This window comes from Anaerococcus faecalis, assembly GCF_013371425.1.
In the GTDB taxonomy this organism is placed as follows: domain Bacteria; phylum Bacillota; class Clostridia; order Tissierellales; family Peptoniphilaceae; genus Anaerococcus; species Anaerococcus porci.
On record NZ_JABVBA010000006.1, the window covers coordinates 1 to 113477 of the forward strand.

Below are 113477 nucleotides of genomic sequence, written 5' to 3' on the forward strand. Positions count from 1 at the left end.
CTTTTGCTTTTTCCTTAGAGTTTGAATTTCCTCTTTTATATAAATGAAGAGGAAGTCCTGCCAAGGTTTCAGCAAGAACTCTCACGCATGAATAAACTGCTGTCATTTGCATGGCAGTAAATTCGTTGACATTCCTTCCTGCTGGTGTTCTCCCAAATAAAAAAGACGATGAAGATATCCTCTCCCCGTCTTTAGGTTTGTCTCTCGATTTGAATATTAAATTTAAAATATTTATATTACCACCTCCTTCATATGACTTTATTTAAAATTTTATACCATCTTTCTCCAATAAAGTTTGAGTGACAAACTCACTAATATTAGAAAAATTCCAGTTATTACAAGTGTATAAAAAACAACCATATTAAAATAACTAGCTAAAATAGAAACTACAAAAATTCCAAGTGCTATTTTCCATATTAAATTAGAACCTGATTTTAGTTTTATAAAATTTTTCCTTTCATCATGTTCATCAATGTACAATTCTCTTAATAATTTATCGTCCTTTAAAGCTTTCCTAATTCTAAACACCCAGAAAACACAAATTATTTCTATTCCTAATGTTAATCCATCAATAAATCCTAATGCTGAATCATTGAGCCTAGCCTGATCCTTTAATAAAAAATTACCTATTCCCCAAAATATCAGTGCAAAACTTATATAAGATTTATATAATCTTTCCCTTTTTTTCAATACTTCATGATAATTTTCTAAATTCATTATTCATCCTCCTCTAGTTCAAATACATCTTCTATCTTTAGGTTAAAATATTTAGCTATCTTATAAGCTAATGGCAAAGACGCTATGTATTTTTCAGTTTCTATAGATGTAATAGTTTGCCTTGTAACTCCAACAATATCAGCAAGTTCAGCTTGGGATAATTTCTTTTCTTTTCTTAATTCAGGAATCCTTGTCTTCAATTAACCACCTTCTTTATATAATACATAATTTACTTTCCACTATAAGTATAGTTTGCTTTGCATTTATTATCAAGTTAGCTTTGCATAAATAACGTAAATTTAAAAAACAATCAATCCCCTATCATCATAAACAGATTCACTTGTATCATTGCCACATCTTATCGCCCTATCAAGGGCCATGATGGTTGCAATTACACCATCTATCTTTTCTGTAGACTTTTCCTTATCTGCTTTTATGTTTCCTGCCGGGTCTGTTCGAATAAATATATTATCCATCATCCACCTTAAAACAGGATGACCTCCATGAGCGATTTTTCTTTCAAGGGTTAGTTTCATGAGTTCTTTTGTAGGAGGAGACATATCTTTAAAACCTTGTCCAAATGGAACTACAGTAAATCCCATACCTTCTAAGTTTTGAACCATCTGGACTGCTCCCCATCTATCAAAGGCAATTTCTCGGATGTTATATATCTCACCTAAGTATTCGATAAATTTTTCTATAAAGCCATAGTGGACTACATTACCTTCAGTGGTTTGAAGATAGCCTTGTTTTTGCCATAAGTCATAATTGACATGATCCCTTTTTACTCTTAAGTCTAGATTATCTTCTGGCAACCAAAAGTAGGGTAGGATTTGAAATTTATCATCTTCATCAAGTGGAGGAAAGACTAAGACAAAAGCTGTTATATCTGTTGTAGAAGAAAGGTCAAGACCACCATAGCAAACTCTTCCTTTTAATTCTTCTTCATTTACTTTGAAGTTGCAAGCATCCCACTTGTCCATAGGCATCCACCTAATTGCTTGCTTTACCCATTGGTTTAGTCTTAATTGTCTAAAGGAATTTTCCTCTGCAGGATTTTGTTTTGCAGAGTTGAAGGCTTGTCTTACCTTTTCTATTGGAACTGTAATTCCTAAAGATGGATTCGCCTTATACCATACTTTTTCATCTGTCCAATCATCTTCCCTATCTGCTCCGTAAATTACAGGGTAAAAAGTTGAATCAGTTTTTCTTCCTTCAAGGATATCTACTGCCTTTTGATGTGTTTCATAGCAGATTGATTTTGTATCTGTACCTGCTGTTGTTATTAAGAAGTATAAAGGCTGAGTCCTTGCATCTCCTGAACCCTTGGTCATTACATCAAATAGCTTTCTATTAGGCTGGGTGTGAAGTTCATCAAAGACTACACCATGAATATTAAATCCGTGTTTAGAATAAGCCTCTGCAGATAAAACTTGATAGAAAGAATTAGTAGGCTTATATATCATTCTCTTTTGAGATGCTAGAATCTTTACTCTTTTAGAAAGGGCAGGAGACATTCTAACCATATCTGCTGCTACATCAAAGACAATAGTTGCTTGCTGTCTATCTGCTGCACATCCATAGACTTCTGCTCTTTCTTCTCCATCTCCACAGGTTAGAAGTAAGGCTACTGCTGCTGCAAGTTCACTATTATGTGTTGGTAAAAAAGAACGCCCCACCAAATACTGGTGTGACGGACTATCTACTTGAATGCACTGCATCCCTTTATTTTTTACTTTTTCTATGCTTTCTATATATCTGTAATGACTTCTAGTTCTTGGATTTCTTTTTACAGCATTTTTTTGTTTTCTTTTAAGGCTTGCTATTCTCAAATCATCAAATGCAGTAAATTTTACATAATATAATGTTTCTCCTGTCTTTCTTCTACCGCATTCATCGCTAGGTTTATCCATATCATTTCTTATAGTTGATGGAGCTTTAGTAATTGCATTTTTTATTCCTAACGACCATAAAAGTTCACTAACACTTTCAGAGAGTGCTTTTTCAGTAGAAGTATAGATAGCTTGTCCTTTTATAGTGGATATAGAGCCATCTGAATCCATAAGACCCTGCAATAGTTCCAGTCTTTGTTCCACGGATGCCCTCAAATATATCATTGGTATAACTTTATCATGAAAAGATTTAAGTAGGATTTTTCTTAATTCAGGAATCCTTACTACTTTAGAATCTCCATTGTTTTGCCACCTATTTCCTATTTTATGATTTGGCCAGACTTTGTTTAAAACTTCTACCACATCACAAGTTTGAATAGTTAGTTCTGGTTTTACTGCATTTCCATTTCCTAACCAATATCCCATTAGGTAAGGATCTATTTCTAAATCTGTATATTCTGTTTTTATTTTTTCAGCTACTTTTATTCTAAATCTAAGACAAGATTCATTTTCTCTAGGCATATTAAATAATTCTTCTGTTGTAATGGTAACATCTTTTCTCTTTCCTCTTGTGATTTGCCCTACCCATTCATGTCTTGCACCAGCTATAATTTCTTCGCCATCTTTAAATTTAATTTTATACGCCTGTTCTTTATAATCTACTTTACTTTTTGCTACAACATTACATTGATTGCCTTTTTCATCAAATATTACATCACCTACTCTTATTTTCCCCATAGTGGTAAAACCATTTGGTGTAGGAATTAAAGTATTTAGGTCTAGCTGTTTTCCTTGTTTTTTAGGTATTTCAATATATGCCGTGTTAAATTGCCTGTACCCTGTTTCTTTGACAATTCCAAATAAATCTCTTATAATTTCTTCTTGCCAGTCAATCAATTTAAAAGGCTTACCTGCCCATCTGCCCTTTGTGTGTTTTAGACATTCGATAAAAGTAACTGCATAGTCAGCCTTGTTTTTATCATAGTGTGACGAATCAAGCATGAACTTTGTAGGCTTATAATTTTTTAATTTTTTCATTGAACCTCCTTCCTGTAAAAATGGGCATAGCCTGTTTTTGACAAATCATAGATTTGAAACAAACAGGCATCTGACCTACCTACGACTAACTAAAGTTCGTCGGGTTAGGTCATAAAAAAAAGACCCTCCAGGTCTACTACGACAAATAGGGCCTTAGCTCCTTGTCAATTTTGTTAAAATAAGTCGTCTATTTTATTATACTCTGCTTTCAATTTTACTAACTCTTGCCATATACATTGCGCTCTAAAATTATTCCTTGTTTCTCTAAGTTTTTCCTCTAAATCATTTATTTCCTGTTTTCTTCTCTTAAGTACTTCCACTCCATTGCCTTCTTTTGCGTCCTTATAGTCTCTTTCAAATGTAGTCATTTTATTTTCTCGCTTTCTTTATTTCTTTGTAAGCTTTCTTAAGTTCTCTATCTAGTGTTTCTGATTCTGCAAAAAGTTTGAATTCTTCTTCTGTTAAGTTTCCTTTTTATTCTTCCCAAAGTTCTTCATGAACTTGGTCTGCACATTTCTTTGCTGTTCCTGCTATGTCTAAAAGGTTAACGGCTGCTCCAATCTTACCTTCTTTTGATTTTTTTATTGAGTTTTCAACGTATCTTTTGCAAGCTTTAACTTCTGTTTCTAATCTTTCTAAAAGGTCTTTTTTCATGGTTTTACTCTCCTTTGCTTTTGTTATATACATATTCCCGTATAAGAGAGTTTTAGTCAAGTCTTTTATGCCTATAAATCGGCTATTTTTCAATCTTTTTTTAAAGATTATCTATAAAATCGTCAAACCATTTTGCTCCAATCTCAAGCCTTATCATTGGAAGTCTACCAAGCTTATTATATTTTAAACTTACTATCCTTAAGTCTTCTGGTAGGTTAGTTTCGTAAAGTGCATTGATTGTTTTTCCCATTGTGATGTAAATTGTGTCATCTTCAATGTAATCCTTTAGATAATCTTTGAAAGCTAGGTCTCCATTTTCTCCTTCAAAAAGTCCAAGCATTGTAATTGCTGAAGAGTCGATTAACTCCTTTACATCATCTTTTGTTTTCATGTATCTGTATGTCATCTTTTTCTCCTTATTTAAGAAAGGGCCAAGAATTCATCGTAGGTTATTAAGCCGTCATCGTAATCTTGGTAAAATTGGTTGTCTTTATACTTTTCTCTTTCCACTTCTTTTCTCTTTTTATACATTTCCATGTATTCGTTCCAGCCTATTTTGCCTTCATCATAAAGTTTTCTTTCAGGCTCTTCTTTGTATAGTTTTTCTCTCTTTTCTTCTAATCTCTTTGTCGCTTCTAAAAATGTTTGTCTTTTTAATTCTTGGTTTGTCATTTTTACTTTCTCCTCTCTTTTTCTTATACACATATTCCCGTATAAGAGAGGGTTAGTCAAGTTATTAACGCATGAATATCCGCTATTTTTCAATGTTTTTTAGAGATTACTTTCACTCTGTCTACTTTAAAGATTACATTTAAACTTGAACCATTATCCCATTCGACTATAATTGAACCAATATCATCAACGCCTATAACAGTACCTAAAGTTCCTCTTGGAGGAGCTTGTTCATCTTCCATTTGGATTAGTTTTACTCTTGTGCCTACTGGATATATTTCTCTTAAAGTTTTAATCATTTCCCTTGAAATCATCTCATCACCTCACATACATACATTGCTCAGAAGTATTTATATATCAAGTCTTATTGGCTATATTTACCAATCTTTTAAAAATATATATTGCACAGGGTAGGGCAATTCCATTTCCCCACATCTTGTATTCTGCAGAATCAGTATGAGGCTTTTTAAGCCATTTTATTATTTGCTTATCTGTTTTCTTCTTTTTTAGTCCTTTTATTTCAGCATCTTTGTCAAAAACTTGTCTCCAAAATTTCAGGTCATCTTCAGTTGGATTTTCTATTCCTAAGCCTTCACACCAATAATCAGGAAAACCTTGTAATCTCCCACATTCTTTTGGCGTAAGTCTTCTTACAAGTTTTTGATTAACAAGTGGAGGTTCTTTATAGTCCGTTGCTACTAGGGGAGATGAGATGTTTTTATCAGATTTTGTAAAGTGAGAGTTTTTACTCATTGAGTAGACATCCTCTACTACAGCTAGTCCACCTTGATTCCTTGTTGGAGTATTCCCACTGGTATCTATAGTTCTTGAAACATCACATTTATAGATATTATGTCTTTCGCTTTTAGTATTTTCTGAAGTCTGACGAATATCATACACTACGAAAGGTTGATTGTTTCCACCTTGACCAAGATTTGATGCAAGGGTTGGGCTTTCATCAAGTGGACCTTTGTATCTTGCATCTTGTCCATGATTTTCGTAAACAAGTGGAGGATTTCCAGCCTTTGCTCTTAGAGTTCCAGATTCTTCTAAGTAATAGTCCATCCTCTCTCCGCCCTGGTCATTTAAGCAGATTGTTTTTCTAGTGCATCCTTCAGTGGTTTTGGGATTTCTTTTCCTTTCCTCTTTGCTCTTTGTAAAATCCCTTGGCAGGCTTTTGGAGTCAAATAATATTTCTCTGGCACTTCTTCCTCCAAAATCTGCGACAAGAAAGATTCTTCTACGTCTTTGGGGTACTCCAAAGTATTTAGCATCAAGGACTCTCCAAGCAAGGGAAAATTCATCTCCCATGATTTCTCCAGCATATTTCCACTTGTTAGGTTTAGGTATTGATATTCTGGGATTTTTAATTCTTGTAATTTCTTCAAGGACGCATCTGAAATCTTCTCCCTTATTAGAGGAAAAGGCTCCTGGTACATTCTCCCAAAGGATGTATCTTGGGTATTTACCACCTGTTTTACACCTCATTTCTTTTATAACTCGTATTGCCTCATAGAATAGATTTGATTTAAAGCCTCTAAGGCCTTGTCTTTTACCTGCAATAGATAAATCTTGGCAAGGGCTACCAAAGGAGATGATATCTACTGGTGGTATTTCTCTTCCAGCGACATCTTTTATATCACCAAAATGTTTAACATAAGGTATGTTCTTCTGTGTAACTCTTATAGGGAAGGGCTCGACTTCAGATGCCCATATTGGTTTAATTCCAACCTTAATAGCAGCAAGTGGAAAACCTCCGCTTCCATCAAATAGAGAACCGAGTGTAAGATTAGGATTCATCTTTAACTAACTCTGAATACTTATATTCCTTACCATCTCTTAGAAGCCTTATTTCTTCATCGCTGCCAACTAAATTCAAATATCTTTTAACAGCTACATCAACAAATTTAGGCTCTATTTCTATACCGTAACAAGTTCTATTAAGTTGTTCACAAGCAATAAGTGTTGATGCACTTCCAAGAAATCCATCAAGGACTAATCCGTTAGTTTGAGTAGATTGTTTTATTAAATATGCAATAAGTGGGACTGGCTTTGATGATGGATGACCACAGCCTTCTTTTTCTGAATCTTTAATGCTGTCAAATTCAAAAACTGCTGTCTGCTTTTGATCTCCATACCAGTTGTGCTTCCCATCTTTTCTCCAACCAAATATGATAGGCTCCATATTAAATTTCCAATCTGTCCTCATAAAAGGTGCTCTTGGTTTCTTCCAAATAAGACCTGCACCAACTTTAAATCCTGCATCTTCAAAGGCATCATAGAAAACTCTTGCCTTCATCGTTGCATAGAATTCATAGATTGATGCATCTATAGCCATTGCATCTTTGAAGTTAGTGAATACTTTCATTAAGAATTCATAGGCCTCTTTATCATTTAAGTTGTCGTTTTTAATTGTCCCTGACTTGTTTTTCAACTCAACAAAATATGGTGCATCTGTACACACTAGATTGACCTTAGTATCTCCAAGTAACTTTTCAAAAGTATCCCATAAAGTAGAATCTCCACAGATAACTTTATGTCTTCCTAGTGTCCAGATATCTCCCATTTTAGAAAAAGTAGGTTTTTCTAATTCTCCCTCAACATCGAAATCATCATCTTCAGTCTCATTTCCTAAATCAAAAAGCTGACCTAGTTCTTCTTCTGAAAAACCTGTCAGCTCTACATTAAATCCATATTCTTCTAAGGATTCTATTTCTATTTTTAATAATTCTTCATCCCATCCAGCATCAAGACTTAGTTTATTATCGGCAAGTACATATGCTTTTCTTTGTGCATCTGTAAGATGATTTTCTAATATGCAAGGTACTTTTTTAAGTCCTAGTTTCTTAGCTGCAAGAAGTCTGCAATGACCTGCTGTGATTACATTGTCATCTGAAATTAGGATCGGGTTTAAAAATCCAAATTCTTTTATTGATGCAGCAACTTTATTTATCTGTTCATCAGTATGCGTTCTTGCATTATTGACATAAGGAATAAGGTCATCGACATTTTTTAATTCATATTGTAAAAGTCCTTCTTTCATTCAAGCATCACTCCTTTCATCACCTTATCTAATCGATTTATAATACCTGCTATAACAGGTCTACTACAATCATTTATCTCTGCTAATTTAGTTTTAGAATATCCACAGTGTTTATTTAAAATATATATAGTCATCCAATCAGCAGTGTTAATTCTGTATCGACCACAACGCCTTTGTAATTTACCACTTTTAAGGCCAGAGTTTAATTATTTTCTAAGGTTGTAGTCCACTCTAGATTATCTAGACTATTATTTAATTTATTCCCGTCTATATGGTTTACAGATTTTAACGGATTAGTTCCAATCCATGCATTTAGCATCATTCTATGGGCTTTCAAATGCTTTTTAATACCCTTTTCTCGGATTCTATAAGTTACATATCCATCTCTATCAATACTTCCTTTAAGTTTTCTAATTCTATAATTTTCATAGTTATTTCCTGATTTCGTTTTCTGCCTATGACAGACAGAATAAAAATTACCGAATTCATCGCAAATATAACAGATATTTTCTTTGCAAAATCTATAGTTATATATTCCTATAGAATTCAATTCTGAATCTATCCATTTAATCATCTCTTTAGAATGAGAAAAACCTACTATAGTTTTTGACATTAAATTAGACCCCACTTTGCAAATTCTTCAAAACCACCGATAGAATTAATATATTCTCTAGCTATCTCAACTATATCTGAATAAGGTCTGCCATCTACAGTTTCATCACCAATTGCACAGGAGAACTCTATCTCTCTATTTTCCTTTTGTGCTTTTAAGTGGGCATAAATATTAACAGATACATCTGTTTTGGATAGGTCTTTTCCATGAAGACCTCCTCCAGTTACAGCCCTGCCCATATCTGAGCCTAGCTTTCTATTGGTTGCTCCTGTGTCCACATCAGGACCTCCTGTCCAATAACCTAAAGGATTAATTATTGCCTTTGGATAGATTGCTTTAAGAATTTCATTATCTATATTGGATTGGCAGATGATAAGTTTTTCTCCATCAAGAATATACTTGCCATCATAAGGATAAGAACCATATATTTCTCTAGCGATGGCACTGAGTTTCTTTTCTTCTTCTGATGTAGGCACTCCTTTAAAGATTCCATTATCTCCACACCTAATTTTCCCTTCTTGATTATTAGATAGGTGGATGTCTTGATTTACAATTCTAATATTTGAATCTACATTTCCAGCTATTCTCTTAATAGCGTCTTCAATTTCTTCTTTATTTAACTTACAATCCGTTTCTATAATTACATGGCAATCTCCGTGGCCTAGTAAAACTTCAACTGCAATTGCATTATACTTATAAAAGTGGACACATTTAAAAAATAGATATACTATTAACTTAGACACCACAAGGAGGTATTTTTATGTCCACAAGAAATCACTATGACGAGGATTTTAAACGAACCCTCGTGGAACTTTACCACAACGGTAAAACACAAGCTTCACTTATCAAAGAATATGGTGTATCACAATCAGCACTCACAAAATGGATTAAACAATATTCAACCGTCGAAACAGAAAGCGGAGAAGTTCTTACAGCCAAACAAGTCAAAGAACTTCAAAAGCGTATGGCTCAACTTGAGGAGGAAAATCAAATATTAAAAAAAGCGATTGCCATATTCACTCCACACTCAAACAACGATTAGATGCTGTTTACAAGTTGCAACACCAATACACTATTAAAACTCTTTGTCGAGTTCTAAATGTTAATCGTAGCACTTATTACAAGCATTTTTATTCGAAACCTGCTCCTCGCACCTGTGAAAATCAAGTCATTCGTAAGCACATATTACAAATTTATTCTGACTATGATAATTCTCTAGGTGCTTACAAAATTCGTCGTGTTTTAGAACGTGATTATGGAATTAACATCAGCCTCGGTAGAGTGTATCGATTGATGAATACAATGAATCTTCCAAAGCGGTCCACAGAGAAACCCAAATGGAAGCATTCTCATAAGGAAAACGGTAACTGCTTCAATCATCTGAATCAACAGTTCAATCCTTCTTCTCCAAACTCTGTTTGGGCAAGTGATTTTACTTATATCAAAGTAAATGGCTCTTTCCATTACCTTTGTGTTGTGATGGATTTATTTTCAAGGAAAATCATCGGCTGGAGTATCTCTAATCGCCACAATGTAGATTTAACTATGAAAGCTTTTAAAAAGGCTTATTTTGATAGAGGTGAACCTGAATATGTGCTCTTTCATTCAGATCGTGGTTCTGAATACACTGCCTATACTTTTAGACAAGCATTAGAAAAGCGTAATGTTGTTCAGTCCTTCTCCCAAAAAGGCTACCCATATGACAATGCATGCTGCGAAAGCTTCTTTCGCCATATGAAACGAGAATGTATTAACCGTAAATCTTTCCGCAATCAGAATGAATTACGTCTATGCTGCTTTGAATACATCAATCGCTACAACTCGAAACGTCCTCACTCTTCACTGGGAGATTACACTCCTGATGAAATAGAACAGTTTTACATGGAAAGACAGGAATAATTCTGTCTTTTCATAAAAATATATTTAAAAAGTGTGTCCATTTACTTGACTATGTTGCAAATTTTAGGATTCTCTTTATTTTTATATGCCAAATCTACTATTGCTCCAGCAATGCAATCCGACATTTTATCAACGTGTGATGGGTTTACTTTTTCAAACATTCATATCTCCTTATCTTCTACTACGAAGTAATTTTTCCATCATATCCTCTCCATAGTCCTCATAGATCTCAGTGCAATTTTCTTTCACTATGTCATATATCTCATACCATAATAGGTTTGCTGTCTTCTGAAATTGACTAGACATCTGTACAAATGGAGATGCAATAACTCCACCTGTTGTTGGATGTTTTCCTAATAGCCCAAATTGACTTATTGCTTCTTCACATTGAATAAAACGAGCAAAAGCTTGTGAATATGATTCCAGTAATCTTGGATTTATTAAGTTTTCACAGTTTCTCTGTTTTAACCAACTCCAAGTCTCTTTGTAAATATCATCTGCTCCTAGTGGGATTCCATTTTTTTGTTTTGCTGATAAATAATCACTAGGTGCTGGCATATCTACTCCATCAAGGACTGCTCCTTCTGGAAGATCAACTGCATCAAGTTCATGTGGACTAAATTCTGGAATATTATTTAGCATGACTTCTACTTCTTTTCCCTTTTGTATTTTTTCAATGGCAGGCTGTGGTTTTCCACCTGCTTTTACTCTTCGTCCACCCCTATATGTTCCATCTTTTGCGATAGTATTACCTCCTAAAAAATTTATATTTTTACTTTAATGTGTGCTATTGACTTCTATCTTTTCTATGCTATAATTTAACTAACAGAACCTCTCCACGCTTAATGTAGATTTTCTACATGCGGACCACGGAGAGGGCTTTTTTGTATTAAGGAGTAATTTTATGGAATTAAAGCCGGCTTTGAATTATGATGACCAAATTACAAAACTAAAAAATGAGCATAACCTTTCAATATATGACGATGCGTTTGCAAAAGAAGTTTTGAAAAAAGTAAATTATTACAGACTTTCAGGTTATGGTATTGGTTTTAAAAAATTCAATAATATAGAACATTACAAGGATGATATAACTATTGAACATCTTTTTAATCTTTATTGCTTTGATAGTCAATTTAAAAATAACCTTATGAGAACTATTGAGCAAATTGAAATAGAACTTAGAACTCAAATTGCTTACCACTTGTCTATTAAGTATGGTTCTGATGTCCTTATGCACGAAGATAATTTTATTTATAAAACGAATAAAAAAGGTCAAACCATATATTCCATCATCAATGAAAACCTAAATAAAGAAATTAACAGGCAAAGAAATAAACCTTTTGTTAAACACCATTTAAGAAAATATGATGGAAAATTCCCAATATGGGTATCTGTTGAACTGATGTCTTTTGGAAATTTATCTTCTTTATTCAGTATTCTTAAAGATGAAGATCAAAAAGAAATTTCTAATTATTACAACACAGATCCTAAATATTTGAAAAATTGGATTTTATGTCTTGTTGAAGTTAGAAATATTTGTGCCCATTACACTCGACTTTATAATATGCCTTTAAAGGAAAATCCGCGTCTTTATTCTGAGAATGAGCAATATAAAGGCAAACAAAATAAAATATTTCCTATTCTTTTAATCATAAAAAGAATTCTAAATTCAAATGACCAATGGAAGTCTCTTTTAAAAGACTTAAAAAATACTTTCAATAAATACCAAGGTTACTTTAACTTTAGTTTTATGGGTTTTCCTAATAATTGGGAAGATGCTCTTTAATACCCCCTTTGAACCCGTCTTTTTGTGCGTGAGAGGGCGGCACCGTTGGTACACCACTTCGCCGTGGAGAAGTTGACTCCCCCTCCCCTCGAAGAATTACCTACCAAACCTATCTCCCATCTCTGCATGAATTTTTGAGTGACAAGATTTACAAACACTCATAAGATTTTCTTCATCATTTGTTCCCCCAAGAGATAAAGGTTTAATATGATGCACGTGTTCTGCTTTTGTTATTCTATTTTCTTCAAGGCATTTCTCACAAAGTGGATGCTCACTAATATATCTTTTACGAATTATTTGCCACGCTTTACCATAACGCTTATGAGTCTTGGGATCCCTTTTATATTTTTCATAATTTCTGTTGTATTCTTTTTCATGCTCTTTACAGAATCGTCCATCTACTAGTTTGGGACAACCTGGATGTGAACATGGTTTCTTAGGTTTTCTTGGCATTTAATCACTCCAATAAAATAGCCCTGAAGATAAATTCTCCAAGGCTCATTTTTATTATTCTTTTGCTATTATAACTATACTACAACTACTTACTCTCATTCTATCAACTTTACTCTCCACTTGACTTTTTCCTTAGAAAAAATTATAATTTAGTTAGAAAGTATGAAATTCTAACTAAGGAGGTTTGTTATGTTAGTTGAACTAAAAGCTAAATCACAAGTCACTATCCCAAAAGACATCGTAAATTCTATGAAATTAAATCAAGGTGACCAATTTGAAGTAACTGAAGACAATGGAAAAATTGTACTTGTTCCAGTTGCAATCTATCCGGAACATGTCATTAAAAATTTAAAAGCTGAAGTTAAGGAAATCAAAGAATCTATTAAAAAAGGTGATCAACCTGTCTTTGATTCTATTGATTCTCTCTTTGAAGAATTAGATAAGTAATGTCCTATAAAATTACTTATTCGAAAGCCTTTAAAAAACATTACAAGAAACTATCTGATACTGAAAAGAAACAAACGAAAAAGAAACTTAACTTTTTCGTAGAAAATCCTACTCATCCATCTTTAAGAACTAAGAAAATACAAGGTACAGATGGAATATGGGAGTCTTCTATCAATATGGATATTCGCATTATTTGGCTCTATGAAAATAATGAGCTGATATTCCTTTTAGACATTGGACACCATGATATCCTAGACAAATTTTAATAATCGTACTATAATTAATTTACGAATTGAAAACGAAAGTTTTGCGGGTGATGCATTTATGCGTCACCCGATTTTTTTATACTTCTATATTTTTTAAAGCCTTACTATGAAGTCTAAAGATATGTTGGATTGAGTAATTCATCTCCACTGCTATCTTTTCCCAAGATTCAAAACAAAGATATCTTTTTTCTAATACTACTTGAAGTTCTTTGTCTTCAATCTTTTTTATTGTTCTTACAATTTCTTTCTTTAAATCCACTAGTCTATCTATATCCCTATTAATCTCTTCTTGAAGATCTATAATCTTAACAATAGTATCTTCAAGCCTTGATGTGCCTCTGTTGGGATTCTTTGGCATATCTGATAAGGTTGATGTAGCTTTTGTAGCTAATGCATTTAAGTTTTCTACCTGTTCTAATTTTGAGTTTATCCTCTTATCTAAATAAAAGGCTTGCTTTAAATATTCTTTTGCATTCATTTCTTACCTCCTGTAATTTTTGAGGTAAGTTATCTATATAACTTCTACTCTTGTATTTATCTTAGCAAATTTAGATAGTGACATTCTATGACATTAACTCTCCAGATTTGCTTTTACTGCATCAATAAGTGCAGCTTGTGTTTTATTCTTATTTTCTAATGCTTTCATCACATCTTCGTCTATTGTATCTTTTGCTAATATATGATGAATCACAACTGTTTCTTTCTGACCCTGCCTATAAAGTCTGGCATTTGTCTGTTCATATAGTTCCAGTGACCAAGTAAGAGAAAACCAAATCAGTGTCGAACCTCCGGCTTGAAGATTAAGACCATGACCAGCAGATGCTGGATGGATAATGGCTACTGGGATATTACCTTGATTCCATTCTTTAAAGTCCTTACTTGTTTTAAGTTCTCTCACATCAAACTTATCTTTTATTCTTTTCAAATCTGACTTGTACCAATAGGCTATTAAAACAGGTTTTCCATTTGCTCCTTCAATTAAATCCTCTAGGGCATCCAGTTTTCTATCATGGATATGAATCATATTTTTATCTTCATCATAAACAGAACCCGATGCCATTTGAAGTAGCTTGTTAGAAAGGGCTGCAGCATTTACTGCATCGATGTCCTTATCCTTAATACTCACAACTAAGTCTTTTTTTAGAGTTTCATAAATATCTCTTTCTTGACTTGATAGATTTACAAATACCTCATTATTTATTTTCTCTGGCATTTTTAGGTAATCTTCAGCTTTCATAGAAACTGTTATATCTGATATCTTTTCATAGATTGCATCTTCAGCAAAAGGCAGTGGTTTGTAAGAATAAATGATTGGTCCATTTCTCTTATCTGGTTTGAAGTAGATTTCTCTGTATTGCCCAATGAATCTTCCAAGTCTTTCTCCCATATCAAGTAGTCTAAACTCAGCCCATAAATCCATCAGTCCGTTAGATGATGGCGTTCCAGTAAGTCCAACTATTCTTTTTACCTTTGGTCTTACTTTCATCAATGCTTTAAACCTCTTTGACCTATGAGATTTAAAGGATGATAATTCATCAATTACAATCATGTCGTAGTCAAATGGAAAACCACTTTTATTAATTAACCAATCTACATTTTCTCTATTAATTAAATAAATATCTGATTTTTCATTTAGTGCTTTGAGTCTTTCTTTTTCACTTCCAAATACCACTGAATATTTAAGAATATCTAAATGGCTCCATTTTTCTATTTCATCCTTCCAAGTATCTCTAGCGACTCTTAGTGGGGCTATGATCAAGACTTTAGAGATTTCAAAAGAATCAAAAAGTAAGTCTTTTATAGCTGATAAGCTTATAATTGTCTTGCCGAGACCCATGGATAAAAAAATAGCTGATATTGGGTTTTGTATTATAAAATCAGTAGCATATTTTTGATATTCATGTGCTTTAAATTCCATCAAATACGCTACTTTCCCAAAATCGTTTTAATTTTTGATGTAATTTTATATGAACTGAATTTGAAGGTAAGACCATTAAATTGTATTTAGCATTATTTCTTTTATTCCCATCTACATGATGAACAACTTCTCCTTCTTTTAAAGGCTGACCTAATATTTCTTCAGCTATTATTCTATGCTCGTGTATTCCATGTAGTTTTTTATAAGATTTTCCTTTTCCTGTTCCTAATCTACTCTTTCTTAATTTTTCTCTTACATCTTTTGTCATTCTAGTAGGATTAAGTTTTTTGTTTATTTCACTCAAATTTTTGCTTATATTAGTGTAATCTTTTAGTAATTTGTATCCTTCTGGATTTTTAGTTTTATTACTGAAATCTGCCAGACATTCACGAGAACAAAAATTATGTCTTGTTATACGACATTTTTCTTTTGTTATTTCTTTTCCACACCAATCACACTTTAAACTAACTAGCATTATAACCTCCAATCCTCTTTATTATTTCATCAATATTTTCTTTTGAATCAAGAACATAAACCTTAAAACCTAAATTTTTAAATTGCCTAATTCTTTTTTTCTGGATTGGTCTTGATTCTCCTCCAGGTCTTTTTGTTTCAACAAATCCAATCTTTCCTTTAGGGAGAAGTATTATTCTATCTGGTATTCCCGTCATTGAAGGAGATGTAAATTTAAGACATAGTCCACTATTCTCTTTTACTCTTTTTACAAGGGCAGATTCAATCTCTTTCTCTCGCAATTTTCATACTCCTTCCATGCTTTTTCAAAAGCCATCATACAATCATAACAAGCACCATGGCTTTCTAAATAATTTTTAATCAGTCTTTTCCAGCCCTTAAATTTCCCTGTTTTATTTTTAGGAAAGTCCCTATCTTCATTAATGTCTCTTGCTAAATCTCCTCTTGGAGACTTTTCATTTAAATGATTTTTCATCATGTAATTATAGAAATTCATAAATCCTCCATTTTCTAAAGTGTTGTATAGTGTAGCTTTATATAAACCTTTTACACGAGAGAATAAAAATAATATATAAAAGAAAGTAGGCTATAACTATTCACACCATACAAAACGCTTATATTAAGCCATTTCAGTGTTGAGTTAAGTGTAAATAGTCATGTCTTTTTGTAGTTTAGTGTATGCATTTTTCATTAATTAAGAAAAACTTTTTTCTATACAATTATCTTTATTTAGCCTATAAATGGTACACTAAAATACATTTATAAAAAGTCGTCTTCCGACTCCATTAAATCATTGATGGTTATACCGCTCCATTCAATTCCCCTATTTGTCCTTTTCTTTTCATAACCTTCTGCTATAAGGGCTCGTGAAAAATCTCTATTATTTCTAATATATTCTCCATTTGAACCAGCCCACTCACGATAAACTTGATATAATCTTGCACTCATTTCTTTATAATTTGTTCCTTTTATGCATTTATCTGAAATGAAATGGTTTATCCAGTCATTCTCTTCTTTATATGAGCTTTTAGCATCATCTACAACATTACACTTTGGATATTTAAACCCTGCATCTATATACTCTTTTGCCCCTTCAATCATCCACTGTAGAATTGCTCCTCCTGCTTTTTCTAAAAGCTTATCTATATAATCTGTCTTAGGATTTTTGATGGCTACAGAAAATGGAGCAACCACAATTCTTCTCCAGGTTCCTCGATCATTAGAGCCTACCTTTGGTAGATGGTTTGTATAGAGAATAGTAGAATGCGTTGGTGTAAATGAGAATGGCGCATAGTATTTTCTTTCTGCTGAAATATCATCAACACTTGCTATCTGTTTTAACATTGAACTTGACAGTCTTTGACCTTCTTCTGTTTCAGAAGCTAAAATAAATCTCTTACCACATAACTCAGCAAGATCAACCTTCACATTCTTTGCTCTTGTTGTTAAAGACTCAGCTGGGATTTTACCTGCATAGTCTCCAAGAACATGAGCCTCTGAATTAAAGACAGTAGACTTCCCATTTCCTCCGTCTCCATAAGCTATAAGGAGTGCTTCTTCATAAACATGACCTATTAATGTCGACCCCGCATGGAACTTTAAGAAATTAATAAACTCATCATCTCCACCAGTTACATCCATTAAAGTAGCTATCCACATATCCATATTATCCTTGCTTGGAGATATTGCAGTAATCTTCGTGCAATAGTAAGATGGGTCATGCACTTTTATTTCACTTGTTTTTAAATCAATAACTCCAACAGGTGTATTTAAAATAAAAGCATCTGCATCAAGTTTTTCATTTTTAACTTCTAACAAAGACTTAGCTAGTTTTAATATTCCAGATACTTTTCCATGATCGTTCATTTTTTTAGCAAAATTGAGATATGCTTTTGCACTATTTACTTTTAACTTTGCTTGTGCTTTTTCTTCCTTATTTCCCATCATTTCAGCATCAGCTAATTCTTGATAGCCCTCTTTAAATTCAATGCTTGCATTTTCTAAAACTTTTTTAGCAGTCTCCATGTAAAGACTCATTACTTTTAGTTCAGAATCTTCCCATTTCTTGCCCGTCCAATAAAGCCAGCCTTGAGATATAGTGTAGATAGCTTTATCTTTGTTATGCTTAGTAAAGATTTCAGCCATTGCTATATCTGTAAGTTTCTCTGGCTTATATTCCTCATATCTTTCATTGTATTCTTCAGGTGGAACATAATCTTCACTTGCAGCTACCTTTTTGTAGAACTTACAAGCTGACCTCCAGATTTGTTCTAGCTCCTCATCTGGAAGTGGCGGTGAGCAAAGGCTGGCTTTTTTATCAAAAAGTTTTCTTGCCTCATCTGTATTTCCATATCGAATTAAAACTCGTCCTGCAAAATGGTTCATAGTTGAATTTCTAGAGCCTTGCTGAATCAAGTCTTGAGAATTGTCAAAGTCCTCAAAGTTATCTTTTAAAATATCAGTTACATATTTTCTCCCCTTAACTATTTCAACATCAGGATTCTTAACTCCAAAGAAAAATCTCGCTCCATCTAAGGCATTGCCATCAAAGAAAGTATAAGTTTCTGACAATCTTTCTTTTATCCCTACATATTCGACTAAATTTGTGATCTTCGGGATTGGAAAATATATGTGCATTCTTGGTCTTGCGGGCTTCCCATGTTTTTCTTTATTGTGATTTCTACTGTAAACTAAGGCAAATTTCACTCCATCAAAAATCCTTTTTAGGTCATTAGCTGAGATCCATTCATCTGAATTTTCTGTATGGTCATTGTCTATATCCATGGGAACACATTCTGACTCTATAAAATTATCGTTGGATCGATAGGAATTTTTATACTTAGCCATTACATGGTCAAATCTTGAAGCTTTCTCAAAAGATCTAACATCTACTGCATTAACCTCATTTGGATAAACACAGTTTGACTCCACTCCTATTAAGTTCGAGGTATATATTTTCAATTAGGCTACCTCCTTTATATAACGAATCTTCATTTTTCTCTTCTCAGCAATCTTTATTTCTTCAGCCATTCCAGCGCTTATATGGTCACCAAAGACCCAGACTTCTTTACATTTTCCAAGAAGTACATAATTAAAATGCATGGCAAGCCTTCTCTCACTCTCATCACTCATAAATTGAGGAAAAAGTAGGTGTGGTGCTATAGGTATGTTTCCTTTATTTAAAGCGTATCGAGAGTACTTCTGTGCCTTGATGATATTATTTTCTACATCTCCAGAAAATGGACTGCAGATATATACCAAGGGATAGTACCTCTTCTCTGCATTTTTAATTGCTTGATAAGGAGTGGGGTCCTTGCACCCACTCCTGTTATATAATTCTTTATTCATTAGGCTGCCTCCTTAATTTCAATTAAAGGAACATAGCCTTCGGATTTTAAAAGATTGTAAATAAACAGTCTGCCTTTTTGTGTCCAGTAAGTGTGAATTTTTGTACCAACCTCTCCATTTCCTTTATTGAATGGATAAGTTTTTGTACAAGTATATCCTTCTTCAGCATAATCTTGATATAAAAGCCAGATCTTGCCTTGCTTAAACTGAACCCCCAACTCATGAAGTTTCTTATTCATTTTTCTGGCAGACCAACCATAGTCTTTGGCAATTACTGTTATTGCTACAGCCTCTTTACAGGATAAGACAATATCGTAATAGGACGCCTTTGGTTTCATCTCTAAATTCTGCTGCTTTAGGATTAGCTTTTCTTGTCTTTCTCTTTTTAATTCTTCAAGTACTAAGATGAATAAATCTGGGTTGTCTAAAAGTTCATCTGTAGCATACATCCCATATCTTCTAATACTTGGTAAAACTTCGCTTGTAACCCATCTTTTAAATTTTTTCGCTTGAGGTAATTTGCTAGATAGAATTAGGCTATATAGACCAGATTCATTTATAACAGCTGTCTTAGTTTGACCTTTAGGCACATTCCCATTTTGGGAATCTGCTAAGTCTAACATTATAAATTGTTTATCCTCTGTCTCAACATGATTTATAACTGCCTTACTTGAGTTAATATAACCGAGATTTTCAGCTATGTCTTTACCTACAAACCATGGTTCTCCATTAATTACCATTGTTCTTATATCTTTAAATTCGCTATTTCTAAAAATTTCTATGTTCATAAAGACCTCCTTAGTCTTTCTTATAAAATTCACTTTCAAATCCATCTGCATCGAGAATTAGTCCAGGTGCCCAGCTAGGAACTACGGACATGATTTTATTTATTTCTTCAATGCTAGATGAATCACTTTCTATTACAACTTCGTCATGGATATGCATGACAATATTAAATCCATTTTTCTCAAGCCTCATCATAGCCTCAGCTAAAATATCTCTGGCTATTGCTTGAACTATGTTTTCTACAAATTTACCGCCGTAAGATTCTATCTTGTCCCATTTATTTCCTACTACTATTCCTTCATAGACAATTGATTCTCCACCAAATCGATTAATCCCAATTTTTGCCTTTGGATAAGCAAGTCTTCTCTTTGAAGGAAGTTGTATAAAAAGAATGCCTTTCTCATAGCTAATAACTAGGCTCTTATATTCTTCTTTACTTCTAGTTTTTACAACTCTTTTTACGACTGCATCTATGTCCCACCAAAGACTTACTATATTTGGATTAGCCTCTCGCCAGGAATCGACTATTGATTGAAGTTCATCTTCAGATAAACCCATTTCAATACCACCCATTGCTTTAAGAGCACCTAAGGCCCCTTGATAACCACAAGCTAAAGTCGCTATCTTTCCTTTTTGTCTAAGATGACCATTTACTCCATGCTTTTCAACTGGCACTCCAAACATCCTCGATGCTGTTCTGCAATAGATATCTTCTCCATTTTCAAAGGCATCTAGAACCCATTGTTCTCCTGCAAGCCATGCAAGGACACGAGCCTCTATTGCTGAAAAGTCTGAAATAATAAATCTGGTGCCTTCTTTTGGTATAAAGGCTGTTCTTATTAATTGGGATAAAATATCAGAGGGTGATTCATATAAAATTTCCATAGTTTCGTAATCTCTATTTTTTACAAGACTCCTAGCAAGGTCTAAGTCTTTGAGATTATTTCTTCTTAAATTTTGAACTTGAATAAGCCTTCCTGAATATCTTCCAGTTCTATTTGCTCCATAAAATTGGATCAGACCTCTTGCTCGATTGTCTTTTCCTTTTACATTTTTCATAGCATCATATTTTCTAACTGAAGACTTAGATAATTCTTGTCTAAGTTCCAAGACTTCTTTAATATCGCCTTCAGCATTTATAAGAGCAGACTCTACATCTTTTTTAGCTAAGGAATCTATCTCTAAGCCTTTCTTATTAAGCCATTCTTTTAACTGCATGGGAGAATTTGGATTTTCAAGACCAGTTAGTTCTATGGCTCTGTCCATATTTTCTTCTCGTAATATTTCATCAAATTTAATAGCTGAATCAACTAAAACTTCATCAATTAAAATCCCTCTGTCATTGATGTTTTGATCTATCCAGTAGTTTTCCCATTCTAATTGAGGTAATGGAAAGGCTGATAATTTTTTCTTTATAGCCATTTCTGTTTCAACATCTCGCTTGTTATATTCCTTAAAGGTAGACCACTTATCTAAATCATGATGTGGTAGATTCCTTGTCCTCATTCCATTGGTCTTAGTTGGTTTGCAAGGAATGGAAAAATATCTAATAAGGGATTTTCCTTCTACCATTTTTTGTTTATCTAATTTCAAAACCTCTCCCACTTTTTCTAATGACAAAGGGAGACCAAGATAGGCTGACCAAATCATAGTGCAGTACCAACCTTTAGGCTCTAAACGCTCTCCAAGATATCTAGACAAGCACACCCTTTCAAAGTTGGCATTAAAGGCCCACTTTTCTATACTTTCATCATCAAGTGCTGATAATATTTCTCCAGGAATCATCTCCCCACTTGCCAAATCTATGACCTTAACTTCTTCATCATCAATAGAGTAGGCAAAGAGGAGGATTTCAAAATCCTCACTCTCGACATATTTGTATACACCACTTTTGCCTAAATCAACTGAAGAATAGGTTTCAAGATCAATTGATATTTTCTTCATTTATATTTAATTTCGTCCAATGATTGGATGCATTTATCAACAGTTCTTTGCGTTTCATCCAATTGTTTCTCTATATCTCTATAAATTTCCCTAATCCTCTTTTGTGTTTCATTAATTTGAGCCTGAACATAGCCTAACTTATACCAGTAGTAGGACCATAATCCCATCAAAATAGCTAAAATTATTTCTTTCATATAAAATCCTCCTATGCTAAGAAATCTTCGTCATCATCATCCATTGCATCGAAGTCATCTGCTGCATTAGACCTGTTTCCTAGAGGTTGACCATCTCTTAGCTTTTGAATATTTCCTAGCCCAACCGCTACGCCCTTATTGCCATTTACATTGTAGGCATAGAAGTTAAGAGATACTCTTGCATAAACTCCTGAGTAGACTTCACTTCTATCAAGAATAGGTTCTACGTTTCTATCTACAATTTGAGGTGCTGTCATAGAGTTGGCATTTAAGAAGTATGCATCTGCATAAGTCTCATCATCTTTTTCTGTATCACCATCTCTTAATGGAAGTTTGATAGCTTTCTTATTTGGTTTCTTTCCATTAAATTTAGAAAGTCCTTCTTCAATTGCAGCCTCTACTGCTTTTTCAATTTTCTCGATGGTCTTTTGGTCGCTCTTTGGGATAATAACAGATACTGAGTATCTTTCTTTACCACCATTGATTGACTTTGGCTCCCAAACATTCGCATAGCTTAATCTAACTTCACCTGTAATTACTTTTGTTTTATTGATATTTGACATATTATTTACCTCCAAATTCTTCTTTAACATTGTCAATTTTTACTTCTTCTCTCTTGTCTCTAATGCTTACTAAAGTTAACTTCCCTTTTGGTTTTTCTAATAATTCTGTAATATTTTCATCAAAGACTTTCTTACCTAGTAGCTTAGTCATTGCTGTAATGCCAAGTAACTTTTCTTCAAAGGGATTGAATCCAAGTTCTTTTACTTTCTTAACTACTTCATCTTCATCTCGGTATTTTCTATTAGATCTGCCCTCAACCAGTTTTAGATCCTTCCATCTATGGCCCCTCATTGCTTTTTCTAAAGCATAGGTCTTGATATCTTTGACCCATTGTTCCAGTTCGTCTAATCTTGGTAGAATCTCTTCAATTTCATCATCAGATAATTCTGGTGGTATGGTAAATTCTTCTTGTGCTAGTTTTAGGTTCTCTTCTGCTCTTTTCCTACATTTGCTCTTTGCTTTGCAGAAAATGCACCATTCTCCACAAGAGAATTCTCCCTCGCCTTTATATGCTTTCTCAGCAATCTCTCGTACGGTTTCTCCCCACTTATAAAGTTCTATCTTTTTAATTTCATAAGTTGATATATTGCATCTTCTTGGTTGATAGATATGAAGAACTACTTTCTCGATATCATAAATTCCATCGAAGAGATTCAGAGCACCAAGTCCATATAGCATTAGCTGAGTGTTTTCTTTTGCATCTACAAAAATATATCCGGTCTTTAAATCTACTATGTGGAGGTCATTATCACCTACAACTACACAGTCAGCAGTTCCAAATGACTCTTTAACATAGCCTGATAGGTCAAGTCTTTCTTCCACAAAGACGGCTGGGTTTTCGTACCTAATTATTACTTCAGTTACATATGAGGCATATCCCTCAGTTAACTCATTCATTTCTTCATCATAAAAGTCCAAATCATCAGTAGGATCTTTGATATCTAAGCCTAATAACTTCTTTAGTTTATATTCTGCTAAGACATGAGCTGAGGTACCTTCAAGTGCATACGGACTAACCTCATCTTCACATTGTTGAGAAAGCCTAACGCTTGGTGGACAATGAATCCATCTATTAGAAGATGATGCTGATAGTATTGCGTGGTCGCCCATTAGAGTTCCTCTACGTCTGCTACCAAGTCTTTATACTTACTTGGATCAATCTCAGATAACTTTTTAGCTCCATACTTTTCTAGGAGTTCTCTTATCTTAGCTGTATGACCTAATCTTGATTTATTAGCTAGTATCTTTCTAACATCTTCAATCTCATAAATCTTTTCGTTCTGATTTACTTTTTCTTCCTTTTTAGGAACTTCTTCATCACTTTCCATTGATGCAAGGAGTACACCTATACTAGATACAAGATTCTCTGCATCTTCTTTGATTTCCATTAGTAGCTTTATTCTTGACATCTTTTTTATCCTCCATTTCTTTTAATAACTGTCTTGCTAATTTCCTCGCTACAATTGATATGGCATATAAGCTTGTCGCCATTTCTTCTTTCTTTTCCATGAAGATTTCCTCCTTCCTTAGGTGATAGAGGAGAGAACTAAATATAAGATTTAGTTCTTAATCCCTTCACTAGCCCTAAGACAAAATCGACTATCTTGTTAGGTTATTTTTTAGAATTTCTTTATTTTTTTTAATACTCGTATTAATTTTCCACACAGAAACCCCTAAAATTTCAGCTAATTGCCTTTGAGTTAAATCTGTGTGAAAAACTAATTTCATAAGTTTTCTATCAAAATCTGGAAGTTTTTCAATTTCCTCTGCCAATGCTTCCAACATCAGATGTTTAACAGCCATATTTTCAATTTCCGATTCATAAAAATGATTAATATTTTTTCTTTTATCTTCCTTTTTCATTTTTTCTACTTCATGTAGAGGAATAATACTCACTCCATCTTCAGCCATTTCCTTAAACATTCTTTGGCGTCTTTTCTGATATTTACGTTCTTCTCGAATTGCCTCTAAATAAGCTTCTTTACTAACTTCTTCTTTGTATACATAATAAGTTCCATCTTTTCTTCTGACTTTTATTAAGTCTTTTACATCCAAACCAAAATCTTCTGCTGCCTCTTTTGTCATAAGTGTTTCTAACCATCGTTTTTCCATTAAAAAAACCTCTCTTTGCCATCTCGTTTGAGATGCAAAAGAGGCGTTCAATTTGCTAGTCTTAGTTTTGTCCACGACAAATAACGGTAGCTGCATTGAAAGAGAAACTAATCTTTATCACTAGTTTCTATTCTTTTTGCATCTCCGTATTCGTGGCCACTCATACTTTTGAGATTTAATATTTTCGTACCTTGCTGGTACACTTATATTTTTACACACTTCGGGCTTTGATAAATATATGTAAAATTACTCATCACTTTAAAAAAAATAAATTGAAAAAATAAGAAAATTATGTGCTATAATATATTTAATGAGTGATTATTTCTAAATAATCAATTATTAAGGAGGAGTTAAAGATGACCGAGGATTTATCTAGAGAATTTTTGACATATTTTACATTTGAAAATGACAAATGTATCTGCGAAATTGAAAAAGTAGCTGATAATAAAACAAATCGTCTTGTCGAAAACTTAGTTGTAAAAAAAGTAAAAGAAAAAGATATTCCTGTGGCTTACTTTTATGGGGAAGGCTTAAAACTTTCTGATATAAAAGATAAATCTAAGAATAATATTCTTGGTGAATTTTTAGGCATAAAAAAAGACGATTTATACACTTATAAATCGTTCTTTGAAAAATATGGATTTTTATTTACGCTAGATGACGATGATTTTTATAGCATAGATATCGATAAGGTTAACGACTTGAAAAATAATTTACTAGCCTTTGTTTTCCTTATGAATAATCAATTTGATAATTATCTGTTTTATAAAGTGAATAGTGTTCAGGAATTGCTTGATGCTACCTTATATCTAATCTTTAAAGATGAGTCCGAATTTATAATAGGTGACAAAGAAGTATTTACTATTAAAAAAAGCAAAGTTAAAACAGTGATAGATGGCGCCAATTCACATAATGAAAGTTCACATAATATAAAACAAAAAATAGTAAATGGACAAAAGATAGAGTATTTTGAGATTAAAGATTTATTGTCTAAAAACGGAATCAACGAAATAGATGTCGAAACATATAATGATATAAAACTAGGAAATTTCCCACAATGGTTTAAAAATTTATGTAGAGTCTATAAAAATAAAAGACAATTATTAGATGATCCAAAGTATAATATTGTGGTTGATTTTTTATTTCATTTTTCAACAGAATATCTCACATTTTCTCAAAGTGATATATCATTAGAGGGGACATTTGAAGATAACTTATATGAAGACATCACAAAGGATAGAAAACTGTTAAAAGCCTTAATGGAAGTATCTAAAATTCTTTTAGAAGATGAATTTGAAACAAATCTTTCCAGCGTAACACCGAAATTTAACATCAATGACATGAAACCCGATTGGAAATTGCCATCTTTGTATACTGCTCTTTATTTTTCTTTATTTTATATGAATAGTAAAGAAAATGAATTGAGAAAATGTAAAAATGACAACTGTAAAGAGTTTTTCCAAGTTTCCAGAACGAACTCCAGAAAGATATATTGTTCTCTTGTGTGTTGTAATGCAGTTGCACAGAGAAATTATCAGAAAAAACAACTTCAAAAAAAGAAGTAAGTTTATGCCGCTGCATTTACTTACTTCTTCTTATTTTCATCAATACTATTTTTAATCGCATTTGATAATTTAAAAATCTCTTTTCCACTAGGTCGAATGCTATTTTTTATTAACCACTTTATATCTATTAATATTCCTTGAACTCTTTGATATTTTTCTTTTCCGTCTTTCCAGTCAGAAACAGCCTCTCCTATCGAATAATAATTTTCAACTTTTTCCTCAAAGTTATATACATCCTCACAAGAATCATACGGCATTAAAAAAGCGTTATATACTTCCATACCGGCTTTTCTCTCTTCTTCAAATTTCTCATCAAAACTTACATACTCTCCATATGAGATTTGCTTATTAATAGAACTGGAATTTGGTAGGTCGGACGGGAATCTTGTTACACCATACTTGTAATATTTAGCATCCAAGATAAATACATCCCCAGATTCCTTCATAATGGTGTCCGGCTCCAGAGCTGCATTTTCATTATTTTTCCCAATTTTTAGGAGCCACTTTGTCCTTGGAAAATAATAATTTTTTTCTACATTTCCAAACGTAGCTTGAATCAACCTTTCCCAAATGTATTCGAAATTATTTGTTCCAAAGTAAAATTGCTCGGGATCATCTATTGTGTTTTCAAAATTTAATATATCCAACATTGCTTGGAACAGTCTTTTATCTTTGTCAACATTGGTTCTTAATATTTTGTCACTAAGATATCTATTATACACCTGTGTGTTTTCAACAGGCTTAGGCTTTTTAGGTGATTGAAGTTTATATATCCAGCCTAATCTTATATAACTCTTATATACACAAAATTTATTTATTTCTGTTATCAAATCTTTGTCTGTTTCATTGTGCTGTTTCACTCTGTATTGTGGATACACTATTCCGTTTTCCGTCGGAATGGCATTCTTTGTTTCTAAAAGAACTGTTCTAGGCCAGTGAATTTGACCTGAAGTACCTCTTGTAAATTGTTCTTCTGTTATCTGATAGTAACCATTGTTCAAATACTCCATGATTACAGTCATATATGCTTGAACAGGAAATCTTACTGTTTTTAATACTTGCTCCGGTGCTATCTGAGAAATTCTAGAACGTTCATCATTATATTCTTGTAATACAGAAACTAGTTCTAAAATTTCATCTCTTACGACATCTTCATTATCTGATATTTTATAGCCTATCGGAAAATGAATAGATAAATTATGCTCACCATCAATATTTTCTGATTTAATTCCAACAAAAGTATCTCCTTCTCTGTTCGTTGCATTCCTACAATACTTAGTCAAAGGAATATCCGGATTAACATCTTGAAATCCACTCATAAAACTATTCTTCCGATTTTTCTTCAGAATCCGAATCAGTCAAATTTATCTGATTAATATTAACTTTGTTTCTCAGTTGTTCCTTAACTTCTGAAGTAAAAATATTAAACCTCTCAAACCCACTAAAATCTGCAAAATCATCTATTACTTTTTCAAGACTTCTGTAACTAGGTTCAAACAACTTATTTCTTGCAAACTTAAAAGCATCATCCCATAAATATTTGATAACTTTTTCAGCAAATTTTGATTCATCTTTTGATTCCAAAATGTCTCTGGTAATAAAATATGCACCTAATCTTTTATCTTCAGATGACATTGTTGATGCGTTATTTGCAAGAATAAAGTCGTTGATTGTGTTATTGAAAATCTCCCACGTTACACCTGTATCTAAAATTTCAACTTTTGCATGCTCCGCTTTTGAAACATCGTTCTTTATTAATCTCATAACCCATCTTCTTTGAAAAGCAGTGTCAAGAGTAAATACATTCTGGTCAGCTGTATTCATAGTTGCCAATATTGATAGATTTGAAGGGATCGATACAGTATGTTCCGGGTCTCCATATACAATTTCAGCTACATTATGGTTTTTTATGGAATAAGAACTTTCCCCGGATTTATTTCTATCCAATAGTTGAAATACATCTCCAAATATCGCGGGAGCATTACCTCTATTGATTTCTTCTATAATTAGATAGAACATATCGCTAGGGTTCTTGTATGATTTTTCTACGATCCTTGTGAACGGACCAGGGGTGAATTCATAAGTTATTGTCTTGTCTTCCTTAATCGTAGGTAAAATTTGTCCAATAAAATCTGTATTCATGTAGTCAGGATGAAAAACTATTCTCTCTATCTTAGATTCATCGTTACAATATTCTTGTTCTATTGTATAACTTTTTCCAGAACCCGGAACTCCATATAATAGGATGTTTTCCCCACCTGAAAGCCTTTCTGTTTTTTCTAAGATTGTACCATTTTGGCATTTATTACCTATTAGAAATTCTCTTAAATCAGTAAAATCTGTCGTAGACAATTTCAAAAAAGTTTCAACTCTTTTTTGGTAAGTGACGAATCTATCCTTAAGTTCAGGATTGACTGACACAGCACCACTATTATATTCCAAATAAGGATTCATCTTTTCATTTAGAGCAGACTTTAAGACTCTCAAGGGCCCCTTAGATTCACTATCTCCATTGATGTCTATTTTTTCATTGCCGTCCAATAATTTATTATAAATACTATTTTGATTAAAAATTATACTTTTACCATTATCATTCAGCTTGTATATAGAACCTTCTGTAAAAACTTGTAAGGCAATTAGTAATGTGGTTTCATAATTTTGTTCGAAAGTCGCTGAATAACCTAACCAGTCAATTAACACTTTAATAAATTCATCAAAGTTATTAGAAATAACACTATGTATTAAATCTAAATTTGAAGAAAAATAAATTTCTTTCGGGTATCTATTTAATCCTGTTCTCTCAGCGCTGGATGGTTTTGCTTTATCAACAAAACTAAATTTGCCGAGTCTCCAAATAAGCTCAAAAGCAACAATTAGAGATTCCATTTGGGAAGTATAAAGTTTATTTGAATTTATTAAGTATTCAAACTTGTCATCTATAATTTTAAAATCACTAACATTTTCATAAATAAAATTAATAAGATTACTTTTTAGCTGAGCTGGGATTACTATTGACTTGTTTTGCTGTTCTGAATATTTCAACATGTCTGGTCTGTCATTGGATTCCCACAGCAAAATTAACAAAGCAATTGTAGATTTAACTTCTGGTAGTGAAGATTTTATACCTAATTTAAGATCTAAAGATTCATAAATTTCTAGGTTGTCTGGTCTAATCATTTTTCCTCTCCTCAATATCTTTAATTATAACTCTCGCAATATTTCGTGCTAAAAGTGGTGGAACAGCGTTTCCTACTTGTCTCATTTGAGACGACTTAGTACCAATAAATATAAATGTATCTGGAAACGATTGAATTCTTGCAGCTTCACGTACCGTTATTGATCTGTTTAAATAAGGATGTGTAAACTGACCCGAAGAAGGCGTATCAAATCTAGTAGTAATAGTAACTGATGGTTCATCTATCTTCATTCTAGACCAGGTTCCACTATATATGGATTTTGTTAGGTGCTCAGCTGGAAGAGAATCCTTGCCACCATTTGGCGGTATCATAGAAAGTCTTTCCAATACTAATTTTGAATGTTTAGTCGCTTTATGATTATATAAAATCTTGCTATCTTTCCTAAGTCTTTTTTGGTATCTAGTTTGAGGAGGTATTTCATACTCCATTTTTTCTTCTCCCTCTCCAGAATTCAAAAAATTCAAGTCACTAATTGCATCCCAAATACTTACTTTTTCTCTTGAACCTGTCGGTAACTTTGGAGGAATTCCTTTATATTTACCTAAAATTATTGCTCTTCGCCTATTTTGCGGAACTCCAAAATCATAAGCATTCAAAACACCATATTCAAGGAAATACCCTATTTTTGAAAATAACTCATTTATCTCTTCTATAAAAAGACCATTTTCAGACGTCAATATATTAGGCACATTTTCCATTACAAAGTATTTTGGTTTAACAATTGAAACTACTTTTACAAAATATTGAAATAAATAATTTCTCTCATCATTTATCGTTTTTCTTTTTCCTTTTTGTGAAAATCCCTGACATGGAGGACCCCCAATTATTACATCAACAACATTTTTGTAAGGAATAAAATTTTGATAGATATCAAGTTTAGTAATATCCCCTATTATCATTTTTGTTGAAGGATGATTTTTAATGTATGACTCTGCAATCGACTTATCTATTTCATTTGCCAATACTATTTCAAATCCTGCATCCATAAATCCTAAAGATAGACCCCCCGCACCAGCAAATAAATCTATAACTTTTGGAATCATGCTTGTTTATCCTCATTAATTCTAGATTTTGCAATTTTAAAATAACATTCATCTATCTCGATTCCAATAAAATTCCTATCTAACTTTTTTGCAGCAACTCCAGTAGTTCCACTTCCCATGAAGGGATCTAGAATAGTTTCACCAGGATTAGATAAAAGATCAATAAAATGACTCATTAAAATTTCAGGTTTTTGAGTCGGATGTTTGCCATATCTACGTTCTCCATTAGATGTTACAGACGTTTCAATAAAATCATGATACATAGCACCATCATTATTGAAAGTTCCTGTCCTTTTTTTATATACAAAATATAACCAAGCCTCAGTAGAATTAACAAACTGTATGTTCATGTTTCTAGGCATTGGGTTTGTCTTATGCCATATTCCCGTTGTCTTATAATAAAATCCATGCGTTTCAGCAATTTTTATAAGCGTTTCTACTTTCAATATTGACATGAAAATAATCATTGAACCACCTGTTTTAATGACATTAGAAGATTTATCGAAAAATCTATTCATAGATTCTTCCCATTCTTTAAAATCCATATCATCCCAACCAGCGTCTCCAAAGAAATTTTTTCTCATTTTACCTAAATTTGTATCTCTATTTTTCATAAAGTTTCCAAGATTATACGGCGGATCAGTCAATATTAAATCAATACTGCCATTTTCTAATCGACTCATAACCTCAATACAGTCATCATTATATATGTTAATACTTATCATTCTTTCTTACCTCAACATCAGATTTCATTCCGAGCTTTTCCCGCTTTTTACCCACTCGTCTAATTCTGTCTTTTTAAATTTCCATAACCTACCAACCTTATGAACAGGCATTGTAGATTTTCTTTTTATCCAACTTCTTAGTGTAACTGGTTTAATATCCAGAAATTCAGCAGCCTCTTTTAAACCTATATATCTTTCTTCTTTAAATTCATTCATAAGCTACTCCTAATTATTTATTGGCACATTTTTATATATTATACCTCATTTCACCATTTTTTTCAATATAAAATGATATTAATTTATATTTATTAATATTTATTGTCATCTATTAGAGAAACTTTTTTACACACACCTAACAAACACCCTCTTTTTGTCTTAGGGCTAGTAGGAGGGATTAACATGATAGAGAAACTAAGACAAGAGGGATACAGCTATAAGGAAATAGCTGACACACTTAAAATATCTATAAATACGGTTAAAAGTTACTGCAGACGTAATGGACTTACAGGGGTTGGTGTAAAGAAGAAACATATCTGTTTAAACTGCGGATGTGAGATTGATGAAAGGAAAAAGTTCTGCTCATCAAAGTGTAGACAAGATTGGTGGAACAATAACTTAGACAAGGTAAATCGTAAGGCATATTACTCTTTTACTTGCTCTTACTGCCATAAACCTTTTAATGCTTATGGAAATAAAAATAGGAAGTACTGCTCTCATGAGTGCTACATCAAGGATAGGTTTGGCCATGAATAATGAGTTTAAGTTTTATATTTCCTACCTCATCTTCAAAAAATTAAGGGATGAAAATGTCATCACTCAAAGAGAATTTAAGGATCTGACTCAAAAACTTTCTAAGAAATATAATGCGGATATTCTTAGCTTTATGCTTGATATCGCTTGACTTTGAGGCTCTATATATTGATATATAGTACTGATAAGGAGGAAGTTTGATGAAAAGGATACAAAAGATTGAAGCGAAACTTCCCACTCTTAAAAAACGAAAAAGAGTGGCGGCTTATGCAAGAGTTTCTGTAGCGAAAGGAAGAACCTTAAATTCTCTATCACAGCAGGTAAGCTATTACAACGAACTTATAACGGCCAACAAGGATTGGGAATTTGCAGGTGTCTATTCGGATTTAGGAACAAGCGGAGCAACTGCAAATAGAGAGCAATTTCAAGAGATGTTAAAGGCCTGTGAAGATGGAAAAATTGACCTTATCCTTACAAAATCCATATCTAGGTTTGCAAGAAATACTGTAGATCTTCTTGAGATAGTAAGGCACTTAAAGTTAATAGGAGTTGAGGTGCATTTCGAGAAAGAAAATATAAAGACCTTCTCGGGTGACGGAGAGCTTATGCTTTCCATTCTTGCATCCTTTGCACAGGAAGAGGCAAGATCCATCTCCAACAATGTTAAATGGGGAATCAGAAAAAACTTTGAAAAAGGTAAGGGTAACTCCTTTGTACTCTATGGCTACAGATGGGATGGAGAGAAGTTTAATTTGGTAGAAGAAGAGGCTGAGGTTATAAGATACTGCTTTCAAAACTTCTTGGACGGTAAATCAGCTGAAACGACTGCTAGAGAATTACAAGAAAAGAATATAAAAGGTCTTACGGGAAATCCCTTCAGTCCCTCAAGCATAAGAGCAATCTTAAGACAGGAAAAGTACACAGGCAACTCCAAACTGCAAAAGACTTATACCGACTTTATAACTAAAAGAGAAATTAAAAATCAAGGTGAACTGCCTATGTACTGGACGGAAAACACGCATCCTAAAATAATAGAGCTTGATGTTTTTAATAAGGTACAAGAAGAAATGGCAAGAAGAAGAGAACTTGGAGCACTCGCCAATAGAGCAATTAATACAACTTGTCTTACAAGTAAAATCCACTGTTCTTGTGGTAGGAACTACCAAAGAAATCAGAGAAATCAAGCCGGAAGAAAGTATGCCGTTTGGATGTGTGCCGGGCAAAAAGAAGCAAGAAGAAATGGCTGCATCAATCCTTCAATCCCGGAGTACATTTTAAAAAATAAATGTGCGGAGGTTCTCGGCATTCATGAATTTGATGAAGAGGTATTTACAGAAAGAATTTCCGATATCAATGTATTAAAACCGGGACTTTTGGAATTTATCTTTAAAGACGGTCACAAAGAAAAAGTGGAGTGGAAATCCACTGCCAAAAAAGATAGGTGGACAGATGAAGTAAGACTTAACTATTCAAAGAAAAGGTCAGATCCTAATCTAAATCGAAAGATAAGCCGTTATAACGAATTTACAAGTTTTGTAAAATGCGAGAAATGTGGCAAAAGCTACAGAAGACAAAAGCTGTACCATGTAAATGGAGACATAGTCATCTGCTACTACTGCTCGAGCAAGAAAAGCATCTGTGAAAACTCTCCTGTAAATTTGAGTGTTTTAGAAGAACTTACAGCTAAGGAACTTGGACTTAAAGCCTTTGATAAAGACATAATGATAGAGAAATTAAGTCATATAAGTATCAATGATTATACTTTGACTTTTCACTACAAAGACGGCAAAAAGGCGACTTATAAATATGAAAATCCAATAAGTCCAAAGCCTAAACACTCGGAAGAAACAAAAAAGAAAATGAGCAAAATTCAAAAAGAACTATGGAGGCAAAGACATGAAAAAGAAAGTAACTCAGATACCGGCAACTAAGACAAAATATTCATCCAAATCGACTGTTCAGGTTACTAAAAGAAGAGTTGCGGGATATGCCAGAGTATCTACCGATTCAGATGAGCAATTTACTTCCTACGAGGCACAGGTGGATTACTACACCAACTATATTAAGCAAAGAGCCGACTGGGAGTTTGTAAGTATCTATACAGATGAAGGAATCTCAGGAACAAATACGAAATATAGGGAAGGCTTTAACCATATGGTTGAAGATGCACTGAATAAAAAAATAGACCTCATCATCACCAAGTCGGTGTCAAGATTTGCAAGAAACACGGTGGATAGTTTAACAACCGTAAGAAATTTAAAAGACGCAGGTGTTGAGGTCTATTTTGAGAAAGAAAACATCTGGACTTTCGATTCCAAAGGGGAATTATTAATTACTATTATGTCCTCACTCGCACAGGAAGAGTCAAGATCTATTTCAGAAAATGTAACCTGGGGACAGAGGAAGAGATTTGCTGACGGCAAAGTTACCGTTCCATTTGCCAACTTCCTAGGCTACGATAAAGGACCGGACGGAAACTTGGTAGTCAATAAAGAAGAGGCAAAATTGGTAAAGAGGATATACCATCTTTTCATAGAAGGTTACAGCCCTTACAGGATAGCAAAGATATTAACCGAAGAAGGCATTCCTACCATTCAAGGGAAGAAAAAGTGGAGCACGAGTAGTATTAGGTCGATACTCACAAATGAAAAATATAAAGGTGATGCCCTTCTTCAAAAGTCTTTCACAGTAAATTTTCTGACCAAAGAGAAAAAAATAAATGAAGGGGAGATACCTCAATACTATGTAGAAAAGAACCATGAGGCAATTATAAAGCCTAAAATTTGGGATTTTGTACAGGATATGCTTGAAAACAGACCTAAGTACAATCACCATATCTTTTCTTCCAAAATTCTATGTGGCTCTTGTGGTACATACTATGGACCAAAGACCTGGCATTCTAATACTAAATATAGACGCACCATCTGGAGATGCAACAAGAAATATACGAAAAAAGAAGAACCTTGTAAAACTCCTCATCTATATGAAGAAAATATTAAAAAAGCTTTTATAGACTCTGTAAATGAGCTAATAGCAAATAAAGAGCATATTTTAGAAGATTTAAAAATGGTAGAAGATATTTTTGATACCTCCCAACTTCAAGTTTCTCTTGAGTTATCCATCGATAAAATGAATGCCTGTAAAGCAAAGATTGAGAAACTAATAGAAGACAATTCCAAGACCAGTCAAGACCAAATAGAATATGCTAAAAAATATGAAAAGTTGGTAAATGCTTTTAATGATGAAAAAGAAAACTACGAAAGATTGGCAAAAGAAATTAGTGAAAAAGAATCAAGAAAACTGAAATACGACTTCTTCATAGAAAAGCTGAATCTCTTAGAACCTCTTGAAGAATTTGACCCCTTGCTTTGGAACTTGATGCTTGAAAAAATGGTGGTGCATGAAGATGGAAGTTTTGAATTTAAATATGCAAATGGAATATAACACTTAGAGCCTTGTTGGAATCGTCAATCCAGCAAGGCTCTTTCATTTAATCAATATGCACACCCTTATTATTTATCCGTTAAAAGGTTTAGGAATTTTTATATCAAGGTGGTGTGCAAAAAACTGAATTCAGAAAAAATGGCAATAAAAAAAGACCCGATTTTCAGGTCAAATGATTGAGCTACTTAACAGAAAGGCTTGAAACAGCCGTATTTTCAACTGTTAAAATGTATCCTATCGTTGGACTACATTTCTAGTTTCTTACTGTCTTTGATACAATTAAACTTTTCCTTTTAACTCTGAAACTATGGCTCTGTACTCTGAAACTTTTTATATTGGGGCATAGAAAAAACACCTACTAAATACAAGTAAGTGCCTACCTATGATTATTGATATTTATTATTTAGATACTGTTCATTTGCCTTTAGCAACTTCTTATAGTAATTATCATAAGACTTGCTAAATTTTCTAATAAGTGGAATTGCTATTTCATAATATTGATTTTCCTTCATAAAGTTTTTAAGCTTTTCCTGGATCTGTTTCATCAAGCTATTTTGATACTCTTCACTAATTTTATAGCTTTCATACGAAGAAATTGCATCTTCATTATCTTTCATCCACTTTTCTGGATTATTGACAGCATCGAGTTTAGCTTGATTTATATCCTTTAAGGTTTCCATATCAAAGTGTGAGCTAAGCTTCTCAATATATTTTTTCTCTTCTTCACTTAATTCAAACGAAGGGAGCCTATCAAGATAATCTATATATTTGTAAAAAGAATTCTTACCATCATTTTCTAATGGCTCATTCAAAAATGGTTGATAAGCAGCAAATAACATTTGTCCAAAATACCCTGGAAAAGCAATTTCTAGTTTTTCATAGATAGTTTCTTCCGCCTCAAGTAATGAAATTTTATCATTAATAAGTTGATTACTTTCACCTTTAACAACCATTTCTAGTATTGCTTTTCTTTTCTCATCAACCTCCAATTGATGCTCCTTTTTTCTTAAAACAGAAGACAGTGTATCCCCACCTGATGATATACACTGATTAATCTCTGAAATGCTCATTCCCAACTTTCTAAATATAGATACCTTTTTCAAAATTTCTAAATCCTTGGTACTATAGTCTCTATAACCATTCTCAGATTTCTGAGGATGGATAAGTCCTTTATCCTCGTAATATTCTATTGCCTTCCTAGTTAGACCCGTTTCTTTTTGAATTTCACTTCTTAGCATGGTTATCTACCTCCTTTGATTAAAGGATAACACGGTCCCCAACGGACAGGTCAAGCCCTATATATTATATAAATTTCCCACTAGCCTATAAAGCAAAACAGACACCTCACCAATTTTAGTGAAGTGCCTTTCTTCTTTTTTATCTATTTAATTCTACCTGGCTGCCATCAAGAAAAATAAATTCAATTCTTCCATCATGATACACTGTAAGGAAATCTACCATGCTAAGCCATACATTTTTATCAAACTCTGTCATAAGTTCTTGCTTTTCAAGTTCATGTATAAAGTCCTCTACCTCATCACGCTTGGATTGTTTTTCTATGATGGTCTGCTTGATTTCATCCAGCCTAGTCTTTGTAGTATTAAATCTATTTACTAGGCTTGTGTATCTTACTTCATACTCATCTTGATTTTGAACTTTTCTAGCATTCTCGTTTATACAGTCATTTACCTGTTCAGCTACAATGTTAAGTTTTTCTTCAAGCTCTATCTTTTCTTTCTCAAGCACTGAAGTATCAAAGATTATCTTTGCCATTTCTTTATGGTTGCTGATAATTTCCTTCTTGTTCTTGACCAGCTTATTAACTGCCTGTAAAAATAAGTTTTTGATTTCTTCTTCAGTTAAATGTGGAGTGCTACATTTCTCTTCAAACTTATGATTACACTGCCAAATCTTCTGACGATATTTGCTGGTTGAATGCCATGTTTTTGACCCGTACCAAGACCCACAATCTCCACATTTAATCTTACTTGAGTATATGCTAACGCTTGAAATTCGGTTCTTTCCAGCTTTTCTTTGCTCTAGTAACCTTTGTACTCTATCAAATGTACTTGGTGGAATAATTGCCTCATGATTTCCAGTTACATAGTATTGAGGAATCTCCCCTTCATTCTTTTTCTTTTCCTTAGTTAGAAAGTCCACTGTGAATGACTTTTGAAGTAGCGCATCCCCTTTGTATTTCTCATTTCTTAAAATCGCATTAACTGTTCCTGCTGACCATTTCTTTTTTCCACCGGGTGTTAATATTCCTTCTTCCGTCAGTTCTTTAGCAATTCCAAATGGTGAATATCCTTGAAGGAAAAGTCTATAAATCTTTTTTACAACTTTTGCTTGCTCAGGATTAACAACTAAGTTGCCATCTTCTCCCCTGTCATAACCTAGAAATCTTTCAAAAGGTACGGTTACCTTACCATCAGCAAATCTCTTTCTTTGGCCCCATGTGCAGTTTTCTGAAATGGATCTTGATTCTTCTTGAGCAAGGCTGGACATGATTGTAATAAGCAGTTCTCCCTTGCTATCAAAAGTCCAGATGTTTTCTTTTTCAAAGAATACTTCTGTGCCATGTTCCTTTAGCTTTCTGATGGTAGATAAGCTATCGACCGTATTCCTTGCAAAACGGCTGACTGACTTAGTAACAATAAGGTCTATCTTTCCATCAAGGGCATCTTTTACCATTCGTTTAAAACCATCACGCTTTTTGGTGTTGGTAGCTGATATTCCTTCGTCTGTATAAACTTGTACGAACTCCCAATCCTCTCTACTTTTGATATAGTTTGTATAGTAGTCAACCTGTGCCTCATAGGAAGTTTGCTGTTCTTCGCTATCAGTTGATACTCTGGCATATCCTGCAACTCTTCTTTTTTTCACTTCATTAATTGGAGTCAGATTAAATTTACTAATGGTTGCAGGTATTGTTGTTACTTTCTTATTGACCATTTTTTCTCACTCCTTATCTTCTTCATTCTCTCGCTTGCTTCTTTTCTGTGTTCCTCATTTTTCCAGTATTCATGCATTTGAAGAATCTGCTTTTCGTGTCTTTCCTTAGTCCAAGGAGTACCACGTTTTTTCTCAAGATATTCTTTTGTTTCCTCGTGGCTATCTTTGAACTTAAACCTTACTTTATTATCAGCAATGTAGATCCTTTGGATTTTTTCATCCATTACCTTCTCATCAAACTCATCAAGTTCTAACACCTCACATAATAGCTTTTTAAGCGTTCCTTCTTGAATTGAGTTATGTGGGCATTCACTTCTTTTTGTTCTGCATGAAAGGTATGTTATTTTCTCCCCTGTCTTTAGTGTTGTTTTCAGAGCATTAAATGAATTACCACATCTATCACATTCAATTAGTCCTGTGAAAGGTGTAGCTGGATTTTTTCTATGATAATTATGTTTATTTTTTCTTTGCTCCGATATTTTTGCTCTAACCTCTTCAGTAAAATATTTCTTCCTATCTATCTTTCTATATGGTTTTTCAACTATTCTTCCATTTGTAAGGTAGAATATAAATTTTTCTTTTCCTATTACATCAACGTGGTCTATCTCTTTAGTAAAAAGCTTGGAATCATACTCTTCAATTTCTAAAACTTCACAGATAATTTCTTTTATTAGCCTATCGTTTATATCTCCGGTATGACATGGATTACCGTGTCCTGCTTTTCTCGTGGCACAAACCCAATACTTGTTTTTCCCATTTACTAAATTTCTAACACTACTTTGAAAATTCTTACCACAATGTGGGCATCGTATCTTTCCGGTCATTTCAGTTGTAGGTATGGCAGGGTTACCAATTGCCCCAGCAAGTCTCCTTCTTTCCATTTCAATCTGCACTTTGTCATAGGTTTCTTTTGGAATAATTGCCTCATGTGTATTTTCTACATAATATTGAGGTAGTTCACCCCTATTGAGCTTTCGCTTTTTAGTAATTGGATCAACTACATATTCTTTTTGGAATAGCAGGTTTCCTGTGTAAGTGATATTTCTTAGAATTACTTTTATGTTAGAATCTACCCACCTATAGCCTCGCCTAGTTGTTATCCCTTCTTTAGCAAACATCTTCTCAATCTGCATTCTTGATTTTCCAGAAAGATATTCTGAATATATTCTTCTTACAATCTCAGCCTCTTCTTCTACAATTACGAGTTTATCGCCTTCCCAAACATATCCGAATACATTAAATCTTCCGTTTGGTATGCCTTGTTTAAATCTTTTTACTGTCCCCCATTTCACGTTTTCTGAAATGGATCTTGATTCTTCCTGTGCAAATGAAGCTAGGATGGAAAGCATAAGCTCACCATCACCACTTAATGAATTTATGTTTTCATTTTCAAATCTAACTTCAATTCCCTTTGATTTAAGGTGTCTTACTACTTCCAAAAGGTCAACTGTATTTCTAGCAAAACGCTTGATGGATTTTGTAAGGATAATGTCGATATTTCCCTTTTCACACTCTTCCATCATTTCCATAAAGCCTGGTCTTTTAGCTGTACTTGTTCCTGATATACCATAATCAGAATAAACGCCTTTAAATTCCCATTCAGGATTATTTTGAATAAGTTTGCTGTAATAACTTATCTGTGCAGATAAGGAATGCTTAAGTCTATCAGTTTCCATAGATACTCTGGCATAGGCAGCAACCTTTTTTCTTGTTTCGATGAGTGGCTTTTTCACATCGATTTTTTGTACTTTTTTCATTGGTCTACCTCCTTTGTCAGTGTATATATATCACTCTAAACGCTTAATTTATCAAGTCATTTAGTGAGAAAAGCTCCCCTATAAATGGATGATATTTTTCCAGTAAGATACAATTCATTTCTTCGAATTCTTCCTTATTTATAATGTGATTTTTGAGCATTTTTACAGCAATGGAGACAGATAATTGATACATCATTTCAGCGTGTTCCTCTTTATTCATCACCATCACCGCCTCTAAACCTATCCTCTATATAGCAGGTATGACAGCAGTATTTTCTGTTTTCATGAGGATAGGCTTTAAATGGTTTATGGCAATTAAGACAGGTATGTTCTTCAAGTTTTGTCTTATCTAGCTTTATCCTATTTTTATTCCACCATTTTCTTTTACAACTTTCACTGCAGAAGATCTTTTTCTTGGTATGCTCTTTTTGAATGATTTCATTTCCACACTCTTTGCAATAACACTTCTTAGGAGTAAAAAATCCGGCTAAGTTGTTATTTCTACAGAACGATTTAATGGTATTTACACTTATTCCAAGTTCATTTGAGATTTTCTTATATCCTAGGCCTTCTTCTCTAAGTTCTTTTATCTTTTCTTTTTCTTCTAAATTCATAAAGGCTACCTCCTATTAGGTAGCCTTGGGAAAGGTCAAAATCTGACGCTTCTATTAATCTTTTTTATAAAATTCACATTCATAACCATCTGCACGAAGAAGCAACCCCTTAGCCCAAGGTGGTGTTCTTCCCATTTGCTCACATACCATAGAAAGACTCATTCTTTTATCAGCCTCTATTATTATTTCATCATGGATATGTGCTACTATCTGGCAGTTTCTTAATGTCTTCATAGCAAAGAGCAAAATATCTCTTGCAGTTCCCTGAATAATATTTTCTACAAACTTAGGACCATAACTTTCTAGTCTTTCCCACTTTTTTGCATTCCCGACTCCTTCATAAGTAACTGACTCACCACCGAATCTATTCTCACCAATTCTAGGTTTTACATAGGCAAGTTTTCTTCCTGAAGGAAGTTCAATAAAAAGGAATCCACTTTTCCATGAAAACTTTATGCCATGAGTTTCCGTTTCTATTCTTTGCTTAATACAGATTTTGACTGCTCTATCCACATCCCACCAAAGACTTGTAATCATAGGATTTGAATTTCTCCATGCATCTACAAGTGGCTGTAGTTCTTCTTCAACAAGTCCCATTTCAAGTGCTCCCATAGCTTTTAAGGCGCCCACCGAACCACCATAGCCAAGTGCAAGTTCTGCGATTTTACCTTTTTGTCTAAGGTGGCTATTTATACCATGCTTTTCAACAGGGACTCCAAACATCTGACTAGCAGATGAACAGTAGATATCTTTACCTTCTTCAAAGACCTTCATTCTCCATTTTTCTCCTGCAAGCCATGCAAGGACTCTCGCTTCAATGGCTGAAAAGTCAGCTACTATGAATTTGTTATTGTTCTGAGGTACGAAGGCAGTTCTAATCAGTTGAGATAAGGTATCTGGGATATCTTCATATAAAATTTCAAGAGCATCTACATTTTCTTCTCTTACAAGTGCTCTAGCATCAGCTAAATCTGGCAGATGGTTTTGTGGTAGGTTTTGTAACTGAACAAGCCTTCCTGCAAATCTTCCAGTTCTATTTGCACCATAATAACGAAACATTCCTCTTTCCCTATTGTCTGTGCAGGCAGCATTTTTCATGGCTGTATACTTCTTAACAGAAGACTTTGATAACTGCTGTCTTAAAGTAAGAACCTCAGCAAGTTCTTTTGATGCAGTCTTTATTTCTTTTGCTACTTCCTTTTTGCCTAGAGACTCCATTTCAAGTCCATGCTCCGATAACCAGTTTCTCATCTGAAGAACTGAGTTAGGATTTTCAAGTCCAGTAATTTCTGTTAGCTTTTGCATAAGACTAGCCTTTACACCAGTATCTAATTTGATTGCCGAATCAACAAGAACAGGATCAATAGCGATTCCTCTATCGTTGATTTCTTGGTCTAAATAAAACTCATCCCATATATCTCCTGACACAGGAAATCTCGATAATTTCTCTTGAATTCCCATCTCAACTTCCACATCACGCTTGTTATATGATTTGAATTGTTCCCATTTTACTTCATCATGAAAGTACAGATTCCTTGTTCTTCCTTCGTTAGTTTTTGTCGGAGTGCAGGGTACACAAAAATACTTGATTAGGTTTTTACCTTCGCTTAATTTCTGCTTATCAAGTCCTAGCACAGCACCCACTCCTTCAAGGGATAAGGGAAGTCCTAGTGTTGCTGACCAAATCATGGTGCATTTCCAAGATGTCGGATTTAAAAACATCGCCATTGATGTACTAAGTTCATGATTATCATAGAAAGGATCTAGACTGGTGCCTTTATCTCTTAAAAATCTTGATAAACAAACCCTCTCAAATTGTGCATTAAATGCCCATTTGCTTATTTTTTTATCTGTAAGAGCATCCAGTATTTCAGAAGGGATTTCCTCTCCTTTTGCTAAATCTATGACTTTAACATCACTACCATCAATGCTGTAAGCAAATAAGAGTATTTCAAAATCATCGGATTCGGCATATTTATATACACCACACTTTTTAAGGTCTACGCTGCTATAGGTTTCAATGTCTATACTGATAGTTTCCATCTTCATCACCTCCAATAAAAATAAGGGTGGCAGATTAGTGCCACCCACCATGTTACTTTCTGTTTATCTTTTCTCTGATGTCTAGATAAAGACTTACCAGTGTTTTTGCTACAAAATCGAAGAGCCAAGTTCCAATGAAGATAGCAACAAATATATCAATCAAATTCATGTTACTATTGCTCCTTCTTTTTCTTCTTTTCCTTGCGATCCTTTATCCATTCTTTAATCAGAAACCACCATGAGCCTAAGATTAGTCCTACGGTTGCCCCAAAGCATACGGATAACATCATACTTTCTACTTTAGTCATAACGCACCTCCTAAGCTAAGAAGTCATCATCTTCAAGGCTTGTAAAATCATCAGCAGCATTACTTCTTCCACCAAGTGGCTCACCATCTCTAATCTTTTGAATGTTTCCAAGACCGCAGGCAATTCCCTTATTACCATTTGAGTTAAAAGCATAAAAGCTAATGGATACACGAGCATAACAACCTGAATATAATTCACTTCTATCAAGGATAGGTTTTACAGCTTTATCTACAATTTGAGGTGCTGTTACGCTATTTGCGTTGATGAAATAATGACCTTTATATGCCTCATCATCACGCTCAATATCTCCATCTCGAAGAGGCAATTTAATAGCAGCCTTGTTTGGTTTCTTTCCACCAAACTTCCCGATTCCTTCTTCGATTGCAGCATCAATCTCCTTTTCAATTGCAGTAATTGTTTCTTTGTCATCCTTTGGAATAAGAATAGATACACTATACTTCTCAGGTCCTCCATTAATTGACTTTGGCTCCCAGCCATTAAAATATGAAAGTCTTGTGTCTTTTCCTGTGATTACCTTTGTTCTACTAATATTTGCCATTTTAATTTTCCTCCGTTATTTCATTAAATTCGTTTTTAGCATTTGTTACATTTACTTTCTGACGCTTATCTGAGTTTGGTACAAGTGTCAGTTTTCCAGGTGGTTTGATAATGAGGTCACCTAGAATATCCTCAAATTTCTTCTTTCCCATTAGTTTTTGCATTTCAGTAAGTGTAATAAGACTGGTTTTAAAGATATCGGAATAGCCATTTTCTTTCGCCTTTTCTATTACTGCGTTTTCATCCTTATACTTTCTTACAGACCTACCCTCTACAACCTTATAGCCATCCCACTCTTTACCATGATTAACTGCCATATCTGTAGCATAAGCTAAGATGCTATTTGCCCATGAAGTCAAATCCGGAATAACCACTAGAATTTCTTCTACTTCAGCATCTGTTAATAGTGGTGGCAGTTTAAACTCATCCTTTGCAAGTTTCAGCTTTTCTTCCGCCCTTGCTCTACACCTAACTGCAGCCTTACAAAATTTGCACCAATCACCTGAGCAATATTCTCCCTCACCCTTTATAGCCAAATCTGCCCTAGGTTTTAGAACTTCCTCTGCCCACTTCTTTAGTTCGCTTGCAGAAATCGTCCAAGTAGAAACATTCTCTCTTCGTGGCTGAAAGATTGACATACTAACTTCTTTTATGTCATATAGGCTTTCATAAATTGAAAGTGCTCCAAGTGCATAGCATTTCATTTGTGAATTCTCATAGGCATCAACAAGAACTCCCTGTCCGTATTTAAAGTCAATGATGGAAAGCCTATCATCTGAAACGATCAAGCAATCTGCAGTTCCAAATCCATCTGGAACATACTCCGAAAAATCCACTTTCTGTTCAATCAGAATAGCCGGATCCTTACACTTCTGTTTGGCTAATTCATATTGCTCCAAAACAAAATCCACATAGGCATCAGTACATTCTTGCATTTCATCGGAATCATAATCGGATACAGGTCGTTTACTTCGCATCTTCAATGCCTTTTTTAGTTTGTGCTCACAAAAGGCGTGTGCCGCTGTTCCTTCTTCTGCTGCAGATGAACTGGTGTTTTCAAACTCCAGCTCAAGCACAGCACTTGGTGTACAGTTAAGCCACCTATGGGAGCTTGATGGAGATAAAATTGCGTGTTTATTCAATTTTGATTTCCTCCGCTTCTTTTAATAGCTGACTGTAGTTTTCCTTTGGAACATCTGATAACTTCGTCCCACCGAACTTTACAATCAGTTCTTTTACCTCTGCAGTTTTCCCATGCTGACTTAGTTTTGCAAGAACTGCCCTTACATCTTCAAGGTTAAGTTTTTTTGCCTCCGGCAAAGCATTTACTTGCTTTTCCTCAATCACTTTTGCATCTGCTTCAATATAAGTAGTATCCTTATAGGTAATTGCAATTGACTCTACTACATCAGCCAAAGACCTCAGTAATTTTGATGCATCCATCATTAAGTCGTACTTTTGTTTGGTATCCACTATCTCTCACCCCCTTCATTTTGAATGGAAATCTCATCAATCCTATTGCTTGGAATAAAAACCATAATGTCTGATTTCTTTCCAAGGAAAAATCTGATGAGTCTTTCCCTTAACTTGATGGTCTTGCAATTGGCATATCCATCTGCTTTTGGTTCTTTTGAAACACTGATTAGAAGTTTATGTTTCATTTTTCTACCTCCATTTCTGAAGGACTTTTCTTTTGCCCTTCTATTAGGTAGCCTTGGGAGAAGGTAAAATCTGATGGTATTTATAAAAAATTTCAAAAAAAATAATGCCTACCAAGGATTTCTCCCCAGTAGGCACTGTTTTTAATTAGTTATAAGAGTTCATTTACTCGTCTTTGTACTGCGTTATAGTCATATCCGGCTCTTTCAAGTCTGTTCTTTCTATCTTGACCATTGCCCCAATCACCTCGGATAACTTCACGAGCTAGGGTGTCAATAGATTTTCCAGTTGGTTTATTGCTACCACCAGATAAAATTTCGTTTACTCTGTTTTGAACAGAATTGTAGTTATAGCCTGCAGATGTAAGACGGTTTACTCTGTCCTGTCCATTACCCCAGTTTCCTGCAATTACCTCTCTTGCTAAAGTATCTACAGATTTAGATGGATCACTTGCTACAGGATAGACTGAGTTACCATTTGCATCATAAACAGAATATCCTGGATTTGCATCGGCACACTTCTTTGCATTATCTAAATTTCTAAATGCACCTTTTTGACTCTTTGCATCAGCCCATGACTTTCTTACTCTATAAAGGCTAGAACCTCCTGTGCTTGGTGCATTTGAACTACCACCAGCAAGCCTTTTATTTACCTCGCTTGCAATATATGAGAACTTACTACCAAGATAAGGTCCCGGACAATTGGTATTGGCATACCACTCATGTTTTTGTAATACACCATCTTTTCCACCTGTATAGGTACAATTCTTTATGCCATTTCTTTTACAGATATCTGTAACTAAATCAATCAAGGTAGCAAGGACTCTATCGCTTACAGGCCAATTGCCTCCGTTACTTGAATTGGCTACTTCAATAGTGATGGCTCTGTTATCACACCAAGAAGATGATGTACACCAAGAGCGGTTACTCTCATCTACACATAAAACGATTTTATTATCATTTCCGATTCCATAATTACACGATGCCTGTCTTGAGGTCGGCTTAAAAATCTGACCGATAGTTGCTGCACTAATTGCACCTGCTGTATGGTGAATAGCAATTTTTGTAATGGGCTGATTTCTTCGTCCACTATGGTTTGGACTGTAATTTACTATACTAACTAATGAACTGTTACTCATGATTTTCCTCCTTATCGTTTAGCTGCTTTAATACTGCCTTTAGCTTTTCAGGAACAGGTAGTCCTAGATGAACGGAGTTTTCAATAAGTGATAGACCCTCATTTGAAAGGTAAAAGAAAACCACTGCGGTTCTTAGTACACTTCCAGACTTAATCACCTGCACATCAATGATGTTGGCAATACCAACAAGCATAAAAATAAGCACCTTTCTAAAGATGCCCTTAAATCCAACTGTACTGGATAGTTTCTTATCTACCACAGCACACATCACCCCTGTGATGTAATCGATGACTACAAATAAAATAAGTGCGATGATAAGTCCATCACACCCGCCTAAAAAATATCCAAGCCATCCTCCAACTGCCGTAAAGGCAAGTTGGCACATATTCCATAATTCTTTCATACTACATTCCTCCTAATATCATACTTAAATCAACTGCTCTTATCATTGTGATAATAACAGGTAATTCCCTCTCCGGTTTTCTGCCAAAAAGATAAATTCGCATTTTTCCATCAGTTTCCAACCTAAAATCAAGGTCTAAATCACTGGTAATATTACTGACTTTGTCATAATCAAGTTTAATAAAAGAAGCAATACGTACATTTTCTTCCAGCTCTTGCCCCTGAAAAAACTCCATTATTTTGTCACAGTAGTAGATCCCATCTTCTAATTTCCACTCGTTCGGGTTTATAGAGAAAATTAGGACAACCGGTGTTATCTTTAATTCAAACTCCTCAAATATAGAGCGGTTTGCCTTTGCAAAATACTCCCTGTTGATTACTTCTTTTCCCTCGGAATTTGGTTCATACACAGGTGTTTCTACTGTCGGCTGTCCCTTAAAGGCAGGGCTTTCGATTGGTGCGAATCTTCCTTTTAGCTTAGCAAAGAACCTGTCTAAACCTTCTTTAGTTAAAAACTTCTTAGCCATAAGCATCACCTAGACAAAAAGTGTGTCTATCTCTTCATTGGTGATGCTTGTAATATCTGACGTTTTCACATAGTCACTTAAATCAACTGAAGTTGTACCAATCTTCTCAAATTTACCATTGACAAAGATGTATTCATCATAGGCATCATTTTCAGCCTTGCTGTTGGAAACAAGGTAGATGGTTGATTTTTCTCCACTGGATGGCAACTCTTCTACAACTGAAAATTCCAGTGCTTTAGTATTCCCAATAAGACTCTTTACTTCTTCGGTTAATTCTGCCTTTTTGATATAGTCAGCACCATCGGTAAGATCTGCTACCTTTTTAGGAAGTGCCGTGATTTTGGCATAAGCATCCATTCCATCAAGTTCACTAACGCTATGTGGGATTTCTATCTTTTTAGCATAATCTGTAGCATCACTAAGGCTTTCTACCTTTGTTGGAATATCTACACTTTTTGCATAGCTATCTGCGTCTTGTAAATCTGATACATTCTTTGGAATAGAATTTTTCACCTCATCAAGTTCTACCTTCTTTATAAAGGTATCCTTTAGTTTCTTCCATACATATAAAAGTCCATTATTATCTAAAAATTTTGTTTTCATTTACTTCCTCCTGTTATTTCAATAATTCTTCCAGTTCTAAATTTGTAATTGCATTCAGCCCCAATTCTTCCAGACTCTTATCACCTACGAGTTTCACCTTATTTATCTTGGGCTGATTGATGAGACCGTTATAGTCATTTGTTCCACTCCCATCACTCACTCGAATGATGCTTTCAAAAGATACCTCCATCGGTGCATCTCTTTTAAACCTTGTCATAAACTCTGCCATTAGATTTCTCCCTCCTTTAGAATTTCTCTAGCATTAGTTCTAATTAGACTTGAGGCAATAACGCTGCCATCAGAAAACTTTGCTCTTATTTGGATTGTCACAATTCCCTCTGTAAAAAGTAGCGTGTCTTTCTGAGATAGATAAACAGATACAATATTCTTTTGTATTTTTACTTCATCAATACTCTTCTCTAATACGACCTTGCCATTTTGCTTATAGGTAATAAAAAGGACAGATGCATTAGTTAAATCCACATCTGTCCTAAATATATTTATTGGCGTTGTTCCTCGATGCATTGGCCTTTCCTCCTATGCTTTTTCTTCATCTTTTGCCTTTAGTTTTAAGATTTCATCATTAAGTTCTTTTTCTCTATCTTCATAATATTTATCAATGCCTTCTCTAAAAGCCTCCACTTCAAGAGAGTTTTCTGTGATTACTGCAGATCTTACATCAGCAAGTATTCCAGAAAGTATCCCTTCTACCATATAGGTTGGAATTGGTATTTTCTGTTGCAAAGCTGATATAGTAGAACTTAACTCCCCTCGAAACTTCTGGTAGGCAAGGGCATAATTAATGGTTGGCTTATCCATGAGATTCCTCCTTGTCTTTAAGTAGTAAGTCCAATTTGTGATTGATTTCTTCAAGAAGTAAGGTGTTTTTATCGTCCTTTACTTCTTTCTTGGTCATAATATCCTTTTTTAAAGTGCCTTCATTGATGACTACTTCATTTGTGTTAATAATTAGTTCTGCCATTTTACATCCTCCTAACCATAATAATTTAAATCCATTAATACACCATCTTTAAAAACCATACGTCCATTTGAACCCCATCTAGATACAGTGCCATCTGAATTCATATCAAGTATCTGTACAAAGTTAATTGTGGCATTCACTCCAAATCCTGTTTCCCACTGTGGATCTACAATCTTAAATCCATGAGCATAAAGATTACAGCCAAGATGAACTCCATACTGGCTATAAATACTGTTAGATCTGGAAAAGCAAAGCATTGTAGTGTAACTCCCAGCATTAACAGATTCTTCTTGAGAAAATGCCATATATTTTCCTTCGCTATCAAGGTCAAAAACTAAGCCTTTATGGGAGCTGTTACCACTCCAGACATTTGTACCAATCTTTCCGATGTATTTTCCATCACGATAGAAGTGGTTTCCGTTTTCATCAAAGACTGCTCTTTTATTACTGCTATCAATTGAACCGTTATATAGCCCAATCTCTCCTGCAGTAATCTGTACATATCTACTAGCACCATTAAAACCAAGTAAAAAGCTGTTATAGTTTTGTCTCATAAAAGTACCAAACTCACCTTTTTTCACCATTGATGAGATAGAGCCTTCCACAACAGATATTTTTGATATTGCTGTTTCTGCCTTTTCCTTAGCTGTACTTATATCCTTGTCCACAACTCTTATCCAGTCAAAAGATAGAGAAGAACTGATGCTCTCAGTTGATGAGTATTTCCACAATTTTCTAGTTCCATCTTTGTATGGCGAGTGTTCTGACTCTGGATAAGACGAACCTGAAAGTAAGACCGCATCACCCGCATCTGTTGGCAAAGTAGATTCACTTCCTATAACTTCTTGATTAGAATCAGCTTTCTTTATGGAGTCAATCTTAAAACCATAATAATCATGACCGGAGCCGTCACACCTCCAGTAAAGCCAAAACTTATCTGATGGAACAAATACCGTTTGACCCGCTATACTTGTTCCACCACATCTTGGAAGCGCATATGTCTTACCATCAAGTTCATAGAATATTTCCACCCAGTCAAATCTTTCACTTTCAGTTCTAGATCTTGCGTTGAACTTAAGCTCTAATCCTTGCTTTTTCACAATATATCTGTAAGCATATCCCGTTGTCGTATCATAGAAAAAATCTCCAACATGAGTAAGCCTTGTTCTATCACTATTCCAGCTATTGGTTGGTGCTCTTGAATAATTCGGAACATAGGTGCCGTAATAATTGCCATTTTTCTGCTCAAGCTTTTGATTAACAGTTTCTACACTTGCCTCAATCTTTTTATCCGTAGCAGAAAACTTTGTATTTACTTCACTGATGGTATAGTAGCTTTTTAACTTCTTATCTGTATCAGATATGGCCTCCTTCTTTGAATCAAGAATCTGCCTTTCCACTTGCGAGGTATAGGAAACTGATAGTTTTTCAGCATCAATGGAGTGACTCATAATTCTTTCACCAAGTATCTGACCATCAAGTGTCATACCAACAGCATATGGACCCTTGTATCCATTACGACTTCCACCAATACCGTTCATATTTATCTGAAGAACTTTTGTGGCTGTGTCTTTGTCCATCGTGTCCATATATAAGTCTCTAAGCCATCTACCAGAGGAATCATATTCTGTTAGCTTATATCCACCAGTACCTGTATTCATTTGAGCCTTAAGGTTATCAATGGCACTTTGGACTCTTTCATTATCTATTTTTCTTGTGACTATACCTTCTTCTTTTATCTGCCTTACTGCATCTTGAGAACTTTGGATATATCCTTTACTTTGATTACTTCCGAGCACCACCTTAATTTCTCCAGGCTTTTGCAGTGGTATGGTCTGTTTCATAACGGGAAAGATTCTATCCATTCCAAATGGATAGGCTCTGCATCTTACCCTATCCCCGCATTCAATGGTTTCTGTAGAGATTCCAAACTCAGATAAGTCAACAGCTGAAAGGTTTAGCTCTACCATTTCAAACTGATTATCCTTAAGCCACTCTGCTCCTTTTCTTAAAAGATTTGCAGGAATGGTAACATCATCCCAGCGTACCACCTTACAAACCCAACCAAATTCAGTGAGTGCCTCTTTAGAAACAAGATAGTTCTTACCATTATTTACTGAAGTAATATCTGTATATTGTTTTAGGACAGCATTAGCATCACCTTCTATTTCCTTACCAAGTGGAATGATGGCTGTTGCCACATCTTCTGCAGATAAGTCCTCCGTATAATCAAGAAGATTAAGTCCAAACTCTATGCTCTGATCTGTGTCTTTTCCCATTTCTTCAAGTCTTAAATAATCAAGGATTAAGTGAGTGCCTTCTCTTCTTAGGTTCAAATAGCCACCAAGCTTTTCTACCATCTTTGTCATAATAGCTTCGAGTGTGGTTTCATAATTGGTGTAGCGATATAAAGAGTCATTTGGATCAGTAACAGTCACTCTTCCAAGCTTTATTCTTTTTCTTTCATCCACTTTTTCGTTATGAATCTCTAAAAACTTTGATAGTAGCTGGTATGGAGTTTGGTTATGATATTCCATTTGTGGCTGAATGCTATCAGCTAGATATGATAAAAGACCTACGCACTGGACTTTCTTATTTCCTCGTAGGTCTTTTGTCTGTTCTCTTACTTCTCCTATAAAGATTTCTCTTTCATCTCGGTATACGCTGACAATGGATTTTCTGTTATAGATTTTTTCATAGTATGGATTTTCAGGCGGGCATATAAAGTTAAGAGTTCCTGCAGTATTTAGTTCCAAATTCAGTGTAGAACTAATTAAAACTGCCTTCTCATCGCCAGGATAATAGATGGTATTTCCATCCAACACAATTTTATACACTTATAACCACCCCCTCTTATATGAAATATCTAGTGTGCTACTACCTGTGCAGGTAAGCACTAAGTTCTTTCTTCCTCGAACTTCTGGAAATCTGCTCATGCCTTTAGGTAAACTAAACTTCTTTCCTTCAAAATTTAATGTTAGAACATTTTCTGTTTTATTATTAAATTCAGGAACTATGGTCATATCTGAATCAAAGGTAAGCGTTATGGTTTTACTGCTTGTAATAGAAATACCATCAATCCTATGGATAAACTCGCCATTTCTCAAATCCCCTAGCCTATACTTATATGGTTCAAGCTTATAATCCAAAGTAATCAGAGAATAATTTTTATCTGACTTAAATTCACTCACCCAAAGCCTACCTTGATAGACATAGTCTTTTTCTGTATCAAGTACAAGACTTGTCTTTTTACCATGAACTGTACTTAGTAGTTTCCTATAGACCTCCTGCCACTTTTCTATGTCTGAAACAATAAACTCAAAGGAGCCTGTTCTCATTTCATAGATTACTTCTCCTGTAAGGCTTTCTGTTATATCAATTTCACCTTGTCTTCCAGGTATATCAAGGTACTCTAGCTTTGGTGATGGTAAGTTAACAACCGGCTTACTTGTTGGAACAAGTCCAAAGTCTTTATAACTATGAAACTCTCCTATTTTCATTCCGTACATTCTTACCACCCCCTTGCCTTTCTATTTTGTAATTTCCCTAGTGCCATATCCATCTGTGGTGCAATTCCTCCTACAAGCTCTCCAGAGTCAAGTACAATACTTGTTTCAGAGAACTTAGGAAAATAGGTATCCATGATGGCTACTATTCTATTCATGACACTAAGTAAATCTCCGTTTGCTCCAGCTGTCATATTCTGAAGAGTATCAAGTCCCATAATAACTTCCGGTCCAGCCTCTCCACCTCCAAGGAGATGTCCACCTTTACTACCAAAAATAGTTGCTCCATTTAAGAGCATTGGCTTATTCATCGCCTTTTTATACCAATCAATAGATAGATGTGGTACGGATGGTGGTGCTAAAGAGAAATGTCCACTGATGCTAAAATGAGGCAGTTTGATATGTGGCAGCTTTAAGCTAATACCAGCAAAGAAACCTTTAATTGCATCAACTACGCTTTTAACCTTATTCTTTGCCTCTTCAATCGGTGTAACAATGGCACTCTTTATACCATTCCAAATGGAAACGGCTGTATTTTTTATTCCATTAAATACAGAAGTAACTGTGCTTGATACAGCATTAAATACCGATGATACCTTTGACTTTATCCCGTCCACCACAGATCCAATTACATTTTTGATTCCGTTCCATACACTTGTTACAACTGATTTTATTGCATTAAAGATTGTAGTAATCACAGTTTTGATAGCATTAAGTACTGTTGAAATCGTAGTACTAATTGCATTCCATACAGTTGTAATGACTGTTTTTATGGCATTCATAACGGTAGAAATAAAAGTACTAATCGTATTTAAGACCGTCATTACTACCGTCTTTATTGCCTCCCACACAGCCATTATGGTTTCTTTGCAGTTTTCCCAAATAAATCTAAAAGGAAGTGTGATCAGTTCAAAGTAGCCTTTAATCAGTTCTACAATAAACATCAATGCTACAGTAAGTATATTTTTGATGGTTTCCCAGACAGTGGTAAAAACTTGTACGATGCCATTCCAAATAGTTGTAAAAAACTCTGCGATTCCCTGCCACAAAGTCATAAGAGTCGTTATTATAGTTTCCCATAAGCCTTTGAACCACTCTGTGATAGCACCCCAGTTTTTAATAATGGCAATGATGGCCACTACTGCTGCTATGATAGCTGCAATAATTCCTATAATTGGAAGAAGTGAAACATTAAGTGCTCCAAAACCAACCGCTGCTCCACCAGCGGCAGTACCTGCGGCTGCTGTTCCTGCTGCACTTGCACCTCCTGCAACGCCCACTGCTGTAGTTGCGGTGGCTGTTCCTCCAAGTAGTCCAATGAGTCCGCCAAGAGCAGAGGTAATTGTTCCAACTGCTGTGATGACTTTCCCTATGACTACTAAAACTGGACCTACGGTTGCAGCAATAAGGGCAATTTTTACAATGGCATCTTGCATACCAGGAGATAGGTTGTTCCATTTTTCATTTAATGATTTCATCATCGCTGAAAACTTGGTAAGCATTGGTGCAAGAACACTCATAAGAGAATTACCAACATCAGCTCCTACTATCTTTAAGCTATTAAGAGAGGTCTGAAATTTATCTATTGGATCTAAGGTTTCATTAAAGGTTGAATCTACATTCCCGATATTGTCCTTTAGTGATGTCCCAAGTTCCTCGAAAGATAGTGAACCATTCTTACACGCTTGATAAATTGCACCACCTGCTCTTTTACCAAAGAGTTCATAAGCAGCTTGTAGTCCTTCCGTTTCACTACTAGCATTCACCATGCTGTCTTGGATTTCTTTTAGTGCCTCTTTCATAGGCTTTCCATTTGCTGTAGCATTAGCAAGTGCCTTTGTAAGTCCTGTCATAACCTGTGAAGTATCTGCACCAGACATTTCAACATTTCCAAGGAAGTTTGCTGCATCACTTGCAGAAAATCCTAGTTGCTGAAGTGCTGCAGAGTTTGTCACCATACTCTTTGCAAGAGTATCCATACTGATACCAGTTCTTTGTCCGACAGCATTCATGGTATCCAGTAAGGCTCCTGCATCTTCTGCTTTAAGACCAAAGGCAGATATGACCTTCTGCGTATTATCAATAGCAGTGGAAACATCTGTATTATTAAGCTGAGCAAACTTGATGAACTTACCGGATAAATCCTCAAGTTTCTTACCAGTAAGACCAAATCTAGTATTTACTTCACCAATAGCAGCACCTGCTGTTTCAAAATCTGTAGGAATTGAAGTCGCAAGATTTTTCATGCTATCTTGCATTTCATTTAAGGCTTTACCTGACGCACCTGTTTTTTGGACAATGATATCCATTCCTTTATCCACTTCATTAAAGGCAGATAAAGATGCAGCACCTATTGCTACAATAGGTGCTGTTACATGAGTGGATAGACCTTTACCAACTTCAGTGGTCTTATCTCCAACTTCTTTAATTTTATCTCCTGCCTCTTTCATGGAAACAGATAGTGCTGATGGTACTTTTTTAGCCTCTTCCTCAAGAGCCTTTAGGTTGTTTCCTGTTTCAATAATTTCTCTTTGAAGGGCATCATACTTATCTTGTCCAAGTTCTCCATTTTCTAGCTGAATTTTTGCCTGCTTATCTGCCTCTTTTAAGGCATTTAACTTTTCGCTAGTTTCAGAGATTTCTTTTTGGAGTAACCGCTGTTTTTGAGCAAGTAACTTTGCATTGGAGGGATCAAGTTTAAGAAGTCTATTTACATCACGAAGCTGTGACTGCGTATTTTTTATTGTAGAATTTACTCCCTTTAAGGCTTTGTCAAGACCGGTAGTATCTCCACCAATCTCAACGGTAATTCCTTTTATTCTATTAGCCACGTACATCCCTCCTTTCTAAAAATGGACATAAAAAAGACACCTCCCATTAAGTAAGTGTCGTAAAAACAGTTTAATATTCAGTTAGACAAATCTCTAATTTAAATTTCTTTTTTTGCTCAAAATATTGGAATCTCGCCTTTATAATTTAGAGATTTTTCCAACAAAGGACCTTTTGCTCCCATAGTAAATGCAATATCACTACTTCGAATAGAAAGTAATTCCATACCTATTTGTAAGTCCAAAAATTTCATCATTTCTTCCGTTAATTTTATTTTGCCATCAGGTGATATGTTTACCCAACAGTACCATCTACCTTTATACTTCACAAACTCACCTGAATTAGTTGTATATTCTAAAAGTGATGGTGTATCTTGCAATATATGTCCTAATTTTGAGGGATAAAGTAATTTTTTTGTAGTAACACAGAATCCACCAGTTCTTTTACTTCCAGTAAACAAATAAATCTTATCATCATTGGTAATTTTATATTCTTCTATTGCCTGCGTCGGAAATTGAATAGTACCATCTAAACGAATAGTTGACTTTCCAAAAATAAACTTACCTCCTTTATTCATTTGCGGCATTATATTGACTCACCTCCCCCAAATTCACATTTATCTCATTGATTATTATAGCATATTTTACGATAAATTAGAACTTATCAAACTCAGCTTGACCTGCTACTTTGCTGTATTTCACGCTGTCATTTGATTTTTCAGTCCAAATGTCTAGTACCATTCCAATTGTAAGTAAATCAAGTTCAGAAATGCTTATCCCTATTTCTACGCATCTTAGTAGAAATAGGGCTGTTGTCATCTCCCTGCTACTTTTTGGAAGTTTTTTTTAGACTGAACTTCCGTTTCAAGGTTTGCTCCCCAAAGTTCAAGAATCTCCGGAAGAATCTCATAAATAGAAAACATCTCAAACTGGTCAAGCCAATCATCAATATTTCCGGGGATACTTCTATCTGCATGATAGGCCATAATATATGCTACATTTTCAAATATCTCAAGGTCATCAATTTCAAAAGAACCATCACTTGCCTTGAAAGTTTTTTCAAGCTTTGACAGGTCTTTGAAGATATCTCTCTTAAATTTAATTCTATATAGCCTTGGAATGGTAGCAGATGAACGAAACTTGATATCCATCTCTCCCACTCTTACTGTTTTTTCTAGCATCCTTACACCTCCTACTTAGGTTTTACTTCGGTTTTATCCTGTGGAACATACACATTCTTATACCAATTAGCATAAGTATCTGCTGATGTAGTATCTCCAGTTCTTGATTTTACAAGACCGTCCTCTCTTGGATCCGCTGTAAGTGATAGTGTTTCTGTTCCAGGTTCAATCGTATCTTCTTTAGTTTCTGATTCAATAGATGGTCTTGATGCTGAGCAGTTATATAGAACGTGTCTAATTGCATTGATATCACCGTCAAATTCAAATAACAGTGCAAACTTTTCTGTTTCCGATACATTTGCCTTTTCTACAAGTACTCCATTTTTATCCAGTTCTTCCTTTAAGATTTCCGTTCTAAACCATTCAGGTATTAGTGCAATCTCGAGGTCACCGCTATATCCGTTATTGGCAGTAGACCTAAAATATACAATACCATCTGCATAAAAAGGACTGGATTCTCCTTCAGCTTCAAGGCTGATACTGACAGCACCCGGTATTGCCTTTGGATTTTCATAAGTAAATGCACCACTTGTATCTTTTTTCAACTTTGCAGCATGAACATTTTTAAGGTTATATTTCACTTTATTTCCCATGATTTTCTTCCTCCATTTCAAAAATATATAAGACTTCGTAGAGTTTTTCCGACTCTATATAAACTTCTGTTTTGTTATAAAAAATGCCGTACTCATCAAGTACGAATTCTACCTTCTTTTCTATCTCTAGATTTTTGTAATCCGTATAGATTTCAATATGAACTTCATTTGCTTTAAAATACACTCTTCCGTCTGCTGAAAAGTTATCACTTGCTGGCAGTAGATAAATAAGAAAAGGCGGCTCTGGTGATTCCCCTTCAGCAAAGTGATGATATGCATTTGGAAGCCCTATATCCTTTATAATTTCAAGTAACCTATCCATTGGAAATAGCCTCCTTTATCTCTTCTTCAAATACCTTTATTGCCTTTTCTTCAGCATTTGCTATATGTGGTCTTGCAGATACTCTTCCTCCACCACGCTTTGCATGACCAAATTCAAGAAGGTGAGTAAGCTGATATTTGTTTCTTGAATGAACAACAAGCTCAAGGCTACTGGATGTTTCTCTCACAGTTTTTACAGTCCAGCTTTTCCCATACTTACCTGTATCACTTGGAGCACTTGCTTTTATTTCATCACGCACAGTCTTTCCTGCTTTTTGAACTGCCTTTTTCACATTTTCAGTTGTAACATTAGCATATTTTTCAAGTTCCTTCATCACTTCAGATGAAAGGCTATCAATTTTTACCTTGCTCATCTCTCGCACCTCTTACAGTGAAGTTTTATACTTTTCTTCCTATAATTCATATGGTCTATGCCCTCAATTTCATAAATATCCTCATGAAAAATCACCCTATAACCAATGGAAGATAAGACCGATACTTCCTTGCTGTAGCGAATAGTAAAATCAATCTTGCTTTCATCCCATATAGCACCACTACTTGTTTCTTCCTTTGGACTTTCACTACTGATAGTTGCATAGCAGGAATAATACTTACTCCACACATTTTTGTGATTTCCAATGTTATCTACCTCTACCGAGCTTTTTTGAAGTTCAATGCGTTCATTTAGTAGTGATATCTCCATTAAAATTCCGCCTTTCTTACTCCAAATAACATGGATCTAAGTGTAATCGTTAACTCATGATGGTCTGCCTCTTCCCTGTGTTCATAAAGATAGGCGGCAGCATATAGCACTGCCACCTTATATTCTTCAAAGCTTTCACCAATGATTTCTTCTTCATCTTTTCTTGCAATAGCAAGGCACATCTTCTCAGAAGACTTTATAAGGGTGCTAATCAGATTATCATCTTCACTGGTATCTACTCTGAGATAATTTTTCATTTCTTCAAGACTTACAACCATAACTAGCACCCCCTCCTTTATTTTGCTTTAATAGTTAAAAGATGAACCGCCTCAGGAAGAATCAGTTTTCCATCCACTCTTTCCTTTGCAATAAAGCCTGTCGTATCTGTTTCAGCATAAAGCTCCGTAAGTTCCTGCATAGACCTTGTTCCTCTGTCTGCAATGTTATAGTAACTAAAATCACCGAATGCAATGGCAGGTTTTCCCGCTTCTACAAGAGGTGCATACGCTGATGTGAAAATAGGATAACCAAGCAGTCTATCCGGTTCTCCTTCTTTAATGGAAGGCTGCCACATATAGTTTCCGTTACCATCTTTCAGTTTTCTAATGATGGCAATGGTCTGGTCATTCATAATAAATTTAGCCTTTTGACGATATGGTCTTCCAAGTGCATACACGAGACTGATAATATCGTCAGATGAAATAGTTGCTCCTGCTGTTGTTACATCACTAATTGCACCACCATCTTTATGGAAAATTCCAAGTGGCTTTTTCTTTCCATCGCCATTAAGAAACGCATCTTCCTCGGCATTACCGATTGCCTTACCAAACTGCTCAATAATATAATTTTCAAGTGGGAACATACTGTCATATAAAAGTTCATTTGTAATCTTAATTCCCACAGCAAGTTTAAAGGCATCAATGGTAATCTGACCGAATGTTGCATCGTCAAATGGAATCTTGCCCCCTTCTTCAACCCAAAGAGCAGCAGGTTTTGTTGCAGTCACCGTAATTCTATGAAGTCCGGATGTGGTAATCTTTGTTCCAAGAGTTCTCATGATGTTATTTTCCGTTAATACATCAATCAGTCTCTTATCATATTCCTCCGGAACAAGATATCCTCCATCAGTGTCCACTCCTTCCTGCAAAAGGTTTGTAACCTGCTTAAAGTTACTTCTGATTGCCTTAAGCATATCCCTTCTGTATTCATCGGATGATCTTCCTTTTTTCTCCGGATTATCATCCACTTTCATTGGTTTTGTTACGATAGCATCAGACAGAGGCTTAGATAGTTCTTTATCCATCTCCTCAATCTTCTGTAGACGCTCAATTTCTAAGCTGTAGTTATGGACTTTCTTTTCCATTTCATCATAGCTTAAAGCATCTTCTTCAGAAATAAGGCCGTCTTTATCTCTCTTGCTATCAAGGAATGCTTTCGCACCCTCCCAAGCCTTATTACGTTTTTCAATCATTTCTAAAATCTTACTCATTGTAATTACCTCCAATTTTTCATTAAAAAAAGACGGTCCATTAATTCGTCCGCCTTAACACCTGTATTAGTTTCTTTGTTTTCTATCTTGCATTTAGAAGCAATCTTATCCATCAGTGAATTTACAACCTGTGCTTTTGAATACATCATGGAAACTTGTGATACTTCTATATCAGTGGTATCACTTCGCTTTAGAATGTCATCTGCAAAGCCAAGCTCCACTGCTTTATGTGCATCCATCCATGTTTCTGAGTCCATTAAATGAGATAGTTTTGCTCTAGACATTCCAGTCTTAATTTCATATGCATTGATGATAGACTCCTTTACTTCATCTAGCATTGAGATTGCTTTTTCCATCTCCCCCTTATTTCCAAAAGCTATGGTCATAGGATTATGGATCATAAGCATTGATACTGGACTCATTAATACATTTGTCCCTGCCATTGCAATCACTGATGCTGCACTTGCTGCGATACCATCAATTTTTACTGTGACATCTCCTTTATAGTCGATTAGCATATTGTAGATTTGAGCTGCTGCCACACAGTCACCTCCCGGAGAGTTAATCCAAACGGTAATGTTTCCATTCCCCTGATTTAACTCCTCTTTGAAAAGCTGTGGTGTCACATCATCATCAAACCACGATTCTTCAGCTATCGTTCCATTAAGGAATAGGATGCGTTCTGTCACTTCCTCTTCGTTTTGGTTTCTCATTACTTGATTCTTCCACTTCCAAAACTTCTTCATTAGGTTCTTCCTCCTTTCCATCTTCATCTGCAAATGCTCCTGCACGATTTAGTGGGAGCATATTTCCATTTATGAGATATAGGTCACCTCCATCTTCACTTGGAATACGGTCTAGGTTTTCTAATTCTCTAATATCATTGGCAGACATCCATCCGTTTTGTCTTGCTGTAGCATAGCCATTCATTCTTGATTGGTAATCCCCACGAAGGAGACCATCTACATTGAATTTAACATAGTACTTTTTCTTTTCATCTTCAGTAAATAGCCTACGAACAATAGACTGTTCCCATCTTGCTACCCAAGGATCAAGGGTATACTTTACAAACTCAAGTGACTGCTGCTCAATATTAGAAAAGCTCGACTTCTCAAGGTCACCTACCATATGTGGTGGAACTCTAAAGATTCGAGCTATCTCATTGATTTGAAATTTTCTTGTTTCTAAAAACTGTGCTTCATTTGGAGATATTGAAATCGGTGTGTACTTCATTCCTTCTTCCAAAATCGCTATCTTATGACTGTTGCTACCAGAGAACCCTTTTGACCAGCTTTCCCTCATAGCTTCAGGATCTTTAACCGTTCCCGGATACTCTAGGATTCCACTTGGTGTTGCTCCATTAGCAAAGAACTTAGCTCCATATTCTTCTGTCGCAATTGCCATACCTATGGCATTTTTAGCCATCGCAATTGGTGAATAGCCAACAAGTCCATCAAAACCAAGTCCAGGAATATGAAGAACATCTGACTGATTTAACTTCACTCTTCCTTGTTTTTCTGTCCCTGCATCAGAATCACTGACAAAGTATTCATAATAAATTTGACCTTTATCATCTCTATCTACCTTCATCCTGTCTGGCATCAGTGGATAAAGTCCTAAAACCTCACCCTTACCATTTCTGATAATCTGTGCATAGGCATTACCCCAAAGAAGTAAATGCGTCATCATGCTTTCCCTAAAGACAAAGCTTGTCATCTCTGGATTTGGTTCATCATGTAGCACCTTGTATAAAGGATGTTCTATAGCCTTAGCTGTGCCAATCTCTGTTCTTTCATAAACATGAAGTGGCAAACTTGCAACTGCCTCAGATAGAATTCTTACGCAGCTATATACCGCTGTCATCTGCATAGCAGACCTTTCATTTACTCTTCTTCCGGATGATGAACCACCCATCAAAAAGCTATATGAAGATCCATTTGTTCTATTTGTAGGCTTATCCCTACTCTTAAATAGGCCACTTAATACGCCCATACACATTCCTCCTAAATTTCTGTACTAAAAAAGCACCTCCGAAGAGATGCTTAAAATAGAAGTTTCTATTTACAATAATATTCTATTGCTTTATTAACAAATACAGCAGTCCCTTCACCTGCAAACTCATCAATATTTTTAGTAAAATCACCTCCACCAGCATACATTTTTCCAAGACCAGATAAAATTTCATTTGAACATCTATAGAAATTATCTGATATATAATTTTGAAGTTTTTTCACTAACGCTTGCACAACTTCTGCGTCATGATTTTCTGATTTTACCTTTCCAAACTCTGCAAAAATCATCATTAATTGCTGATTTACGGTCTTTGTCTCTTCAGTACTTCTGTTTTTTTGTTTTTCCTCAAATTCTTTAAATTCATTAGTATGTCCCCAAGATTCTTTCGCCTGCTTTGCATATTCATCAATCTTCTTTGTATCAAATGCCGAGAAATTCATATAATCCACCCCCAATAGTTTTACGCCTTTAGCAAAAAGTATTAAATTCTCTAAGTGTTCTTTTTTTAATGTTAGTAATTTGATTTGCTGTTCCAAAGCTATATCCCTATCAAAATTATCACTATTAATTATTTCTTTAATTTCATTTAGTGGGAATTCTAATTCTTTAAATAGTAATATATGCTGTAATGTTATTAAATCATTGTCACTATACAATCTATATCCTACATCAGAATAATCAGTTGGGTGTAGCAAACCAATTTTGTCATAATACTGTAAAGTTCTAACACTAATTCCTGCAATTTTACTTACAGCTTTTATTGTTTTCATAAAATCACCTCCTTGTTACTATGAATATAAACTATTACGTAACGTAGTAGTCAAGTGATTATATGAAAATTTTTTATAATTTTAGCTAAAAATCGGTTCTTGCATCCATTGCTCAGATAGGCAGATATCCATCCCTATTTTCATAGCCTCATAAACATCTGTCATTGTCCCTCCAAGATTAAGTACCTCATTTTGAATATCTTCTTTTGTCCATCCTTTTGAACCATTATTTTCTCTTGCAAACTTATCCATGACCTTTTTAACAACAAGTTCTAATACCTCTTTTTCTAACATTATATTTCCCTCCTTTAACCACTTTTACTTAGTTTTTATAGGTTAAACGAAGTTGAATATGAGTACAACCCACTTGTAAGAAATAGGACTTTTAATGTCGAAATTAAGTACTTAATTGTAGTTTTTTAAATGAATAGAATCCCTCTCCCGTCATAGACACTTTCTGTATTGGCATTTCCACATCTTATTGCTCTATCTAGTGCCATTATAGTTGCGATAGCACCATCTATTTTTTCTGTAGACTTTTCCTTATCTGCCTTTATGTTTCCAGCAGGATCGGTTCTAATAAAGATATTGTCCATCATCCATCTAAGAACTGGATTTCCACCATGAGCAAGCTTTTGCTCTAAGGTTAATTTCATAAGCTCCTTGGTTGGTGGACTCATATCCTTAAAGCCTTGTCCAAAAGGAACTACGGTAAATCCCATATTTTCTAGGTTTTGTACCATCTGAACAGCACCCCAACGGTCAAAGGCAATTTCTCTAATGTTGAACCTTTCTCCTAGCTTTTCTATGAATTTTTCAATATATCCATAGTGAACAACATTACCTTCTGTTGTCTGAATGTATCCTTGTCTTTCCCAAACATCATATGGTACATTGTCACGCTTAACTCTTAAATCCAGAGTCTCTTCCGGTAGCCAAAAGAAAGGCATAATGCAAAATTTATCGTCTTCATCTATTGGTGGAAAGACTAAAACAAAGGCTGTAATATCCGTTGTTGATGAAAGGTCAAGACCTCCGTAGCAAACTCTACCTTCCAGTTCTTCCTTATTGACTGCAAAAGAACAAGCATCCCACTTTTCCATTGGCATCCATCTGATAGCTTGTTTTACCCACTGGTTAAGTCTTAATTGTCTGAAGGAATTTTCTTCACCCGGATTTTGCTTTGCTGATTCGCAGGCTGCCTTTACTTTATCTATTCCAACTGTCACACCAAGCGATGGATTTGCTTTCTTCCATACTTTTGGATCTGTCCAGTCGTCTTCCTCATCTGCTCCATAAATCACTGGATAAAAAGTGGGATCAATTTTTCTTCCTTCTAAAATATCCTTAGCCTTTTGGTGTGTTTCATAGCAAATAGAATGCGTATCTGTACCTGCAGTTGTGATAAGAAAATATAAAGGCTGAGTTCTTGCATCACCTGAACCTTTAGTCATAACATCAAAGAGTTTTCTGTTTGGCTGGGTATGAAGTTCATCAAATACTACTCCATGAATATTAAAACCGTGTTTGGAGTAGGCTTCTGCTGATAAGACTTGATAGAAAGAATTTGTTGGCTGAAAAATAATTCTTTTCTGTGATGCCAGTATCTTAACTCTTCTATTCAGTGCAGGGCACATCCTTACCATATCAGCTGCAACATCAAAAACGATAGTAGCCTGCTGTCTATCAGCAGCACAGCCATAAACTTCTGCTCTTTCTTCTCCATCGCCACAACAAAGAAGTAAGGCAACAGCAGCTGCAAGTTCACTCTTACCCATCTTCTTTGGGATTTCAATGTAGGCTGTATTAAACTGTCTATATCCATTTGGCTTAATTACGCCAAATAAATCTCGTATGATTTGTTCTTGCCAAGGAAGTAACTTAAATGGCTTACCAGCCCATGTCCCTTTGGTGTGGCTTAGGCATTCAATGAAATTTACAGCATAGTCTGCGTGATCTTTGCTATAAATAGAATCTTTTAATTTAAATTTTGTAGTCTTGTATTTTGCCATCAACTCACCCCCTTTTAGGCATAAAAAATACAGCCCACCGGCTGCTAGTACGAGAAACAGAGCCTAGGCTCTGGAACTCTTGTTTTTTAGTTTCTTGCTTCTTTAATTGCTTGGTAAGCCTTGTTGATGTCTTGTCTTAAGGTTTCTGAGTCGCAGAAGATTTCAAATTCTTTTTCTGTTAACTTTCCTTTGGAAAGTTCCCACAAACTCTCGTGTGCGTGCTCGGCACAAGTTTTTGCTGTCTGTGCAATGTCTAAAAGATTAATTGCGGCTCCAATTTTTCCTTCTTTTGCTTTTTCTTCTGAGGCTTTAGCGTATTTTCTACAAGCCTTCATTTCGCTTTCAAGACCCTTTAATGCTTCCTGTTTGTTTCTGTAAATGCTTGTCATTTTTCTTAATCTCCTTTGCTTTTGGTATGTGTATATTCCCGTATAATCAGAGATATATCAAGTCATTTTTAAAGAAAAATGTACTTTATTTTATGATTTTTTAGTTTTGTTTTAATGCCCACTCAATTGCGTGACCATCATCTTCAAATCTTTCTTCGCTTACTTCCCTTAGTCCAATAAAACCTTCGCATGAATGGTCATCATCCAGAAATTCATAAACTGCTGCAAAGTAGCAATTTCCATCTGGGTGATAGTAGTGTCCTACAAGAATCACCCTATCTCCAAAGGTTATGACCTTACCCCATCTAGTTTCTAAATCTTCCGGTGTTGCCTGTGTTGGTATCTTGTACTTGTTAGCTAAATCTATCATTTTGCTCATCTTATTTCCCCTCCAATTCTAAGAATTCATCGTAGGTGATGAGGCCTTCGTCATAAAACTCAAAGTTTTCATTGCCCTTGTAGAATTCTCTTTCTTTTTCTTCTCTTGCTTTGGCTCTTTTTAGGTATTCGTTCCAGCCAATCTTGCCTTCGTCATAAAGTTTTCTTTCAGGCTCTCTTTTATAAAGGGCTGCTTTCTTCTCGTTTAGTTTTTTTGTTGCTTCCTTAAAAATTTCTTGCTTTGTCATGTTCGTTTCTCCTTTGTTTTTGGTATGTGTATATTCCCGTAATTTGAAGGATATATCAAGTCATTTTTAAAGAAATATGTGCTTTATTTTCATAATAATTATAGTTTTATTTACCATAAAGAATGAAATCAACATAGGCTTTTCTATTCGTTTCAAGAAAATCTACAAGTTCATAAAAGTTCATTTCATAAGCGATTCTTTGAACTACTCTTATATCAAACATATTAGTAATCCCTGTTTTTCTAATAGCAAGTATCTGTTCCTTTATCTTATCGTTCATCTGAAATCCTCCTACAAGAATCTTCGCCATAAGCTATGCTTAGGCTACTTCCGTTATCCCAAGAAACCATAATGGAGCCAATATCATCAACTCCCTTTACTGTTCCTTTTGTACCAATAGGTGGTGCTTGGATATCATCCATAGATACAAGCTCCACTCTACTTCCCACCGGATATCTTTTCCTTATTCCTTCAACAACCTCTCTACTTGGAAATCTCATCTTCATGACCTCCATTTCTAAAAGCTGATGATCCAGTAAGCTTTTCAAGAAGTAATTTTCTATCCTTCTTAAATTCATCTCCGATAAAGCCAAGTTTTAAAAGAAAACATCTAAAGGCATACTTTTCATTGACCACTTCTTTGGAAGATTCGTTGATGCGTTTGGCATTAATGCTCATCTTACAAAGTGCTGCAATGAATTTTGTATATGTCATTAGATGTTCGTTGTCGATATTTTCAAACCAAGGAAAACTTACTTTTTCTTCATCTTCCTCTATCTCAAGGCTTGTAATTCCTAGTGCCTTTTTGATTAAATCGCCCTTATTTTCAAAGATTTTTTCTAGCTTGGATAAATCCACCTTATCCCTTGGAATTGCCACTGTAAGACCCTGTGTTGCCACAGGTTCGCTTTTACTTTCTTCCTCGGGTATAAAGCCTTCTCCGATAAGGTTGTGAACTAACCTTTCAAGTGCGAAATCATCTTCACATAAAACCGTCCCCGTCTTATCAATTGTAAAGATTCCAACCTCATAAGCTGTACTTGGCATTCCTAAATACTTGGATTTTTCATTTGTGATTCTTTCAATCCCTTTGACAAGCTCTTTTCTCTCTTTACCTGTAACATTAAATTTTACTTGCACTTGTTTTTCCTCCTTTAGTTTTGGTATGTGTATATTCCCGTACTATCAGAGATTTATCAAGTTATATCTGTGCATTACTTAAAATAAAAGTGCTTAATTCCTGCAAGTACAAAGCATACATTTGGAAGTGCTACACCATTCCCCCACATTTTGTATTCTGCTGAATCTGTATGAGGATTTGCAAGCCATTTTCTTATCTGTTTTTCACTTCTAGGCTTAGTAGCTTTCGTCACAACTTTCCTATAGGTTTCAAAGACTTCAGTCCAAAAGTTTAATTCTTCACTGCTAGGATTTTCAGTTTCAAGTCCTTCACACCAACCATCTGGGAAACCTTGAAGTCTGCCACATTCCCTTGGAGTAAGCCTTCTAACAATATATTTTTGACCCTCAATGCCATTTACAACTGGAGGATCTTTATAGTCACTTGCCACTAAGGTATTAGCTAGATTTTCCATCGCCTCAGTATGATGGGAGTTTTTGCTGGTTGAAAAAATTTCCTTTTCTACGATAAGTTTACCTTGACCTGCCATCTCACTATGAACACCTTTTGGACCATCCATCGCACATAATGTACCTGCTGTTTTGTCACAGTAGACAATGGCAAGTCCGCCTTGATTGGCTTCCGGTGAGTTTTGACCTGTATTGATAGTTCTTGCCACATCGGTTTCATAAACATTAGCTCTATGATTTTTGGTATTTTCTGAGGTAATACGGACATCAAAGGTTCTGGTACTATCTTCTACTACAAAAGGCTGATTATTTCCTCCAGTTCCAAGGCTTGCCCCTATGGTATTACTTACAGCGAGAGGCCCTTTGAATCTTGAGTCCTGTCCATGATTTTCAAATACCAGTGGCGGGTGATTTCCTACACTTGCAGTGATTGTTCCGGTCTTTTCTTCATGAAAATCCATCCTCTGACCCCCTTGGTCATTTAAGCATAGATTTGTGACTGCATCTCCAGTGCTTTCTTTAAGACCTCCGGCAGTTCTTTTCCACGGGCATTTGCTCTTTTCAAGATGCCAAGACATGCCTTCGGACTCAAATAATATTTTTCCGGCACTTTCTCCATTAAAATCTGCGACAAGGTAGATACGTCTTCTTCTTTGGGGAACTCCCCAGTACTGAGCATCAAATACCCTCCATGCAAGTGAGAAATCTCCTGCCATGATAAGTCCTGCGTTTTGCCATTTCTTAGGTCTAGCCTCATCAATTTTATGTCCTTTGATCCCACAGATTTCTTTGAGGACTGAGAAGAAGTCCTCTCCTTTGTTTGAGGAGAATGCACCTGGAACATTTTCCCAAACGATATATCTTGGTTTTTCTCCATGCGTTTCCTCCCTCATTTCTTTAATAATTCTAATTGCCTCATAAAATAAATTAGAGCGAGAACCACTTAGCCCCGCTCTTTTACCTGCTATAGACATATCTTGGCATGGACTTCCAAAAGTGATGATGTCCACAGGTTCTATTTCATTTCCTTTAATACCAGATATATCTCCTAAATGTTTTACATCCGGCATTCTTTTTGTAGTTACCCTAATTGGAAATGGTTCAATTTCTGAACAGCTAATAGGCTTTATACCTACAAGTTTTGCTCCTAAACAAAATCCTCCTGAACCATCAAATAGAGAACAAAGTGTTAGAGGTTTATTTTGTTTTTTCTCCATAAGTTTCCACCTCTTTCACTAAATCTTTATACTGAAATTTCTTACCATTCCTTATTACAAAAACACCATCCTCATCACCAGTATCTTCTACATAGCGTCTTAGAATAACAGATGCATACTTTTCATCAAGTTCCATCGTAAAACAGATTCGATTTGTCTTTTCACAAGCCATTAAGGTTGAGCCACTACCACCAAAGGTATCAATTACGATGGCATTTTCTTGGCTTGAGTTTTGAATCGGATAGGAAAGTAAATCTAGTGGCTTTGATGTCGGATGATTTTCATTTCTCTTTGGTTTATCAAAGTTCCAAATGGTTGTTTGTTTTCTATCGGAATACCATGAATGCTTACCATTTTTAAGAAAGCCATAAAGCACAGGTTCATGTTGCCACTGATAGTCACTTCTACCAAGAACAAGTGAGTTCTTTACCCATATACAACAGCCTGCAAGATGAAATCCTGCATCAATAAAAGCTTTTCTAAAATTAAGACCTTCCGTATCAGCGTGAAATATATAGGCTGCTCCACCACTTTCCAAATGCCCCGCCATATTTTGAAAGGATAGAAGAAGGAAATTATAAAACTCTTCCTCTTTCATCGAATCGTTTTTTATCGTAAGTCCACTGGCACTTTTAAATGAGACCCCATAAGGGGGATCGGTAATAATGAGATTGGCTTTTTTACCACCCATCAAAGTATCTACATCTTCCTTACTTGTTGCATCACCACACATCAAAGTGTGTTTGCCAACAGTCCAGATATCACCTTTTTCTACAAAGGCAGCTTTTTCAAGTGCTGATGTCAAGTCAAATTTATCATCTTCCACCGTTTCCTTCTCAGAGTTTCCAAATAACTCATCAAGTTCTGCTCCATCAAAACCGGTAAGTGCTAAATCAAAATCCATGCCTTCTAATTCTTCAATCTCAATTCGGAGTAGTTCCTCATCCCAGCCAGCATCAAGTGCCATTTTGTTGTCAGCTATGATATATGCTTTCTTCTGTGCCTCAGATAGATAGTCTACAAGTACACATGGCACTTCTTCCATCTTTTCTTCCTTAGCTGCCATAACTCTTCCGTGACCTGCGATGATATTAAACTTGGAATCAATGATAACCGGATTGATAAAACCAAATTCTCGTAAAGAGGATCTAAGTTTCATAATCTGCTCTGGAGAGTGAGTTCTTGCATTATTCACATAAGGGACTAGTTTACTAATTTCCACCATTTCCATTTTTGTTTTCATAAACTCACCCCATTAAAAAAGACCCCATTCAGCGAATTTCTCAAATCCACCAATAGAGTCTATATACTTTCTTGCGATATTCACGATTTCGCTATACGGCTTACCGTCAACTACTTCATCACCAATGGCACAGCTAAGTTCAATCAGTCTTTGTTCCACCTGTGCTTTAAGAAAAGCGTAGATATTTACTGATATATCTGCTTTGGATAAGTCTTTACCATGAAGGCCTCCACCTGTAACTGAGTCTGACATATCTGAACCAAGCTTTCTGTTAGTAGCACCTGTATCAACATTAAATCCACCAGTCCAATCTCCTAATGGATTTACGATTGCATTTGGATAAAATTTTTCAAGTTCATTTTTTCTTGCATTACTTTGACAAATAATAAGCTTTGCATCATCTAGGATATATTTGCCATCATATGGATATTTAGAATAAATTTTTCTTGCTATCTTAGATAGCTGTTTTTGTTCAAGTGTAAGAGGTACTCCTTTAAAGATGCCATTATCTCCACATCTAATATTCCTTTTTTGATTACTAGATAGATGCTTATCTTGAGGAACTATTACTATATCCTTTTTTACATTTCCTGCAATACGAGCTATTGCCTCTTTAATGTCCTTATACTTAAAATTGACCGTGCTTTCTATAATCACATGACAAACACCATGACCGATTAATACTTCTACGGCAACTTTAGGATTATCACAATTTTTATATGCTATATCTACAATCGCACCTGCTATTCTATCTGCGATTTTATACGGGTGTTTTGGATTTACTTTTTCTATCATTTTTCTTATCTCCTTCTTCTTAATAGCTGCTCCATAAGGTCATCGCTATCTTCTTCATAAATTTCTGTACAGTTCTGTTTGACGATGTCGTATATCTCATACCAAATAAGATTTGCTGTTTTTTGAAACTGTGATGACATCTGAATAAATGGCGAAGCAATTACTCCACCTGTTGTTGGATGCTTTCCAAGCATTCCATACCTGCTAATAGCATCCTCGCACTGAATATATCTGGCAAAGGCCTGTGAATATGACTCAATCAATCTTTTATTTACTAACTTTTCGCATTTTCTCTCCTTTAGCCACAGCCATGTTTCTTTATATATTTCATCTGCGCCTAGTGGAATACCATCCTTTTGTTTTGCAGATAGGTACTCACCAGGTTTTGGCATATCTATTCCATCAAGTTCTACACCATCAGGTAAATCTACAGAATCAAGTTCTGCATAGTACATATCCGGTATATCATTTGCAAGCAGTTTTACTTTTTCTCCATTTTGTATTTTTTCAGCTATTGGCCTTGGTTTATCTCCTGCTTTTACTCTTCTGCCACCTCTGTATGTTCCATCTTTGGCCACATTCATCACTTCCTTTCCATTCATATTTTTTAGTTTTCTTTAATACCCTCTTTGAACCTGCATTTTTGTGCGTGAGACCCCACGCCCGTTCCCCAAGGGATAGGTTCGTAGAGATAATGACCGCCCCTTCCCCTTTATTTTTTATTCCAACGGTCTCCTCTTTCTGCATGAATTCTCGCATGACACGATTTGCATAAAGATATCAAATTACTTTTATTATGATTTCCACCTTCAGAAAGAGGTTTTATGTGATGCACTTCTTCTACAGGTACTAAAATTTTCTTCTTAAAACACTCCTCACAAAATGGGTGCTCCTTAACATAAGCATCTCTTACTCTTTTCCACACTCGTCCGTACCTACGAGATGCAGCAGGATTCCTGTCGTACTTCTCGTATCGTTTGTTCTCTTCCCTTTGATGCTTTTCACAGAACCTACCATCGGTTAGGTTAGGACATCCTGGATAAGAACATGGACGCTTTGGCTTTCTTGGCAAGTCTTCCACCTCCTTTTGGGCATAAGAAAAGCCCTGAAGGAATTCTCCCTCAAGGCTTAGCTTTATTTATACTTTTTACAAGTATATCATACCACATTAGCTTATGTGACATCTACTGACAATTACTGCCATTCACTGCCATCAACTGCCATTAGCTGACAACTTTTAATATTAATTGGATTTTCCGGTAGTTTCAGTTTTGCTAAAGCATTTCCATGCCATCTATAAACAGTCCTTTCACTTGCAAATAACAAAGAACAAATCTCATCCCATTCTAGACCTTTGACATACCTGTAATTTAGAACCAGCTTTTCATCAATACTTTCTAATGGTTCTATTGTTTCCAGTATCTGAAGTTTCAGATCCATGAAAAGATTTACTTCGTTAGCTATTTTTATCTCAAGAATGTTTATCTTATCAAGCCATTTCTCAAATGGTGCTCTTGTGTTTCTAGTAGTTTGTACATAATCTCTATCAAAAGCAATACTTGAAACACTGACTGATAACTCTCTAATTCTTTTTAGTTCCTCTAAATCAATTTCAATAATTCGATTTAGTAATCTGTGTTGCTTTAAATATTCTTTTTTATCCATTCTTACCTCCATCTGAGGTAAGTTCTCTCTAGAACCTCTTTTCCTCTTTATTTTAATCTTGCTTTCACTGAATTAATCAGTGCATCTTGAATTTTTTCTTTTGCCTTAAGGGCTTTCATAACATCTTCATCAATCGTTCCTTTAGTTAAGATGTGATGAATGACAACCGTACTATCTTGCCCTTGACGGTAAAGTCTGGCATTGGTTTGCTGATATAACTCCAGCGACCAGGTAAGTCCAAGCCATATTAGAGTCGATCCCCCAGCTTGAAGATTGAGTCCATGACCTGCACTTGCAGGATGAATGACTGCAATGGGCACCTTTCCTTCATTCCAGTCAGCTATATCCTTACCTGTCTTAATCTCTCTAACATCAAATCTTTTCTTTATTCTTTCAAGATCCGATTTGAACCAATAGGCTATAAGGACTGGTTTCCCATTAGCTCCTTCGATTAAGTCTTCAAGCGCATCTAGCTTTCTATCATGAATTACAATGCTTTCCTTTTTATCGTTATATACAGCACCATTTGCCATTTGTAGGAGTTTATTTGAAAGTGCTGCAGCATTTACAGCATCAATTTCTTCATCTTCAAGTTTCAAAACCATATCAGCTTTTAAGCTATCGTATAATTTTCTTTCTTTTTCAGATAGACAAACTTCAACTTCGTTTAGCACGCACTCTGGCATTTTCAGAAAATCTTTTGATTTCATGGAAATCGTGATATCAGATATTAAACTATATATCTGTTTCTCTGCACCATCTTTAGGTTTATATGAAAATATCATCTGCTGATTTCTTTTATCCGGCACAAAGAAGTTCTGTCTGTAGTGAGTGATATATCTTCCAAGCCTTTCTCCCATATCAAGGAGTCTAAACTCTGCCCACAAATCCATAAGTCCATTACTGGATGGTGTACCTGTTAGCCCCACTATCCTTTTTACCTTTGGTCTTGCTTTAAGAAGTGACTTAAACCTTTTCGCCTGATAACTTTTGAAAGATGATAGTTCATCAATAACTACCATATCAAATGTCCACTTGAATCCACTTTTTGTAATAAGCCAGTCTACATTTTCACGGTTAATAATATAAATGTGTGCAGGTTTCTTTAGTGCATCAAGCCTTTCTTTTTCACTTCCTGTTACCACAGAATAGCTAAGATATTTTAGATGATTCCACTTTTCAATTTCATCTGGCCAAGTGTTATTGGCTACCCTAAGAGGTGCAATTACAAGTGTTCTTGATACATCAAAGTAATCTAGCATAAGTTCATTTATTGCACTAAGGCTTATGACACTTTTTCCAAGACCCATTTCCAATAGAACTGCTGATATTGGATTATTTATGATAAAGTCCGTTGCATACCTTTGATAATCATGAGGAGAGTATTTCATCGATAACACCTCCGATTTGTTTTTTATCATCAATCACAAATGACCTAAACCCTAATCTCATAAAATCTGCCATTCTTTTTAACTGAAGAGGTCTTGGCTTTTTGCCTTTTGCCTTAAGTTCTACAAAAGCAAACTTCCCATCTGATAAAAATACCATTCTATCTGGAAGTCCATCCATACTTGGACTAGTAAGTTTTATGCAATAGCCACCCAATGCTTTAACCCTTTTTACTAAGGCCTTTTCTATTTCTTTTTCTAACATGAAAACCTCCATTTTTGGTAGAGGTGCAGGGATATGCAGGGTATTTTCCTATATTAATATATATACTTATTTTTTTACCTATATAGACAATAATAGTAAATACCCTTCACCTACCTGCACCTTTTAATCTTCAAAATCCGATTTAAGACGAATGCCAAATACAATTATTCCTTTTTTTGTCTTTTTCTTGTTGAATCCTTCAAGCTCTAAAACAGAATAGAAATCGGCTGCACTTCTGGTAAATTCACCTGTTCTAAGACAATATGCTCGATAAGCGGTATATAGCTCACCACTTTTCTCTGTAAAAGCACTGTCAATTTCACAGCATTCATCTAAGAAATGATTCATCCAGTCATTGTTTTCTCTATATGCTTTTATGGCGTCTTCCACTCTTCTGGGTGGATCAATATGATATTCATCTGCAATAACCTGCTTTGCTCCCTCGATAATCCAAGAAAGAATCGCACCACCAGCATTTTCATATAGATATTCTGTAAAATTCTTTATATCGTTTTGGCCTTCAATCTTTGCATCAAAAGGAATGACTATTAATCTTCGCCATGTCCCTTTATCGACTGCTCCTACTCTTGGCAAGTGATTGGTATATAAAACTAGGGTATGGCTAGGAACATAACTAAACGGAGATTTGAACTTTTTTTCTGCAAAGATTTCATCAGTAGAACAAAGCTGCTTTACATTTGATGTATTCATTCGCATACCCTCTTCAAGTTCAGCAGCAATAAGCAGTCTTTTACCTTTTGCCTCAGCAAGTTCTGGTTTTACATTTCTTCTGCATCCAACAGTTAACATATCTGCAGACATATTCCCACTATATGTTCCAAGCACCTTTGATACTACATTCCAAAAAGTAGACTTACCATTTCTTCCCTCACCGTATGCAATAATAAGAGCCTCAACATAAACCTTTCCTATTGATGCAAGTCCCACTATTTTTTGAACATAGGAAATAAGGGCATCATCATTTACAAAGAAAGTGTTAAGTGCATCATCCCAGATTTCTTTACCATCTTCACTAGGTGATACCGTTGTTTGTTTTGTAATATAGTCAGATGCCTCGTGATTATTTTTACTACCAGTTACAAGATTTATAGTTTCAAACGGTGTATTTAATAGAAATTCATCTGCATCAAGCATCGACTGTTCGATTTGAACCATAGGCCTTACTTCCTTAAGTGCAGCAGAGATATATTTTGTATCTCTTCTTTTAATTGCATACTTACGATAAGATTCAGCCTGCTCATATTTTTCAAAAGACCTTGCTTGTTCTCTATTAAACTGGGCACTTGCTTTCTTTGGACCCATTGCAGCAATAAGTGCCCATGCGCCATTTTTGTTCATCTCAGCTACCATCTTTTGTATTTCTATTTCTGCCTCTTCTAGCTGTCTTGCTGTCAGCTCTTGTGCTATTGCTTGAGCATTAGGCTGTGACTCTTCCCAAAAGCATCCATTATATACAAGAAAATCTGTTGCAGGAGAATAACGGAGTTTATCCCCATACTCCCTTGCTAAAATTATCGCTTGGCCAACATCTGAAAAATCTTCTGGCATAAGCTGAAGTTCAAGATTGTACTGCTCCGGTGATATATATCCTTCTTGGTTTGAAACCTTATCTCCGAATTTTTTAGCACTGTTCCATATAGTTGATAGTTCTTCATCAGATAGAGGAGGATCACATCTAGTTGCCTGTTCTAAAAATTTCTCATGTGCCTCATCACTTGCACCGAACCTCTTTATAAGCTTGCCGGCAATATGGCTCATAGTATTATTTCTACTTCCACTTTCTATTTTCTTTTCATCCAGTTTTGCAAATTCATCTTCTTGTAGAAATTCAATAATTGAAAGCTCGCCATCATAGAGTTCTACTTTTGGATTAGAAATACCATAAATAAATCTGGCAGCATCCAAAGCATTATCATCAAAATATGAGAACTCCTTATAAAGTTGCTCTTTGTAGCTTGCATATTCTTCAGCATCCTTTATTTCTTCAATTGGGAAATATATATGAAACCTTGGTCTTGCTGACTTATTTCCTTTTATCTTCATATGGTTTCTGCTATACGATGCAAAAAAGCATACTCCTGAAAAGGCTAATGCCACATCAAAAGGTGTCACCCAGTCTTTTTCATCATCTGAGTGGTCATTATCACAGTCCATAGGTATGCAATTAGAAGTTATGAACTTATCTTTACTTCTATAACTGCCTTGAAACTCTGCTGTAACATGGTCAAAAGAGATAGCTTTTATAAAGCTATCCCTATCAGATACTGTGACCACATTAGGATAAAGGCAGTTATTCTTATTTCCGATGCAAGTAGCATCATAACAATTAAAATTTAGCATTTGTCTTAACCTCCAAACCCTCACTTGTAAAATACTTAATAACCTGTTTTCTTTTTTCAGCGATTTCAATTTCTCTTTTCATGCCTTCAGTAATTTGACTGCCAAACACCCACACCTCCTGGCATTTACCAAGAAGTATGATATCCATGAAAAGTGCATCCTTTCTTTGTTCTAAATCTCTATCATCCATAAAAGGAAATAAGAGATGTGGTGTGACAGGAATTGCACCATTCTTGTATGCCAACTCTGCATAGCGAATGGCTTTCTTAATGTTTAACTCTTTATCACCACTATATGGAGAGCAGATATATGCAAGTGGTCTAAAGTTTGGATTTTCAAGATGTTTCTTGTATGTCTTACTCATGGTCTGCCTCCTTCCCAATCTTTCCTAAATACCACTCAAGTTGTCTTTTTCTTGATTGATAGTCCGGTGTTGAAATTAGTAACCCCGCATCAATTTTTTGCAATCTATCTATTAGATACATTTGACCAGAGCTTAGATAAGGACGAATACTTTGTCCTTTATCTAGCCCATACAATTCCCTGAACTGTTTTGCTGACATCCCAAGAACAAGTCGATTTATCATGTCGCATTCGTTACTATAGTGATAAGCCTTTGGATGGTCATGAATTAAAGTAATATTTTCAGTTAAGATAGGAAACATCTCTCTTGCTGAAAGAAGTGTTGTTATGAAATCTTCCATCTCATTAAACTTTTTGATATATAGTTCTTTAAACTTCATAGCCTTTGGCCCGGTATAGCCCATTGCCAAAATGGTAAAACCGTCTCTTGTTAACAGATAGCATGGTAGTTTTCTTCCAGTAGTATCTCTATATTCACTGAGCGCAAAATTTAGCTTAGTGAATTCTTCACTCAGCCCAGATTTGGGTTCAGTGATTGACTGAATATCACGAATTACATGTGAATGTCTTTTCTCAAAGAACTGTGCAACAAATCTGCTGTCTACTCTGGCGATGTTATGCTTGTCAGCCATAATGCCATAATCATTCATTGGAATCATTGCTTTCATGATTAACACCTCCATTCACACATCCGCTTAATTCTTCTACTGCCACTTGGAGCTCTTTTATTTGCTGGTCTCTTACCTTATCCATTGTTTCCAAGTAGGTGATTCTTTCTTCAATAGTCATCTATTTGACCTCCTTATTTTTATTGGAGGAATTTTGTCCTCCTACTTGGTAGCCTTGGGAGAGTCCAAAATCTGACGCTTTTGAAAAACTTTTTTCTAAATTTTTATTCGCTCTCTTTAATTTTTGTGTGATAGAGTTGGAAAGTCTTGAAACCGCCTTGTTGTATTCCTCTTCAGATTCAAATGCATCTCGGCTTAGCATTGATTCTGCTTTTTCGTTGATTGACACCCCATCAATTCGCACTGCCATAAATAAATCAGCAACTTCTGGTTTCAAAACTGAATAAACAAACTCCTTAACAGCCTCATAGTTTTCTTTGTTTTCTCTATCAATCTCATCTTTAAGGAATATAGACGGATCCACCACCTCACTCATACTTGGTTCAAAATCACCTGTCTCTTCACCATCTTCATCCTTTGTTGAAATAGCAAATCCTTTATGCCTTTCTTGCTTATGCATGACATTGTATTCTGGACGGTTATACTGAGTGTCTATCTCTTCTTGTACTCGTTCTTCAAACTCTTCTTCTGATTCGTCTGGTAACAAGTCAATGTTTAACCAGCCTTTAATGTCCGATAGGTTTAGTTCGAATGTTGTAAACTCTTTTTCGTAACGTATTTTGATTTTCATAAAAATCCCTTCCCTTTCTGCTGATTGCAGTAGGACGAAGGGATACAAAAAGAGTCGATGCTATATGAAGCACCGACTCTCTTGCCTAAAAATAGCCATAGAAAAATAGAGGTACCTCACATAGCACCTCACGAATAAATCCGTGAGTGCCGTATGATGTATCCCATCGCCCTATAGCTAATCAGGCTCTATGATAATTTAGTTGTTTGTTCCCCCAAAGGAGATAGGCAGGCTGATTATTCCAATCTGTCACTGCCTATTTTTTTCTTTACTTCTTCTTTGTCTGAGACAGAGCACTACCTGCAACAGATTTTGATGTCTTGCTGTAGCGTCCGTCACGAAGAACTTTGCTTGCTTTGGAAGCTACTCGCTTAGAAGTTTGCTTAGTATTCTTTGCCATTTCTATCACCTCGCTTTCTTAAATTGGGCTGATAGACGATTTTAGTGGATTATCAACCATTTATACTTGTTTATATTGAATAAGATGGCAATATGGTATATAATATTAGATAATAATTAGTCCACTCTCTCATCTATCTACTCATAGGATACCTTGAAGGAAAGGGACTTACTTATGACTAAAAAGGGACTTTGGGACTGATAATTTAAAATTATGGGACCGATTATTTGAGAGGAAATTAGAATGAACTTTTCAGAGTGCAGCTTGCCAATTCAAAAGAGTTGTAAACCAAAAATAAGTAACCAAGGAATGTTTGTATTCAAATTATTTGAAGCACTAGATTGTAATCCTACAAACGCTTTAAGATATAGTGACCATGATTATGAAAAAAAACTTTGTAACGGAAGCAAAAAACTTACTGATAAAATGAAGAAGGATGCTTTAGCTTCTTTTTCAGAAGAAAAATTATCTAATTTTTGCTTTGAGAACATACAAGATTCTAATTTACAAAATCTTTCTATTTCATTTGGATTCTCAAAATCTATTATTCCTGATAAGAAAATGCTATCGCTTGCGATTGCACGTCAATACCATTTAATCTTTACCAGTAAAAAAAATGATGTTGAAAATATCATTATTTCTGAATATCAAAAAATTGAGGCTGGCCATATTTCAAATGGTATTAAATATCACAAAGCCTTATACGATGGCGATTCTGCAAACCGTATTTCAAGTATTGAATGGATAGATGCAAAAACTTATGAAGTAATACAGGTTAAGATTAATATTTTAAATTCGGGATCAGTTCCTTGGATAAATCGAAGGCTTATTTTTAAGCAAGAAAAAACGTCCTGCCCTATTCCCAAGGCAGAACGTGAAATCAATATTCCCGATATTGAGCCAAACAATTATTTTACAAAAACTATAGAGTTCGAAACACGAGGATCTGAAGGCGAATTCGTATGCCATTATATTATGCAAGATAGCGATGGAAATGATTGTTTCCCAAATAGAAACACATTTGATATAAGAATTAAAGTTACTTTTATACCAGATTAAAGTGGAGGCTTTTAATGAATAACAAAATCGAAAAATGGACCAGTCTAAAAGACATTCAAATCTACCTTGGTGTTGGACGTGAAACTATTCTACAATGGATAGCAAAACGTGAAATGCCTGCGTATAAAGTAGGTCGTCTTTGGAAATTTAAAATATCAGAAGTAGATGAATGGATTAGATCTGGTGGAGCTTCTGATGACAACTATAAATTAGAAACACCTGAGGAAAAATCAACTAATTCTCCTCTCAACAATTCAAACGAAGGAGACAAAAATGTCTGTAATTAACGATTTAATAAATAAAATACAAGATTCTGATTTGAAAAACAGAATACAAGAAGAAATAGATAAGCTATCAAAACAAAAAAAATTTGGTCTTGTTTTTGAGGAACATATGCCTGAATGCACTCCTCTGTTTGATGTTCCAGTTCATGTTGGTAGCAAAGTAGCAATTAAGGATAAAAAGATTAATGCTATTTACATAGTGAAAGATATTGTTGAAAACACTGCTATTTGTCTAGATAAGAGCACTCAAGAAACAGTCGAATTGCCATTAAAAGATCTTGTTACAATTGCTGAATTCGGTGAGGCAATATACCCTTATCTTAAACCAATCGACTCTGTATGTAACGTTCCAGATAGTAATCTTTGGCACACATTAATTGAAGCAGACAATTATCATGCACTTCAATTACTAGAGTACTTATATGCTGAAAAAGTAGACTGTATATATATCGATCCACCCTACAATTCTGGTGCGAGAGACTGGAAGTACAATAATGACTATGTAGATTCTTCTGATTCATATAGGCACAGCAAATGGTTATCAATGATGGATAAAAGACTTAGATTGGCAAAAAAGTTACTCAATTCGTCAGATTCCGTTCTAATAGTAACCATAGATGAAAAAGAGTATTTACATCTTGGTTGTTTATTAGAGGAACTTTTCCCTTCGTCAAGAATTCAAATGGTTACAAGCGTTATTAATGTCCGTTCTGTAGCTAGAGAAGGTGAATTTGGCAGAGTTAACGAGTATATTTTCTTTGTATTTTTAGGTAAATCATCTCCAAATGCATTAGAATTAAGTTCTGAATGGCTTGTACAACAAGATAACAAGAAAACCGTACGTGGGAAAATGCACTGGACATCCTTAAGCAGAACAGATTCAACTGGTTTTAGAAAAAATAGTCCTGGATGCTTTTACCCTATTTATGTAAGTACTGAAGACAACAAAATCCACTCTATAGGTTCTTCCATTGCTCTTGATGTAAATAAAGAAAGTGTAAATGAAACACCTCAAAATACGATTCCTGTATGGCCAATGCGTAAAAATGGAAGTGAAGGGCGCTGGCAAATAACTCCGGAAAATGCAAATAAACTTCTAGAACAAGGTTTCTTGAAGTGTGGACCTATAAAAAACAATCGTGCTGCTATATATTATGTAAAAAGTGGAGATCGAAATCGTACACTATCTGGTGAATATGGAAATTTCATTAAAACTGATAACGGAATTGTTTTTGATGATTGTGATAATACAAACACAAGTATTCGTTTTATTCCTGGAAACAGCTGGAATATTTCTTCTCACGATGCAGGTGTTAACGGTTCAAACTTACTAATTAAAATACTTCAACAAAGACATTTTTCGTTTCCAAAATCCCTCTATGCAGTAAGAGATACATTGAATTTTTTTGTAGCTAATAAACCAGAGGCACTTGTTTTAGACTTTTTTGCTGGGGAACGTGTCATAAAAGTGATGGGTGCAGTTAATGTTATGAAACCAAGGGTTTCAGGAACTTTAAATAAATATATTTTGTGTATTGCTTAGAGTAATTAAAGTTGATTGCTGTAAGCAATGTATGAGAGGGGGCAAGAATATTAGTTCTTTAATAGTTGACAATTAGTTAGTATAATTACATTTAAAATAATAATAATAATTACGTATATGTAGTATTAAGCGAACTTAATTGAAATTAAAGGAGTGAACTCATATGATTAATGTTTTACCTTCACTTTTTATTTCATTACCTTTATACCTAGGAATACCAGCAATAATCCTATATTTTGTAATAAAAACAGCCGTGAAAAAGGCAATAAAAGAACTAAAAGATGAAAATATATTATAATTAAAGAAGCGTGTAGTTTATAAACTGCGTCGTGGATATAGAAAAATGTGCAACAAATCTTTTGGGTTTAGTGATAATTTTAATAGTTAAAAGCTGATAACTTCTTACATAAAAGAGTAAGATTTTCAGAAGGCATAATCCCAAAAGAGTTTATAGAATAACAGGGGGAATATGGAACAAGAGATATGTTATATGAAAAGGAGGTATGATTTATGTGGGAAAATACAGAATTAACAAAAAAGAGCTTATGAACTTTTTGATGACGGGATAATAGATACCTTTGAAGTAGGAACATTTAAGGGAGTGCAACAAATTCATCATTATATATTTCAAGATGTATTTGATTGTGCAAGAAAAATAAGGACAGTTAATTTATCAAAAGGTAATTTTCGTTTTGCTCCTGTTGGATTTTTAGAATCTAACCTGGAAGTTATTGAAAAGATGCCAGGGTCCGATTTTGATAGTATTATTGAAAAATATGTAGAAATGAATGTTGCACATCCTTTTAGGGAAGGGAATGGTAGAAGCCAGTAAAATAAATATTCCATCAGAAAACTATAGGAAACAAGCAAGAAACATTGCATAATGCTGCTAAGTCCATTGAGCAGAGAATTGAAGGTTTGGGGGAAATAAAAGCTCTAGAAAACGTCAGCGCTATTCGTTTTAAACAGAGCAAGGCATTTGAACTTCATAATCCCTACCCTATTATTGGAGAAGAAGGGAATAGGAACTTTGGGGATAATGTGCTATTTAAAAAAGCCTCCTTCCAAATTCCTATCGGGGCAAATGTGGCACTAACTGGAGAAAATGGTACTGGAAAACAACTCTAATCGAAATGATATTAAACCATGAAGATGGTATATCAATATCCCCTAAGGCAGAAGTAGGCTAATTTTCCTAAAATGGGTATAAATATAACCATAATCGAAAGGTTATGGAATTTATACAGGAGGATTGTGATTACAATATTTCCAAAAACCGCTCATTACTCACTTCCATGGGAATTAAAGATGGGGATATTAACAAAAAACCATCTGTTTAAGTGGGGGCGAAATTATTAAATTAATGCTGGCCAAAAAGCTTATGGGTAGTTATAATATATTATTAATGGATGAACCAAGTAATTTTCTTGATATACCTAGCCTGGAGGCACTGGAAGTGTTAATGAAAGGGTATGCTGGAACGATAATTATTTTATTTTTAGTACTGATAAATTGTAAGTGGACCAATAAAAGGGACTATAGCTTTTGATATTAAAGGGGTGTATTAGTATGGTAGACAATGCTATTCAAATGGTAACAGAGAAATTATCTTCTTGGCCTTGCGTGAGAGGTATTATATTAGGGGTTCATGTGCAAGAGGCACCCATACAGAAGATTCTGATATAGATGTGGGAATTTATTACAATGCGTAATCATTTGACCTGATAGCGATTAATCAAATTGCTACAGAATTGAATGATGAAAGATGTGGAATTGGGAATGTAAAAGCCATTTTATAAAAGACTAGTTCAACAAATGGGACAGATTACTTAATAAATTATTAATTTTAGGAGAATGATAAATGAATGTAAAAACCTTTACTGCGATGACTGAGGCAGGCTTAGACAGAAAAGTAAATAATCTTTTAAATGGTAATTCTTTTGATGTCGTAGATATAAAGTATTCATCCTCAATTTTTTATATGTGGTAATGGTTATATACAGACAATCAAATAAAGAATAATAACTAAGCAATCAGGCGCAGTTGTGGAATTAGAGCTGCACATCAAACGGAGTGGATTGTGGTATTATAATTTGTTGTCTTGGGTGAATTTAAAGTAATCGAAATTGATTATCTGAAAGGAAGTGTAGAGTATATGAATCCAACTAGTTTAACGTTTGGAGTTTACCCATTAGGTGCGGTAGGTACACCTTCTGGGTTGGCTAAAGGACCTATTGATGATTTTGATAAGATTCAACTAGCTTTAAAGGATTTACAAGGGGATGCAAAAAGGGTAATTCCGAGAATGTACATTGTTTATACGAAAGAATGGGAATCTGAAATGTTATCCAATATAGCATTTTTTCGCGATGATAGTTTATTGGGAGACTTGTGTATAGTATTAGGTGATTGGACAAAGAAACAAGGGTCGGATATAGAACTTGATCATTGGCTTAATTTTATTAAAAAAGTAATAAACGATTTTGGCTCACATTGGGCTCCCTTCAAATTACCAACGAACCTAATTTACCGTTTATGGAGGGGTCGAATCCGCATATTATTCAAGCATTGGTAGAAGGAGTGGTTGTAGCGAAAAAGCAAGCCCAAAAGCTTAAACTCCCAATTAATATTGGATTTGGTTCGGTACCAAGCGGTGATGCATCAGTTCCATACTTTTGGGAGAATCTCACTAAAGAAGGAAATGATAAATTTGTTAAATATGTTGATTTTATTGGACATAATTTTTATGTAGACGTGTTTGGTGAGCAAACTCTCGCTTTACAGGAAGTGCCTTCTGTCGTGGAACATACACTTCGTAGTTTAAGGGAAGTGGATCTCGTTAAGGCTGGTATACCAAATTCAGTTCCTATACGAATTACTGAAAACGGGTGGTCTACTGGGAAAAAGTCTATTTCTGATTTAGATAGGTCTTATGAACATCAATCAAAGGTACTCGAAACAGTGATACGTACAGTCTACAGTTTACGAAGTGAACTTAACATTTCACATTTCGAACTTTTCGGACTCCGGGATGCTAATAGTTCCATAGATGATCTATTCCATCAATTTGGGGTTATGCGAGATGATTACTCACCGAAACCAGCATACTACACATTCAAGCGATTAATACGGGAATTAGGGTAATTTAATGGAGTGAAGATATATGTACGGTAAAACAATAAAAAACAACAAGTTTTTCTTGTCCTTGACAATGGTCATTGTTTTAATTACCTCCATTGTAACAATTTTTCAATTTTTTCAACCTGAAGTATTGAACATACTTCGTCGTGACCCCGAAAGATTGGCATCTGGAGAGTGGTGGAGGATTATAACACCCTTACTTGTCCATTCCGATGGTTGGGGACAGTACATTTTCAATATAGTGTGTATTATAGTAATCGGGATTGAAGTTGAACGATTATATGGAAAAATTGATTTTCTTTTTCTTTATTTAGCGGGAGGTTTGATTGGCGAGATTGCAGGCTATGCATGGGAACCATATGGCGCTGGAGCATCAGTAGGTCTTTGTGGCCTATTAGGTGGATTATATATTATTACATTGATAAGTAGGAAAAAGGTAGCAAATCCACTTTCTCTCTTGTTAAGTCTTTATATTGTTGTTGGTCTTGTCAGTTTTGCAAGTGGAAGAATCTATGTATCAATAGGACTCTTCATTATGGTTGGGGTTCTTACAGGAATTATCATGAAAAGGAAAAATCCAGAAAAATTATTAGGCACCCTATCTAGTATAGGTGGTTTCATTGGTGTGATAACTCTGTTGATGTTTCATGATATACATGGAGCAGCAATTCTGGGTGGATCTCTCACTGCCGTTATTCTCTTTTCCCTACAAAGGTGGTCGTGACTTAGCAACTTGAATACATACGTAAGATTCTACCAGTTTATGTTAATTGTTCAATAATAATTTAATTTAACAAAAGGGCGCGATTGTTGAAAAAAGGGATAGCATTTGCTACTCCTTTTTATTTGTGTGCCCAACATGGGCAACAACTTGATGGTAAAAGCTATTTGGTAGGAACCTTTAGCTAAAAGTAAATTTATCCACAGCGACATGGAATCTGAAGGAAACTAGAGGCAAAATCCCGAACTGGCGAACAGAAGCCACATCAGGGTGAAATAAAGTGGATGAGTTTACATAACAAAACAAAGTCCAATACTACCCGAACCTTATACAGTAAATGTGACGGTTACTTGTGAGGAAGGCCGTTGTTCTTATCTAGGGAGGTCTTATGGATATGAGAAAACAGAGTATGCACCATGGTTGAAACAAGATTTGTCATGATCGTGGGAGATTTCTCTATATATACAAGTAAGAGTTTGAAAGATTTTATTTATGAATGTAATAAAGGAAAAAATATTTTTTTCACATCTGATGTAGAGCAGGCTATTAAGAGACTAAGTATAGAGTGATTAAAGGGGCGAGATTTAATTGATGCACATTAGGATTAGAAGACCAACTGAAGATGACAAAGACCGATTAGTTAAATTTTTTAAAATTGTAGTGGTCGATACCTTTATCAAGGAAGGTATCGAAGAAATGGTAGAAGATTTAGAGGAAGAAATTGAATCTAAGAAGCAATATTTAGAAAATGATCTAAAGAGCAATGGAGAACTTAGATGTTTCCTAATAGCAGAATATGAGGGCTGTATAGTAGGTACAATAGAATATGGACCTGCCAGTGACCTAATTAATAGTTGTACACATGGAAAATATAAGAACCTTTATGAAATAGGTACAGTTTTTGTAAGACCAGATTACCAAGGACAGGGTATAGGTAATTTACTATTGAATGCTATGATTCAAGAATTACAATGTAAAGGAATCAAAGAGTTTTGTATGGATAGTGGATATTCCAATGCACAGAAAATATGGAGAAAAAGGTTTGGTGAACCTGAATATTTCCTAGAGAATTATTGGGCAGAGGGTCAACATCATCTAATCTGGAAAATTAAGATTTGAATATATCATGTAAAGATGAATTCCTATAAAAATCTCTACGAGTTATTAGTAATATGACAAGTTAAATGCGTTAAGGGATCAAATCTTCCTTGACAAATATAATAAAAACAAATATTATAATATGTAGTATTAATTAAAGGAGTTTTATCATATGAGGCATAGTATTTTTAAATAACTATTAATAAAATAGAACAAGTACATTTTCCATACTAGTTAATATTTGTATGGCTTGTTAATTGTACTTTTATTTAAAAATATTCTCATAATAATAAATTTATATTTTTATGTATTATAAGGCATTGACCAGATTAAAGATATAGCACGATTATGCTATATCGAATTGTATATGTCATATTTACTTTAAGCAGTTATATAAAAAATAAGTTCCCCTGTGAAGAGAGTATTTTATCACAGGGGATTTTTTATATAATTATGGAGGTATAAAATGAAAATTATTAATATAGGAATATTAGCACATGTTGATGCAGGTAAAACAACTGTTACAGAAGGTTTATTATATAAAAGTGGGGCGATTAATAAAATTGGAAGAGTTGATAATGCTACAACGACAACGGATTCGATGGAACTTGAAAGAGATAGGGGAATAACTATACGGGCGTCTACAGTTTCATTTAATTACAATGATACAAAGGTAAATATCATAGATACACCTGGGCACATGGATTTCATAGCCGAAGTTGAGCGAACTCTGAAAGTGTTAGATGGAGCTATTTTAGTAATTTCAGCAAAAGAAGGAATTCAAGTCCAAACTAAAGTGATTTTTAATACTTTAGTGAAATTAAATATACCAACACTTATATTTGTGAATAAAATAGATCGAAAGGGAGTATGTTTGGATGAGATATACACTCAAATACAGGAGAAATTAACTTCTAATCTTGCAATAATGCAATCAGTTAAAATAAAAGATAAAGGTGATTTTGAATTGACAAATGTAAGGGATGATAAAGTAATTCAAAGTCAAATAATAGAGAAGTTACTGGATATAAATGATTATCTAGCAGAAAAATATATAAATGGCGATGTCATTGCAGAAAAAGAATATAATGATGTATTTTTGGATGAGATTAATAACTGCAATCTTTATCCTGTATTTCATGGTTCGGCTTTAAAAAATATTGGAATTGACGAGCTATTATTTGCCATTACTAAATATCTTCCTACCAAGAGCTATAATACTGAAGACCTTTTATCAGCGTATGTTTATAAGATTGATAGGGATGAAAAATCTAGAAAGATGACTTTCTTAAGAGTATTCAGTGGGAATATAAGGACACGTCAAGATGTTTATATAAATGGCACAGAAGAAACTTTCAAGATAAAAAGTCTGGAATCAATTATGAATGGTGAAATTGTGAAGGTAGATCAGGTTAATAGTGGGGATATTGCTATTATTTCTAATGCTAATTCTCTGAAGATAGGTGATTATATTGGTAAGAAATATGACGGGATTTTAGATATAAAGATAGCCCAACCGGCATTGAGAGCATCAATTAAACCTTGTGATTTAAGCAAAAGAAGCAAACTGATAGAAGCACTATTTGAATTAACTGAAGAAGACCCATTTCTCGATTGTGAAATTAACGGAGATACTGGAGAAATCATATTGAAGCTATTTGGAAATATTCAAATGGAAGTAATAGAATCACTACTTAAAAGCCGATACAAAATAGATGCTAGATTTGGTGAATTGAAAACAATATATAAAGAACGACCTAAGAGAAACTCTAAAGCAGTAATCCATATAGAGGTTCCACCAAATCCTTATTGGGCATCTATTGGACTGTCAATAGAACCACTACCAATAGGGTCAGGATTATTATATAAGACAGAGGTGTCCTATGGATATTTAAATAATTCATTTCAAAATGCAGTAAAAGATGCTGTAGAGAAGGCTTGTAAAGAAGGGCTTTATGGATGGGAAGTTACAGACTTAAAGGTAACTTTTGACTACGGATTATACTATAGCCCGGTAAGTACCCCCTCTGACTTTAGGAATTTAACACCATATGTATTTTGGGAAGCTCTTCGAAAAGCAGGAACTGAAATATTAGAACCTTATTTAAAATATACAGTTCAAGTTCCAAATGATTTCTGCGGAAGGGTTATGAGTGATCTTAGAAAGATGAGGGCTTCTATTGAAGATATAATAGCCAAGGGAGAGGAGACAACTTTAAGTGGAAAGATACCTGTTGATACATCGAAGTCATATCAAGCAGAATTGCTTTCCTACTCAAATGGGAAAGGTATTTTTATTACTGAGCCTTATGGTTATGATATATATAATGGTGAGTCTATAACTAATGATATTAGAAATAATGATAATGATAGTAGCAAAGAAGGACTGAGATATTTATTTCAGAAACAAAGTGAAATTTGAAAGGAGCTTAAGTGCAATTATCAGTTAAATATGGATAAAACCTATATCTATAAAGGTTTTCACCATATGTACAAAAAAATGAACCATGGGATAAACATCAATACGTAAAACAAGAAATGGTGGTAGTATATAACTATGGATACTAAATAAGGTTTTATATATATGCTATAGCAGAGGATGCTTTAAGATCTTAGGAAGAGCTTATTATGTTTTTAGATGATTGGCTTAAACCAAATCGTGTAAACTACTCATTAAATCATTTAACAAAAATATTTAAAGAGGAGCTAGTTAATAATTAATATTATAACAATACATGAAATCTTTTAATAAATCTTAGTGGTTCAGATATAAAAGTCTGGGCCGTTTTTTTTATTTCCCTAGAAAGGAGGTTACCTGCATGGTAAATGACGAAGTCAATAATAAGGCTATAAATATTGAGATTAAGGTTGCAGAGTATTCAGCAAAAGCAATCTTTAAGGCAATTAAAAAGATTATGGAAGATGCAGCTGAAAAAAGCCAACCACTTGCTGACTATCTTAGTGAGAAAAGGAAGACTAATTCAAGGAGACTTAAGGATATGGTTAAAAAAGGTCAGCTTGAAAATATTGAACTACAAAAAGGTGAAGTCAAGGAACTTAAAAAACAACTTAACCGATATGGAGTAAGGTTTTCTGTAATGAAGAATAAGGAGGCAGGACTATACTCTGTATTCTTCCAGGCAAAAGATACTAAGGCTATGGATCTAGCCTTTAAAAAAGCTATAGAAAGATATGAAAAGAAAGAAAATAAGAGAAATTCAACAAGGGATATTTTAAATAAGTTTAAGGTGAAAGTGAAAAATACAGTAGTTAAAGACAAGGTGAAAGAAAAACACCAGCAACAAGAAAGATAAGGAGAGAGGCATTTAAGAGAAATTTTAGATGTCTTTTTTTATTGAGATGAGGTGAAGTGAATGGATTTTGATTATTTCTATGGGAGAGACGCTGAAAGCTTTAGGTTTATCCGCTTACCTATAGTTCTTATTGAAGATGAAACGTTTAAAAGCCTATCAATAGATGCTAAGGTGCTTTATTCCATGTATCTGTCAAGGAGTACCTTATCTTATAAGAATAACTGGGTAGATGAAACTTGGAAGGGCAATCATCGATATTTATCTGATTACAGGAATCAAATGACTCATAGAAATTCACCTAATGTAACAGGAGTTTTAGGTCAAGAATTTAATATGAAAACTCCACCAATATATCTTATTAAAAGGACCAGTGAAGATTACTCATATATTATTAATAAGCTAGCTAGCTTAACCGAAAAAATTGAATCTGAACTTATAGCATAATATAAAGATTCAATTATATAATACAATTTAATTTTTAAATCAAAAATCATTAAAATATTTATCATACCCTTGACACGAGAGGGATCTGGTACAACACTTCATGCAATTAATTTATTAAATGCAAAAGATGGAGGAAACCGTAGATGTATTATGGTTACAAATAACGAGGTATCTGATGAAGAATCAAAAAAATTGAGAAAAGGCGGATATAAACCAGGTGATCCAGAATGGGAAAAACTAGGTATCGCCCATTATGTAACTTGGCCACGAACAGTATGTTCTATTAAAGGGATAGATATAAACGAAAAGCCATTAAATGGAACATACCTTGATACAACCCTTGATATGTCAGACGGTTTCAAATCTAATGCCGCCTTCTTTAAACTTGGTTTTCTTGATAAAAATGCTGTCGCGTTAGGACGACAATTCAAAGAACTTTTACCTGTTTTATGGATGAAAACCGGATGTATAGGCAAGTGCCCAGAACTGTCGACTAAAAACTTGCCGTCAATGTTAATACTTCCAGAAAATGACTTTGCTGTTCTTATAGATGAACACGAATTTTCTGAGTTCAAAGAGAAAATAAATACAGAAAGTTCTATTAACAACGTCTTCATTGTTACTGACTCAATAGGCGGATATAGAGAAATGATTTCACATTTAAACATTGAAAAATCATATCAGTTATACAGAGATTATTTAGATAATTTTAGGATAAATACGGGGAGGTAAACCATGAAAGTATCATTATTTCCATTTCAAGAACTCGCCCTTAAACATCTCCGTATTAATACGGCAGAAGCTTTAGGCAGTTATCAAAGAACGCATACACCGCAAGTAATTTCTTTCACAGCTCCAACCGGTGCTGGAAAAACTATCATTATGACTGCGTTTATAGAAAGCATTCTGTTCGGAGATGAAAACTATCCAGAACAAACTGATGCTATTTTTGTATGGCTATCTGATTCTCCAGAATTAAACGAACAATCTAAATTAAAAATCGATACAAAAGCTGACAAAATCCGTCTTGGTCAATGTCAAACTATAAATGACGAGAATTTTGATGCAGAGTTTTTAGAAGACGGCCATATATATTTCTTAAACACTCAAAAAATAGGAAAAGGTAAAAACCTTACAAAGACTGGCGACGGTCGTTCTTTCACCATTTGGGAAACATTAAGAAATACAATTACGGAAAAATCAAACCGTTTATATTTTATTATCGATGAAGCACATCGAGGAATGAAAGACAAAGATGCAGCGAAGGCAACAACAATTATGCAAAAGTTCTTAAAAGGCAGCCAGGAAGATAAACTCCCTGCTATGCCAGTCGTTATTGGCATGTCAGCAACTTCCGAACGTTTTAATGCACTTGTTGAGGGGACGTCATCTACTATTCATAAAGTTGTAGTGTCACCTGAAGAAGTCCGTTCTTCTGGCCTGTTAAAAGATAGAATCGTAATATCATATTCTGAAGAATCTTCTGTAAATAAATCAATGGCCGTTCTTCAGGCAGCTGCTGATGATTGGAAGGATAAATGGGATCACTGGACGCAGTACTGCTATGAACAACATTATGCTTATGTTAATCCTATTTTTGTCGTTCAAGTTGAAAATGGTACACAATCAACAATTTCTGCTACAGATTTAGATGAATGCTTAAAAAAAATTGAAGAACGAACAGGTTTGAACTTTGTTAAAGGAGAAGTAGTTCATACATTTGGTGAAACTGACTCTTCAATAACAATCTCCGGTCTAGAAGTTCCATATGAAGAACCTTCACGAATTCAGGAAAATAAAAAAATCAAAGTAGTATTCTTCAAGGAAAATCTTTCAACTGGATGGGATTGTCCAAGAGCAGAAACGATGATGAGTTTTCGTAGGGCTAAAGATGCTACATATATTGCGCAGCTTCTAGGAAGAATGATAAGAACACCTATGCAAATGCACATTCAAGTAGATGATACATTAAATGATGTGCATCTATATCTGCCTTTCTTTGAAAAAGAAACTGTTGATGATGTAATAAAGGCTTTACAGTCAGAAGAAGGTGGCAGCATTCCAACAGATATATATGGTGAATCTATTGAAAACAAAAAAACTGAAACATTAACAATAACTCCAAAAAGAAGAGCCTCACATATTACACTGCAGATACCTGATCAACAGAATTTTGATTTTTCAGGAGCTGGATTTGATAATAGCAATTTTAGTGATCAACCAGAAAAAAATAATGTTTCAACAGCTACAAATATTTCTTCCAAAGAAAATAACAGTTTAATTCCAAGTAATAATAGCAACACTGAAACTGTAGAGACAGATATAGAATCATCTATGCCAAATAATTCAGATGATAATTGTGGCAAAACTACTCTAACTAAAGATCATGAGATAATAGAGGATAATGAATTTACTGGTTCATCTACCATAGATCGTCAGAAAATAGTAAAAGCAATAAATGATTCCGGATTATTGACTTACAACGTAAGACAGATACGAATTAATGACTACTTAAAATCAATGTTTAGCCTTGCTCGCCTATTAAGTCAAACAAGTATGGATAGAGACGTTTTACCTGAAACACATAAGGAAATTGTGCAACTAATAAATAGTTATGTTGAAGATCTTAAGACTCGAAATGTATACGATGAACTTGTACAAAAAGCTAAAGAATTCAAGTTATCGACACAAGTCTTTGATGTATTTGGGGAATCAATGAAATCAAGTTATGGAGAGAACTCGTTTTTTACAACTGATGCAGATATTGATAGACAATTTAGATTAGCAGAAACACGTCTTGGATCTGAAGGTATTGGAAATGAATACCTGAATTCGTATTTTAATCCAGATCTTTTAGTAAACCTAAAGATTGATGTAATACTATTTTCAGCAGACGATGAATGTATTGCCAATTTAAACAAATACGCAAAATTCAAATATCATGAAATAAATGATAAATACCGTAGATACATGACTAAATTAACAGATAGTTACCGTAAGCAATACGACCGCATAGTTTCTGATGGAGATGTAATAAGCAAACATAATTTCCGTCTTCCTGAAACAATTACCGTCGCCCATGACCCAGATGGCAAAGCATACTATGATCACCTTTTTGTGAATGATGATGGATTTGCAAAAATGAAATTAAATGACTGGGAATCTGGCGTTTTAGATGAAGAATCTAATCGAGATGATTTCATATGTTGGCTTAGAAATCCACCTAGAGCATCTTGGTCATTATGTATTCCTTACGAGATAGATGGTGATACAAAGCCAACATATCCAGATTTCATAGTAATCCGCAAAGATCCAGTGATGCCAGATGAATTTATCATCGATGTGCTAGAACCACATAATCCAGCTTTTAATGATAATCTTGGCAAGGCTAAAGGATTTGCAGAGTATGCAAGACAAAATCCAGGAGTTGGTAGGATTGAGCTTATCAGAAAAGGAAAAGATGCTGCTGGAAATTTACGTTTTAAGAGACTTGATATGTCTATGAGTTCGGTTCGCGATAAAGTATCCAGAGCAATGACAGATGAAGATTTAAACCATATCTTTGATACAGATGGTAAGTTTGAATAAAGTTCAATAACACAATGAAAGCAATCTGGTAAATAGTCAAGAGGGTATTTGAAACATATTGCTATAAAAACGTGCATTTAGACGCACAACAAAAAGAACCTTGAAAAAAACTTCAAAATTTGGAAAGGAAATTATGGAGTTATTTGTACTCTGTTTGCAGAGTAAAGCTGATTTTTGTCCAGCAAACTGTAAATCAGCCGAATCGTCTTACGAGACGTGAGTGCGAGTGCTCGTTTGTGGTTATGAGTTTTCGATTCATCGTATTTCTTGCGATAGTAAGCTGCAAAAGATGGCTCATGGCATCTAATGCTGTTTGTTGCTTCAATCAAATAATATCTCAGATATTTATTGCCGGCTTTTACCATAGATGTATTATCGGCTTCAAAGGCACCGGACTGATGACGGTTCCAATAGATGCCGGCATACTTGGCAAGAGCATCTGCAGAATGGAAGGCGTGTATATCACCAATTTCAGATAGAATGCCGGAAGCAAAGATCGGTCCGATACCGGGAATTGATTGAAGTACGGTAAAGGCATCCGAACAAAGACCCTTCAGTGTTTTCTCTATGGCTTTGTTGATTGATTTTATCTCACGCTCATAGGTTTCGATGCAATTAAAGGATGAAGCAATCGAAACAGTAAGGGGTTCATAGAGAGTCTTATCTAAGCGATATGAATCACGAGCAGCCTTTTTAAGCAGTTTGCAAACTTCTTCAGGATTGAGATAACGATTTTTACTATGGCTGCAGACAAACTCAATCAATTCCTCGGAAGAAAGACGAATCAAGTCTTCCAAGCTCAGCATTTCCGTAAGGATCGCCTCAGCGGTAGCCGTGTGATTGCTTGAGAATGGATGGTCGCTCTCTTTTAAAACAGCAAGTTCTGAGAACTTGAGAAAGATATTGGATACCATATATGCTTTCTCTCTGGTAATGCATTCGGCCATGTGAAGACGATGGCGAGTCAATCGTTGCAACGCAAGATATTGAGGACCTTTCCACGGTTCTGTGGTAATACGCCCGACCCTTGCAAAGTCTGCAATGATGTAAGCATCGATGAGATCTGTTTTACCAAGGCCGATAAAAGATTTTCTGTAGTTGCTTATCATCTTAGGATTGAGAGGATGAACATACACGTTGTGAGGAATAAGTTCCTCATCAGCAGACAGGAAGTTCGATATATGCATACCATAAAACGATGTTGATTCTAATGCAACGATTGTAGTTTTGAAATCATACCTTTGAATCAAGTCAAGCAGCTTCGCCTTTAGCGTATCTGCACCTGTTTGGTTGTTCGGGACATTAAGTTTTAGTAAAACATTGGAATTGAAATCCATTGCAAGACAAACATTTGTCCTTGCACTAACGTCAATACCAACAAACAAAGTAGTAAGAACATTAATGTTCTTCATCCGAAATCACCTCCTTTCCGGGTAAGGATGGAGACATCAACAAAGGATTATCCTGAGCCTTGATGCTGACTGAAACCTCGCATAATTAGCATTCACTTTCGAGGGTATACTTGCTGGAAGACCCTCCCCAAAGGATGAAACATCTGTGTAAGCAGATAATGACATCAAGGGCAGGCGTAAGGCTTTCTAAACAGTCACATAAAGTGCTGTAAGGAGGAAATAGACGTACCTTTTGTAGAATGTCTGCTAAAGACATTCTACCATCAGGATATCCAAAGTTGAACAAGTTATTGCATGACACTTTTTCATAAAGAAAGGTGTCGGTAAAACATATTATACGAGGAGGAACGTAGTGAGTTCTGTAATAAATAAATCTATAAAAGGAAATAGCCTTAACTCTATTTTCACAGAGGTAAAGCATAATGAAACCCTAGGCCTAGTTAATCCCGAACAACTACGCCTCTTTCATCTTGCTGTTAGTAGCAATTTATTTACTTATACCAATTTAAATGACTTTTTGGTTGGAACAATAAGTGAATATGTCTTTTCAAGAGCTCAAGTTGAAAAGTTAAGCAAAACTACTAATCCCCATTCCATTGGAATTCAAGCTCTCAGAATTATGAAAAAAAATGGTCCTGCTGATACTAAGGGTACTGGCAATGAATTAGGAGAAATTCTTCTGTATGCATTTATGGAAGATATTCTTGGAGCACCAAAGCTATTTAGTAAGGTTGAATTAAATGCTTCGTCTTCTAGTTTTGGTAAATATAGTGATGCTATCCATTTGCTAGAACTCCCAGGATCCCCTATTCCATGTTATCAGACAGTATTTGGTTCATCTGAAATAAATGGAGACATACGTTCAGCAATAGATAACGCGTTTGCTACGATTGAAAGAATCGAGAATGATACTAACAATACAAGTGCAATGCTTGTAGATAATCGCATTTTCGAAGAATCTTTTGATACCAATACTGCAAAAAGAATCATAGATATTATGCTCCCACAAGGAAATAACCCAGTAATAAATGATACAGCCTATGGAGTTTTTCTAGGATACTCTCTAGGATTAAATCCTAATGGTAGATCAAACATTGATTTTCGTAAAGCTATGGATGCAAAAATGCAAACCGATATAAAACAACACTCTTCATACATTACAGCAAAAATAAACAACTTAAATCTGAATACCCACTCATTTTATTTCTATATCGTTCCATTCAATGATGCAGAAAATGATAAGAGAAAAATAATGGAAGATTTACTGATATAAGTGAGGTTTGATTATGAGTGATAATAAAGTAAAAATTGGTAATCTACTTTTTAATGATATAGAAAATAACGCATATCTAAATAATCTTTATGAAAAAACTTTGATTTCATATGCTAAGAAAACTCTACAAGTTACAGATAATACAGACACATTAAATAACAATGAAATCAATGACTTACTTCGTTTTGCTGATTTGCTTTCAAAATCAAACCATAACGAAAAATCTGAACAACAGAAAATGTGGGCTCAAGAGATTATTGTTTTATTAAATTATCTATTTCCACATAGCAATAGTATCAAAGCATTTGGAGGTTCTGTCTTCTCAAATACTGATAATAGTCGTGGAATAAATATCTTAGGTACAAGTTTTAACGAACCATTCTTTTTAAGCCAAGCTTATCTTGAATTCAAAAAAGATTACTTAAGAATTCCATCTCAAAAAAATTTGCATTTTCTATCGGCTCAAAAGCAAGTATACGATCATCTAAACGACAGGTGTTTTAGCTACTCCGCTCCAACATCTATGGGTAAATCCTTCTTAATGAGGATGTTTATAAAAGAGCAAATCGAAAATAATGCAAGAAAAAATTTTGCTATAGTTGTACCAACAAAAGCTTTAATTAATGAAGTCTCTCAAAAGATTATTCGTGAGGATCTTAATGAACTTTTAGAGCAGCATAATTATAAAGTAATTACGGCTTCGAGTGATATTGCTTTAGAGGGAGAGCATAACTTCATATATATTGTTACACCCGAACGCTTATTATATATGCTTATCGCACATCCTAATCTTAAAATAGATTATTTATTTATTGATGAAGCTCATAAACTATCAGCAAAAAATAGCAGAGCTCCCTTTTATTATAAAACTGTAGATATGTTAAATAAGCGACATACTCCACCAAAGTTTATTTTCGCCTCTCCAAATATTCCTAATCCAGAGGTGTATTTGCGACTATTAACAGATATTAGTAAAAATAATTTTAAAGCTCTAAAGACCTCTTTTTCTCCTGTTACACAAATCAAGTTTTTACTTGATCTTAAAGGCAAAGATGTTTCTGTATATAATCCTCATACCGAAGCACCTATCAATATAGCCAAAATAAACGATAAAAATGCTACTTTAGAGGATTTTTTACATGTAATTGAATATAACAATAGAAATAGTGAGGTATCTCGTAATAGACAAACAATAGTATTTTTTAATTCAAAAAACAAGGCTGTTCAAACAGCTCAAAATTTTGCAAATAGGCTAAATCTACTAAATGATAAAGAATTAGATGTTTTATCTCGCGATATTTCTAGTGCAGTACATAAAGACTATTATTTGGCTGAAATGGTTAAAAAAGGTATTGCATACCATATTGGTTATCTGCCTTCGTCAATTAGGATGCGTATAGAAGATTTATTCCGTAAAGGAAAAATTACTACACTATTCTGCACAAGCACTTTACTTGAAGGAGTCAACCTACCAGCCGATAACTTATTTATTACTACTAAAAAGATATTCACACGTAAAATGACTCCCGTTGACTTTAGAAATCTTATTGGAAGAGTCGGACGAATTGAATATAACCTCTATGGTAATGTTATATTCGTAACTGAGCAAGACGATAAATCAGATGAATCAGAATTTATTGAAATGCTAAAAACTAAAGTTCCTGAGCAAATTTTATCAGTAGAAGCTGGTGCCGGAGTTCTAACCAATCCAGAAAGAAAATATATCATCGAGACATTAAAATCAGGAAATGTAGAAATAAAAAAACGAAATGAAAGACAAAGCGAAGAATCTTATGAGTTAACAAGAAAATTTAGCTTGATATTGGCAAAAGATATTGTTTCTGATAACAGCAGCTTAGTTCGCAGTTCATTCTCTGATTTATTATCTTCTGAAGATGAAATTTCAATAAGAAATAAACTAAAAGAGAATAATTTTCATCCAGACGATGACATAAATATTTCTGCAGACCAATCATTAAATTTATCCGAGGCAATTAGAAATGGGCTTCACTATCCAGAAAGAAAAGAAGGTCATTTCAGGTACAATGATGTAATGGAATTTCTTGAAAAACTTTGTGATATTTTCAAATGGGAGCAATACGAATATTCAACACTAGGTAAAATCACTGACGGAAAACATAAAAAGTTAAGATGGTACGGAGTATTACTACTTCAGTGGATTTCTGGCTTTGGATTAAGCAATATTATAAATAAAGGCATAGACTTTCATAGGGAAAATCCTAATAATTTCTGGATTAATAAAACTCAAATGGCGTATTATCAAGATACAAAAGAATTTAGAAATATATTGTTTGCAGATACCCTTGAAGTTATTGATAACATAATTCTTTTCAGTCTATCAAATTATTTTTTGAAATTTTCAAACGAGTATAAAAGAATACATGGAGTAACTTCATTTGATAATGATTGGTATGAATATGTTGAATATGGTACGACAAATCCAAGCACTATTTTGCTGCAAAGGATTGGATTTAGTCGCGAAACTGCATCATATATAAAGCAACATCCAGAATACATTATAGAATTGTCAAATAAGGGTATTAAATTAAGCAAATCTCTTATTGACTGTTCTAACCACAATGTCAGAAACGAGGCTTTAAATGTAATTCTTAATATGCCTGAAGTTTTTGAGAAAATCCGCAATTAAGTAAATCTTTATCTAAATTTTTAGTAGCTTGCAGAATTTGCAGGCTACTTTTTATTTGCACTTATTGGTGGGGACACCTCTTTTTTTGTCACTGCAACGCCCTACACATAAAATACAAATGCTATTTTATTCTACTTACACTGCTCCAAAAACCTAAAATACACTCTGAACGCATACTTCACATTCGACTTTACACCATCATCCAGTTTCTTATACTTTGCCCTAGTTTCAAGTTTCTCAATATACCCTTCAATATCGTCTAACTTGCAAATGCTATGAGCAAGTCTAGTTCTTTTTCTTATGCTTTTCTGAGTTGATTCTGATAGACCGCTTTCTTCTTTTAGCCATTTAACAAATTCATCAAAATGCTCTGGTTCTGGTCTTATGCTTTTATTTCCATAGTTATGTGTCTTACCTTCTCTTACACCTTTTATTCTTGTCTTTCCAGTTCCAAATATATGGCCTTTTGCTTTGCTACCATCAATAAATAAAAAAGTAGTATCATGGCTTTCTTTAACCTTGATGCTATCAATAATATTTTCTAGTATTTGATAATTCCCTGTAAAATCAACGCCCATTTCCTTTATTATCTTATTTATCTTTCTGCTTGTAATACCAGTAATCTTGCTGACATAAGTAATTAGATCTTTTCTAGCTGAAAGAACTTCAAATGCAGCAACATTTATAGCTTGATGGACATTATCATCATAAAGGTGTCTCATTACACATTTATTGCTTTTGCTGTATTTGTTTCTACATCTCCAAGCCCATCTGCCGCCATACCAATCTGGATGAATTTTAAAGCGACCAAAATATTCACCACACTTGGCGCAGATAATTTTACCTCCTAAATGAGAAACTCTTATTGTTACATCGTTATTCATTTTGTTTTGAACATAATCGTGAATCTTCTTAGGAATAATTGCTTGATGGTTATTTTCCACATAATACATAGGAAGTTCACCTTCATTCTTTTTCTTCTTTTTAGTCATGAAATCGACAGTAAAGGATTTCTGTAATAGTGCATCTCCCTTGTACTTTTCATTGGTTAATATTGATTTTATATTTTGATGATTCCAACTATCAGTTCCTCCTGGGGACTTGATTTTATAGAATTCAAGCGCACTTTTTATCTCACTAAATGTAAATCCTAAAATAAACAAAGAATAAATATATTCAACTATTCTAGCTTCTTTCTCATTGACAACAAGTTCTCCATTTTCACCTCTGTCATATCCTAAAAACCTTGCAAATGGAATTGACACTTTACCATCAGCAAATCTTTTTCTCTGTCCCCATGTACAATTTTCTGAAATAGACCTAGATTCCTCTTGAGCAAAACTGGACATAAGAGTTAAAACAAACTCGCTCTTGCTATCCAAAGTATAAATATTTTCTTTTTGAAAAAATACACCTACTCCTTCCCTCTTTAGTTTTCTAATTGTGCTGATGGTATCTACAGTATTCCTAGCAAATCGGCTTATTGATTTTGTGACAATTAGATCTATGTTCCCATCAAGTGCATCTTTCACAAGGCTATTAAAACCATCTCTATTCTTTTTACTAAGTCCTGAAATACCATCGTCATAATATAATCCTACATACTCCCATTCCGGTTCATTTTTTATATACTTCAAGAAATAATCTTTTTGCGCTTCTAGGCTATTATGCTGCTCATCTTTTTCTGTTGACACTCTCGCATATGCAGCTACTTTTAGTTTTTCAACTTTGATGAGTTCTGGAAACTGAGGTTCAAGTTTAATTACCTCTTTTCCCATATCGTCACTCCAGCATTAATATTGGCGGATCATATTTCTCTTTTACCTCGGCACTTACATCTATCCACTTTTCTTCATCTATTAATTCTCTGAAATACAAATAGTCCAGTAACAATTTACAAAGGCTGTAATCCATCTCATCTTTTATTATTTCTTTACTTCTCTCACTTCAATGACCTCCTTTGCTAATATACATCACTCTTAGAGCCAAATAAGCCAAGCAATATCAAGACACACCCAAAATGATTTTGTTGACCCCCTTGTCGTTGAAATTGACACACCTAAAATAAAAAAATCTAGCCTTCCGATTAGCTAGAACAACGATTATTTTTATTCGATTTTTGATTTTTCTTAAATCCTTTAATTTAAGCACTTTGAGTAATATAAAGTGTAGGTTTGTGTATCCATTCCTTAATCTTCTTCTCCATTATTTTATCAGTATGTTTTAAATCTAATAAATCACAAAACAGTTCTGTAATGTGTCTTGGGGTTAATATTATTCCCAGAGATTGCCCATCTCCACCAGAATAAGACATAAATTCCCCATAGAATCTTCCTAAATAATCTTCTCCACTTTGATGAAATCTAATTGATTGAAATATACTTTTATATAGGAATTCTGTATAATGTCTATTTGGTGTTTTCCCTAGATTAGTATCTATTTGATTAATTTTTGTAGTATCTTTAATCACCGAAAATTGATTTAATAATTTATCTCTTTTTACATCAGGAGATACATTCGCTCTATTTAAGTTATCTTTAATAGCATCATAAATCTTTTGCCCATCTGTTTTTTTAGAATCGCCCGTTAGCATGTCAATAGAAAAATTCCCATATTCTATTTCTCTAAGGGCAAGTAGAATCCCTGAAACAATCAATGGTTTATCTTTATCTTGAATTGAACCATAATTTCTTAAATCTTCATGTAATAATGCTGCATCTCTTAAAATTTCTTTAGTTTCTTTTTCAAAATCTGTATTTTCGTTTAAGATTTCTTTTGTGTAATATTCGTAAATATTATCTTCGCTAAAGGAAATAAATGTTTCTATTTCAGGAAGTTCATAGTAGTCCATTCTATCATTAACAAATATAGGACTGATTCTATGCTTTTTCTCATTTCCAGAAACTCCAATAGCTATTACTTTTGTATAAGAAGTATTTTTTATTAGGTGTTTTCCATAAAATAAAGCACCATTAACAGCATAATCACAAATAGAAGTAATATCTTCTGCTAAGATTTCTTCTTCTGTTCTTTTTTCATGCATAGAAATAGAACTTTTATCTTCAATAACAATAATAAAGTCTTTAACTATTCCTACATATTCAGGAAACCCTACTTTCCCAGTTCCTCTTTTAGACGCAGTTTTAAGCGCCTCATCTATTTCTTTTATGTTAGAACCTTGTGCATCTAAATTTAATTCTGCCTCTTTTAATAAATCATAGACCCATAAATCTGTACTTTTTTCTTTTAACTTCATTTTTGATACTCCACTATATCTTCAATCCTGCAATCAAGAACATAACATATCTTTGAAAGTGTTTCTAAGTCAATCCTTTTTACTTTATTATTGCAATAAGAATTAAGTTGCGTCCTTTGTTGATTTGCACACTTTTCTAATTTATTTTTACTTATATTTTTTCTTCTAAAACTTGGTCTATCTTAAAAATATTTTTTTCAAAGCTAGGCTTTTCTTTACTCCTTGTGCCAAGCACCTTTAAAATCCAATTAACTTTCTTAAATTATATTATACAATAAATTTAAACTTCTTATAGGTATAAGATTCTTTAATTGCATGGATTCATAAAGTTTATTTTCGTAATAATATATATACACATTCCATAATTTATTAGATAACTCTTCAATTTTTCCTTCATATAGTCAATATTCTTTTTCTAATAAGGTTAATTGTATTTGTAACTTTAGTTATTTGATTAATATTATTTATTAAATTTAAAAACAGTAATTCTAGAGTTCTAAATGGTTTGAGGTCGACTATATAGAATTTTTTCTCTGTTAAATATATTTTTAGCTAATTTTTTCTATTCTATTTTATAAGTTTTTCTTTTTAATAAATTCGATGTCTTAGAATTTTCTATATAACAAAAGATTTAAAAATTGGAAATTACATTTTCCTAAGAAATTACGTTTCCTGAAAAAACATAAATAGACGCAAAAGACCGTAACAACTAAGCTACGGTCTAATTTTTTTATTTTTTTAAAGCCACTTGAAGCTATTGTTGAATTTATTCTTTTTAAACTCTTTGCCAGTTGTCTATTCTAACAAGCTAAACCTTTGAAATAAAACAGTTTTTTAAAAAATCTTAGGATTATTCCCATTCAATGGTTCCTGGTGGTTTGCTTGTTATATCGTAGACTATTCTCCCAACTCCTCTTACTTCATTTATCATTCTATTTGAGAGGATTTGTTGTAGTTCGTATGGCATATCAAAAGCTTCTACTGTCATAGCATCTTTACTTGATACTGCTCTTACTACCACTACGTAGTCATAGCTTCTTTCATCTCCTTTTACTCCTACTGTTCTTAGTGGAGTAAATACTGTGAAGTATTGCCATATATCACGATCGAGGCCTGCGTTTTTAACTTCTTCTCTTAAGATTGCATCAGTTTCTCTTACTATCTCTAGTTTTTCTTCTGTTACATCTCCTAAGATCCTTATAGCAAGCCCTGGTCCTGGGAATGGTTGTCTCCATACCATTTCTTCTGGCACTCCTATACTTTCTCCAAGTGCCCTAACTTCGTCTTTAAAAAGCTCTCTTAATGGTTCTACTACCCCTTCAAAGAGCATTTCTTCTGGAAGTCCTCCAACATTGTGGTGGGATTTTATTACCGATCCCTTACCTTTTCCACTTTCTATAACGTCAGGATAAATTGTTCCTTGGACTAAGTATTTTGCATCTCCAAATTTCTTAGCCTCTCTTTCAAATACCTCTATAAAGTGATTTCCAATTATTTTTCTTTTTTCTTCTGGTTCTTCTACTCCCTTAAGTAACTCTAGAAATTCTTTGGAAGCATCTACCATTTTTACATTAAGACCAATTTTTTTATATTGTTCCATTACAGATTTTGCTTCATCTTTTCTTAAAAGACCATGATCTACGAAAATACATTGGAGATTATCTCCTATTGCCTTATGGACTAGGCTAGCAGCTATTGTTGAGTCTACTCCACCTGAAAGTCCACATATCATCTTCTCGCCCTTATATTCTTTCCTAATTTTTTCAATTGTTTCATGAGCGATGTCTTTCATAATCCATGACTTTTCTGCCTTACAGATATCTAATACGAAATTTTCAAGTATTTGAAATCCATATTCCGAATGGGCTACTTCTGGATGAAATTGTACCGCATAGATGCTTTTTTCTTCATTTTCAAATCCAGCTATAGGACAATTTAGTGACCAAGCTGTTTTTTTGAATCCTTCTTTAAGTTTTGTTACAGAGTCTCTATGATTCATCCATATTATAGACTCTTGTGGAACTTCTTTATAAAGTGCTGATCTTTGGTCTACAAATAGTGGGGTTTTTCCATATTCCCCTTTCTCAGACTGTTTTATCTCTCCACCAAAATGATAAGCTAGAGCCTGCATTCCATAGCATATTCCTAAAACTGGTACTCCCAAATCTAGAATTTCAGGGTTTAGCTTAAGACTTTCTTCGCTGTGAATTGATTGTGGCCCACCTGTAAGGATTATTCCACTTAAGTTTTCAAGATTAAGGCTTTTTAAGTCCACATCACAATCGTGTAGACTTGCATATACACCCATCTCCCTCACTCTTCTAACTATAAGCTGGTTGTATTGACCTCCGAAGTCCAATACCATTATTTCAGATTTTTTCTCCATAAATCCTCCTATATTTCTCCAAATATTGCAAAAAATTTCATATAGTCCAAATTATTTATTTGATAGTAGAAATATTTCTCATCTTCATCATACTTTTTTAAGGTCAAACTTTCTACAATAGTCTTGAAGGCGTTGTTTTTCTTATTTAACTTGGCGTAGACTTTTTTATATCCTCCTAAGGTAAAAAAATAATCCATTACTGCTTCAAATGCTTCTTTTCCATAGCCTCTATTTCTTAAAGACTTATTTATTATAGGATAAATCCTTACCCCATCTTCATGTTTTACAGCCTTTATGCATCCTATAGATTCATTGATACCTTGTTTAACTATGTGCCAAAAGTTTATTCCACTTTTATTTTCATAAGCAAGATTAATATCTTCTATAAACTCTTTTGGCTTGTATTTATCACTTAGGTAGTAGAATTTTGGCTCTTTAAAAAACTCCATTTCCTTATTTAAGTCATCTTCTTCAAACTTTCTTATAATAAGTCTTCTTGATATTATAAGTTTAGTATTTTCCATAATCCTCCCTCATATAAAAAGAGTGTTGCAAAATGAACATATTCATTTGCAACATCGCTTTCTATGAAAAATTCTTCTTGTAATAGTCTAGTACTTCTGTAGCTGTTTGTTCAATTGTGTTAAAGGTCACATCTATTACCTTACAATCTAAATCTTCGAAAACACCCTTAGCATAATTAAGTTCTTTATTGATTCTATCTTTTTCAAAGTATTCGCTTTTTGCATCTATACCTAGACCTTTTGATCTATCTTCTCTTATTAGGGATAGTTTACCAGGGTCTATGGTAAGTCCTATAATTCTTTTAGGATCTACATCAAATAATTCTTCCGGAAGCCTAATCTCTGGTACCAAAGGGAGGTTAAATACCTTATAGTCCTTGGTCGCTAAAAGCATTGTTACTGGTGTTTTTGATGTTCTTGATACACCTAAAAGTACTATATCAGCATCCTTTATTCCTCTTTTGTCTTTTCCATCATCATATTTTACAGCAAATTCTATAGATTCTATCATTGAAAAATAATCATCTGATAATTTTCTTGTAAGTCTTTTCTCTCTTAGGGCTTTTTGTCCTGTTACTTCTTCAAAAAGTGAAAGGGCAGGTCCTAGTACATCTATTACCCTTATATTTTCTTCTTTTGCCAAATCTTTGGTATATTCTTCTAGTTTTTTTTCTGCTATAGTTTGTACTATAATAGAATTTTCTGGAATTTTTTCGATTAGTTCATCTATTTTTTCCTTAGTATCAATATTTGATTTTCTACTTATCTTAATATTAACTTTTGGAAAATGTGTAGTAACTGATTTTATAAATGTTTCTGCTGTTTCTCCTGTAGAATCACTGATTATATATACTTTTAATTCGGCTTGGGTCATATTATCTCCTATTTCACTAATTCCTTAATGCTAAATATACTTGATACTCTCAAAGCAAGTTTATTTAACAAGCTTAACCTATTATTTTTTACCCTTTCATCATCAACCATAATCATAGTACTATCTAAGTATTTGTTACCTATTTCTTTGGTCTTTAATATCTCATCTAAGGCTTTGAGATATAGTTTTTGACTTAAATATTTATCAGTTTCAATTTTTTCTATACAATCATAATATTCTTTTTCAAGCCCATCTTCAAGTTCTTCTCTATTTACTTCAGCATTTTTAAAATCTTTAGTAAAGTTATTTATCCTTGTAAGGTAGTTTAGGTTATCTTCACTATCTTCATATTCTACAAATTTTTCTAAAGCCTTAACTTTTTCTATTACTTGAAGTATATTGGACTCCCCTGTTTCAAGTACTGCATTTACTATATCATACCTAAATCCTTTATCTATAAGCATATTTTTCAACCTATCTATGAAAAATTCCTTAATTTTCTCAAGAGTTTTATCATAGTCAAAGGCTATTTCATTTTTCTCAGTATAGACAAATAAACAATCTTTTACTAAATCTTTTAAATCAACATCAATTTTATTATCAGCTATGATATTAATAACCCCTATTGCAGACCTTCTTAATCCAAATGGATCTTGACTACCTGTGACATATTTTTCTATTATATAAAGACCTGTAATTGTATCAATCTTATCAGCTATGGCTAAAACTATACCTGCGACTGATTTTGGAAGAGAATCTTCTGAACTTCTTGGTTTATATGCTTCTTCTATAGCCTGAGCTACTTGTTTATTTTCACCAGAATTTATTGCATATATTCTTCCCATAGTTCCTTGAAGCTCTGTGAATTCTATTACCATTTTAGTAACAAGGTCTGCCTTTGACAGATAAGCCGCCCTTGTAAGATTATCTAAAACATCATCTCCTAGCTTAAATTCATCTAGATAATTTTTAGATAAGGAAATTAATCTTTCTGTTTTTTGATGCATTGAGCCTAGACCTTCAAAGAAGGTAAGCCTATTTAAATCATCTACATATTCTTCTAATTTTTTCTTATTGTCTATATCGTAGAAGAACTTAGCATCTTCAAGTCTTGCTGTAAGTACTTTTTTATTTCCACTAATTACATTTTCCTTAGCATAGCTATCGCCATTTCTTACTAAAAGAAAATATGGCATTAGATTTTCATTATCATCTACTATCGGAAAATATCTTTGATGATCTTTCATTGGTGTAATTACAACTTCTTTTGGAAGTTTTAAATATTCATTATCTATCTCTCCTATTAATACTGTAGGATATTCAACTATATTTATAACTTCTTCCAATAAGTCTTCATCTTTTAGAAAGTGGCCTCCTATTTCTTTGGCGTACCTATTTAGACCTCTAAGGATAGTATCACGTCTTTCCTTGTATGAAAGAATTACATAGTTTTCTCTAAGTAGGTTTAGATAATTATCAATCTTATCTACTACAAACTCATCTTTACCCAATACCCTATGTCCTTTTGATGTATTTGATACTTTGATTCCTTCTGCTTCAAATTCTAAAACTTCATCATCTAATAGTGATAGGAAATATCTTATAGGTCTTGCAAACCTTATCGACTTTCCACCCCATCTCATTGATCTAGGAAAATTTAGACCCTTTACAAGCTCATATACATTTTTCTTAAGTACGTCTTCAACTGATTGGCTTTCTTCCTTTTTTTCTATGTATACATAATCTTCACCTTTAAAATCTTTGATTATAACATCAGAAAGTTCTGCCTTTTGCCCTTTAAGAAAGCCTAAAAGTGGTTTTTTAGGATTACCATCTTCGTCATAGGATATTTTTTTGGAAGGTCCCTTAACAGAAATCAATTCTTTTGATATATTTTCACTAAGTCCTTCAAGTAAAATTGCAAATCTTCTAGGTGTAGATTCGACCTTAATTTTATCAAGGTTTAATTTATTTTCTTTTACTAAGTTTTTAAATTTTTCCTCAAGTTGCTTTTTGGTTGAATTTATATAGGCTGATGGAAATTCTTCAACGCCAATTTCTAATAAATATTTGCTCATTACTTATCCTTTCTTAAAAGGGGGTATCCAAGTTCTTCTCTTTTTTCTATATAGGATTTGGCAACCTTACTAGATATGTCCCTTACTCTTTTTATATAGTGACTTCTTTCACTTGCAGATATAGCTCCCATTGCATCTAAAGTATTGAAAGTATGTGATGATTTTAATACATTGTCATATGCAGGATATACAAGTCCCTTGTCAATTAACCTATTTGCTTCTTTCTCATATATATCAAATAGATTATGCATCACTTCACTGTCTGCATCTTCAAAAGAGTATTTAGAATTTTCATATTCTGGAATTTTAAAGACATCTTCATATTTTAGATTTTCTGACCACTTGATATCAAATACATTATCCACATTTTGTAGATACATACATACTCTTTCAAGCCCCATGGTAATCTCTCCACTTTCAAGCTCGCAGTTTATACCTCCTACTTGTTGGAAGTAAGTAAATTGGGTAATCTCCATTCCATCAAGCCATACTTCCCAACCTAGTCCCCAAGCTCCAAGAGTTGGTGATTGCCAATTATCTTCTACAAATCTTATATCATGTTCCTTTGGATCAATTCCAATAACTTCAAGACTTTTTAAATATAAGTCTTGGATATTTTCTGGAGTTGGCTTTAATAAAACTTGTAATTGGTGGTGTTGGTAGAGTCTATTTGGATTTTCTCCATACCTACCATCAGCTGGTCTTCTTGATGGTTCCACATAAACTACCTTCCAAGGTTCTTTCCCCAAACTTCTTAAAAAAGTATGAGGATTCATTGTTCCTGCTCCCTTTTCTACATCATAAGGTAACATGAAAGCACATCCTTGGCCTTTCCAATATTCAATTAATTTTAACATTAAGTCTTCGAAATACATTACATCTCCTATTATTTCATAACCCATTCTAGGGAAGAAAATTTTTTAATATCTAAACATTCCAAACAATAATCAATTATTAATTTGGATATTTTTTTCTTATCTATGGAAATATCAATCTGACTTACCTCAACACTTGGTGTATATAACAACTTTAGTATATACAAGTACTCATCTCTACTGATATATATCCTATCTCTTATATGTTTTTTACACCTATGGCATATTAGTCCTCCATTTTCTATAGAAAAGAAGGCAGAGTTTGGATTTATTTTTTCTCCACAATAAGAGCAATCTTTTAAGTTTGGTTTAAAACCTGAAAAAGATATGTACTTTAATAAAAAGCAAAGAAAAATATTTAGGTAATTTTCACTTGCTTTTTCAAAGCTCTCCCAGCTTGTATCTATTAAATTATAAACAAAATCCCTTTGATCTAAGTCAATAGTCCTTAATAATAAATCACAGATAGCTGATTTATATATTATTATATCAAAATTCTTATTAGATTTCGAATAAGAATTGATAAGACTTGCATCTTTTATACCATAAAACCTATCCCCTGACCTATAAAGATTATAAGATGCCTTTACAAATCTTTGTGTTGAAGATAAATTGCTATTTTTCTTATTTAATACTCCCTTTGCTATTATAGAAATCTTTCCCAAATCCTTGGCAAAAACTTCTATAATTTTGGAAGATTCCCTGTAGTTAAACTCTCTAAGTACAAAGGCTTCTATATTAGAATTATCATTTATATCCAAATCTTGTCACCAATTTTTGTTTTTTTCTCCAGTCCTTTTCTACCTTAACCCAAAGTTTAAGGTTAATCTTACTATCCATAAAAGTTTCAATCTCTGGCCTTGCTTTCATACCAATAGTCTTTATCTTTTGGCCATTTTTTCCAATAACAATTTCCTTATGGGTAGTTCTTTCAACAATTATAGTTGCATATATATCATAAAGATTTTTATTTTCTCTTTTTTTAAAATCATCTATCCTAACAAATATACCATGAGGTATTTCATTATTAAGGCTTTGAAGAGCTTTCTCTCTTATAATTTCTGATACAATAAATCTTTCATTTTTATCTGTAATCATATCACTAGGATAGTAGAGCGGACCTTCATCTAACATCTCTTTTATAATTTCTATATACTTATCAATATTTTCATCATTAAGTGCAGATATTGGAATTATATAGTCAAACATATTTAGACCTATATAGGTTTTTTTTATTTGGTCAATCTCACCCTCATCTAATAAATCACATTTATTTATAAGTAAGACTTTTGGTCTATTTACTTTTTCTAAAAGCTTTAATATCATTTTATCAAGCCTTCCTATTGAAAGGGAATTGTCTACTATAAAGGTAACTATATCTGAATCTTTTAGGCTTTCTTCTGATACTTCAAGTAAGTGTTCTTGTAGCTTATTTCTAGGCGTTTGTATACCTGGTGTATCTAGAAAAATAATTTGAGAATTTTCATCATTATATATTATTTTTATCTCATCTCTTGTAGTTTGAGGCTTATTTGATATTATAGAAATCTTTTCACCCAAAATCTTTTCCATTAGGGTTGATTTCCCTACATTTGCCCTTCCTACTACTGATACAAATCCTGATTTCATTTATCCTCCAAGTCTTTTTTTGAAAAGTTGTATGGAAGAAAATCACTTATACCATAAACTTTATAATCATCTACACTATTTGCTATTACTATCTTTGAATCATCATCTAAAAATTCACTCATAAATTGCCTACAAGTGCCACAGGGAAAGGTCAAATCACTATCACCTGTAATTACTATTATATCTATATCCCTATCTCCTTCACTTATGGCTGATGATAAGGCACTTCTTTCAGCACAAAGCGTTACCGAATAGGCTGCATTTTCTATATTTACACCCTTATAGATATTTCCATTCTTTGTCAAAACTACGCTTGATATTCTAAATTTTGAATAGGGTGAATATGAATTTTTCTTATTATCTATAGCAATTTTAATTAATTCTTTGATCTCTTTCATGAAAATACTCCAAATACAAATAAAGCAAAGGCTGTTCCTAATATAGCTCCTCTAATAATTTCTGGAAGAGAGTGGATATTTGCCTCAAAACGACTTTCTGCAACTATTATGGCAAGACCATAAAATACAAATATAAGCAAACCTTCTTCAACTCTCATAGCTCCTATGGTTGCTAGAGCGAAGGCAACAGATGTATGACCTGATGCAAATCCCCCATGGAAAGCAGTTCCATGTCCCTTATAAAAAATCCCTTTTAAGAATATAGTAAAAATAATTACTATAGAAATAGTTATAAGGGCAAGGTGAGATGGTCTTCTTGAAATCCTAAGTACAACTGAAGATGAAAAGTTTGCAACTTTATCAAAGAAAACTAGATAAGCTACAAAAAGTGTATTTAAGGCCGATACAAAGGTTGCAGCAGCCGATAAATCCTTACTTGCCTTAGCAATTTTCGACTTTTTTCCTCCACCTGCAAGGTTTACTGCCTGTTCCAACGATGTATTCATAAGCTCACATGATATTACAAAGGCAATAGATAAGACTAAAAACATCATCTCAATCCTTGATACATTCAAAAACAAGGATACAAGTAGAACAAGGATAGAAGCTAAAATATGAAATTTCATATTCTTTTCATTATTTATAGCAAAAACCAAACCTTCAAAGGCATAATCAAAACCTTTTACAAACTTTTCCCCTGGTCCTTTTGGTTCTGGCTTATACTTTAGCTTTTCATCTTCTCTTTCTTTCTCTTCTTTTAACTCTTTTTTGACCTGGACCTTAATCTCTTCAATAAGTTGTTTTTCATCTTTCATTTGAATACTCCAAGATTTTTCATAACTTCTTTTTCACATTCTCTCATAAGCTTTTTATCAGCTTCATCTATATGATCATATCCTAAAAGATGAAGCATGGAGTGGCAAGTAAGATACATTATTTCTCTTTCAAAACTATGACCTAAGTATTGCGCTTGGTTTTTTGCTATATCTACACAAATTATGACATCTCCAAGCATAAGATAGTCCTTTTCTAATATTTTTTCTATATCTTCATTGGCAAAATCTTCTATAGGAAAAGATAAGACATCTGTTGGACTATCAACATTCCTATATTCTTTGTTAAGACTATGGATTGTATCACTATCTACAAAACTTAGCGAGATTTCACACTTAGACTCATCTATATCTTTAACTCTTAAAACTTCTTTTATAACTTTTTCAAGTGTTTTTTGAAGATTTATATCTTCATTCGTTTGATTGTCTATCAGTAGATTCATCTTTTTTCATTCTTTCTCTTTTATTATCATCCTTTTCATAGGCTTCAATAATTCTTTGAACTAGAGGGTGTCTTACTACATCTATTGAAGTAAATTCCATAAATTCAATTCCTTTAACACCTTTTAGGATTCTAGATGCTGACTTAAGTCCAGAGTTTTTACCTCTTGGAAGATCTATTTGTGTAATATCTCCCGTAATAATTGCCTTTGACCCATAACCAAGTCTTGTCAAAAACATCTTCATTTGTTCATATGTTGTATTTTGAGCCTCATCTAATATTACAAATGAATTGTCCAAAGTTCTCCCTCTCATATAAGCTAAAGGCGCTACTTCTATAACTCCCTTTTCTACTAGATTTTGGTAAGTTTCAAAGCCAAATATTTCAAAAAGAGCATCATAAAGTGGTCTAAGATATGGATCTACCTTATCTTGAAGATCACCTGGCAAAAAACCTAGACTCTCCCCTGCTTCTACCGCTGGACGGGTTAATATTATCCTATTTATTTCATTTGCCTTAAAGGCTTTTATTGCCATAGCAACAGCTAGGTAGGTTTTGCCAGTTCCAGCAGGTCCTATGCCAAACACCACATCTTTTTCTTTTATCATATTTATATATGACTTTTGACCTAATGTTTTTGGTTTTATAGGCTTTCCACTTGCAGTTGTTACTATAATATCATCAAGAGATGATTTTATTACATCCTTATTTTCACGAACAAGCATATCAGCATGATATTTTAGAGATTGAAAATCTATTATTCCATCTTTTTTTACTACTTCTAGAACTTGCCTTATAAGCTCTTTTACTAAGTCTACATTTAACTTATCGCCCTTGACTGATATAATTCCATCTTCAGTTTTTATTTTTACATCAAACCTAGATTCCATATATTTTCTATTTTTATCAAAATTTCCAAATAAACTCATCAATAAATCTGTATTATTTACTTCTATAATCTCTTTTATTTTAATCACTCCTTATTTATATATTATACCATCTTAAGCATATAAAGAAAAAGATGAGATACTCACCTAGTAACTCATCTTTTTGATTTTGGCTTAGCAATTATTTCCGAATAAATAATAGCCTTTTTTAGCTCACTTTTCTTAATTTTGCTTTTCTTTTTCTTATATATGTCAGAACTTTTATCATCTATACTCTTAGAGTGTTTTTTTTGAAGTTTTTTCTTTAACTCTCTTTGTTTTTCTAAATTATTCCTTATCTTATCTCTAACCTTAGAATCTTCATTTTTTGAAGTTTTTTCCTTAATTTCTTTTAATTTCTTTTCAATATTTGACTCAATAAATTTTTTAGTGAACTTTTTACTATTTTCCTTAGGTAAAGACTTATTTAGCTCTTTTTTGACTTCTTTAATCCATTTGTCATATTCTGGAATTTCTCCACCTT

Annotated in this window: 135 protein-coding genes and 2 pseudogenes (1 of these 137 running past the window's edge); 30 read left to right on the forward strand and 107 right to left on the reverse strand. The window is 34.1% G+C overall.

The features are described from left to right. Positions 1-270: 270 nt before the first annotated feature. From HV819_RS06425 to HV819_RS06480, 13 genes are all read right to left on the reverse strand, one after another. Positions 271-717 (reverse strand): hypothetical protein, encoded by a 447-nt coding sequence (locus tag HV819_RS06425; protein WP_176269768.1) that lies wholly within the window; start codon positions 715-717, stop codon positions 271-273. Beyond that, complete coding sequence (locus tag HV819_RS06430) at positions 717-917, reverse strand: helix-turn-helix transcriptional regulator (RefSeq protein WP_176269769.1); 201 nt, start codon at positions 915-917, stop codon at positions 717-719. Before HV819_RS06430 ends, HV819_RS06425 begins: the two co-directional genes overlap by 1 nt. Positions 918-1016: 99 nt before the next feature. Beyond that, the gene (locus HV819_RS11795) at positions 1017-3647 is read right to left on the reverse strand and encodes a terminase TerL endonuclease subunit (RefSeq protein ID WP_176269770.1); all 2631 of its coding nucleotides are present in this window, start codon (positions 3645-3647) and stop codon (positions 1017-1019) included. Between the two features lie 173 nt (positions 3648-3820). Further along, entirely contained in the window at positions 3821-4015 is a 195-nt protein-coding gene (locus tag HV819_RS06440; RefSeq protein WP_176269771.1) for a hypothetical protein, read from the reverse strand. A gap of 106 nt (positions 4016-4121) precedes the next feature. After that, positions 4122-4301, reverse strand: a complete 180-nt coding sequence (locus HV819_RS11605; protein ID WP_235942768.1) for a hypothetical protein — start codon at positions 4299-4301, stop codon at positions 4122-4124. Positions 4302-4401: 100 nt separating this feature from the next. After that, positions 4402-4707, reverse strand: coding sequence for a hypothetical protein (locus tag HV819_RS06450; RefSeq protein WP_176269772.1), 306 nt, complete (start codon positions 4705-4707; stop codon positions 4402-4404). Positions 4708-4721: 14 nt separating this feature from the next. After that, a complete protein-coding gene (locus HV819_RS06455) occupies positions 4722-4973 on the reverse strand; it encodes a hypothetical protein (protein WP_176269773.1) in 252 nt (83 codons plus the stop codon). An 89-nt stretch (positions 4974-5062) separates the two neighbouring features. Then, positions 5063-5287 (reverse strand): DUF4314 domain-containing protein, encoded by a 225-nt coding sequence (locus tag HV819_RS06460; protein ID WP_176269774.1) that lies wholly within the window; start codon positions 5285-5287, stop codon positions 5063-5065. Between the two features lie 43 nt (positions 5288-5330). Further along, positions 5331-6773 carry a DNA (cytosine-5-)-methyltransferase gene (dcm, locus tag HV819_RS06465; protein ID WP_176269775.1) on the reverse strand — a complete coding sequence of 481 codons (1443 nt, stop codon included), beginning with the start codon at positions 6771-6773 and terminating at the stop codon, positions 5331-5333. Beyond that, a complete protein-coding gene (locus HV819_RS06470; protein WP_176269776.1) occupies positions 6763-8016 on the reverse strand; it encodes a site-specific DNA-methyltransferase in 1254 nt (417 codons plus the stop codon). The genes dcm and HV819_RS06470 overlap by 11 nt, the downstream gene beginning before the upstream one ends. Then, complete coding sequence (locus tag HV819_RS11440) at positions 8013-8150, reverse strand: hypothetical protein (protein ID WP_216629218.1); 138 nt, start codon at positions 8148-8150, stop codon at positions 8013-8015. The genes HV819_RS06470 and HV819_RS11440 overlap by 4 nt, the downstream gene beginning before the upstream one ends. 68 nt (positions 8151-8218) lie before the next feature. Further along, entirely contained in the window at positions 8219-8629 is a 411-nt protein-coding gene (locus HV819_RS06475; protein ID WP_216629219.1) for an HNH endonuclease, read from the reverse strand. Beyond that, complete coding sequence (locus HV819_RS06480) at positions 8629-9372, reverse strand: S-adenosylmethionine synthetase (protein WP_235942769.1); 744 nt, start codon at positions 9370-9372, stop codon at positions 8629-8631. Before HV819_RS06480 ends, HV819_RS06475 begins: the two co-directional genes overlap by 1 nt. 17 nt (positions 9373-9389) lie before the next feature. On the opposite strand from HV819_RS06480, the gene HV819_RS11445 reads away from it, so the two are divergent. Next, the gene (locus HV819_RS11445) at positions 9390-9671 is read left to right on the forward strand and encodes a transposase (RefSeq protein ID WP_216629220.1); all 282 of its coding nucleotides are present in this window, start codon (positions 9390-9392) and stop codon (positions 9669-9671) included. A 14-nt stretch (positions 9672-9685) separates the two neighbouring features. Then, the gene (locus HV819_RS06485; RefSeq protein ID WP_235942770.1) at positions 9686-10528 is read left to right on the forward strand and encodes an IS3 family transposase; all 843 of its coding nucleotides are present in this window, start codon (positions 9686-9688) and stop codon (positions 10526-10528) included. 171 nt (positions 10529-10699) lie between these two features. Here HV819_RS06485 and HV819_RS06495 read toward each other — a convergent pair whose 3' ends face one another. After that, positions 10700-11170, reverse strand: a complete 471-nt coding sequence (locus tag HV819_RS06495) for a P27 family phage terminase small subunit (RefSeq protein ID WP_216629221.1) — start codon at positions 11168-11170, stop codon at positions 10700-10702. Positions 11171-11432: 262 nt separating this feature from the next. Here HV819_RS06495 and HV819_RS06500 point away from each other — a divergent pair, with 262 nt between their 5' ends. Next, the gene (locus tag HV819_RS06500; RefSeq protein ID WP_176269777.1) at positions 11433-12314 is read left to right on the forward strand and encodes an Abi family protein; all 882 of its coding nucleotides are present in this window, start codon (positions 11433-11435) and stop codon (positions 12312-12314) included. A 96-nt stretch (positions 12315-12410) separates the two neighbouring features. Here the strand turns inward: HV819_RS06500 and HV819_RS06505 are convergent, their stop codons facing one another. Continuing rightward, positions 12411-12767, reverse strand: a complete 357-nt coding sequence (locus tag HV819_RS06505; protein WP_176269778.1) for an HNH endonuclease — start codon at positions 12765-12767, stop codon at positions 12411-12413. 189 nt (positions 12768-12956) lie between these two features. Between HV819_RS06505 and HV819_RS06510 the strand changes: the two genes are divergently transcribed. Both HV819_RS06510 and HV819_RS06515 read left to right on the forward strand, forming a co-directional pair. Then, on the forward strand, positions 12957-13214 hold the full coding sequence (locus tag HV819_RS06510; protein WP_176269779.1) for an AbrB/MazE/SpoVT family DNA-binding domain-containing protein: 258 nt from the start codon (positions 12957-12959) through the stop codon (positions 13212-13214). Beyond that, the gene (locus HV819_RS06515; RefSeq protein WP_176269780.1) at positions 13214-13480 is read left to right on the forward strand and encodes a type II toxin-antitoxin system RelE/ParE family toxin; all 267 of its coding nucleotides are present in this window, start codon (positions 13214-13216) and stop codon (positions 13478-13480) included. Before HV819_RS06510 ends, HV819_RS06515 begins: the two co-directional genes overlap by 1 nt. A gap of 76 nt (positions 13481-13556) precedes the next feature. Here HV819_RS06515 and HV819_RS06520 read toward each other — a convergent pair whose 3' ends face one another. The 15 genes from HV819_RS06520 to HV819_RS06590 form a co-directional block, all read right to left on the reverse strand. Then, a complete protein-coding gene (locus HV819_RS06520; RefSeq protein ID WP_176269781.1) occupies positions 13557-13958 on the reverse strand; it encodes a DUF1492 domain-containing protein in 402 nt (133 codons plus the stop codon). Between the two features lie 93 nt (positions 13959-14051). Next, on the reverse strand, positions 14052-15398 hold the full coding sequence (locus HV819_RS06525; protein WP_176269782.1) for a DEAD/DEAH box helicase: 1347 nt from the start codon (positions 15396-15398) through the stop codon (positions 14052-14054). Then, complete coding sequence (locus tag HV819_RS06530; RefSeq protein WP_176269783.1) at positions 15388-15873, reverse strand: HNH endonuclease; 486 nt, start codon at positions 15871-15873, stop codon at positions 15388-15390. The genes HV819_RS06525 and HV819_RS06530 overlap by 11 nt, the downstream gene beginning before the upstream one ends. Continuing rightward, the gene (locus HV819_RS06535; protein WP_176269784.1) at positions 15863-16153 is read right to left on the reverse strand and encodes a VRR-NUC domain-containing protein; all 291 of its coding nucleotides are present in this window, start codon (positions 16151-16153) and stop codon (positions 15863-15865) included. The genes HV819_RS06530 and HV819_RS06535 overlap by 11 nt, the downstream gene beginning before the upstream one ends. After that, the gene (locus HV819_RS06540) at positions 16120-16368 is read right to left on the reverse strand and encodes a sterile alpha motif-like domain-containing protein (protein WP_176269785.1); all 249 of its coding nucleotides are present in this window, start codon (positions 16366-16368) and stop codon (positions 16120-16122) included. Before HV819_RS06540 ends, HV819_RS06535 begins: the two co-directional genes overlap by 34 nt. Positions 16369-16631: 263 nt before the next feature. Continuing rightward, positions 16632-18833, reverse strand: a complete 2202-nt coding sequence (locus tag HV819_RS06545) for a phage/plasmid primase, P4 family (RefSeq protein ID WP_176269786.1) — start codon at positions 18831-18833, stop codon at positions 16632-16634. After that, positions 18834-19220, reverse strand: coding sequence for a DUF7768 domain-containing protein (locus tag HV819_RS06550; RefSeq protein WP_176269787.1), 387 nt, complete (start codon positions 19218-19220; stop codon positions 18834-18836). Continuing rightward, on the reverse strand, positions 19220-20008 hold the full coding sequence (locus HV819_RS06555; protein ID WP_176269788.1) for a phage antirepressor: 789 nt from the start codon (positions 20006-20008) through the stop codon (positions 19220-19222). The genes HV819_RS06550 and HV819_RS06555 overlap by 1 nt, the downstream gene beginning before the upstream one ends. Before the next feature lie 10 nt (positions 20009-20018). After that, positions 20019-21950 (reverse strand): DNA polymerase, encoded by a 1932-nt coding sequence (locus tag HV819_RS06560; protein WP_176269789.1) that lies wholly within the window; start codon positions 21948-21950, stop codon positions 20019-20021. Next, entirely contained in the window at positions 21947-22144 is a 198-nt protein-coding gene (locus HV819_RS06565) for a hypothetical protein (protein WP_176269790.1), read from the reverse strand. The genes HV819_RS06560 and HV819_RS06565 overlap by 4 nt, the downstream gene beginning before the upstream one ends. Positions 22145-22155: 11 nt before the next feature. Beyond that, complete coding sequence (locus tag HV819_RS06570) at positions 22156-22707, reverse strand: DUF2815 family protein (RefSeq protein ID WP_176269791.1); 552 nt, start codon at positions 22705-22707, stop codon at positions 22156-22158. 1 nt (position 22708) lies between these two features. Then, positions 22709-23818 (reverse strand): DUF2800 domain-containing protein, encoded by a 1110-nt coding sequence (locus HV819_RS06575; RefSeq protein WP_176269792.1) that lies wholly within the window; start codon positions 23816-23818, stop codon positions 22709-22711. Beyond that, positions 23818-24117, reverse strand: coding sequence for a hypothetical protein (locus HV819_RS06580; RefSeq protein ID WP_176269793.1), 300 nt, complete (start codon positions 24115-24117; stop codon positions 23818-23820). The genes HV819_RS06575 and HV819_RS06580 overlap by 1 nt, the downstream gene beginning before the upstream one ends. Then, on the reverse strand, positions 24059-24217 hold the full coding sequence (locus HV819_RS06585) for a hypothetical protein (protein WP_176269794.1): 159 nt from the start codon (positions 24215-24217) through the stop codon (positions 24059-24061). The genes HV819_RS06580 and HV819_RS06585 overlap by 59 nt, the downstream gene beginning before the upstream one ends. A gap of 90 nt (positions 24218-24307) precedes the next feature. Next, entirely contained in the window at positions 24308-24820 is a 513-nt protein-coding gene (locus HV819_RS06590; protein WP_176269795.1) for a sigma-70 family RNA polymerase sigma factor, read from the reverse strand. 356 nt (positions 24821-25176) lie between these two features. On the opposite strand from HV819_RS06590, the gene HV819_RS06595 reads away from it, so the two are divergent. Further along, positions 25177-26385, forward strand: a complete 1209-nt coding sequence (locus HV819_RS06595; RefSeq protein ID WP_176269796.1) for a hypothetical protein — start codon at positions 25177-25179, stop codon at positions 26383-26385. Between the two features lie 20 nt (positions 26386-26405). On the opposite strand, the gene HV819_RS06600 is transcribed toward HV819_RS06595, so the two are convergent. The 5 genes from HV819_RS06600 to HV819_RS06620 are packed head-to-tail and all read right to left on the reverse strand — an operon-like array spanning position 26406 to position 31566. Next, complete coding sequence (locus HV819_RS06600; RefSeq protein ID WP_176269797.1) at positions 26406-27704, reverse strand: LlaJI family restriction endonuclease; 1299 nt, start codon at positions 27702-27704, stop codon at positions 26406-26408. Positions 27705-27708: 4 nt separating this feature from the next. Beyond that, positions 27709-29562 (reverse strand): McrB family protein, encoded by a 1854-nt coding sequence (locus tag HV819_RS06605; RefSeq protein ID WP_176269798.1) that lies wholly within the window; start codon positions 29560-29562, stop codon positions 27709-27711. Then, on the reverse strand, positions 29555-30625 hold the full coding sequence (locus HV819_RS06610) for a DNA cytosine methyltransferase (RefSeq protein ID WP_176269799.1): 1071 nt from the start codon (positions 30623-30625) through the stop codon (positions 29555-29557). Before HV819_RS06610 ends, HV819_RS06605 begins: the two co-directional genes overlap by 8 nt. Continuing rightward, entirely contained in the window at positions 30622-31350 is a 729-nt protein-coding gene (locus tag HV819_RS06615) for a DNA-methyltransferase (RefSeq protein ID WP_176269800.1), read from the reverse strand. The genes HV819_RS06610 and HV819_RS06615 overlap by 4 nt, the downstream gene beginning before the upstream one ends. A gap of 24 nt (positions 31351-31374) precedes the next feature. Then, positions 31375-31566 (reverse strand): helix-turn-helix domain-containing protein, encoded by a 192-nt coding sequence (locus HV819_RS06620; RefSeq protein WP_176269801.1) that lies wholly within the window; start codon positions 31564-31566, stop codon positions 31375-31377. A gap of 183 nt (positions 31567-31749) precedes the next feature. Between HV819_RS06620 and HV819_RS06625 the strand changes: the two genes are divergently transcribed. The 4 genes from HV819_RS06625 to HV819_RS06635 are packed head-to-tail and all read left to right on the forward strand — an operon-like array spanning position 31750 to position 35544. Continuing rightward, the gene (locus HV819_RS06625; RefSeq protein ID WP_176269802.1) at positions 31750-32103 is read left to right on the forward strand and encodes an RNA polymerase sigma factor; all 354 of its coding nucleotides are present in this window, start codon (positions 31750-31752) and stop codon (positions 32101-32103) included. Next, positions 32096-32251: an SHOCT domain-containing protein gene (locus HV819_RS11895; RefSeq protein ID WP_407926329.1), complete on the forward strand. Its 156-nt coding sequence runs from the start codon at positions 32096-32098 to the stop codon at positions 32249-32251. Before HV819_RS06625 ends, HV819_RS11895 begins: the two co-directional genes overlap by 8 nt. Positions 32252-32300: 49 nt before the next feature. Beyond that, positions 32301-34031: a recombinase family protein gene (locus HV819_RS06630; RefSeq protein WP_176269803.1), complete on the forward strand. Its 1731-nt coding sequence runs from the start codon at positions 32301-32303 to the stop codon at positions 34029-34031. After that, positions 33997-35544, forward strand: a complete 1548-nt coding sequence (locus HV819_RS06635) for a recombinase family protein (protein WP_176269804.1) — start codon at positions 33997-33999, stop codon at positions 35542-35544. The genes HV819_RS06630 and HV819_RS06635 overlap by 35 nt, the downstream gene beginning before the upstream one ends. Before the next feature lie 386 nt (positions 35545-35930). On the opposite strand, the gene HV819_RS06640 is transcribed toward HV819_RS06635, so the two are convergent. The 56 genes and pseudogenes from HV819_RS06640 to HV819_RS06905 all read right to left on the reverse strand — a co-directional run bounded on the left by HV819_RS06640 (position 35931) and on the right by HV819_RS06905 (position 77827). Next, positions 35931-36782 carry a MerR family transcriptional regulator gene (locus tag HV819_RS06640; RefSeq protein ID WP_176269805.1) on the reverse strand — a complete coding sequence of 284 codons (852 nt, stop codon included), beginning with the start codon at positions 36780-36782 and terminating at the stop codon, positions 35931-35933. A gap of 139 nt (positions 36783-36921) precedes the next feature. After that, the gene (locus HV819_RS06645) at positions 36922-38499 is read right to left on the reverse strand and encodes a recombinase family protein (protein WP_176269806.1); all 1578 of its coding nucleotides are present in this window, start codon (positions 38497-38499) and stop codon (positions 36922-36924) included. Then, on the reverse strand, positions 38481-40256 hold the full coding sequence (locus HV819_RS06650; RefSeq protein ID WP_176269807.1) for a recombinase family protein: 1776 nt from the start codon (positions 40254-40256) through the stop codon (positions 38481-38483). The genes HV819_RS06645 and HV819_RS06650 overlap by 19 nt, the downstream gene beginning before the upstream one ends. Before the next feature lie 43 nt (positions 40257-40299). Next, on the reverse strand, positions 40300-40476 hold the full coding sequence (locus tag HV819_RS06655; protein WP_176269808.1) for an SHOCT domain-containing protein: 177 nt from the start codon (positions 40474-40476) through the stop codon (positions 40300-40302). Further along, entirely contained in the window at positions 40469-40870 is a 402-nt protein-coding gene (locus HV819_RS06660) for a helix-turn-helix domain-containing protein (RefSeq protein WP_176269809.1), read from the reverse strand. Before HV819_RS06660 ends, HV819_RS06655 begins: the two co-directional genes overlap by 8 nt. Before the next feature lie 54 nt (positions 40871-40924). Then, complete coding sequence (locus tag HV819_RS06665) at positions 40925-42913, reverse strand: DNA polymerase (protein ID WP_176269810.1); 1989 nt, start codon at positions 42911-42913, stop codon at positions 40925-40927. A 173-nt stretch (positions 42914-43086) separates the two neighbouring features. Continuing rightward, positions 43087-43221, reverse strand: coding sequence for a hypothetical protein (locus HV819_RS11725; RefSeq protein WP_263596051.1), 135 nt, complete (start codon positions 43219-43221; stop codon positions 43087-43089). Between the two features lie 10 nt (positions 43222-43231). Continuing rightward, a complete protein-coding gene (locus HV819_RS06670; protein ID WP_176269811.1) occupies positions 43232-43780 on the reverse strand; it encodes a DUF2815 family protein in 549 nt (182 codons plus the stop codon). 1 nt (position 43781) lies between these two features. Then, positions 43782-44921: a DUF2800 domain-containing protein gene (locus tag HV819_RS06675; RefSeq protein WP_150891249.1), complete on the reverse strand. Its 1140-nt coding sequence runs from the start codon at positions 44919-44921 to the stop codon at positions 43782-43784. Beyond that, positions 44914-45252 (reverse strand): hypothetical protein, encoded by a 339-nt coding sequence (locus HV819_RS11450; RefSeq protein ID WP_176269767.1) that lies wholly within the window; start codon positions 45250-45252, stop codon positions 44914-44916. The genes HV819_RS06675 and HV819_RS11450 overlap by 8 nt, the downstream gene beginning before the upstream one ends. Further along, entirely contained in the window at positions 45252-45440 is a 189-nt protein-coding gene (locus HV819_RS06685) for a hypothetical protein (protein WP_092086270.1), read from the reverse strand. The genes HV819_RS11450 and HV819_RS06685 overlap by 1 nt, the downstream gene beginning before the upstream one ends. A gap of 149 nt (positions 45441-45589) precedes the next feature. Further along, on the reverse strand, positions 45590-45754 hold the full coding sequence (locus HV819_RS11955; RefSeq protein WP_456237004.1) for a hypothetical protein: 165 nt from the start codon (positions 45752-45754) through the stop codon (positions 45590-45592). Continuing rightward, positions 45749-46576: pseudogene (locus HV819_RS06690) on the reverse strand (N-acetylmuramoyl-L-alanine amidase); the annotation flags it as partial. The pseudogene HV819_RS06690 and the gene HV819_RS11955, both read right to left, overlap by 6 nt. Continuing rightward, on the reverse strand, positions 46569-46961 hold the full coding sequence (locus HV819_RS06695; RefSeq protein WP_456237001.1) for a phage holin family protein: 393 nt from the start codon (positions 46959-46961) through the stop codon (positions 46569-46571). The gene HV819_RS06695 and the pseudogene HV819_RS06690, both read right to left, overlap by 8 nt. 19 nt (positions 46962-46980) lie before the next feature. Beyond that, positions 46981-47505 (reverse strand): hypothetical protein, encoded by a 525-nt coding sequence (locus tag HV819_RS06700; RefSeq protein WP_150861033.1) that lies wholly within the window; start codon positions 47503-47505, stop codon positions 46981-46983. Between the two features lie 9 nt (positions 47506-47514). Next, the gene (locus HV819_RS06705) at positions 47515-48108 is read right to left on the reverse strand and encodes a hypothetical protein (protein WP_150861034.1); all 594 of its coding nucleotides are present in this window, start codon (positions 48106-48108) and stop codon (positions 47515-47517) included. Between the two features lie 13 nt (positions 48109-48121). Further along, on the reverse strand, positions 48122-48337 hold the full coding sequence (locus HV819_RS06710; protein ID WP_150861035.1) for a hypothetical protein: 216 nt from the start codon (positions 48335-48337) through the stop codon (positions 48122-48124). Further along, positions 48337-48633: a hypothetical protein gene (locus HV819_RS06715; RefSeq protein ID WP_150861036.1), complete on the reverse strand. Its 297-nt coding sequence runs from the start codon at positions 48631-48633 to the stop codon at positions 48337-48339. Before HV819_RS06715 ends, HV819_RS06710 begins: the two co-directional genes overlap by 1 nt. 12 nt (positions 48634-48645) lie before the next feature. Then, positions 48646-48927: a toxin gene (locus HV819_RS06720; protein WP_150861037.1), complete on the reverse strand. Its 282-nt coding sequence runs from the start codon at positions 48925-48927 to the stop codon at positions 48646-48648. After that, entirely contained in the window at positions 48920-49090 is a 171-nt protein-coding gene (locus HV819_RS06725; protein ID WP_176269812.1) for a hypothetical protein, read from the reverse strand. The genes HV819_RS06720 and HV819_RS06725 overlap by 8 nt, the downstream gene beginning before the upstream one ends. Before the next feature lie 11 nt (positions 49091-49101). Further along, positions 49102-51927 carry a phage tail protein gene (locus HV819_RS06730; RefSeq protein ID WP_176269813.1) on the reverse strand — a complete coding sequence of 942 codons (2826 nt, stop codon included), beginning with the start codon at positions 51925-51927 and terminating at the stop codon, positions 49102-49104. After that, positions 51928-52599 (reverse strand): hypothetical protein, encoded by a 672-nt coding sequence (locus tag HV819_RS06735; protein ID WP_176269814.1) that lies wholly within the window; start codon positions 52597-52599, stop codon positions 51928-51930. Between the two features lie 2 nt (positions 52600-52601). Continuing rightward, on the reverse strand, positions 52602-55427 hold the full coding sequence (locus tag HV819_RS06740; protein ID WP_176269815.1) for a phage tail tape measure protein: 2826 nt from the start codon (positions 55425-55427) through the stop codon (positions 52602-52604). A gap of 116 nt (positions 55428-55543) precedes the next feature. Further along, positions 55544-56011, reverse strand: a complete 468-nt coding sequence (locus HV819_RS06745; protein WP_150412415.1) for a hypothetical protein — start codon at positions 56009-56011, stop codon at positions 55544-55546. A 67-nt stretch (positions 56012-56078) separates the two neighbouring features. Beyond that, the gene (locus tag HV819_RS06750; protein ID WP_176269816.1) at positions 56079-56243 is read right to left on the reverse strand and encodes a hypothetical protein; all 165 of its coding nucleotides are present in this window, start codon (positions 56241-56243) and stop codon (positions 56079-56081) included. Continuing rightward, complete coding sequence (locus HV819_RS06755; RefSeq protein ID WP_150412414.1) at positions 56240-56605, reverse strand: hypothetical protein; 366 nt, start codon at positions 56603-56605, stop codon at positions 56240-56242. Before HV819_RS06755 ends, HV819_RS06750 begins: the two co-directional genes overlap by 4 nt. An 11-nt stretch (positions 56606-56616) precedes the next feature. Then, entirely contained in the window at positions 56617-57198 is a 582-nt protein-coding gene (locus tag HV819_RS06760; RefSeq protein ID WP_150412413.1) for a major tail protein, read from the reverse strand. After that, entirely contained in the window at positions 57188-57520 is a 333-nt protein-coding gene (locus HV819_RS06765; protein WP_150412412.1) for a hypothetical protein, read from the reverse strand. The genes HV819_RS06760 and HV819_RS06765 overlap by 11 nt, the downstream gene beginning before the upstream one ends. After that, a complete protein-coding gene (locus HV819_RS06770) occupies positions 57513-57893 on the reverse strand; it encodes an HK97-gp10 family putative phage morphogenesis protein (protein WP_150412411.1) in 381 nt (126 codons plus the stop codon). Before HV819_RS06770 ends, HV819_RS06765 begins: the two co-directional genes overlap by 8 nt. After that, the gene (locus tag HV819_RS06775; RefSeq protein ID WP_150891240.1) at positions 57890-58222 is read right to left on the reverse strand and encodes a phage head closure protein; all 333 of its coding nucleotides are present in this window, start codon (positions 58220-58222) and stop codon (positions 57890-57892) included. The genes HV819_RS06770 and HV819_RS06775 overlap by 4 nt, the downstream gene beginning before the upstream one ends. After that, the gene (locus tag HV819_RS06780) at positions 58222-58500 is read right to left on the reverse strand and encodes a head-tail connector protein (protein ID WP_150891239.1); all 279 of its coding nucleotides are present in this window, start codon (positions 58498-58500) and stop codon (positions 58222-58224) included. The genes HV819_RS06775 and HV819_RS06780 overlap by 1 nt, the downstream gene beginning before the upstream one ends. Positions 58501-58517: 17 nt before the next feature. Continuing rightward, a complete protein-coding gene (locus HV819_RS06785) occupies positions 58518-59711 on the reverse strand; it encodes a phage major capsid protein (protein WP_176269817.1) in 1194 nt (397 codons plus the stop codon). A gap of 5 nt (positions 59712-59716) precedes the next feature. Further along, positions 59717-60484, reverse strand: a complete 768-nt coding sequence (locus tag HV819_RS06790; protein WP_456237002.1) for a head maturation protease, ClpP-related — start codon at positions 60482-60484, stop codon at positions 59717-59719. After that, positions 60375-61703, reverse strand: coding sequence for a phage portal protein (locus HV819_RS06795; protein ID WP_150891237.1), 1329 nt, complete (start codon positions 61701-61703; stop codon positions 60375-60377). The genes HV819_RS06790 and HV819_RS06795 overlap by 110 nt, the downstream gene beginning before the upstream one ends. A gap of 65 nt (positions 61704-61768) precedes the next feature. Further along, positions 61769-62494, reverse strand: coding sequence for a MerR family transcriptional regulator (locus HV819_RS06800; protein WP_150412406.1), 726 nt, complete (start codon positions 62492-62494; stop codon positions 61769-61771). Between the two features lie 81 nt (positions 62495-62575). Further along, positions 62576-62788: a hypothetical protein gene (locus HV819_RS06805; protein WP_176269819.1), complete on the reverse strand. Its 213-nt coding sequence runs from the start codon at positions 62786-62788 to the stop codon at positions 62576-62578. A gap of 125 nt (positions 62789-62913) precedes the next feature. Further along, positions 62914-64506, reverse strand: a complete 1593-nt coding sequence (locus HV819_RS06810) for a terminase large subunit (protein WP_150891234.1) — start codon at positions 64504-64506, stop codon at positions 62914-62916. Between the two features lie 86 nt (positions 64507-64592). Beyond that, positions 64593-64895 (reverse strand): transcriptional regulator, encoded by a 303-nt coding sequence (locus HV819_RS06815; protein WP_176269820.1) that lies wholly within the window; start codon positions 64893-64895, stop codon positions 64593-64595. A 100-nt stretch (positions 64896-64995) separates the two neighbouring features. Then, a complete protein-coding gene (locus HV819_RS06820; protein ID WP_001933570.1) occupies positions 64996-65274 on the reverse strand; it encodes an Nmad4 family putative nucleotide modification protein in 279 nt (92 codons plus the stop codon). 1 nt (position 65275) lies between these two features. Beyond that, positions 65276-65521 (reverse strand): hypothetical protein, encoded by a 246-nt coding sequence (locus HV819_RS06825; RefSeq protein WP_150891232.1) that lies wholly within the window; start codon positions 65519-65521, stop codon positions 65276-65278. A gap of 106 nt (positions 65522-65627) precedes the next feature. Next, complete coding sequence (locus HV819_RS06830) at positions 65628-65801, reverse strand: DUF5049 domain-containing protein (protein ID WP_176269821.1); 174 nt, start codon at positions 65799-65801, stop codon at positions 65628-65630. Further along, positions 65791-66021, reverse strand: coding sequence for a DUF4314 domain-containing protein (locus tag HV819_RS06835; RefSeq protein ID WP_176269822.1), 231 nt, complete (start codon positions 66019-66021; stop codon positions 65791-65793). Before HV819_RS06835 ends, HV819_RS06830 begins: the two co-directional genes overlap by 11 nt. Beyond that, positions 66005-66661 carry a virulence protein gene (locus tag HV819_RS06840; RefSeq protein WP_176269823.1) on the reverse strand — a complete coding sequence of 219 codons (657 nt, stop codon included), beginning with the start codon at positions 66659-66661 and terminating at the stop codon, positions 66005-66007. Before HV819_RS06840 ends, HV819_RS06835 begins: the two co-directional genes overlap by 17 nt. A 74-nt stretch (positions 66662-66735) precedes the next feature. After that, positions 66736-68328, reverse strand: a complete 1593-nt coding sequence (locus HV819_RS06845) for a DNA cytosine methyltransferase (RefSeq protein ID WP_176269824.1) — start codon at positions 68326-68328, stop codon at positions 66736-66738. After that, positions 68309-69571, reverse strand: coding sequence for a site-specific DNA-methyltransferase (locus HV819_RS06850; protein WP_176269825.1), 1263 nt, complete (start codon positions 69569-69571; stop codon positions 68309-68311). Before HV819_RS06850 ends, HV819_RS06845 begins: the two co-directional genes overlap by 20 nt. A 12-nt stretch (positions 69572-69583) precedes the next feature. After that, a complete protein-coding gene (locus HV819_RS06855; RefSeq protein ID WP_176269826.1) occupies positions 69584-70366 on the reverse strand; it encodes an S-adenosylmethionine synthetase N-terminal domain-containing protein in 783 nt (260 codons plus the stop codon). Positions 70367-70371: 5 nt separating this feature from the next. Further along, positions 70372-70968, reverse strand: coding sequence for a P27 family phage terminase small subunit (locus HV819_RS06860; protein WP_153308080.1), 597 nt, complete (start codon positions 70966-70968; stop codon positions 70372-70374). Between the two features lie 110 nt (positions 70969-71078). Beyond that, positions 71079-71447: an HNH endonuclease gene (locus HV819_RS06865; RefSeq protein WP_456237003.1), complete on the reverse strand. Its 369-nt coding sequence runs from the start codon at positions 71445-71447 to the stop codon at positions 71079-71081. Positions 71448-71560: 113 nt separating this feature from the next. Further along, complete coding sequence (locus tag HV819_RS06870) at positions 71561-72031, reverse strand: DUF1492 domain-containing protein (protein WP_150891227.1); 471 nt, start codon at positions 72029-72031, stop codon at positions 71561-71563. Between the two features lie 47 nt (positions 72032-72078). Further along, on the reverse strand, positions 72079-73422 hold the full coding sequence (locus HV819_RS06875; protein ID WP_176269827.1) for an SNF2-related protein: 1344 nt from the start codon (positions 73420-73422) through the stop codon (positions 72079-72081). Then, positions 73403-73684 (reverse strand): PDDEXK family nuclease, encoded by a 282-nt coding sequence (locus tag HV819_RS06880; RefSeq protein WP_150861059.1) that lies wholly within the window; start codon positions 73682-73684, stop codon positions 73403-73405. The genes HV819_RS06875 and HV819_RS06880 overlap by 20 nt, the downstream gene beginning before the upstream one ends. A gap of 123 nt (positions 73685-73807) precedes the next feature. Continuing rightward, positions 73808-76045 carry a phage/plasmid primase, P4 family gene (locus HV819_RS06885; protein ID WP_150891225.1) on the reverse strand — a complete coding sequence of 746 codons (2238 nt, stop codon included), beginning with the start codon at positions 76043-76045 and terminating at the stop codon, positions 73808-73810. Then, positions 76032-76409, reverse strand: a complete 378-nt coding sequence (locus HV819_RS06890) for a DUF7768 domain-containing protein (protein WP_176269828.1) — start codon at positions 76407-76409, stop codon at positions 76032-76034. The genes HV819_RS06885 and HV819_RS06890 overlap by 14 nt, the downstream gene beginning before the upstream one ends. Further along, complete coding sequence (locus tag HV819_RS06895) at positions 76402-77076, reverse strand: Rha family transcriptional regulator (protein WP_150891223.1); 675 nt, start codon at positions 77074-77076, stop codon at positions 76402-76404. The genes HV819_RS06890 and HV819_RS06895 overlap by 8 nt, the downstream gene beginning before the upstream one ends. Further along, the gene (locus tag HV819_RS06900; protein WP_176269829.1) at positions 77051-77197 is read right to left on the reverse strand and encodes a hypothetical protein; all 147 of its coding nucleotides are present in this window, start codon (positions 77195-77197) and stop codon (positions 77051-77053) included. Before HV819_RS06900 ends, HV819_RS06895 begins: the two co-directional genes overlap by 26 nt. Next, positions 77198-77827, reverse strand: coding sequence for a YfhO family protein (locus HV819_RS06905; RefSeq protein WP_150891222.1), 630 nt, complete (start codon positions 77825-77827; stop codon positions 77198-77200). It abuts the gene before it with no gap. 643 nt (positions 77828-78470) lie between these two features. On the opposite strand from HV819_RS06905, the gene HV819_RS06910 reads away from it, so the two are divergent. The 18 genes and pseudogenes from HV819_RS06910 (at position 78471) to HV819_RS06980 (ending at position 93419) form a co-directional block, all read left to right on the forward strand. Then, positions 78471-79286 carry a hypothetical protein gene (locus HV819_RS06910; protein ID WP_150891221.1) on the forward strand — a complete coding sequence of 272 codons (816 nt, stop codon included), beginning with the start codon at positions 78471-78473 and terminating at the stop codon, positions 79284-79286. 14 nt (positions 79287-79300) lie between these two features. Further along, positions 79301-79573, forward strand: coding sequence for a helix-turn-helix domain-containing protein (locus HV819_RS06915; protein ID WP_092086158.1), 273 nt, complete (start codon positions 79301-79303; stop codon positions 79571-79573). Then, positions 79560-81113, forward strand: a complete 1554-nt coding sequence (locus tag HV819_RS06920; protein ID WP_176269830.1) for a site-specific DNA-methyltransferase — start codon at positions 79560-79562, stop codon at positions 81111-81113. The genes HV819_RS06915 and HV819_RS06920 overlap by 14 nt, the downstream gene beginning before the upstream one ends. Before the next feature lie 163 nt (positions 81114-81276). Further along, positions 81277-81411, forward strand: a complete 135-nt coding sequence (locus HV819_RS11730) for a hypothetical protein (RefSeq protein WP_255371036.1) — start codon at positions 81277-81279, stop codon at positions 81409-81411. A 303-nt stretch (positions 81412-81714) separates the two neighbouring features. Continuing rightward, positions 81715-81945: a Fic family protein gene (locus tag HV819_RS06925; protein WP_425329677.1), complete on the forward strand. Its 231-nt coding sequence runs from the start codon at positions 81715-81717 to the stop codon at positions 81943-81945. Positions 81946-81989: 44 nt separating this feature from the next. Then, on the forward strand, positions 81990-82241 hold the full coding sequence (locus HV819_RS11960; RefSeq protein WP_051403570.1) for a hypothetical protein: 252 nt from the start codon (positions 81990-81992) through the stop codon (positions 82239-82241). A 491-nt stretch (positions 82242-82732) separates the two neighbouring features. Then, positions 82733-82825 (forward strand): nucleotidyltransferase domain-containing protein, encoded by a 93-nt coding sequence (locus tag HV819_RS11965; RefSeq protein ID WP_425329678.1) that lies wholly within the window; start codon positions 82733-82735, stop codon positions 82823-82825. Between the two features lie 149 nt (positions 82826-82974). Continuing rightward, positions 82975-83103 carry a hypothetical protein gene (locus tag HV819_RS11735; protein WP_255371037.1) on the forward strand — a complete coding sequence of 43 codons (129 nt, stop codon included), beginning with the start codon at positions 82975-82977 and terminating at the stop codon, positions 83101-83103. A 165-nt stretch (positions 83104-83268) separates the two neighbouring features. Then, the gene (locus tag HV819_RS11460) at positions 83269-83688 is read left to right on the forward strand and encodes a hypothetical protein (RefSeq protein WP_216629224.1); all 420 of its coding nucleotides are present in this window, start codon (positions 83269-83271) and stop codon (positions 83686-83688) included. Positions 83689-83693: 5 nt separating this feature from the next. Beyond that, positions 83694-84257, forward strand: coding sequence for a hypothetical protein (locus tag HV819_RS11465; protein WP_216629225.1), 564 nt, complete (start codon positions 83694-83696; stop codon positions 84255-84257). Positions 84258-84324: 67 nt separating this feature from the next. Then, positions 84325-84978: a rhomboid family intramembrane serine protease gene (locus HV819_RS06945; RefSeq protein WP_235942774.1), complete on the forward strand. Its 654-nt coding sequence runs from the start codon at positions 84325-84327 to the stop codon at positions 84976-84978. 434 nt (positions 84979-85412) lie between these two features. Continuing rightward, positions 85413-85544, forward strand: coding sequence for a DUF4180 domain-containing protein (locus HV819_RS11900; RefSeq protein ID WP_369800228.1), 132 nt, complete (start codon positions 85413-85415; stop codon positions 85542-85544). Between the two features lie 22 nt (positions 85545-85566). After that, complete coding sequence (locus HV819_RS06955; protein ID WP_035143318.1) at positions 85567-86094, forward strand: GNAT family N-acetyltransferase; 528 nt, start codon at positions 85567-85569, stop codon at positions 86092-86094. Between the two features lie 445 nt (positions 86095-86539). Further along, positions 86540-88495 carry a tetracycline resistance ribosomal protection protein Tet(T) gene (gene tet(T), locus HV819_RS06960; RefSeq protein ID WP_176269832.1) on the forward strand — a complete coding sequence of 652 codons (1956 nt, stop codon included), beginning with the start codon at positions 86540-86542 and terminating at the stop codon, positions 88493-88495. Between the two features lie 397 nt (positions 88496-88892). Continuing rightward, positions 88893-89387 carry a PcfB family protein gene (locus tag HV819_RS06965; RefSeq protein ID WP_025642388.1) on the forward strand — a complete coding sequence of 165 codons (495 nt, stop codon included), beginning with the start codon at positions 88893-88895 and terminating at the stop codon, positions 89385-89387. 60 nt (positions 89388-89447) lie between these two features. Further along, positions 89448-89630 (forward strand): annotated as a pseudogene (locus HV819_RS11615) (replication initiator protein A); the annotation flags it as partial. Positions 89631-89981: 351 nt separating this feature from the next. Continuing rightward, complete coding sequence (locus tag HV819_RS06975) at positions 89982-90563, forward strand: hypothetical protein (RefSeq protein ID WP_216629226.1); 582 nt, start codon at positions 89982-89984, stop codon at positions 90561-90563. Between the two features lie 3 nt (positions 90564-90566). Then, positions 90567-93419, forward strand: coding sequence for a DEAD/DEAH box helicase (locus tag HV819_RS06980; RefSeq protein ID WP_176269834.1), 2853 nt, complete (start codon positions 90567-90569; stop codon positions 93417-93419). 131 nt (positions 93420-93550) lie between these two features. Here HV819_RS06980 and HV819_RS06985 read toward each other — a convergent pair whose 3' ends face one another. Beyond that, entirely contained in the window at positions 93551-94831 is a 1281-nt protein-coding gene (locus HV819_RS06985) for an IS110 family RNA-guided transposase (protein ID WP_176269835.1), read from the reverse strand. A gap of 352 nt (positions 94832-95183) precedes the next feature. Here HV819_RS06985 and HV819_RS06990 point away from each other — a divergent pair, with 352 nt between their 5' ends. Further along, complete coding sequence (locus tag HV819_RS06990; protein WP_092086149.1) at positions 95184-96104, forward strand: HamA C-terminal domain-containing protein; 921 nt, start codon at positions 95184-95186, stop codon at positions 96102-96104. A gap of 13 nt (positions 96105-96117) precedes the next feature. Then, a complete protein-coding gene (locus HV819_RS06995) occupies positions 96118-98772 on the forward strand; it encodes a DEAD/DEAH box helicase (RefSeq protein WP_092086147.1) in 2655 nt (884 codons plus the stop codon). 131 nt (positions 98773-98903) lie between these two features. Here the strand turns inward: HV819_RS06995 and HV819_RS07000 are convergent, their stop codons facing one another. From HV819_RS07000 to HV819_RS07070, 15 genes are all read right to left on the reverse strand, one after another. Continuing rightward, positions 98904-100550, reverse strand: a complete 1647-nt coding sequence (locus tag HV819_RS07000) for a recombinase family protein (protein ID WP_176269836.1) — start codon at positions 100548-100550, stop codon at positions 98904-98906. A gap of 365 nt (positions 100551-100915) precedes the next feature. Further along, entirely contained in the window at positions 100916-102028 is a 1113-nt protein-coding gene (locus HV819_RS07005; protein ID WP_216629227.1) for a hypothetical protein, read from the reverse strand. Continuing rightward, entirely contained in the window at positions 102025-102183 is a 159-nt protein-coding gene (locus tag HV819_RS11620; protein WP_326831250.1) for a helix-turn-helix domain-containing protein, read from the reverse strand. The genes HV819_RS07005 and HV819_RS11620 overlap by 4 nt, the downstream gene beginning before the upstream one ends. A gap of 695 nt (positions 102184-102878) precedes the next feature. Then, complete coding sequence (gene guaA, locus HV819_RS07015; RefSeq protein WP_176269837.1) at positions 102879-104414, reverse strand: glutamine-hydrolyzing GMP synthase; 1536 nt, start codon at positions 104412-104414, stop codon at positions 102879-102881. An 8-nt stretch (positions 104415-104422) separates the two neighbouring features. After that, on the reverse strand, positions 104423-104938 hold the full coding sequence (locus tag HV819_RS07020; RefSeq protein WP_176269838.1) for a GNAT family N-acetyltransferase: 516 nt from the start codon (positions 104936-104938) through the stop codon (positions 104423-104425). A 61-nt stretch (positions 104939-104999) separates the two neighbouring features. Further along, a complete protein-coding gene (locus tag HV819_RS07025; protein WP_176269839.1) occupies positions 105000-105812 on the reverse strand; it encodes a pyruvate, water dikinase regulatory protein in 813 nt (270 codons plus the stop codon). Positions 105813-105820: 8 nt separating this feature from the next. Further along, positions 105821-107890 carry a glycine--tRNA ligase subunit beta gene (glyS, locus tag HV819_RS07030; protein ID WP_176269840.1) on the reverse strand — a complete coding sequence of 690 codons (2070 nt, stop codon included), beginning with the start codon at positions 107888-107890 and terminating at the stop codon, positions 105821-105823. Further along, positions 107890-108765 carry a glycine--tRNA ligase subunit alpha gene (gene glyQ / locus HV819_RS07035; RefSeq protein ID WP_154541728.1) on the reverse strand — a complete coding sequence of 292 codons (876 nt, stop codon included), beginning with the start codon at positions 108763-108765 and terminating at the stop codon, positions 107890-107892. The genes glyS and glyQ overlap by 1 nt, the downstream gene beginning before the upstream one ends. An 11-nt stretch (positions 108766-108776) precedes the next feature. After that, positions 108777-109526 carry a DNA repair protein RecO gene (recO, locus tag HV819_RS07040; RefSeq protein ID WP_154541726.1) on the reverse strand — a complete coding sequence of 250 codons (750 nt, stop codon included), beginning with the start codon at positions 109524-109526 and terminating at the stop codon, positions 108777-108779. Further along, positions 109513-110394, reverse strand: a complete 882-nt coding sequence (gene era / locus HV819_RS07045) for a GTPase Era (protein WP_154541724.1) — start codon at positions 110392-110394, stop codon at positions 109513-109515. Before era ends, recO begins: the two co-directional genes overlap by 14 nt. Continuing rightward, positions 110391-110792, reverse strand: a complete 402-nt coding sequence (gene cdd, locus HV819_RS07050) for a cytidine deaminase (protein WP_176269841.1) — start codon at positions 110790-110792, stop codon at positions 110391-110393. The genes era and cdd overlap by 4 nt, the downstream gene beginning before the upstream one ends. After that, entirely contained in the window at positions 110789-111607 is an 819-nt protein-coding gene (locus HV819_RS07055) for a diacylglycerol kinase (protein WP_176269842.1), read from the reverse strand. Before HV819_RS07055 ends, cdd begins: the two co-directional genes overlap by 4 nt. Then, positions 111604-112068 carry an rRNA maturation RNase YbeY gene (ybeY, locus tag HV819_RS07060; RefSeq protein ID WP_154541718.1) on the reverse strand — a complete coding sequence of 155 codons (465 nt, stop codon included), beginning with the start codon at positions 112066-112068 and terminating at the stop codon, positions 111604-111606. Before ybeY ends, HV819_RS07055 begins: the two co-directional genes overlap by 4 nt. Beyond that, positions 112037-112996, reverse strand: coding sequence for a PhoH family protein (locus HV819_RS07065; protein ID WP_176269855.1), 960 nt, complete (start codon positions 112994-112996; stop codon positions 112037-112039). Before HV819_RS07065 ends, ybeY begins: the two co-directional genes overlap by 32 nt. A 113-nt stretch (positions 112997-113109) precedes the next feature. Then, a protein-coding gene (locus tag HV819_RS07070) for a hypothetical protein (RefSeq protein WP_154541716.1) crosses the window boundary here: on the reverse strand, positions 113110-113477 show its 3' portion. It continues 64 nt past the right edge of the window; the window shows 368 of its 432 coding nt (coding positions 65-432); its start codon lies beyond the right edge, outside the window; the stop codon is at positions 113110-113112.

What these genes read in the sequence shown, in the direction of transcription:
- HV819_RS06425 (WP_176269768.1), bottom strand. Translation starts at nt 717, where the DNA reads ATGAATTTAGAAAATTATCATGAAGTATTGAAAAAAAGGGAAAGATTA.
- HV819_RS11795 (WP_176269770.1), bottom strand. Translation starts at nt 3,647, where the DNA reads ATGAAAAAATTAAAAAATTATAAGCCTACAAAGTTCATGCTTGATTCG.
- HV819_RS06440 (WP_176269771.1), bottom strand. Translation starts at nt 4,015, where the DNA reads ATGACTACATTTGAAAGAGACTATAAGGACGCAAAAGAAGGCAATGGA.
- HV819_RS11605 (WP_235942768.1), bottom strand. Translation starts at nt 4,301, where the DNA reads ATGAAAAAAGACCTTTTAGAAAGATTAGAAACAGAAGTTAAAGCTTGC.
- HV819_RS06450 (WP_176269772.1), bottom strand. Translation starts at nt 4,707, where the DNA reads ATGACATACAGATACATGAAAACAAAAGATGATGTAAAGGAGTTAATC.
- HV819_RS06455 (WP_176269773.1), bottom strand. Translation starts at nt 4,973, where the DNA reads ATGACAAACCAAGAATTAAAAAGACAAACATTTTTAGAAGCGACAAAG.
- HV819_RS06460 (WP_176269774.1), bottom strand. Translation starts at nt 5,287, where the DNA reads ATGATTTCAAGGGAAATGATTAAAACTTTAAGAGAAATATATCCAGTA.
- dcm (WP_176269775.1), bottom strand. Translation starts at nt 6,773, where the DNA reads ATGAATCCTAATCTTACACTCGGTTCTCTATTTGATGGAAGCGGAGGT.
- HV819_RS06470 (WP_176269776.1), bottom strand. Translation starts at nt 8,016, where the DNA reads ATGAAAGAAGGACTTTTACAATATGAATTAAAAAATGTCGATGACCTT.
- HV819_RS11440 (WP_216629218.1), bottom strand. Translation starts at nt 8,150, where the DNA reads ATGACTATATATATTTTAAATAAACACTGTGGATATTCTAAAACTAAA.
- HV819_RS06475 (WP_216629219.1), bottom strand. Translation starts at nt 8,629, where the DNA reads ATGTCAAAAACTATAGTAGGTTTTTCTCATTCTAAAGAGATGATTAAA.
- HV819_RS11445 (WP_216629220.1), top strand. Translation starts at nt 9,390, where the DNA reads ATGTCCACAAGAAATCACTATGACGAGGATTTTAAACGAACCCTCGTG.
- HV819_RS06495 (WP_216629221.1), bottom strand. Translation starts at nt 11,170, where the DNA reads ATGCTAAATAATATTCCAGAATTTAGTCCACATGAACTTGATGCAGTT.
- HV819_RS06500 (WP_176269777.1), top strand. Translation starts at nt 11,433, where the DNA reads ATGGAATTAAAGCCGGCTTTGAATTATGATGACCAAATTACAAAACTA.
- HV819_RS06505 (WP_176269778.1), bottom strand. Translation starts at nt 12,767, where the DNA reads ATGCCAAGAAAACCTAAGAAACCATGTTCACATCCAGGTTGTCCCAAA.
- HV819_RS06510 (WP_176269779.1), top strand. Translation starts at nt 12,957, where the DNA reads ATGTTAGTTGAACTAAAAGCTAAATCACAAGTCACTATCCCAAAAGAC.
- HV819_RS06515 (WP_176269780.1), top strand. Translation starts at nt 13,214, where the DNA reads ATGTCCTATAAAATTACTTATTCGAAAGCCTTTAAAAAACATTACAAG.
- HV819_RS06520 (WP_176269781.1), bottom strand. Translation starts at nt 13,958, where the DNA reads ATGAATGCAAAAGAATATTTAAAGCAAGCCTTTTATTTAGATAAGAGG.
- HV819_RS06525 (WP_176269782.1), bottom strand. Translation starts at nt 15,398, where the DNA reads ATGGAATTTAAAGCACATGAATATCAAAAATATGCTACTGATTTTATA.
- HV819_RS06530 (WP_176269783.1), bottom strand. Translation starts at nt 15,873, where the DNA reads ATGCTAGTTAGTTTAAAGTGTGATTGGTGTGGAAAAGAAATAACAAAA.
- HV819_RS06540 (WP_176269785.1), bottom strand. Translation starts at nt 16,368, where the DNA reads ATGAATTTCTATAATTACATGATGAAAAATCATTTAAATGAAAAGTCT.
- HV819_RS06550 (WP_176269787.1), bottom strand. Translation starts at nt 19,220, where the DNA reads ATGAATAAAGAATTATATAACAGGAGTGGGTGCAAGGACCCCACTCCT.
- HV819_RS06555 (WP_176269788.1), bottom strand. Translation starts at nt 20,008, where the DNA reads ATGAACATAGAAATTTTTAGAAATAGCGAATTTAAAGATATAAGAACA.
- HV819_RS06560 (WP_176269789.1), bottom strand. Translation starts at nt 21,950, where the DNA reads ATGAAGAAAATATCAATTGATCTTGAAACCTATTCTTCAGTTGATTTA.
- HV819_RS06565 (WP_176269790.1), bottom strand. Translation starts at nt 22,144, where the DNA reads ATGAAAGAAATAATTTTAGCTATTTTGATGGGATTATGGTCCTACTAC.
- HV819_RS06570 (WP_176269791.1), bottom strand. Translation starts at nt 22,707, where the DNA reads ATGTCAAATATCAATAAAACAAAAGTAATTACAGGTGAAGTTAGATTA.
- HV819_RS06575 (WP_176269792.1), bottom strand. Translation starts at nt 23,818, where the DNA reads ATGGGCGACCACGCAATACTATCAGCATCATCTTCTAATAGATGGATT.
- HV819_RS06580 (WP_176269793.1), bottom strand. Translation starts at nt 24,117, where the DNA reads ATGTCAAGAATAAAGCTACTAATGGAAATCAAAGAAGATGCAGAGAAT.
- HV819_RS06585 (WP_176269794.1), bottom strand. Translation starts at nt 24,217, where the DNA reads ATGGAAAAGAAAGAAGAAATGGCGACAAGCTTATATGCCATATCAATT.
- HV819_RS06590 (WP_176269795.1), bottom strand. Translation starts at nt 24,820, where the DNA reads ATGGAAAAACGATGGTTAGAAACACTTATGACAAAAGAGGCAGCAGAA.
- HV819_RS06595 (WP_176269796.1), top strand. Translation starts at nt 25,177, where the DNA reads ATGACCGAGGATTTATCTAGAGAATTTTTGACATATTTTACATTTGAA.
- HV819_RS06600 (WP_176269797.1), bottom strand. Translation starts at nt 27,704, where the DNA reads ATGAGTGGATTTCAAGATGTTAATCCGGATATTCCTTTGACTAAGTAT.
- HV819_RS06605 (WP_176269798.1), bottom strand. Translation starts at nt 29,562, where the DNA reads ATGATTAGACCAGACAACCTAGAAATTTATGAATCTTTAGATCTTAAA.
- HV819_RS06610 (WP_176269799.1), bottom strand. Translation starts at nt 30,625, where the DNA reads ATGATTCCAAAAGTTATAGATTTATTTGCTGGTGCGGGGGGTCTATCT.
- HV819_RS06615 (WP_176269800.1), bottom strand. Translation starts at nt 31,350, where the DNA reads ATGATAAGTATTAACATATATAATGATGACTGTATTGAGGTTATGAGT.
- HV819_RS06620 (WP_176269801.1), bottom strand. Translation starts at nt 31,566, where the DNA reads ATGAATGAATTTAAAGAAGAAAGATATATAGGTTTAAAAGAGGCTGCT.
- HV819_RS06625 (WP_176269802.1), top strand. Translation starts at nt 31,750, where the DNA reads ATGATAGAGAAACTAAGACAAGAGGGATACAGCTATAAGGAAATAGCT.
- HV819_RS11895 (WP_407926329.1), top strand. Translation starts at nt 32,096, where the DNA reads ATGAATAATGAGTTTAAGTTTTATATTTCCTACCTCATCTTCAAAAAA.
- HV819_RS06630 (WP_176269803.1), top strand. Translation starts at nt 32,301, where the DNA reads ATGAAAAGGATACAAAAGATTGAAGCGAAACTTCCCACTCTTAAAAAA.
- HV819_RS06635 (WP_176269804.1), top strand. Translation starts at nt 33,997, where the DNA reads ATGAAAAAGAAAGTAACTCAGATACCGGCAACTAAGACAAAATATTCA.
- HV819_RS06640 (WP_176269805.1), bottom strand. Translation starts at nt 36,782, where the DNA reads ATGCTAAGAAGTGAAATTCAAAAAGAAACGGGTCTAACTAGGAAGGCA.
- HV819_RS06645 (WP_176269806.1), bottom strand. Translation starts at nt 38,499, where the DNA reads ATGGTCAATAAGAAAGTAACAACAATACCTGCAACCATTAGTAAATTT.
- HV819_RS06650 (WP_176269807.1), bottom strand. Translation starts at nt 40,256, where the DNA reads ATGAAAAAAGTACAAAAAATCGATGTGAAAAAGCCACTCATCGAAACA.
- HV819_RS06655 (WP_176269808.1), bottom strand. Translation starts at nt 40,476, where the DNA reads ATGAATAAAGAGGAACACGCTGAAATGATGTATCAATTATCTGTCTCC.
- HV819_RS06660 (WP_176269809.1), bottom strand. Translation starts at nt 40,870, where the DNA reads ATGAATTTAGAAGAAAAAGAAAAGATAAAAGAACTTAGAGAAGAAGGC.
- HV819_RS06665 (WP_176269810.1), bottom strand. Translation starts at nt 42,913, where the DNA reads ATGGAAACTATCAGTATAGACATTGAAACCTATAGCAGCGTAGACCTT.
- HV819_RS11725 (WP_263596051.1), bottom strand. Translation starts at nt 43,221, where the DNA reads ATGACTAAAGTAGAAAGTATGATGTTATCCGTATGCTTTGGGGCAACC.
- HV819_RS06670 (WP_176269811.1), bottom strand. Translation starts at nt 43,780, where the DNA reads ATGGCAAATATTAGTAGAACAAAGGTAATCACAGGAAAAGACACAAGA.
- HV819_RS06685 (WP_092086270.1), bottom strand. Translation starts at nt 45,440, where the DNA reads ATGAAACATAAACTTCTAATCAGTGTTTCAAAAGAACCAAAAGCAGAT.
- HV819_RS06695 (WP_456237001.1), bottom strand. Translation starts at nt 46,961, where the DNA reads ATGTGCCAACTTGCCTTTACGGCAGTTGGAGGATGGCTTGGATATTTT.
- HV819_RS06700 (WP_150861033.1), bottom strand. Translation starts at nt 47,505, where the DNA reads ATGGCTAAGAAGTTTTTAACTAAAGAAGGTTTAGACAGGTTCTTTGCT.
- HV819_RS06705 (WP_150861034.1), bottom strand. Translation starts at nt 48,108, where the DNA reads ATGAAAACAAAATTTTTAGATAATAATGGACTTTTATATGTATGGAAG.
- HV819_RS06710 (WP_150861035.1), bottom strand. Translation starts at nt 48,337, where the DNA reads ATGGCAGAGTTTATGACAAGGTTTAAAAGAGATGCACCGATGGAGGTA.
- HV819_RS06715 (WP_150861036.1), bottom strand. Translation starts at nt 48,633, where the DNA reads ATGCATCGAGGAACAACGCCAATAAATATATTTAGGACAGATGTGGAT.
- HV819_RS06720 (WP_150861037.1), bottom strand. Translation starts at nt 48,927, where the DNA reads ATGGATAAGCCAACCATTAATTATGCCCTTGCCTACCAGAAGTTTCGA.
- HV819_RS06725 (WP_176269812.1), bottom strand. Translation starts at nt 49,090, where the DNA reads ATGGCAGAACTAATTATTAACACAAATGAAGTAGTCATCAATGAAGGC.
- HV819_RS06735 (WP_176269814.1), bottom strand. Translation starts at nt 52,599, where the DNA reads ATGTACGGAATGAAAATAGGAGAGTTTCATAGTTATAAAGACTTTGGA.
- HV819_RS06745 (WP_150412415.1), bottom strand. Translation starts at nt 56,011, where the DNA reads ATGCCGCAAATGAATAAAGGAGGTAAGTTTATTTTTGGAAAGTCAACT.
- HV819_RS06750 (WP_176269816.1), bottom strand. Translation starts at nt 56,243, where the DNA reads ATGACAACAGCCCTATTTCTACTAAGATGCGTAGAAATAGGGATAAGC.
- HV819_RS06755 (WP_150412414.1), bottom strand. Translation starts at nt 56,605, where the DNA reads ATGCTAGAAAAAACAGTAAGAGTGGGAGAGATGGATATCAAGTTTCGT.
- HV819_RS06760 (WP_150412413.1), bottom strand. Translation starts at nt 57,198, where the DNA reads ATGGGAAATAAAGTGAAATATAACCTTAAAAATGTTCATGCTGCAAAG.
- HV819_RS06765 (WP_150412412.1), bottom strand. Translation starts at nt 57,520, where the DNA reads ATGGATAGGTTACTTGAAATTATAAAGGATATAGGGCTTCCAAATGCA.
- HV819_RS06770 (WP_150412411.1), bottom strand. Translation starts at nt 57,893, where the DNA reads ATGAGCAAGGTAAAAATTGATAGCCTTTCATCTGAAGTGATGAAGGAA.
- HV819_RS06775 (WP_150891240.1), bottom strand. Translation starts at nt 58,222, where the DNA reads ATGGAGATATCACTACTAAATGAACGCATTGAACTTCAAAAAAGCTCG.
- HV819_RS06780 (WP_150891239.1), bottom strand. Translation starts at nt 58,500, where the DNA reads ATGGTTGTAAGTCTTGAAGAAATGAAAAATTATCTCAGAGTAGATACC.
- HV819_RS06785 (WP_176269817.1), bottom strand. Translation starts at nt 59,711, where the DNA reads ATGAGTAAGATTTTAGAAATGATTGAAAAACGTAATAAGGCTTGGGAG.
- HV819_RS06790 (WP_456237002.1), bottom strand. Translation starts at nt 60,484, where the DNA reads ATGAAGATGGAAAGGAGGAAGAACCTAATGAAGAAGTTTTGGAAGTGG.
- HV819_RS06795 (WP_150891237.1), bottom strand. Translation starts at nt 61,703, where the DNA reads ATGGGCGTATTAAGTGGCCTATTTAAGAGTAGGGATAAGCCTACAAAT.
- HV819_RS06800 (WP_150412406.1), bottom strand. Translation starts at nt 62,494, where the DNA reads ATGAAAACAATAAAAGCTGTAAGTAAAATTGCAGGAATTAGTGTTAGA.
- HV819_RS06805 (WP_176269819.1), bottom strand. Translation starts at nt 62,788, where the DNA reads ATGTTAGAAAAAGAGGTATTAGAACTTGTTGTTAAAAAGGTCATGGAT.
- HV819_RS06810 (WP_150891234.1), bottom strand. Translation starts at nt 64,506, where the DNA reads ATGGCAAAATACAAGACTACAAAATTTAAATTAAAAGATTCTATTTAT.
- HV819_RS06815 (WP_176269820.1), bottom strand. Translation starts at nt 64,895, where the DNA reads ATGACAAGCATTTACAGAAACAAACAGGAAGCATTAAAGGGTCTTGAA.
- HV819_RS06820 (WP_001933570.1), bottom strand. Translation starts at nt 65,274, where the DNA reads ATGAGCAAAATGATAGATTTAGCTAACAAGTACAAGATACCAACACAG.
- HV819_RS06825 (WP_150891232.1), bottom strand. Translation starts at nt 65,521, where the DNA reads ATGACAAAGCAAGAAATTTTTAAGGAAGCAACAAAAAAACTAAACGAG.
- HV819_RS06830 (WP_176269821.1), bottom strand. Translation starts at nt 65,801, where the DNA reads ATGAACGATAAGATAAAGGAACAGATACTTGCTATTAGAAAAACAGGG.
- HV819_RS06835 (WP_176269822.1), bottom strand. Translation starts at nt 66,021, where the DNA reads ATGAGATTTCCAAGTAGAGAGGTTGTTGAAGGAATAAGGAAAAGATAT.
- HV819_RS06845 (WP_176269824.1), bottom strand. Translation starts at nt 68,328, where the DNA reads ATGGAGAAAAAACAAAATAAACCTCTAACACTTTGTTCTCTATTTGAT.
- HV819_RS06850 (WP_176269825.1), bottom strand. Translation starts at nt 69,571, where the DNA reads ATGAAAACAAAAATGGAAATGGTGGAAATTAGTAAACTAGTCCCTTAT.
- HV819_RS06855 (WP_176269826.1), bottom strand. Translation starts at nt 70,366, where the DNA reads ATGATAGAAAAAGTAAATCCAAAACACCCGTATAAAATCGCAGATAGA.
- HV819_RS06860 (WP_153308080.1), bottom strand. Translation starts at nt 70,968, where the DNA reads ATGAATGGAAAGGAAGTGATGAATGTGGCCAAAGATGGAACATACAGA.
- HV819_RS06870 (WP_150891227.1), bottom strand. Translation starts at nt 72,031, where the DNA reads ATGGATAAAAAAGAATATTTAAAGCAACACAGATTACTAAATCGAATT.
- HV819_RS06875 (WP_176269827.1), bottom strand. Translation starts at nt 73,422, where the DNA reads ATGAAATACTCTCCTCATGATTATCAAAGGTATGCAACGGACTTTATC.
- HV819_RS06880 (WP_150861059.1), bottom strand. Translation starts at nt 73,684, where the DNA reads ATGTTAGAAAAAGAAATAGAAAAGGCCTTAGTAAAAAGGGTTAAAGCA.
- HV819_RS06885 (WP_150891225.1), bottom strand. Translation starts at nt 76,045, where the DNA reads ATGCTAAATTTTAATTGTTATGATGCTACTTGCATCGGAAATAAGAAT.
- HV819_RS06890 (WP_176269828.1), bottom strand. Translation starts at nt 76,409, where the DNA reads ATGAGTAAGACATACAAGAAACATCTTGAAAATCCAAACTTTAGACCA.
- HV819_RS06895 (WP_150891223.1), bottom strand. Translation starts at nt 77,076, where the DNA reads ATGAAAGCAATGATTCCAATGAATGATTATGGCATTATGGCTGACAAG.
- HV819_RS06900 (WP_176269829.1), bottom strand. Translation starts at nt 77,197, where the DNA reads ATGACTATTGAAGAAAGAATCACCTACTTGGAAACAATGGATAAGGTA.
- HV819_RS06905 (WP_150891222.1), bottom strand. Translation starts at nt 77,827, where the DNA reads ATGAAAATCAAAATACGTTACGAAAAAGAGTTTACAACATTCGAACTA.
- HV819_RS06910 (WP_150891221.1), top strand. Translation starts at nt 78,471, where the DNA reads ATGAACTTTTCAGAGTGCAGCTTGCCAATTCAAAAGAGTTGTAAACCA.
- HV819_RS06915 (WP_092086158.1), top strand. Translation starts at nt 79,301, where the DNA reads ATGAATAACAAAATCGAAAAATGGACCAGTCTAAAAGACATTCAAATC.
- HV819_RS06920 (WP_176269830.1), top strand. Translation starts at nt 79,560, where the DNA reads ATGTCTGTAATTAACGATTTAATAAATAAAATACAAGATTCTGATTTG.
- HV819_RS11730 (WP_255371036.1), top strand. Translation starts at nt 81,277, where the DNA reads ATGATTAATGTTTTACCTTCACTTTTTATTTCATTACCTTTATACCTA.
- HV819_RS11735 (WP_255371037.1), top strand. Translation starts at nt 82,975, where the DNA reads ATGAATGTAAAAACCTTTACTGCGATGACTGAGGCAGGCTTAGACAGA.
- HV819_RS11460 (WP_216629224.1), top strand. Translation starts at nt 83,269, where the DNA reads ATGAATCCAACTAGTTTAACGTTTGGAGTTTACCCATTAGGTGCGGTA.
- HV819_RS06945 (WP_235942774.1), top strand. Translation starts at nt 84,325, where the DNA reads ATGGTCATTGTTTTAATTACCTCCATTGTAACAATTTTTCAATTTTTT.
- HV819_RS11900 (WP_369800228.1), top strand. Translation starts at nt 85,413, where the DNA reads ATGATCGTGGGAGATTTCTCTATATATACAAGTAAGAGTTTGAAAGAT.
- HV819_RS06955 (WP_035143318.1), top strand. Translation starts at nt 85,567, where the DNA reads ATGCACATTAGGATTAGAAGACCAACTGAAGATGACAAAGACCGATTA.
- HV819_RS06965 (WP_025642388.1), top strand. Translation starts at nt 88,893, where the DNA reads ATGGTAAATGACGAAGTCAATAATAAGGCTATAAATATTGAGATTAAG.
- HV819_RS06975 (WP_216629226.1), top strand. Translation starts at nt 89,982, where the DNA reads ATGGTTACAAATAACGAGGTATCTGATGAAGAATCAAAAAAATTGAGA.
- HV819_RS06980 (WP_176269834.1), top strand. Translation starts at nt 90,567, where the DNA reads ATGAAAGTATCATTATTTCCATTTCAAGAACTCGCCCTTAAACATCTC.
- HV819_RS06985 (WP_176269835.1), bottom strand. Translation starts at nt 94,831, where the DNA reads ATGAAGAACATTAATGTTCTTACTACTTTGTTTGTTGGTATTGACGTT.
- HV819_RS06995 (WP_092086147.1), top strand. Translation starts at nt 96,118, where the DNA reads ATGAGTGATAATAAAGTAAAAATTGGTAATCTACTTTTTAATGATATA.
- HV819_RS07000 (WP_176269836.1), bottom strand. Translation starts at nt 100,550, where the DNA reads ATGGGAAAAGAGGTAATTAAACTTGAACCTCAGTTTCCAGAACTCATC.
- HV819_RS07005 (WP_216629227.1), bottom strand. Translation starts at nt 102,028, where the DNA reads ATGAAGTTAAAAGAAAAAAGTACAGATTTATGGGTCTATGATTTATTA.
- guaA (WP_176269837.1), bottom strand. Translation starts at nt 104,414, where the DNA reads ATGGAGAAAAAATCTGAAATAATGGTATTGGACTTCGGAGGTCAATAC.
- HV819_RS07020 (WP_176269838.1), bottom strand. Translation starts at nt 104,938, where the DNA reads ATGGAAAATACTAAACTTATAATATCAAGAAGACTTATTATAAGAAAG.
- HV819_RS07025 (WP_176269839.1), bottom strand. Translation starts at nt 105,812, where the DNA reads ATGACCCAAGCCGAATTAAAAGTATATATAATCAGTGATTCTACAGGA.
- glyS (WP_176269840.1), bottom strand. Translation starts at nt 107,890, where the DNA reads ATGAGCAAATATTTATTAGAAATTGGCGTTGAAGAATTTCCATCAGCC.
- glyQ (WP_154541728.1), bottom strand. Translation starts at nt 108,765, where the DNA reads ATGTATTTCGAAGACTTAATGTTAAAATTAATTGAATATTGGAAAGGC.
- era (WP_154541724.1), bottom strand. Translation starts at nt 110,394, where the DNA reads ATGAAATCAGGATTTGTATCAGTAGTAGGAAGGGCAAATGTAGGGAAA.
- cdd (WP_176269841.1), bottom strand. Translation starts at nt 110,792, where the DNA reads ATGAAAGAGATCAAAGAATTAATTAAAATTGCTATAGATAATAAGAAA.
- HV819_RS07055 (WP_176269842.1), bottom strand. Translation starts at nt 111,607, where the DNA reads ATGAAAGATGAAAAACAACTTATTGAAGAGATTAAGGTCCAGGTCAAA.
- ybeY (WP_154541718.1), bottom strand. Translation starts at nt 112,068, where the DNA reads ATGAATCTACTGATAGACAATCAAACGAATGAAGATATAAATCTTCAA.
- HV819_RS07065 (WP_176269855.1), bottom strand. Translation starts at nt 112,996, where the DNA reads ATGAGTTTATTTGGAAATTTTGATAAAAATAGAAAATATATGGAATCT.